This window comes from Terrimonas pollutisoli (assembly GCF_029360765.1).
Taxonomy (GTDB): domain Bacteria; phylum Bacteroidota; class Bacteroidia; order Chitinophagales; family Chitinophagaceae; genus Terrimonas_B; species Terrimonas_B pollutisoli.
Window position 1 is genome coordinate 57,672 of sequence record NZ_JARKNA010000012.1, and the last position, 101,459, is coordinate 159,130.

113 protein-coding genes and 2 pseudogenes (1 of these 115 only partly in view) are annotated in these 101,459 nt (G+C 41.3%); 50 read left to right on the forward strand and 65 right to left on the reverse strand.

From position 1 onward, the window contains the following. The 5 genes from P2W73_RS17600 to P2W73_RS17620 all read right to left on the reverse strand — a co-directional run. Positions 1–475 carry the 5' portion of a hypothetical protein gene (locus P2W73_RS17600; protein WP_276503399.1) on the reverse strand. It extends 311 nt beyond the left edge of the window, so the window shows 475 of its 786 coding nt (coding positions 1–475); its start codon is at positions 473–475; its stop codon lies beyond the left edge, outside the window. Continuing rightward, on the reverse strand, positions 444–947 hold the full coding sequence (locus P2W73_RS17605) for a hypothetical protein (RefSeq protein WP_276503400.1): 504 nt from the start codon (positions 945–947) through the stop codon (positions 444–446). Before P2W73_RS17605 ends, P2W73_RS17600 begins: the two co-directional genes overlap by 32 nt. Positions 948–1,162: 215 nt before the next feature. Next, complete coding sequence (locus tag P2W73_RS17610; protein ID WP_276503401.1) at positions 1,163–2,143, reverse strand: 3-keto-disaccharide hydrolase; 981 nt, start codon at positions 2,141–2,143, stop codon at positions 1,163–1,165. Positions 2,144–2,216: 73 nt separating this feature from the next. Beyond that, positions 2,217–2,837, reverse strand: a complete 621-nt coding sequence (locus tag P2W73_RS17615) for a GNAT family N-acetyltransferase (protein ID WP_276503402.1) — start codon at positions 2,835–2,837, stop codon at positions 2,217–2,219. A gap of 3 nt (positions 2,838–2,840) precedes the next feature. Next, entirely contained in the window at positions 2,841–3,236 is a 396-nt protein-coding gene (locus tag P2W73_RS17620; protein ID WP_276503403.1) for a VOC family protein, read from the reverse strand. Positions 3,237–3,563: 327 nt separating this feature from the next. Between P2W73_RS17620 and P2W73_RS17625 the strand changes: the two genes are divergently transcribed. The 3 genes from P2W73_RS17625 to P2W73_RS17635 all read left to right on the forward strand — a co-directional run bounded on the left by P2W73_RS17625 (position 3,564) and on the right by P2W73_RS17635 (position 11,747). After that, positions 3,564–8,516 (forward strand): T9SS type B sorting domain-containing protein, encoded by a 4,953-nt coding sequence (locus tag P2W73_RS17625; protein WP_276503404.1) that lies wholly within the window; start codon positions 3,564–3,566, stop codon positions 8,514–8,516. Positions 8,517–8,632: 116 nt separating this feature from the next. Continuing rightward, complete coding sequence (locus tag P2W73_RS17630) at positions 8,633–9,643, forward strand: PorP/SprF family type IX secretion system membrane protein (RefSeq protein ID WP_276503405.1); 1,011 nt, start codon at positions 8,633–8,635, stop codon at positions 9,641–9,643. A 37-nt stretch (positions 9,644–9,680) separates the two neighbouring features. Next, entirely contained in the window at positions 9,681–11,747 is a 2,067-nt protein-coding gene (locus P2W73_RS17635) for an OmpA family protein (RefSeq protein WP_276503406.1), read from the forward strand. Between the two features lie 91 nt (positions 11,748–11,838). Here the strand turns inward: P2W73_RS17635 and P2W73_RS17640 are convergent, their stop codons facing one another. Further along, a complete protein-coding gene (locus tag P2W73_RS17640; protein WP_276503407.1) occupies positions 11,839–12,822 on the reverse strand; it encodes a 2-hydroxyacid dehydrogenase in 984 nt (327 codons plus the stop codon). A gap of 414 nt (positions 12,823–13,236) precedes the next feature. On the opposite strand from P2W73_RS17640, the gene P2W73_RS17645 reads away from it, so the two are divergent. Then, positions 13,237–13,785 (forward strand): DinB family protein, encoded by a 549-nt coding sequence (locus P2W73_RS17645; RefSeq protein WP_276503408.1) that lies wholly within the window; start codon positions 13,237–13,239, stop codon positions 13,783–13,785. A 90-nt stretch (positions 13,786–13,875) separates the two neighbouring features. Here P2W73_RS17645 and P2W73_RS17650 read toward each other — a convergent pair whose 3' ends face one another. Beyond that, on the reverse strand, positions 13,876–14,424 hold the full coding sequence (locus P2W73_RS17650) for a lipid-binding SYLF domain-containing protein (RefSeq protein WP_276503409.1): 549 nt from the start codon (positions 14,422–14,424) through the stop codon (positions 13,876–13,878). A 422-nt stretch (positions 14,425–14,846) separates the two neighbouring features. Here P2W73_RS17650 and P2W73_RS17655 point away from each other — a divergent pair, with 422 nt between their 5' ends. Continuing rightward, positions 14,847–15,767: a hypothetical protein gene (locus tag P2W73_RS17655; RefSeq protein ID WP_276503410.1), complete on the forward strand. Its 921-nt coding sequence runs from the start codon at positions 14,847–14,849 to the stop codon at positions 15,765–15,767. A 65-nt stretch (positions 15,768–15,832) separates the two neighbouring features. Here the strand turns inward: P2W73_RS17655 and P2W73_RS17660 are convergent, their stop codons facing one another. The 3 genes from P2W73_RS17660 to P2W73_RS17670 all read right to left on the reverse strand — a co-directional run bounded on the left by P2W73_RS17660 (position 15,833) and on the right by P2W73_RS17670 (position 19,069). Further along, positions 15,833–16,618 (reverse strand): nucleotidyltransferase domain-containing protein, encoded by a 786-nt coding sequence (locus P2W73_RS17660; RefSeq protein ID WP_276503411.1) that lies wholly within the window; start codon positions 16,616–16,618, stop codon positions 15,833–15,835. A 108-nt stretch (positions 16,619–16,726) separates the two neighbouring features. Further along, the gene (locus P2W73_RS17665; RefSeq protein WP_276503412.1) at positions 16,727–17,707 is read right to left on the reverse strand and encodes an ankyrin repeat domain-containing protein; all 981 of its coding nucleotides are present in this window, start codon (positions 17,705–17,707) and stop codon (positions 16,727–16,729) included. Positions 17,708–17,791: 84 nt separating this feature from the next. After that, positions 17,792–19,069, reverse strand: coding sequence for a metal-dependent hydrolase family protein (locus tag P2W73_RS17670; RefSeq protein ID WP_276503413.1), 1,278 nt, complete (start codon positions 19,067–19,069; stop codon positions 17,792–17,794). Positions 19,070–19,180: 111 nt separating this feature from the next. Here P2W73_RS17670 and P2W73_RS17675 point away from each other — a divergent pair, with 111 nt between their 5' ends. Then, complete coding sequence (locus tag P2W73_RS17675; protein ID WP_276503414.1) at positions 19,181–19,765, forward strand: hypothetical protein; 585 nt, start codon at positions 19,181–19,183, stop codon at positions 19,763–19,765. Between the two features lie 7 nt (positions 19,766–19,772). On the opposite strand, the gene P2W73_RS17680 is transcribed toward P2W73_RS17675, so the two are convergent. The 5 genes from P2W73_RS17680 to P2W73_RS17700 form a co-directional block, all read right to left on the reverse strand. Then, complete coding sequence (locus P2W73_RS17680; RefSeq protein WP_276503415.1) at positions 19,773–20,726, reverse strand: tetratricopeptide repeat protein; 954 nt, start codon at positions 20,724–20,726, stop codon at positions 19,773–19,775. A 154-nt stretch (positions 20,727–20,880) separates the two neighbouring features. Next, positions 20,881–21,810 (reverse strand): histone deacetylase family protein, encoded by a 930-nt coding sequence (locus P2W73_RS17685; RefSeq protein WP_276503416.1) that lies wholly within the window; start codon positions 21,808–21,810, stop codon positions 20,881–20,883. A 141-nt stretch (positions 21,811–21,951) separates the two neighbouring features. Next, complete coding sequence (locus tag P2W73_RS17690; RefSeq protein WP_276503417.1) at positions 21,952–22,323, reverse strand: bleomycin resistance protein; 372 nt, start codon at positions 22,321–22,323, stop codon at positions 21,952–21,954. A 196-nt stretch (positions 22,324–22,519) separates the two neighbouring features. Then, the gene (locus P2W73_RS17695) at positions 22,520–23,737 is read right to left on the reverse strand and encodes a DUF6786 family protein (protein ID WP_276503418.1); all 1,218 of its coding nucleotides are present in this window, start codon (positions 23,735–23,737) and stop codon (positions 22,520–22,522) included. 45 nt (positions 23,738–23,782) lie between these two features. After that, positions 23,783–24,496 (reverse strand): hypothetical protein, encoded by a 714-nt coding sequence (locus tag P2W73_RS17700; protein WP_276503419.1) that lies wholly within the window; start codon positions 24,494–24,496, stop codon positions 23,783–23,785. 110 nt (positions 24,497–24,606) lie between these two features. Between P2W73_RS17700 and P2W73_RS17705 the strand changes: the two genes are divergently transcribed. Together P2W73_RS17705 and P2W73_RS26535 are read left to right on the forward strand one after the other, a co-directional pair. Further along, a complete protein-coding gene (locus tag P2W73_RS17705) occupies positions 24,607–24,852 on the forward strand; it encodes a hypothetical protein (protein WP_276503420.1) in 246 nt (81 codons plus the stop codon). Then, positions 24,800–24,970 carry an adenylate/guanylate cyclase domain-containing protein gene (locus tag P2W73_RS26535; RefSeq protein ID WP_369127531.1) on the forward strand — a complete coding sequence of 57 codons (171 nt, stop codon included), beginning with the start codon at positions 24,800–24,802 and terminating at the stop codon, positions 24,968–24,970. Before P2W73_RS17705 ends, P2W73_RS26535 begins: the two co-directional genes overlap by 53 nt. An 88-nt stretch (positions 24,971–25,058) precedes the next feature. Here the strand turns inward: P2W73_RS26535 and P2W73_RS17710 are convergent, their stop codons facing one another. The 9 genes from P2W73_RS17710 to P2W73_RS17750 form a co-directional block, all read right to left on the reverse strand. Continuing rightward, positions 25,059–25,712, reverse strand: coding sequence for an ankyrin repeat domain-containing protein (locus P2W73_RS17710; protein ID WP_276503421.1), 654 nt, complete (start codon positions 25,710–25,712; stop codon positions 25,059–25,061). A gap of 27 nt (positions 25,713–25,739) precedes the next feature. Further along, entirely contained in the window at positions 25,740–26,486 is a 747-nt protein-coding gene (locus tag P2W73_RS17715) for a hypothetical protein (RefSeq protein WP_276503422.1), read from the reverse strand. Between the two features lie 159 nt (positions 26,487–26,645). Then, positions 26,646–27,272 carry a hypothetical protein gene (locus P2W73_RS17720; protein ID WP_276503423.1) on the reverse strand — a complete coding sequence of 209 codons (627 nt, stop codon included), beginning with the start codon at positions 27,270–27,272 and terminating at the stop codon, positions 26,646–26,648. A gap of 109 nt (positions 27,273–27,381) precedes the next feature. Continuing rightward, complete coding sequence (locus P2W73_RS17725) at positions 27,382–28,344, reverse strand: NAD(P)-dependent alcohol dehydrogenase (protein ID WP_276503424.1); 963 nt, start codon at positions 28,342–28,344, stop codon at positions 27,382–27,384. Positions 28,345–28,546: 202 nt separating this feature from the next. Then, positions 28,547–29,506 carry an NAD(P)-dependent alcohol dehydrogenase gene (locus P2W73_RS17730; RefSeq protein ID WP_276503425.1) on the reverse strand — a complete coding sequence of 320 codons (960 nt, stop codon included), beginning with the start codon at positions 29,504–29,506 and terminating at the stop codon, positions 28,547–28,549. Positions 29,507–29,616: 110 nt separating this feature from the next. After that, entirely contained in the window at positions 29,617–30,222 is a 606-nt protein-coding gene (locus P2W73_RS17735; protein ID WP_276503426.1) for a hypothetical protein, read from the reverse strand. Between the two features lie 119 nt (positions 30,223–30,341). Next, positions 30,342–30,797, reverse strand: a complete 456-nt coding sequence (locus tag P2W73_RS17740; protein WP_276503427.1) for a DUF1569 domain-containing protein — start codon at positions 30,795–30,797, stop codon at positions 30,342–30,344. A gap of 210 nt (positions 30,798–31,007) precedes the next feature. Continuing rightward, positions 31,008–31,541, reverse strand: coding sequence for a hypothetical protein (locus tag P2W73_RS17745; RefSeq protein WP_276503428.1), 534 nt, complete (start codon positions 31,539–31,541; stop codon positions 31,008–31,010). Positions 31,542–31,775: 234 nt separating this feature from the next. Continuing rightward, positions 31,776–32,597, reverse strand: a complete 822-nt coding sequence (locus P2W73_RS17750; RefSeq protein ID WP_276503429.1) for an alpha/beta fold hydrolase — start codon at positions 32,595–32,597, stop codon at positions 31,776–31,778. Positions 32,598–32,731: 134 nt separating this feature from the next. Between P2W73_RS17750 and P2W73_RS17755 the strand changes: the two genes are divergently transcribed. Then, positions 32,732–32,890, forward strand: coding sequence for a hypothetical protein (locus P2W73_RS17755; RefSeq protein ID WP_276503430.1), 159 nt, complete (start codon positions 32,732–32,734; stop codon positions 32,888–32,890). Between the two features lie 296 nt (positions 32,891–33,186). Here the strand turns inward: P2W73_RS17755 and P2W73_RS17760 are convergent, their stop codons facing one another. From P2W73_RS17760 to P2W73_RS17780, 5 genes are all read right to left on the reverse strand, one after another. Beyond that, on the reverse strand, positions 33,187–33,930 hold the full coding sequence (locus tag P2W73_RS17760; RefSeq protein ID WP_276503431.1) for an energy-coupling factor transporter transmembrane component T family protein: 744 nt from the start codon (positions 33,928–33,930) through the stop codon (positions 33,187–33,189). Positions 33,931–34,070: 140 nt separating this feature from the next. After that, positions 34,071–35,768 carry a GMC oxidoreductase gene (locus P2W73_RS17765; protein ID WP_276503432.1) on the reverse strand — a complete coding sequence of 566 codons (1,698 nt, stop codon included), beginning with the start codon at positions 35,766–35,768 and terminating at the stop codon, positions 34,071–34,073. Positions 35,769–35,870: 102 nt separating this feature from the next. Beyond that, positions 35,871–36,788, reverse strand: a complete 918-nt coding sequence (locus tag P2W73_RS17770; RefSeq protein WP_276503433.1) for a TIM barrel protein — start codon at positions 36,786–36,788, stop codon at positions 35,871–35,873. A gap of 223 nt (positions 36,789–37,011) precedes the next feature. Further along, on the reverse strand, positions 37,012–37,728 hold the full coding sequence (locus P2W73_RS17775) for a hypothetical protein (protein WP_276503434.1): 717 nt from the start codon (positions 37,726–37,728) through the stop codon (positions 37,012–37,014). Between the two features lie 186 nt (positions 37,729–37,914). Continuing rightward, positions 37,915–39,093, reverse strand: coding sequence for an acetyl-CoA C-acyltransferase (locus tag P2W73_RS17780; protein ID WP_276503435.1), 1,179 nt, complete (start codon positions 39,091–39,093; stop codon positions 37,915–37,917). Positions 39,094–39,453: 360 nt separating this feature from the next. On the opposite strand from P2W73_RS17780, the gene P2W73_RS17785 reads away from it, so the two are divergent. Beyond that, positions 39,454–39,708: a hypothetical protein gene (locus P2W73_RS17785; protein WP_276503436.1), complete on the forward strand. Its 255-nt coding sequence runs from the start codon at positions 39,454–39,456 to the stop codon at positions 39,706–39,708. A 52-nt stretch (positions 39,709–39,760) separates the two neighbouring features. Here P2W73_RS17785 and P2W73_RS17790 read toward each other — a convergent pair whose 3' ends face one another. The 3 genes from P2W73_RS17790 to P2W73_RS17800 form a co-directional block, all read right to left on the reverse strand. Next, positions 39,761–40,258, reverse strand: coding sequence for a cupin domain-containing protein (locus P2W73_RS17790; protein WP_276503437.1), 498 nt, complete (start codon positions 40,256–40,258; stop codon positions 39,761–39,763). A 98-nt stretch (positions 40,259–40,356) separates the two neighbouring features. Further along, positions 40,357–40,584 (reverse strand): hypothetical protein, encoded by a 228-nt coding sequence (locus P2W73_RS17795; protein ID WP_276503438.1) that lies wholly within the window; start codon positions 40,582–40,584, stop codon positions 40,357–40,359. A gap of 53 nt (positions 40,585–40,637) precedes the next feature. Further along, positions 40,638–41,036 (reverse strand): response regulator, encoded by a 399-nt coding sequence (locus P2W73_RS17800; RefSeq protein WP_276503439.1) that lies wholly within the window; start codon positions 41,034–41,036, stop codon positions 40,638–40,640. A gap of 130 nt (positions 41,037–41,166) precedes the next feature. On the opposite strand from P2W73_RS17800, the gene P2W73_RS17805 reads away from it, so the two are divergent. Then, a complete protein-coding gene (locus P2W73_RS17805) occupies positions 41,167–41,667 on the forward strand; it encodes a hypothetical protein (protein ID WP_276503440.1) in 501 nt (166 codons plus the stop codon). A 68-nt stretch (positions 41,668–41,735) separates the two neighbouring features. Here the strand turns inward: P2W73_RS17805 and P2W73_RS17810 are convergent, their stop codons facing one another. Next, positions 41,736–42,719: a GlxA family transcriptional regulator gene (locus P2W73_RS17810; RefSeq protein WP_276503441.1), complete on the reverse strand. Its 984-nt coding sequence runs from the start codon at positions 42,717–42,719 to the stop codon at positions 41,736–41,738. A gap of 191 nt (positions 42,720–42,910) precedes the next feature. Between P2W73_RS17810 and P2W73_RS17815 the strand changes: the two genes are divergently transcribed. From P2W73_RS17815 to P2W73_RS17850, 8 genes are all read left to right on the forward strand, one after another. Further along, a complete protein-coding gene (locus tag P2W73_RS17815) occupies positions 42,911–43,330 on the forward strand; it encodes a VOC family protein (protein ID WP_276503442.1) in 420 nt (139 codons plus the stop codon). Positions 43,331–43,373: 43 nt separating this feature from the next. After that, on the forward strand, positions 43,374–43,916 hold the full coding sequence (locus P2W73_RS17820; RefSeq protein ID WP_276503443.1) for an SRPBCC family protein: 543 nt from the start codon (positions 43,374–43,376) through the stop codon (positions 43,914–43,916). A gap of 6 nt (positions 43,917–43,922) precedes the next feature. Then, a complete protein-coding gene (locus P2W73_RS17825; protein WP_276503444.1) occupies positions 43,923–44,492 on the forward strand; it encodes a dihydrofolate reductase family protein in 570 nt (189 codons plus the stop codon). Between the two features lie 50 nt (positions 44,493–44,542). Further along, entirely contained in the window at positions 44,543–45,205 is a 663-nt protein-coding gene (locus P2W73_RS17830; protein WP_276503445.1) for a dihydrofolate reductase family protein, read from the forward strand. Continuing rightward, a complete protein-coding gene (locus tag P2W73_RS17835; protein WP_276503446.1) occupies positions 45,183–45,713 on the forward strand; it encodes a DinB family protein in 531 nt (176 codons plus the stop codon). The genes P2W73_RS17830 and P2W73_RS17835 overlap by 23 nt, the downstream gene beginning before the upstream one ends. After that, positions 45,707–45,946: a hypothetical protein gene (locus P2W73_RS17840; protein ID WP_276503447.1), complete on the forward strand. Its 240-nt coding sequence runs from the start codon at positions 45,707–45,709 to the stop codon at positions 45,944–45,946. Before P2W73_RS17835 ends, P2W73_RS17840 begins: the two co-directional genes overlap by 7 nt. A gap of 46 nt (positions 45,947–45,992) precedes the next feature. Then, positions 45,993–46,571, forward strand: a complete 579-nt coding sequence (locus tag P2W73_RS17845; protein WP_276503448.1) for a YceI family protein — start codon at positions 45,993–45,995, stop codon at positions 46,569–46,571. 83 nt (positions 46,572–46,654) lie between these two features. Continuing rightward, complete coding sequence (locus P2W73_RS17850) at positions 46,655–47,266, forward strand: HD domain-containing protein (RefSeq protein ID WP_276503449.1); 612 nt, start codon at positions 46,655–46,657, stop codon at positions 47,264–47,266. A 764-nt stretch (positions 47,267–48,030) separates the two neighbouring features. Here the strand turns inward: P2W73_RS17850 and P2W73_RS17855 are convergent. Together P2W73_RS17855 and P2W73_RS17860 are read right to left on the reverse strand one after the other, a co-directional pair. Further along, a complete protein-coding gene (locus tag P2W73_RS17855) occupies positions 48,031–48,909 on the reverse strand; it encodes a ChbG/HpnK family deacetylase (protein ID WP_276503450.1) in 879 nt (292 codons plus the stop codon). A 40-nt stretch (positions 48,910–48,949) separates the two neighbouring features. Further along, on the reverse strand, positions 48,950–49,513 hold the full coding sequence (locus P2W73_RS17860; protein WP_276503451.1) for a GNAT family N-acetyltransferase: 564 nt from the start codon (positions 49,511–49,513) through the stop codon (positions 48,950–48,952). Positions 49,514–49,561: 48 nt separating this feature from the next. On the opposite strand from P2W73_RS17860, the gene P2W73_RS17865 reads away from it, so the two are divergent. Then, positions 49,562–50,518 carry a DUF6929 family protein gene (locus P2W73_RS17865; RefSeq protein ID WP_276503452.1) on the forward strand — a complete coding sequence of 319 codons (957 nt, stop codon included), beginning with the start codon at positions 49,562–49,564 and terminating at the stop codon, positions 50,516–50,518. A 17-nt stretch (positions 50,519–50,535) separates the two neighbouring features. Here the strand turns inward: P2W73_RS17865 and P2W73_RS17870 are convergent, their stop codons facing one another. Beyond that, the gene (locus P2W73_RS17870) at positions 50,536–51,420 is read right to left on the reverse strand and encodes a polysaccharide deacetylase family protein (protein ID WP_276503453.1); all 885 of its coding nucleotides are present in this window, start codon (positions 51,418–51,420) and stop codon (positions 50,536–50,538) included. Between the two features lie 227 nt (positions 51,421–51,647). Here P2W73_RS17870 and P2W73_RS17875 point away from each other — a divergent pair, with 227 nt between their 5' ends. From P2W73_RS17875 to P2W73_RS17895, 5 genes are all read left to right on the forward strand, one after another. Next, complete coding sequence (locus tag P2W73_RS17875) at positions 51,648–52,808, forward strand: DUF3095 domain-containing protein (protein WP_276503454.1); 1,161 nt, start codon at positions 51,648–51,650, stop codon at positions 52,806–52,808. A 216-nt stretch (positions 52,809–53,024) separates the two neighbouring features. After that, positions 53,025–53,519: an RNA polymerase sigma factor gene (locus P2W73_RS17880; protein ID WP_276503455.1), complete on the forward strand. Its 495-nt coding sequence runs from the start codon at positions 53,025–53,027 to the stop codon at positions 53,517–53,519. Continuing rightward, positions 53,516–54,112 carry a hypothetical protein gene (locus P2W73_RS17885; protein WP_276503456.1) on the forward strand — a complete coding sequence of 199 codons (597 nt, stop codon included), beginning with the start codon at positions 53,516–53,518 and terminating at the stop codon, positions 54,110–54,112. Before P2W73_RS17880 ends, P2W73_RS17885 begins: the two co-directional genes overlap by 4 nt. Continuing rightward, positions 54,084–55,100, forward strand: coding sequence for a DUF4097 family beta strand repeat-containing protein (locus P2W73_RS17890; protein ID WP_276503457.1), 1,017 nt, complete (start codon positions 54,084–54,086; stop codon positions 55,098–55,100). The genes P2W73_RS17885 and P2W73_RS17890 overlap by 29 nt, the downstream gene beginning before the upstream one ends. A gap of 153 nt (positions 55,101–55,253) precedes the next feature. Continuing rightward, the gene (locus P2W73_RS17895) at positions 55,254–55,655 is read left to right on the forward strand and encodes a hypothetical protein (protein WP_276503458.1); all 402 of its coding nucleotides are present in this window, start codon (positions 55,254–55,256) and stop codon (positions 55,653–55,655) included. A gap of 94 nt (positions 55,656–55,749) precedes the next feature. Here P2W73_RS17895 and P2W73_RS17900 read toward each other — a convergent pair whose 3' ends face one another. The 6 genes from P2W73_RS17900 to hemH all read right to left on the reverse strand — a co-directional run bounded on the left by P2W73_RS17900 (position 55,750) and on the right by hemH (position 60,547). Further along, positions 55,750–56,001, reverse strand: a complete 252-nt coding sequence (locus P2W73_RS17900; RefSeq protein WP_276503459.1) for a hypothetical protein — start codon at positions 55,999–56,001, stop codon at positions 55,750–55,752. Between the two features lie 170 nt (positions 56,002–56,171). Next, positions 56,172–57,212, reverse strand: coding sequence for a transglutaminase domain-containing protein (locus P2W73_RS17905; protein ID WP_276503460.1), 1,041 nt, complete (start codon positions 57,210–57,212; stop codon positions 56,172–56,174). A 68-nt stretch (positions 57,213–57,280) separates the two neighbouring features. Next, entirely contained in the window at positions 57,281–58,390 is a 1,110-nt protein-coding gene (locus P2W73_RS17910) for a glycoside hydrolase family 18 protein (protein WP_276503461.1), read from the reverse strand. Between the two features lie 40 nt (positions 58,391–58,430). Continuing rightward, positions 58,431–58,775 carry an MmcQ/YjbR family DNA-binding protein gene (locus tag P2W73_RS17915; RefSeq protein ID WP_276503462.1) on the reverse strand — a complete coding sequence of 115 codons (345 nt, stop codon included), beginning with the start codon at positions 58,773–58,775 and terminating at the stop codon, positions 58,431–58,433. Between the two features lie 89 nt (positions 58,776–58,864). Continuing rightward, entirely contained in the window at positions 58,865–59,392 is a 528-nt protein-coding gene (locus tag P2W73_RS17920; protein ID WP_276503463.1) for a CopD family protein, read from the reverse strand. Between the two features lie 111 nt (positions 59,393–59,503). Continuing rightward, on the reverse strand, positions 59,504–60,547 hold the full coding sequence (gene hemH, locus P2W73_RS17925) for a ferrochelatase (RefSeq protein ID WP_276503464.1): 1,044 nt from the start codon (positions 60,545–60,547) through the stop codon (positions 59,504–59,506). A gap of 293 nt (positions 60,548–60,840) precedes the next feature. On the opposite strand from hemH, the gene hemA reads away from it, so the two are divergent. From hemA to hemL, 8 genes are all read left to right on the forward strand, one after another. After that, entirely contained in the window at positions 60,841–62,079 is a 1,239-nt protein-coding gene (hemA, locus tag P2W73_RS17930) for a glutamyl-tRNA reductase (protein WP_276503465.1), read from the forward strand. 1 nt (position 62,080) lies between these two features. Beyond that, positions 62,081–63,007 (forward strand): hydroxymethylbilane synthase, encoded by a 927-nt coding sequence (hemC, locus tag P2W73_RS17935; RefSeq protein ID WP_276503466.1) that lies wholly within the window; start codon positions 62,081–62,083, stop codon positions 63,005–63,007. A gap of 46 nt (positions 63,008–63,053) precedes the next feature. Next, entirely contained in the window at positions 63,054–63,725 is a 672-nt protein-coding gene (locus tag P2W73_RS17940; protein WP_276503467.1) for a uroporphyrinogen-III synthase, read from the forward strand. An 18-nt stretch (positions 63,726–63,743) separates the two neighbouring features. Beyond that, a complete protein-coding gene (gene hemE, locus P2W73_RS17945) occupies positions 63,744–64,796 on the forward strand; it encodes a uroporphyrinogen decarboxylase (protein ID WP_276503468.1) in 1,053 nt (350 codons plus the stop codon). Between the two features lie 46 nt (positions 64,797–64,842). Beyond that, positions 64,843–65,772 (forward strand): oxygen-dependent coproporphyrinogen oxidase, encoded by a 930-nt coding sequence (gene hemF, locus P2W73_RS17950; protein ID WP_276503469.1) that lies wholly within the window; start codon positions 64,843–64,845, stop codon positions 65,770–65,772. A gap of 109 nt (positions 65,773–65,881) precedes the next feature. After that, positions 65,882–66,241 carry a four helix bundle protein gene (locus tag P2W73_RS17955; RefSeq protein ID WP_276503470.1) on the forward strand — a complete coding sequence of 120 codons (360 nt, stop codon included), beginning with the start codon at positions 65,882–65,884 and terminating at the stop codon, positions 66,239–66,241. Positions 66,242–66,365: 124 nt separating this feature from the next. Next, positions 66,366–67,340 carry a porphobilinogen synthase gene (gene hemB, locus P2W73_RS17960; RefSeq protein ID WP_276503471.1) on the forward strand — a complete coding sequence of 325 codons (975 nt, stop codon included), beginning with the start codon at positions 66,366–66,368 and terminating at the stop codon, positions 67,338–67,340. A 55-nt stretch (positions 67,341–67,395) separates the two neighbouring features. After that, entirely contained in the window at positions 67,396–68,670 is a 1,275-nt protein-coding gene (hemL, locus tag P2W73_RS17965; RefSeq protein ID WP_276503472.1) for a glutamate-1-semialdehyde 2,1-aminomutase, read from the forward strand. Between the two features lie 16 nt (positions 68,671–68,686). Here the strand turns inward: hemL and P2W73_RS17970 are convergent, their stop codons facing one another. Continuing rightward, entirely contained in the window at positions 68,687–69,445 is a 759-nt protein-coding gene (locus tag P2W73_RS17970; RefSeq protein WP_276503473.1) for an NYN domain-containing protein, read from the reverse strand. Positions 69,446–69,619: 174 nt separating this feature from the next. Between P2W73_RS17970 and P2W73_RS17975 the strand changes: the two genes are divergently transcribed. Both P2W73_RS17975 and P2W73_RS17980 read left to right on the forward strand, forming a co-directional pair. Beyond that, a complete protein-coding gene (locus P2W73_RS17975) occupies positions 69,620–70,093 on the forward strand; it encodes a hypothetical protein (RefSeq protein WP_276503474.1) in 474 nt (157 codons plus the stop codon). 231 nt (positions 70,094–70,324) lie between these two features. Beyond that, a complete protein-coding gene (locus P2W73_RS17980) occupies positions 70,325–70,780 on the forward strand; it encodes a DUF1801 domain-containing protein (RefSeq protein ID WP_276503475.1) in 456 nt (151 codons plus the stop codon). A gap of 5 nt (positions 70,781–70,785) precedes the next feature. Here P2W73_RS17980 and P2W73_RS17985 read toward each other — a convergent pair whose 3' ends face one another. After that, positions 70,786–71,214, reverse strand: a complete 429-nt coding sequence (locus P2W73_RS17985) for a hypothetical protein (RefSeq protein ID WP_276503476.1) — start codon at positions 71,212–71,214, stop codon at positions 70,786–70,788. A 308-nt stretch (positions 71,215–71,522) separates the two neighbouring features. Between P2W73_RS17985 and P2W73_RS17990 the strand changes: the two genes are divergently transcribed. Then, positions 71,523–72,014, forward strand: a complete 492-nt coding sequence (locus tag P2W73_RS17990) for a hypothetical protein (protein ID WP_276503477.1) — start codon at positions 71,523–71,525, stop codon at positions 72,012–72,014. 59 nt (positions 72,015–72,073) lie between these two features. On the opposite strand, the gene P2W73_RS17995 is transcribed toward P2W73_RS17990, so the two are convergent. After that, on the reverse strand, positions 72,074–72,550 hold the full coding sequence (locus tag P2W73_RS17995; RefSeq protein WP_276503478.1) for an RDD family protein: 477 nt from the start codon (positions 72,548–72,550) through the stop codon (positions 72,074–72,076). A gap of 295 nt (positions 72,551–72,845) precedes the next feature. On the opposite strand from P2W73_RS17995, the gene P2W73_RS18000 reads away from it, so the two are divergent. Then, on the forward strand, positions 72,846–73,514 hold the full coding sequence (locus P2W73_RS18000; RefSeq protein WP_276503479.1) for a uracil-DNA glycosylase family protein: 669 nt from the start codon (positions 72,846–72,848) through the stop codon (positions 73,512–73,514). A gap of 156 nt (positions 73,515–73,670) precedes the next feature. Then, on the forward strand, positions 73,671–73,976 hold the full coding sequence (locus P2W73_RS18005; RefSeq protein WP_276503480.1) for an antibiotic biosynthesis monooxygenase family protein: 306 nt from the start codon (positions 73,671–73,673) through the stop codon (positions 73,974–73,976). An 84-nt stretch (positions 73,977–74,060) separates the two neighbouring features. Here P2W73_RS18005 and P2W73_RS18010 read toward each other — a convergent pair whose 3' ends face one another. Further along, positions 74,061–75,806: an N-acetylmuramoyl-L-alanine amidase gene (locus P2W73_RS18010; RefSeq protein WP_276503481.1), complete on the reverse strand. Its 1,746-nt coding sequence runs from the start codon at positions 75,804–75,806 to the stop codon at positions 74,061–74,063. A 100-nt stretch (positions 75,807–75,906) separates the two neighbouring features. Between P2W73_RS18010 and P2W73_RS18015 the strand changes: the two genes are divergently transcribed. Further along, on the forward strand, positions 75,907–76,416 hold the full coding sequence (locus P2W73_RS18015; RefSeq protein ID WP_276503482.1) for a gluconokinase: 510 nt from the start codon (positions 75,907–75,909) through the stop codon (positions 76,414–76,416). Here P2W73_RS18015 and P2W73_RS18020 read toward each other — a convergent pair. From P2W73_RS18020 to P2W73_RS18030, 3 genes are all read right to left on the reverse strand, one after another. Continuing rightward, positions 76,409–77,854 carry a tetratricopeptide repeat-containing protein gene (locus P2W73_RS18020; RefSeq protein WP_276503483.1) on the reverse strand — a complete coding sequence of 482 codons (1,446 nt, stop codon included), beginning with the start codon at positions 77,852–77,854 and terminating at the stop codon, positions 76,409–76,411. The genes P2W73_RS18015 and P2W73_RS18020 overlap by 8 nt on opposite strands. Positions 77,855–77,992: 138 nt before the next feature. Next, the gene (locus P2W73_RS18025) at positions 77,993–78,874 is read right to left on the reverse strand and encodes a hypothetical protein (protein WP_276503484.1); all 882 of its coding nucleotides are present in this window, start codon (positions 78,872–78,874) and stop codon (positions 77,993–77,995) included. A 168-nt stretch (positions 78,875–79,042) separates the two neighbouring features. Next, positions 79,043–79,252 (reverse strand): hypothetical protein, encoded by a 210-nt coding sequence (locus P2W73_RS18030; RefSeq protein WP_276503485.1) that lies wholly within the window; start codon positions 79,250–79,252, stop codon positions 79,043–79,045. A 293-nt stretch (positions 79,253–79,545) separates the two neighbouring features. Between P2W73_RS18030 and P2W73_RS18035 the strand changes: the two genes are divergently transcribed. From P2W73_RS18035 to P2W73_RS18045, 3 genes are all read left to right on the forward strand, one after another. Then, positions 79,546–80,304, forward strand: a complete 759-nt coding sequence (locus P2W73_RS18035; RefSeq protein ID WP_276503486.1) for a hypothetical protein — start codon at positions 79,546–79,548, stop codon at positions 80,302–80,304. A gap of 164 nt (positions 80,305–80,468) precedes the next feature. After that, positions 80,469–81,113 carry a class I SAM-dependent methyltransferase gene (locus P2W73_RS18040; RefSeq protein WP_276503487.1) on the forward strand — a complete coding sequence of 215 codons (645 nt, stop codon included), beginning with the start codon at positions 80,469–80,471 and terminating at the stop codon, positions 81,111–81,113. A gap of 271 nt (positions 81,114–81,384) precedes the next feature. Further along, the gene (locus tag P2W73_RS18045) at positions 81,385–81,588 is read left to right on the forward strand and encodes a hypothetical protein (protein ID WP_276503488.1); all 204 of its coding nucleotides are present in this window, start codon (positions 81,385–81,387) and stop codon (positions 81,586–81,588) included. A 266-nt stretch (positions 81,589–81,854) separates the two neighbouring features. On the opposite strand, the gene P2W73_RS18050 is transcribed toward P2W73_RS18045, so the two are convergent. Continuing rightward, on the reverse strand, positions 81,855–82,448 hold the full coding sequence (locus P2W73_RS18050) for a DUF1990 family protein (protein WP_276503489.1): 594 nt from the start codon (positions 82,446–82,448) through the stop codon (positions 81,855–81,857). A gap of 88 nt (positions 82,449–82,536) precedes the next feature. On the opposite strand from P2W73_RS18050, the gene P2W73_RS18055 reads away from it, so the two are divergent. Together P2W73_RS18055 and P2W73_RS18060 are read left to right on the forward strand one after the other, a co-directional pair. Continuing rightward, positions 82,537–83,421, forward strand: coding sequence for a fructosamine kinase family protein (locus P2W73_RS18055; protein WP_276503490.1), 885 nt, complete (start codon positions 82,537–82,539; stop codon positions 83,419–83,421). 144 nt (positions 83,422–83,565) lie between these two features. After that, entirely contained in the window at positions 83,566–83,958 is a 393-nt protein-coding gene (locus tag P2W73_RS18060) for an SWIB/MDM2 domain-containing protein (RefSeq protein ID WP_276503491.1), read from the forward strand. Between the two features lie 323 nt (positions 83,959–84,281). Here P2W73_RS18060 and P2W73_RS18065 read toward each other — a convergent pair whose 3' ends face one another. After that, positions 84,282–84,854 carry a M48 family metalloprotease gene (locus P2W73_RS18065; RefSeq protein ID WP_276503492.1) on the reverse strand — a complete coding sequence of 191 codons (573 nt, stop codon included), beginning with the start codon at positions 84,852–84,854 and terminating at the stop codon, positions 84,282–84,284. A gap of 300 nt (positions 84,855–85,154) precedes the next feature. Here P2W73_RS18065 and P2W73_RS18070 point away from each other — a divergent pair, with 300 nt between their 5' ends. Beyond that, positions 85,155–85,679: a PepSY-like domain-containing protein gene (locus tag P2W73_RS18070; RefSeq protein WP_276503493.1), complete on the forward strand. Its 525-nt coding sequence runs from the start codon at positions 85,155–85,157 to the stop codon at positions 85,677–85,679. 57 nt (positions 85,680–85,736) lie between these two features. On the opposite strand, the gene P2W73_RS18075 is transcribed toward P2W73_RS18070, so the two are convergent. The 4 genes from P2W73_RS18075 to P2W73_RS18090 all read right to left on the reverse strand — a co-directional run bounded on the left by P2W73_RS18075 (position 85,737) and on the right by P2W73_RS18090 (position 90,093). Next, positions 85,737–86,399: a phosphatase PAP2 family protein gene (locus P2W73_RS18075; protein ID WP_276503494.1), complete on the reverse strand. Its 663-nt coding sequence runs from the start codon at positions 86,397–86,399 to the stop codon at positions 85,737–85,739. A 51-nt stretch (positions 86,400–86,450) separates the two neighbouring features. Then, a complete protein-coding gene (locus P2W73_RS18080) occupies positions 86,451–86,894 on the reverse strand; it encodes a nuclear transport factor 2 family protein (RefSeq protein ID WP_276503495.1) in 444 nt (147 codons plus the stop codon). 49 nt (positions 86,895–86,943) lie between these two features. Then, positions 86,944–88,920, reverse strand: a complete 1,977-nt coding sequence (locus P2W73_RS18085) for a pyrroloquinoline quinone-dependent dehydrogenase (RefSeq protein ID WP_276503496.1) — start codon at positions 88,918–88,920, stop codon at positions 86,944–86,946. Positions 88,921–89,355: 435 nt separating this feature from the next. Beyond that, positions 89,356–90,093 (reverse strand): carbon-nitrogen hydrolase family protein, encoded by a 738-nt coding sequence (locus P2W73_RS18090; RefSeq protein ID WP_276503497.1) that lies wholly within the window; start codon positions 90,091–90,093, stop codon positions 89,356–89,358. Between the two features lie 175 nt (positions 90,094–90,268). Between P2W73_RS18090 and P2W73_RS18095 the strand changes: the two genes are divergently transcribed. Next, a complete protein-coding gene (locus P2W73_RS18095) occupies positions 90,269–90,961 on the forward strand; it encodes a GNAT family N-acetyltransferase (protein WP_276503498.1) in 693 nt (230 codons plus the stop codon). Between the two features lie 90 nt (positions 90,962–91,051). Here the strand turns inward: P2W73_RS18095 and P2W73_RS18100 are convergent, their stop codons facing one another. From P2W73_RS18100 to P2W73_RS18115, 4 genes are all read right to left on the reverse strand, one after another. Next, positions 91,052–91,510 carry a hypothetical protein gene (locus P2W73_RS18100; RefSeq protein WP_276503499.1) on the reverse strand — a complete coding sequence of 153 codons (459 nt, stop codon included), beginning with the start codon at positions 91,508–91,510 and terminating at the stop codon, positions 91,052–91,054. Positions 91,511–91,727: 217 nt separating this feature from the next. Then, complete coding sequence (locus P2W73_RS18105) at positions 91,728–92,351, reverse strand: DUF2306 domain-containing protein (protein ID WP_276503500.1); 624 nt, start codon at positions 92,349–92,351, stop codon at positions 91,728–91,730. Positions 92,352–92,588: 237 nt separating this feature from the next. Next, positions 92,589–93,134: a CPBP family intramembrane glutamic endopeptidase gene (locus P2W73_RS18110; RefSeq protein WP_276503501.1), complete on the reverse strand. Its 546-nt coding sequence runs from the start codon at positions 93,132–93,134 to the stop codon at positions 92,589–92,591. A gap of 239 nt (positions 93,135–93,373) precedes the next feature. Continuing rightward, the gene (locus P2W73_RS18115; RefSeq protein WP_276503502.1) at positions 93,374–93,547 is read right to left on the reverse strand and encodes a hypothetical protein; all 174 of its coding nucleotides are present in this window, start codon (positions 93,545–93,547) and stop codon (positions 93,374–93,376) included. Between the two features lie 252 nt (positions 93,548–93,799). On the opposite strand from P2W73_RS18115, the gene P2W73_RS18120 reads away from it, so the two are divergent. Next, complete coding sequence (locus P2W73_RS18120; RefSeq protein ID WP_276503503.1) at positions 93,800–94,252, forward strand: transposase; 453 nt, start codon at positions 93,800–93,802, stop codon at positions 94,250–94,252. Between the two features lie 466 nt (positions 94,253–94,718). On the opposite strand, the gene P2W73_RS18125 is transcribed toward P2W73_RS18120, so the two are convergent. The 4 genes from P2W73_RS18125 to P2W73_RS18140 all read right to left on the reverse strand — a co-directional run bounded on the left by P2W73_RS18125 (position 94,719) and on the right by P2W73_RS18140 (position 97,777). Continuing rightward, positions 94,719–95,474, reverse strand: coding sequence for an NADPH-dependent F420 reductase (locus tag P2W73_RS18125; RefSeq protein ID WP_276503504.1), 756 nt, complete (start codon positions 95,472–95,474; stop codon positions 94,719–94,721). Positions 95,475–95,516: 42 nt separating this feature from the next. Further along, complete coding sequence (locus tag P2W73_RS18130; protein WP_276503505.1) at positions 95,517–95,933, reverse strand: OsmC family peroxiredoxin; 417 nt, start codon at positions 95,931–95,933, stop codon at positions 95,517–95,519. 66 nt (positions 95,934–95,999) lie between these two features. Then, positions 96,000–96,896 carry a helix-turn-helix domain-containing protein gene (locus P2W73_RS18135; protein ID WP_276503506.1) on the reverse strand — a complete coding sequence of 299 codons (897 nt, stop codon included), beginning with the start codon at positions 96,894–96,896 and terminating at the stop codon, positions 96,000–96,002. A gap of 62 nt (positions 96,897–96,958) precedes the next feature. Beyond that, positions 96,959–97,777 (reverse strand): SDR family NAD(P)-dependent oxidoreductase, encoded by an 819-nt coding sequence (locus tag P2W73_RS18140; RefSeq protein ID WP_276503507.1) that lies wholly within the window; start codon positions 97,775–97,777, stop codon positions 96,959–96,961. A 151-nt stretch (positions 97,778–97,928) separates the two neighbouring features. Between P2W73_RS18140 and P2W73_RS18145 the strand changes: the two are divergent. Further along, a pseudogene (locus P2W73_RS18145) lies at positions 97,929–98,084 on the forward strand (tyrosine-type recombinase/integrase); the annotation flags it as partial. A 216-nt stretch (positions 98,085–98,300) separates the two neighbouring features. Further along, positions 98,301–98,849 (forward strand): annotated as a pseudogene (locus P2W73_RS26650) (IS91 family transposase); the annotation flags it as partial. Between the two features lie 394 nt (positions 98,850–99,243). Here P2W73_RS26650 and P2W73_RS18155 read toward each other — a convergent pair. After that, complete coding sequence (locus P2W73_RS18155; protein ID WP_276503508.1) at positions 99,244–99,708, reverse strand: nucleoside deaminase; 465 nt, start codon at positions 99,706–99,708, stop codon at positions 99,244–99,246. A 320-nt stretch (positions 99,709–100,028) separates the two neighbouring features. Between P2W73_RS18155 and P2W73_RS18160 the strand changes: the two genes are divergently transcribed. After that, positions 100,029–101,084: an IS110 family RNA-guided transposase gene (locus tag P2W73_RS18160; RefSeq protein WP_276503509.1), complete on the forward strand. Its 1,056-nt coding sequence runs from the start codon at positions 100,029–100,031 to the stop codon at positions 101,082–101,084. A 171-nt stretch (positions 101,085–101,255) separates the two neighbouring features. On the opposite strand, the gene P2W73_RS18165 is transcribed toward P2W73_RS18160, so the two are convergent. Then, positions 101,256–101,459, reverse strand: a 204-nt coding sequence (locus P2W73_RS18165) for a hypothetical protein (RefSeq protein ID WP_276503510.1), incomplete at its 5' end; no start/stop codon positions are given.

The window sequence follows — 101,459 nt, forward strand, 5'->3', positions numbered from 1 at the left end:
GAATTGATGATCCAATCAAAGCCAAATCACCATCGATTTCCTCGATATTTCCTAAGGAAATAATTTTTGAGCTCTTGATTGTCACGGAACCGTGAACAAGTCGTTTAGCTAATGTATAAGTTGTCTGATCTGGGTTGTCGCTATTTAGTTCAAGGATAAAGGGAACTCCGTTAATATTTTTTAGCTTCTTTAGGTCCTGAACCGACGTAAGTTCAAACGAGGTAGTGTCGTAGATGTAGTTTATTATGAGTTCTTCTAAAATATCTTGACTTAAATTGTAGTAGTCTGTCGAAGGTAAAAAAACGTCCGAAAACTCTTCTGTTTCTAATGTTTCGCCTGGTTCCATTAAGAGTCTAACTATGGAACGTCTTTTTCCCTTAATTCCCTCCTCATCAAACTGCTTATAGAGTTTTGATTTTAAATCCATGTTGCCTGTTGCTTTTCTATTGCATTGTCGTTCCAGAAGTTGAAACATTATTTTGCATGTCTGGAAGCTCAAGTAATGGTAAACTCATTTTGTTACTTTGAAAACTAGTCATAGCAATTACTTCTTGACAAGCACCCTTAAAGTCTTTATATAAATCTTCGCATCGCAAATTTATTTTTGTCGGTGTGACGGCAACTAAATGTGCTGTTTCATCTTTGCTTGATAAGGTCAAAGTATTCTTTGGTACAAATGAATGTAAAAAACCATTTCTTAAACTTGTCCAAAGATTATGGCTAGTAAGTAATGGTCTGTATTTGTCAAATGAGTTTAGCGAATTTATTGCTAGTTCAAAATCTTCTTTTGAGTGTCCTCTTTCGTTCCAATTTTCATAGTTGTTTATGCATTTGCCAAGAAATTCAATTCCAATAGCCATCATGGCAAAAGATATGTATGGATATTGTAAATGAATAGCCCCCACTTCATTTATGAGAACTGTGTCAATAAACTCTTTTGGTTTCATTGTGTTCATATGTCTACCAGTCTATTTGGGGTGTTACGATAAAATTGCAGCCAACGCATAAATTTATGGCACTCAAATCGCATTTTCGAAAAAGCAGTTGATTTTCAAATTTTAATCTTCGCAAATTTGATTGTTATTGCGCCAATAAAACCTATACAGAAACGGTCGGATAAACTTTTGCTTATCCGCCCGTTTCTATTTTGGCTACTGCTATCTTATTTCGCAGGCGTAATAATAATATTCCGGTAATCGATCGGACCATGATCACCCTGGATATACAATGGACCTGGCTCCCCTTCTTTGCTATCCAGTGCGCCGCCGGTGATACCCGGTATTTCCTGGTTACAGATGATCGTTTTACCATTGGCAACAACGGTGATCATTCTTCCAATTAATGTGATATCGTAAGACTGCCATTCTCCCGGTTCTTTCGCCACCATTTCGGTGGGTGTGATGAAGCCATATACTGCGCCCAATTGATCTTTCAGCGTTCCCATTCCTTTGCTGTCAGCTATCTGCACTTCGTAACGGCCGCGGAGATAGACACCACTATTGCTGCCTTTCGGATAACGAAACTCGATATGCAATTTGAAGTCGGTAAATTTTTTATCCGTTACCAGGTTCGATCCTGACTTAGGACTTCTCAATAAACCTGATTCCACTTTCCACTGGTTCTCACCCATCGCATGCCAACCACTCATAGAACTGCCATTGAACAATTTGATTGGCGCTCCCCAAACAGGTGCTTTTACCCTGCGCAGCGATGGCGCCCTGCGTGCCGACCAGTTATACGTTTTTCCATTAGCAGCTACCATGGTACCTGCCAGGCTATCGGCTTGTAAAGTTCCTTCAAACTTTAAGTCATTGTCTTCCTCTTCCCATTGCGGTGGTAAGCTGAAGCTCAATTTTCCATCGGTAAAATGAATAATGGAAATCGGCCTTGCACTGCCGGAGATTCCAACATATTGGCCAATCAATCGTTTGTGACCTGAATGCATCACTTCAAGCCATGAAGGATGTTGTTTTCCATTATCATATATCGTCATGTCCCATCTACCCTCAATAGAAGGATCACCAGCATTGCCAGGAGCAATAATCTTAGCATTACCCGATGAGATGACAAAAAGAAATAAAACAGCCGTAACAAATAACTTACGGGATGGCAAAAGCACGTTGTTAAAGTATTTTGTTTTCATTGGCTAAATGTACTAAAGAATCAAATAGGGAAAATGATAAGTTCGTTTACCTGTTTAATTCTATTAAAGCAAACTATCGGGTTGGAAAATCTAAGCAAGCATTGTCAAGTTTCGTAAGATCACGCCAGCCGTATCCACCATGAAAATTTCCTTTTTCATCCAACAATCTTTCAGCTCCCAGCGCTTCATAAAAATAAATGGAGGGGTTATCAGGTTCGCTAAACAACAACATTGAATTGATTCCTGAATCTATAAAACGCCGCGCAACAGCACACACCATTTTTTGTCCTAATCCAAGACGATGATATGACCAGAGAAGATAGATTTTATTTAGTTGTCCTTTGAATGCCGACGATTCATCGCCATATCGGTTAGCCTGAACAAAACCTATTAATTCCTTTGATGAGTTTTCAAGTACGAGGCAGAACCAATCTTTGTTTTTTTCTGTAAAAGCTTTTCGCCATTGATAGTCGCGGATAGCATGGCTGGGCGGATTTCTGAAACCGGGATAGGTAGCATTCCAGGTGACGACATGCAGATCAACAAGTGCAGAGACATCATCTATTGTCGCTTCCCGCAGTTGAAAAGAAGAGGTATCCTCTCCCCTTTTTTTCAACGTGCTGAGATTTTTATTTTTGGAAGGACGTTGAAAGTTTTTTACCCACCGTATCAATGGGATCATAAAACTCTTCATGCTTCAGATTTGTCGTTCACCCAAAGAATAGCAAAGACCGTCGGGAGCGACCACAAAGAATAATTTCCAGTTTGTTTCCCCATACTTCTGAATATCATATCCTGCTTCTTCCCTATCCAATCCATTTGCTTTTAATTCGGCAAATGCATTTTCTACATTGTCCACTTCAAAGAAACAACCGTCCTGTGAAGCATCACCGCCATTTTCTGCAAAGCCTATCCTGATATCATCCCGCTGCAGGATAGCTGACCGCACCGGTTCATCACTCGTAGATTCAAGATGAAGACCAAACAATTTTTCGTAATAAGGAATGGCTATTTCAATATTAACAACGGGCATGTTTAAAGCATCTCCCTGGTAGCCCCATGCTCTTTTAAAAACAGCTTTTGGCTTTTCCATATAACAAATATCGTAGAAAGTGTGATAGCTGTTCGTAGGTTTCCCGGATCATTACGATAGTTATGCATCAAATGAATTAACGACCGATATTGAGCAACGGCGTATCTTATTCGTTGTCATAGTTGATTTTTGCGCTATATAAAGCCAGGTAAGGGTTTTATCTGTTTTCGTAAATTATTATTTCGTTGCCAACAATATTATAATTCGATGACCGTTGTGTAAAGCAACCATTGTTTTAATCGCTGCCTGGGTATTTTGTACAGGCTTAAAGATCCACGAACCGGATCTGATTTTAATAATAGGTGTTTTCACTAACTGCCAATATCTATGTCACCACGAACCACTCGCTTAGGATTATCCATCCTGTTTTCTGCACTTTTTTATTTCTGCGGCCAGGGTCAAACTTTCGGGACAAAAGCTTCGGCTGTTTGGCTGAGCGATTGTAACCAATCGAATTTCTTTAATACATCAGGTAGCGGTTCAGATATTATCGGCCCCGTAGCGAACAGTTTTTCCAATACCAATTTTGGCGTTCATACACAAAACTCCGGTACGCTGATCCTGCGTGGTGCTGAATTGAGAACGTTTAAAGATGCGGTTGCTAATGTGTGTGATGCCCGGTTGCATTACCGCATTTACCCGCAAAGCACAGCACCCGGGACTTTTACGATCATCGATCTTCCGTTGTTAAGTGATTGCAACATGCCGGGCGGCACCTATCCTGGCGGTGGAACTTGCGTGGCAGGTGAACAGCAATGGAACCGGGTGATCCCTGATGGAACAACAACACCTTATTCGCCGGTCGATCTTACAACATTCGCTCCCGGCAATTATGTGCTCGAAGTTTACTATTCAATTACCGGCTTGTCAACTTCAACTACAGGCTGTGATGAGACGATTGTCTTAAATAATGGAGGTGCTAACTATAGCGCCTTTTTTTCTATTCAGTCACCAACACTGGCGAGTAACAATCCTGTTACCTGTAATGGAACGGAAGGTTTAATTACGATCAGCGGACTTTCGGCAGGTGCAACCTATGGCGTGAGCTATACAGATGATGGCGTGAATGTGGGGCCTGTTAATATCGTGGCCAATGGCAGTGGACAGGTTGTACTGAGTGGATTGAATGCGGGGGTGTATGCCAATTTCCAATTGCAGATCAACGGATGCACTACTGAACTTTTTACCGGCATCATCTTGTCAAACCCGGTGTTTACACCCACGTTTACAAAAGTTGCTGCTTTTTGCGCCGGTTCAACGCCTCCCGCATTACCAACGACTTCCAATAACGGGATAAGTGGTACCTGGAACCCGGCGGTAATAAATAACCAGGCTTCCGGCAGCTATACTTTTACTCCTGCCCCTGGCCAGTGCGGTATTCAAACGACAATGAATGTGACGGTGATTCAGAAGACAACGCCGACATTTAATTTTGGCACTGCGCTTACTATTTGCGCTGACGGTACCATACCCACATTACCGGCGACCTCCAACAATGGAATACCCGGAACTTGGAATCCTTCTATAGTAGATAATCAAAACTCCGGTGTATATACATTTACCCCCAATGCGGGTCAATGTGCCAATTCAACAACTTTTACTGTAACGGTCAATCCTAATATTACTCCCACATTTAGTTTTGGAACAGCTTTGACTATTTGTGCAAATGAACCGGTGCCAACACTTCCTACTTCTTCATCTAATGGAATCACTGGTACATGGAGTCCTGCAACAGTGAGCAATCAAACATCTGGTACCTACACATTCACTCCCGATGCAGGTCAATGTGCATTACCAGCTACATTCGATGTAACAGTAACGCCGAACGTCACACCGACATTTGCTTTTGGAACAACCTTGACTATTTGTGAAAATGGAACAGTGCCAACATTACCCGGTACATCGGACAACGGAATTAGCGGAATATGGAACCCAGCGACGGTTAGCAACCAGGCTTCGGCTACTTATACGTTTACACCTTCAGCCGGTCAATGTGCATTGCCAACAACATTCACGGTGACGGTCACGCCCAACATCACACCAGCATTTGGTTTTGGAACAACATTGACCATCTGTGAAAATGGAACAGTGCCAACACTGCCTACTTCTTCTTCCAATGGAATCAATGGAACGTGGAACCCGGCAACAGTGAGCAATCAAGCTTCAGCTACTTATACATTTACTCCCGATGCCGGTCAGTGCGCACTACCAACAACATTTACGGTAACGGTCAATCCTAATATTACTCCCACATTTAGTTTTGGAACAGCATTAACCATTTGTGAAAATGAACCGGTGCCAACACTACCTGCAAATTCCACCAATGGAATCACCGGTACATGGAGTCCTGCAACGGTCGATAATCAAACATCAGGTACTTACACATTCACTCCTGATGCAGGCCAATGTGCGTTGCCAACTACATTCGATGTAACAGTAACACCGAATGTCACACCAACATTTAGTTTTGGAACAACCTTGACTATTTGTGAAAATGGAACAGTGCCAACATTACCCGGTACATCGGACAACGGAATTAGCGGAATATGGAACCCAGTGACTGTTAGCAATCAAGCTTCGGGCACTTATACGTTTACACCTTCAGCCGGTCAATGTGCATTGCCAACAACATTCACAGTGACGGTTACGCCAAACATTACACCATCGTTTGTTTTCGGAACAACATTAACCATTTGCGAAAATGGAACCGTGCCGACATTACCTGCTTCTTCATCCAACGGTATCAATGGCACATGGAATCCTACAACAGTCGATAATCAAGCATCTGGCACTTATACATTCACACCCGATGCGGGTCAATGTGCACTGCCAACAACATTTACGGTAACGGTCAATCCTAATATTACTCCCACATTTAGTTTTGGAACAGCATTAACCATTTGTGAAAATGAACCGGTGCCAACACTACCTGCAAATTCCACCAATGGAATCACTGGTACATGGAGCCCGGCAACAGTCGATAATCAAGCATCTGGCATTTACACATTCACGCCGTCAGCGGGTCAATGTGCATTGACAACAACGTTTGCGGTAACTGTTAATCCTAACATCACACCGACATTTGGTTTTGGTACAACACTCACTATTTGTGAAAACGGAACAGTGCCGGTATTACCGGGAACATCAGATAATGGACTTACCGGAACATGGAATCCAGCAACAGTGAGCAACCAGGCTTCAGCCACTTACACATTTACTCCTTCAGCGGGTCAATGTGCAGTGCCAACAACGTTCACGGTGACTGTTACGCCAAACATTACACCATCATTTGCTTTCGGAACAGCATTAACTATTTGTGAAAATGGTACAGTACCAACATTACCCACTGCTTCATCTAATGGAATCACAGGTACATGGAATCCTGCAACAGTCGATAATCAAACATCTGGTACTTACACATTCACTCCCGATGCGGGTCAATGCGCATTACCGGCAACATTTACGGTAACTGTCAATCCCAATATCACTCCCATATTTAGTTTTGGAACAGCATTGACTATTTGCGAAAATGCAACCGCACCAGCATTACCCACTAATTCCTCCAATGGAATCACCGGTACATGGAGCCCGGCAACAGTCGATAATCAAGCATCTGGTACTTACACATTCACACCTGATGCGGGTCAATGTGCATTGCCAACAACATTTACTGTTACGGTAACACCGAACGTCACACCGATATTTGGTTTTGGCACAACACTCACTATTTGTGAAAACGGAACCGTGCCGGCATTGCCTGGAACATCAGATAACGGAATAACCGGAATTTGGAATCCTGCAACGGCAAGCAATCAAGCTTCAGCTACTTATACCTTTACACCCTCGGCAGGTCAGTGCGCATTACCAACAACATTCACGGTGACAGTTACACCAAACATTACACCGACATTTGGTTTTGGTACAACATTGACCATTTGTGAAAATGGAATAGTGCCAACATTACCTGCGGCTTCATCCAACGGTATTAATGGTACATGGAACCCGGCAGCAGTCGATAATCAAACATCTGGTACCTACACATTCACCCCTGATGCAGGTCAATGTGCATTGACAACAACATTCGTGGTAACTGTCAATCCTATTGTCACACCAATTTTTGATATCGGCACAGCACAAACAATTTGTTCCGGCAGCACTTCACCTTCACTGCCTGCAACATCTTCCAATGGAATCACTGGTACATGGAGCCCCGCAACGGCTGATAACCAAACTTCGGGTACTTATACCTTTACTCCCGATGCTGGTCAGTGCGCTGTGACTACGACGTTCACATTAACCGTTACGCCAAGTACAACGCCGCTATTCAGTCTTGGTTCTTCTTTGACCATTTGCAATGGCAGTTCTGTGCCCACCCTGCCTTCCCTATCAGACAATGGCATCAATGGAACATGGAACCCTGCCGTCATCAACAACCAGGCTTCAGGAACCTATGTGTTCATACCCGACGCAACACCGGAGCAATGTATCAACAAAGTGACGTTTACGGTTACTGTAAAACCAATTCTCACGCCAACGTTTAGTTTCGGCACTTCACAAACTATTTGTAACGGAGCAACAGCGCCTGTTTTGCCAACTGTGTCCACCAATGGCATTACCGGTACATGGAGCCCTGCTGTTGTCAGCAACCAATCATCAGGTGTTTATAAATTCACTCCGGCAGCGGGACAATGCGCTACGGCCAACACTACATTCACGGTAACGGTTAACCCGGTACCGACAGTAAGTGTAATGAATGATACTACCGTCAATGATGGAAATCTTTTACCCGTGAACAACCTGGTGGGAACACCTGCGGATGTCACGTATAAATGGATCAATTCCAACTCATCGATTGGTCTTGCGGCTTCAGGTAACGGAAATATTCCAGCCTTCACCGCTATTAACAGGAGCAATGATCCGGTGACGTCAACAATTACTGTTACACCGGTGATCAATGGTTGTGCGGGTACGGACCAAACTTACCACATCACTGTTAAGCCTCTCGACAAAGATGTGTTTGTCCCCAATGTATTCACTCCTAATAGGGATGGAAAGAATGATTTGCTATACGTATATGGAAACTATATCGACAAACTGGATATGCGGATTTTTAATCAATGGGGAGAGCAGGTAATGGTGATCAACAGCCGTACTACAGGATGGGATGGCACCTATCGTGGAAAGCCCCAACCAGTAGGCGTTTATGTCTATGTGCTGCAAGCAACCCTGGCTGATGGCCGGACGGTGAAACTGAAGGGATCCATTACGTTAATGCGTTAATCATTGAAGACAATCATAAATAAATATAGAGATCATTGGCAACAAAAATTTTAACTAACAAGCATGCAGATCAGCAGTGTCAATTGCTGAGTGCTTTCGAATAAAACAGAGCATAGATGAAACGAACCACTTTTTTAACTGCTTTTGTCGTCATGGCATCTATTCACCAATCGATTGCCCAGACGGATCCCCATTTTACGCAGAACTATACATACCCGATGTATATCAATCCAGCCCTGACAGGCGGAAGTGATGGTGATTATCGGGCCTCTGCCATCTATCGGAGTCAATGGGGTAGCATCAGCAATCCTTATCGTACCACTGGCTTATCGATTGATACCCGAACTAATAAAAATATTTCGCTGGGTCTGAACCTGCTCAACCAGTCAGCAGGTGATGGTGGATTTAATTATTTCAATGCCTATGCCAGTGTTGCCTATACTGGTGTCAAATTCGGTGTCAACAACAATCATCGTATTGTATTAGCGATGCAGGCAGGTGTCATCAACCGGCGGGTAGATCAAAGTAAATTTAAGTGGGGCGAACAATGGAACCCGATCACGGGCTATAACGCTGCTAATTCTGTTTCTGAAAGTTTTGCCGCCACCTCTTCTACCACGTTAGACATTGGCGCCGGAGCGTTGTATTATGATGCCACTCCCGGGAAAAAAGCAAATGCATTTGGCGGTATCTCATTTTTCCATTTGAATAAGCCAAAAGACCCAATCATTTCATCACAGGATGTCGAGCTAAATACCATACCCCTCCGATATACCATTCACGGCGGACTGAGTTATAATCTTACTGAACGTACCCGCATCGTACCACATGCACTTTATATGCAACAAGGCAATGCAAAAGAACAAATGCTGGGCGTGTATGCTCAATACAATGTGAATGAAGAAACCGACCTGATGATCGGGGGTTATTACCGGGTAAAGGATGCTGTCGCTCCTTTCGTAGGTATTGATTGGAGAAATTTCTTAATTGGTCTTAGTTATGATGTCAACACATCAAAGCTGGGTGCAATGACAAAAAATGCAAACAGCTTTGAGCTTAGCCTCTCCTATATCAAACGGCAAGGAACCAAAAGCATTTTTGATTTTATCCGTTGTCCGAGATTATAGATGCACAACCTTTTTTTTTATCAAGCAGACCATGCATATGAACTTATTATCGATACAAAAAAACAAACCGATACAATTGTCAACGGCTATGGTTATATCGGGAAGTCTGTTACGTCAAGCCGGGCTGGCAATCGTCCTGCTGCTACAATTACTGAACGGATACGGGCAAACCAATAAGAACCTGCTGTTAGCAGACAAATATTTTGCTGCCGGCGATTTTTATACCGCTGCCAGTTTATATGAGCAATATTTAAATCGTGCAGTAAAACAAAAGTCCTATGGCGACTTTCCGTTGAATTCAAGAAAAGGAAAATTGGGCCATGGTGGTGGAGCAGTTGATCGGTCTTCGATTCTTTTTAAGCAAGCAGAAAGTTACCGGCTCGCCAATTATTGGCAGCAGGCTGCGATGGCATATAAAAAGTATTTTGAAGAAGACAGCTCGACACACGGAAATGGTCTTTATTGGCTGGCCGTTTGCGAACGCAGCCTGGGCAACTATACCGCTGCCGAAGAAAGTATAAAACGATTCCTGGTTAATCATTTCTCCAGCGATCCATTGTACAACGATGTGACAACTGAACAACAACGGTTGCAATTTATAAAAGCACAAATATCCAAACCCGATTCTTTGCTTTACAGCTTGCAAAAAATTAATACGGCATTCGGTAAAGAAAAAGGCGCTTTTGCCGTCATTGCAAACGAAGAGGATAAATTATTGTTGACAAGTACGAAACAAGATTCGGTAACTAAAACAGGGGTTGATCCCTTTCACAGCCGCTTGTTTAGTTCCACACTTTCAATCGGAAGCATACAAAACCTGCAACCGCTCAGTATTGAAGGCCTTGATATGTCTTTAAGCCAGGGTACGGCAAGTATAAGTGCCGATGGCAATTATTTATATTTTACCCAATGGAAAAAAGAAAATGGCAAAACTGTTTCGGCTATTTATTATTCCAGGAAAAAAGAAAATGGTTGGGGGCAACCTGTACTACTTGCAGCTATCAACTTAACAGGTTATAATAGTAAGCAGCCGCTTTGTACGGCCGATGGAAAATATTTATTCTTTGCGTCGGACAGGCCCGGAGGTGCGGGTAATTTTGATATCTGGTGGGCAGCATTACAGGCTGATGGCAGTACAAGCGAACCATTAAATGCAGGTAACACTTTAAATACGGAGGCAAATGAATTAGCCCCGTTTTATCATGAGCTGAGCAGAACGTTGGTATTTGCTTCCGACAGGAATGTTGGTATGGGCGGCTATGATCTGTATAACGCAAAAGGTGCAACCACGCAATGGACCGCACCTGAGAATATGGGCTATCCTGTCAATTCTTCCCGTGATGATCTATATTTTTTCAATTCTCAAAAAATACCCTTGCTGCAGTATGCATTCATTAGCTCTGACCGTGGTTCTGAATGCTGTCTTGAAGCGTATACGATAAGCAAGTCGGGTAAAAAGCAATTTTTACGCGGCGTTATCCGTGACTGCAGAAATAATGAGCCATTAGCTGATGCAACTGTCATCGTAGCGGATAATGCCGGTAAGCCTCTGCAATTAAAAACAGGTGCTGATGGAAGCTATCAATTCGAAATAAAAAATGAAAAGAGTAACTATCAACTGGCGATCAATAAAGATTTGTTCAAAGAGAAAATCAGTGGCATTTCCGTGGTGAAGAAAGATGATTCGAACTGGCAAAACGAAATTTATCACAATGCAGATATCTGCCTGGAGAAGAAATTAGTGATTAGACTTGAAACAGTAGTAACCATTTATTTTGATTTTGATCAAAGTAAATTAAAGAATCGGGGTATCACACAATTGGATTCGATCTATAACGTTTTAATACAAGATACTTCGGCTACCATCCAGGTATCAGGTTATACTGATGGCCGCGGTTCGGTGGAGTACAACAAAAAACTTTCTGACCGGAGAGCAAAAGCCTGCGCTGATTATCTTATCCAAAAAGGTATCAATCCTGCGAGGATTAGCTTTGAATCATTTGGTGCCTGTTGCCCTATTGAGATGGAATTGATCAACGGCAGGGACAATCCCGATGGACGTAGTATGAACCGAAGAGCGTTGATAAATATTAGCAAAAACTAGTTTTATATTTTTGGTGGTTGATTTTAGGTTAAAGAGAGGCATCCTGATTGGTATGCCTCTTCTGTTTATTCGACTAAACAGCGTTTAGAGATCAAACTACCCTGTTCTCTCCTGGTGCTGACTTTCCGAAATCATCCAGGTTTTTCAATGTGACTAAGGCAATTTGTGTTAAGGCCTCATCGGTTAAAAATCCCTGGTGTGCGGTAATCAATACATTGGGAAAACTCATTAATCGCATGATGGTATCATCTTCAATAACATTCTCACTCAGGTCATGAAAAAATAGTTTTTCTTCCTGTTCATACACGTCGATGCCTAAATAACCAAGCTGGCCTGATTTAAGCGCATCGATAGCCGCAGGCGTATCGATCAATCCACCCCTGCTGGTATTGATCAGCATAGCTCCCCGTTGCATAACATGCAGCGTTTGCTTGTTGATCAAATGTTTTGTTTGCTCAGTTAAGGGGCAATGCAGTGATACAACCTGGCTTTGCTGCAACAACTTTAACAGGGGTAAATATTCTACGCCATCTTTTTCCAGCTCTTTGTTGGCGATCAGATCAAAGGCCAAAACTTTACATCCTAAACCCATCATGATATGCGCAAAGCACTGGCCGATCTTGCCAGTCCCAATTATGCCGACTGTTTTTCCATATAAGTCAAAACCAGTGAGCCTGTTCAATGCAAAATTGCCTTCCCGTACCCGGTTATATGCCTTATGGGTTTTCCGGTTCAGCGTCATGATCAATGCTAAGGCGTGTTCGGCAACAGCATGTGGTGAATAAGCCGGTACTCTGACTACTGCAACCGCATTTTCTTTTGCCACTGCTAAATCCACATTATTAAATCCCGCACAGCGCAGGGCAATAATTTTAATACCGGCTTTTGCTAAAGCTTCTATAACCTGCTCATCCAGCCGGTCGTTAACAAATACGCAAACTGCGTCACAACCGTTGGCTAGGTTGACTGTTTGTTCGTTTAGTTGTGCATCAAAAAAAAGAATAGTATGCGATTTATTATAGCGGACAAAATATTCCCTGTCGTAAGGTTGTGTAGAAAAGAAGGCGATTTTCATTTGTTGACTTTGAGGACCATTATTGTTTCAGATGATGAATGTACTGAAGATTATTTTTTGGTTAATTCCTTTTTTAACGTGCTAAAAAACTTAATAGCTCTGAACACCCTCATCCCGAAGGACTTTACAACATTTTTGATACTACCGCAAACCTTAGTAGAAAAAGAATCACGTCAATGGCCCGACCTTATTACCTTATTGTATGGAAATAGATTATAATAGATTAAAATAAGGTAATAAGATTTGGGGTTCAATCAATCGGTTTTCTACTAAGGTTAAAATATAAGGGTCCGGAAGCTGACAAGGAGATAAATAGGTTTGAAGACAATTACAGCTCAAGCCATTTACAGCACTTCACAATAAGAATTAAGATTTTTTCATTATTTGGTAACTTAATAGTCTAAAACTTGCTGTATGAAAAGAAAAATAAAAATCAGCTGCTGCTTATTGGCCTTTCCCTTTATTATTATTAATAATTGTCTTGCACAATCTTTGACCGATATCAAAACACAGTTAATAAAAGATTGGGAGCGGGCTAAAGCCTATACTAACGAATACCTCGATGCCATGCCCGGCGATAAGTATTCACTAAAAGCCACTGACAGCACCCGGAGCTTTGCACAGCAAATGCTTCATATTGCACAAGCCAATGTTTATTTGATGTCCAATGCAACGGATCAACCGGCTTCTGCCTGGCTGATGTCAAACCCGGAAAAAAGTTCCCCGGCTCAGCAACGGGACTCGGTAAAATATTATGTGCAGAATAGCTATGACTTCTGCATTAATGCGATAAAAAACCTGGATGTCAGCAAATGGAACGAGAAAAAAAAGATTTTCATTTTTGAAGAAACCAGGTTTGCATTAATCAATAAAACTTTTGAACACCAGGGTCACCACAGGGGGCAAACTACTATTTATATCAGGCTGGCCGGCATAAAACCGCCGGAAGAAAAATTATTTTAAACTTAATAAAAAGAAAGCCTCTGCCATCGGCAGAGGCTTTTCATAACAGTGGTTTTCCTGTACGTTCACACCAAAAATCAGTTTAAATTATTAAAATGGGGTATAGTCAAATTTCTGCCCCCCGATGGATGCTTCATACATTAATCCTCCTTTTTCCTGCGTAAATACCATTACTCCATCTTTGTACTTCACGTTAGCCGATGCGCCTTTTGTTACGGCCACAGCAGAAACCTGGGCAGCAAACTCAAATTTGTTTTCTTTAAACCGATCGAGGGCAGCTTTGTTTTCGAAAAAGATTACTTCACGATAGGCCTGTCCGCCAAACTGGAAGCCCACACTCACCTGTTTCATTTTAGCACTTCCTATGGCAGAGCCTTTTTCATATACAATTCCGTTACCTGCTGCACCTCCCACACCGATGGCGCCTTTCCCCACATTGGGGAATATTACGTACCCATAGGACTTTTCGAACAAATTTTGCATCAGTGCGTCAGACTTAATGAACTGCTCTTTTGCTTCCTTGCTGTCCGCTAAAAGTTTATCCTTTTTATCTTCCTGTGCCTGCAAACCAGCGGGAATGGCCAATGCTGTGACTGCCAGCAGAATCGTAGATACAGTTAACATTTTAAACTTTTTCATACAAATAGTTTTTTGTTTTCATTAACGACTGAATTATTGTAGGAACAGGTGATAGATACAAAGACTTTGCCAGTAAGAAATGACCGTGACGCCATTCCAAAGTATCTGGTTCTGCGACACCATATTTTTTTATCAGTATTCATACAATATCAATGGATCGGATTTTTTGTGGTAGTCAGGATTAGATATTGAAAGCATAGAACATTATCACAGGAGGTTTACAAGATTTTAACGGCTCCTGCAGGCTCATGTTACTTAAGTGAAAAGCCAGATCATATTTACATCCATCCGTGTTGCCGTCACTTGCTTTTTTTCAAAACTATTTATCATTCTGTGGATTAAAAAAGGAAAGCGCCGTTTGTGTATTAGATTTTTTTTCGATGGAAAATTGGTTTAAATTTTAGAAACTAAAACTCCTGGTTATGAAAAAAATACTTTTTATCAGCCTGTTGTTTTCCCTTGAAATGTATGCTCAAAAACTTACCCTGCTTCCGCAAGTAGGCTTTGAGAATACAAAAACCTCACTCAACTTTAATGATCTTTCCACCATTTCGCCCATGAATATGAACTTTACTCCGCACGCAGGCATTCGGTTAGATTACCAGTCCAAAAAAGGTTTTGGTCCTTATATTGGTGTGAGTACAACAAGACCTGGAATAAATTTCAGATTTACAGATGCGGAAAACGTTATGAATTCTTTTTCGGCTGTTGCGGGTAATATGCAGGTTCGCCTGGAAAGTGGGTTGCAATATTCAATAAAGCCGATCACTTTAGGAAAATCGAAAAATATAGAAAAAATTACCGCACCTGCTAATGAAAACAAAACAAAAAGCAATTGTGGCAGAACCTATCTTTCCAGCCGGTGTGGTAGTAAAGCAACTGAAAGCAAGAAGCAACCTGCAAATCAGCGCAGTTGGGTTAGCATTCAGCCAGCTCTTGGTTTCGCCTATGTTCCTACTGCGAAAACAGGAGTCATCTCAAAAACCCAGGGGGGACAAACCATTTACGAATACCGGGCGGGCTATCACAATGCAGCGTTCACAGCCGGTGCAGGTTTTGAATTTGGAAAAAATAGCCAACGAATAATGACTGCGACTATTTCTTATTTCAATGGTATCGGCAACCTGAATGAAGAATCCATCACAACTTCAACGGGAACTAAACCAACCACCACCATCATTAAATCGGATGTGTCAGGTTGGAACCTGAAAGTAGGTATCCCTTTTACGCTTGCGCAAAAAAAACAAAAACCGGTAGTAGAAATAAAACAAAAAAGTACGCAGGAGTACAAAGGAAAATGCGGCCAGTACCGGATAATTTATAAATCATGTCATCAGCAATGATATGTTCCCAGCAAAAAAGGAGGCGCCTAAACCGCCTCTTTTTAATAACTGACAATTCAAAAGCCTTATGGCTTCTTTTGTTTAATTTGTTCCATAAAATTTAGCACTTGTAGTTCTGCGCCTTTTTGCAGCATAACTTTCTTATCAAATAATTCACTTCTTAAACCCCGGTAAAGTTTTACGCAACTTTCAAAGGCGTTTAACAATGACGTCTTTTCATACTCCGCCAATGTTTCTTTTAAGGCTACCAGGTCCGCCGTGGTGAGCTGTGTCTCTACTTTGCGAACGCCACGGGGAAGATTCCCGTTTTTTATATGCAGCAACGGCCCGAAGACCACCGTGCGAAGAAAGCCAAGCGAATCATATGCTTCAAAATATTCGCCACGACCAATTTTCAACAAGGCATAGTGTATCCATATCCAAAACCTGTCTTCAATCCATTGATATTCGGGATAGGGAAACTTTGCTTGCGAATTATCCAGTGCAGTTTGTAATTGGTCATCTGTATCGGCTAAAATGACCGGCGTTTCAATCCGGTCGCTGAATTCTTCAACCGTTAAAAACTTAATATCCACATGCAGTAAGGGGTTTTTATACAGGCAAATCAAAAGTCGCGGTTCACCTACATGCTCGCCGGTAAAACCTGTCAGCAACTCGCCAAATTTTTGTGCATAAGAAAGCATCCTGGTAGTATCGCCTGCAATTTTTTCTTTTGTCACTAATATCAGGTCCAGGTCGGAGTATTCATCCAATTCAGCAGTCAGCCAGGATCCGGCAACGGCCAGCCCGATGACCGACGAATCTGTTTTCACCGTTGCTGCGGCTTTACGGGCAAATTCCTGTTGTGTCATCCTGCTAAAATACCAAGAACTGGGATTAAGAGCCAGTCAGATGCTTGTCAAGAGGATACTAATCCCTGCAAATAAAATTTTATTCACCACCCGATGCTCAAACCAACTTTAAGCGGCGCCAGCCCTCACTAACATTTTCACAATCTCTGCATGTCCCTTCTTTTTAGCCCAGGCAAGTGGTGTGGACCAGGCGGCGCCCGATTTATTGGGATTAGCACCCTGGGCAAGCAGGAGTTCTACTATTTCAGGATGTCCCCACTTAGCGGCCAGGGCCAGTGGTGTAGATTGATATTCTTCATCGATCGGGTCGATATTGGCCCCATATTGCAGCAGCAACGATGCCTTTGCAAGATTTCCTTTTTGCGCCATATCATGCAGCAGTGTAACATGGTGCCAGCTCATGGTGTTAGGGTTCATTCCCTTCTCCATCATATACTTTGCACCTTCGTCATGCTCAAAATAATAATATTGCGCCCATTTCAAAATATCGGGAACCTTTGCACCATAACTCATCAGCAGGTCAATCATAGGACGGTTATTTTCTTTAGCCGCAAATGTTAATATCCCTTCACTCCAGAAGAAAGTATTATTCGACACAAACTCCGGATGTTCTTTTAATATTTCCCCGGTGCGTTGTAAATTTCCCTGGTCTACCACCCGCTCAAATTCTTTTTCCAATTCCGTCCGGTTATAAAGAATTTCTCCATTGTCGCCTTTATATTTTTGAAGCGTGGGTTGATTGGCATAGTCCTGCAATAACCAGGCAATATCATCGTGTTCCCGGTCCTGCGCAATTGTTTCCAGGCTTTCCTGGAAGGGGTAAATCTTATAAGTGGGATCGTGAGCACCCTCCTTCAATAAATAATGAACCATTTCGATATGCCCTTGCCGAACAGCAAAATGAATGGGTGGCGTATAATTGTATTGCGCATAAATCAGTTCAGGACATTCTTTTTCTAGTTTCTTTACCGTGGCCAGGTCCCCCTCATATCCCGCCAATAATATTTCCCAAACTTTGGTAGTGGTTGAAATAACATTATTGGCAAGCACCATGGGCAATGTTGACTTCAGTTCGTTGGGTTGTATCATAACTTTTGTTTTGATTCAACAATAAAAAATGAAGAAAGCCTTATTTTAAATCTGATTTTCCATTCTAAGTCTGCCTAAGCTCAATTATTGTTTATACACTACTCCCGCTTTCATCACAAACACCACTTTGCCAAATGCCTTTGCGTCTCTTAATGGATCGCCATCTATGGCTACGATATCAGCTGTCTTGTTTGCTTCAATGCTACCCAACTTTTCTTTTTCTCCTAACAACTCCGCTGCATTGATAGTAGCTGATTTGATGGCGTCCATGGGTTTCATGCCGGCCTCTATCATATAACCAAATTCGAGCCAGTTCATCCCATGCCTGAACACACCGGCATCCGTGCCAAATGCGATCTTCACTCCTTCTTTATGCGCTTTGGCAAAAGTCTTTTGTATCTGCGGACCGGTGGACAAGGCTTTTGGTGTAACGATCTCGGTATAATAGCCGGGAATTTTTGCGCTATCTGCGGTTGACTTTCCCGCGGTAATCGTTGGCACATACCAGGTGCCATATTGCTTCATTAGTTTTATTCCCTCATCATCCATAAAGGTTCCGTGTTCGATGGAATTTACGCCGCCGCGAATAGCCCTCTTGATACCTTCTGCACCGTGTGCATGAGCGGCAACCTTAAAGCCATAATCTTTTGCTGCCAGTACGATGGCTTTTATTTCCTCTTCGGTAAACTGTGCATTGGCTCCATCCTTAGCCTGGCTGAGAACGCCACCCGTTGCCGTAATTTTGATGAGATCCGCACCATCTTTGTATCGCTGCCGCACCGCCTGGTAAGCATCTTCGGCGCCATTGATCACACCTTCTTTGGGTCCGGGGTCACCCATCAGGTCTTTACGATAACCATTCGTGGGATCTGCATGACCACCTGTTGTGGCAATTGATTTAGCTGCAGTAAAAATTCGTGGTCCTGTTATCCATCCTTTGTTAATCGCATTGCGCAACGAAACATTTACACCACTGCCTCCCAGGTCCCTTACGGTTGTAAAACCGGCCATCAGGGTAACATTCGCATATTTGATTGACTCAAAAGCGACGTCCGGCGGGTTTAGCATAAAGCGGTCGGCTACATTTCCTTTTTTTGTTTCCGATTCCAGGTGCACATGCATATCGATCCAGCCGGGAGTAACGGTCATTGTTTTCAAGTCAATGTTCTTATCGTTGGCACCCGGTTGAGTAAACCCTTTCTCAATGGAACTGATCTTATCTTTCTCTACAATAATGGTCATATTTTTCTTTGGTTCATCCGCTATGCCGTCAATCAGGGTGCCGCACCAGATATAGGTTTTTTGAGCCGTGATGGTTGAGAAGATAAAAAGACTGGTTAACAGGAAAATGGTTTTACTCATCAGCAATTTGTTTTAGCATTTAAAAATAACCACTTTCAACCGATAAATGCTTTGTCCCGCTTACCACAATTTCTTTAACTTGATCACTCATTATTTAATTGTATTGGGCATATGAATATCAATATTGCTTTGCTGCGTGAAAAAGTAAATGCCTATAAACAGGTATTAGCAAACACCCGCAACTACCGCCAGGAATGGAAAGACAAGACCAGGCAGTTTATTAAAAACATGTTGCAGGATATTATTCAACAAACAGAGCTGAAAGCTTCTGTCGTCGAAAAAAACAATATCGAAAACCTGGAAGCGGTAATCCTCGACCTTGGCCGGAGCAGCAGCGGCATTGCTGAAAATTTGGAAAACGCCGATGTAAAACGGATCATGGTAAAAAATAATGGATCACTCATCTACCAGCAATTATTCAATGGTAAAATCATGGTGATGCTCGTGAGTCCGCACATTGAAGGATATGGTGAACCCAAGTCTCCAAAAAGCCTGCAAATAATAAGGCCGGATGAAGTGGCGGAGCAGGCAATTTTTCGTCATGTAAAAGATCTGCTGGATGATATTACCGGATGGGAAGACTATGATGATGAAGATCCCAAAACAAAAGTTCCTTTTCAACCTATTGGCTTCCGCCATACGGTTGGGCTTACAGACAATAATGGTGATGATGCAGCGGATGTAACGAAACAGTGAGCTATATCTACCTGGGGCTGATATTATGCAGCTTTAAGATTTCAAAAAACCTTTCTTCTTTACCACCTTTTTTCATCTCTGCATAAATAATATTAATGATTTTTTCCGCGTCTGTTCTATAAGGGGATTTTTGCTGAATATATAAATTATAGGCCTTACACATATTATCAAGACCTTTTTCATGATCATTTAAGTAAGCAGTGTATATCTGCCCCTTTCCAAAATAAATTTCCGGGTTGTCTTTATCCAGTTCCGCCAGTCTTTCATAAGCTTCGATGGCCTTGTCATACTCTTTTTTAAAACGATACACTATCGCAATATTCTGCAAGGGCATGAGCCCCGTTGGATCGATTGACAAAGATTTGTTGTAAGCATCCAATGCTTTATCATATTCACCCAGCTTTCTATACGCTATCCCAATATTATCCCACGCAAACGCAAATTCAGGGTCAATTTTCACAGCCTTTTCATAATATTTTATAGCTTTTTTGTAATTCTCTTTTTTTGATTCATCGATCCCTTTATAGTATAACTCAAGAGCTTTTTCATTATCAGAGAAAGATTTTTTGCTTTCTTTATCGCTTGAAGAAATTTTTTCTTTAACTGCCTTGCAGTTTTCCATTAAATATCTTTCTATTTCATAGTAAGCAGCTTTATACTCCGGCGAGTCTTCATTTCTATTTACTGTAATTTCAATTTGTTTTTTCCCACTTTTTTCTTTTGCTGTTTTAGTCAGGCTATCGACGTTCGCCAGTTGGGAAGTAAGCTGATAAATGTTGGTTTGCAAATCGATGCATCTGTTTATTTCCTTTGCAATTTCCTCTTTAGCTTTATTACTTATTTTGATTGAATCGATGCATTTACAGCTGATTTCTGATAGTTCTGCAAGGAGTTTTTCTTTTTGACAGATTCCTTTTACACAGAATAAAAACAATGCTACAGCGCTTATTACTAATTTCATTTTACTCATAAGGTTTACGAAGGAGGGTATATAATTTTGGTCAGGACGAAAATGAAAAAAGATAATTGAAAAGTGAAATCTTTTTGCTTTTTTCTGACTTTTAGATTAATCGTCAAAAGAATCTCAATAAATCAAACCCACGACGCCTCGACGATCAGTTCAACCCATACACATCCTTTGCCAGCCTGAATGTATTGCAATGTGCTTCGACTATCATGCGGATGTCTGGTGAATAGCCACCGCCCATAGCTACTGCGCAGGGAATATTATGTTTTTGTAGTTTACTAAAAACGATCTCATCTCTTTGTTTGCAACCATTGATGCTGATGTCAAGTTTGCCAAACTTATCGGTTTTCAAAATATCTACACCGGAGAGATAAAAAGCAAAACCGGGTTTTACTTTTTCAATAAGCATATTCAACGTGTCCCTGAGCAAGGGAAGATAGATATCATCTTTTGTTCCATCTTTTAAACCAATATCGAGGTCGCTTGTCTCTTTGTGAAAAGGATAATTGTGCGCCCCATGCATGCTGAATGTAAAAACCTTTTTATTGTGCTCAAACAACTTTGCCGTACCGTTGCCCTGGTGCACATCCAAATCGATGATTAATATTTTATTTATTTTTTGCCGGTGTAATAAATAGTTTGCCGCTACCCCGAAATCATTCAGCAGGCAAAAACCTTCGCCCCTGTCGGCAAATGCATGATGCGTGCCACCGGCTACATTCAGGGCTACACCATTTACAAAAGCATGATTACAACAATCAATGGTGCCCTGTGTGATGATCAATTCACGATGTGTCAGTTCAGGCGATTGGGGAAATCCAATATGCCGTTGCTCTTTGGCAGACAATGTCTGTTTCTTTAATTTATCCAGGTAATCACGGGTGTGAGTCAATAAAACAATATCATCCGAACAGGCAGTGGGAGAAAAAAGATTGCCGTTATTGATACTGCCCTCGTATAGCAATTGCTCGGGTATCAATTCATATTTGAGCATGGGAAAGCGATGCCCCTCCGGCAAAGGATGGGCATAAATGGGATCATATGCAATATGTAAACCTTTTGGGGTTATTTGGATCAATGTTTTTGAAATAACGGCAAATTTACTAAGGCCGCACAAACCTTAAAAAACAAAAAGGCAACGATCTACCTCACCGGTTGCAGATTAATTGATATAGACCGGTGATCGGGTTTTGAAATGAACGATGCCCCGATAAAAATGTCAGGTATTCTCTTGTACAAATCGCAACGTATTGCCATCGGCATCGGTTACATAAAACTCCCTGTTGCCCCAACTTTGGTCGAGCGGTCCCTGGTGGACAGGTGAACTTTCTTTACTCGATGTATCGAGTCCCCTGCTTAAATATTTTTCAAACAAGTTGTCTATATCCTGTACCAGTACATTGGCGGCAATTCCAATCTTTTGATCGCCTTCCAAACTTGTCAGCATCAATTCTGCATCCCCATTTTTCAAAGCAACCACCCAGTCATCTGCGGATGCGCCGGCTTCTTTTAATTCAAAATCAAGTATAGTAGTGTAAAAATTTATAGCCTGCTGCATATTGCGGCAGCGAAAAATCGGAATCATTTTCATGTTGCAATGATTACTTTTTTATATTTCCTCCGGGGCTCCACCCGTAGTTATTCAAATTTAAGCCCGAAGGGCTTGACAAGCACCCCAAAATATTGATTAGCCGCAGGACGATCAGGCTCCTTACGCTTTCCAAATTTCCTTCAGGATGAAATATATCAGCGTTGAGTCTTTTCTGTGAATGACGCTTCATCACTGTTTACTTAAACATGTCTTTAACCTGACTTAGTGTGACACCAAGTGTTTCGAGGCAAATAGCATCCAGCTCTTTTTCATCGCCGGTAAAATGAAAAACACTATGCCTGTGCATGAGTGACTGACCGGGCGATAGAAAGGCTGCCGGTGAAACCGATTCGAGTTCATAAAAAGGACCAAGTTGTCTTCCATCTTCCAGCGGGCCATCATTGTATGCATTGACGGCATCGCCACTGAAGGGTGGTTTCTTTGTATCCCATTCCATGTTTAAATACCTGCCTGTTGGACTTACATCAAACAGGGTGATAGTAAGAACCTTTTTATCGGCGTCATAACTACCCGCTATGTTTTTCGCGGAGCCGGGAGGAATGCCCAATTTACTCCGCAACTTTCCATCTGCTTTAAAGAAGATGGTATTATCCGCATACTTTATCCGGCTTGCAGGTATTTCACCAAAATAGTTTGTATTGGCAGATTTTGAAATGCCGTCTTTCTTATTATAGGGAATGATAACTGTAGTATTGGGCGAAGGCGGAAACATGTCGAGTATCCAGATGCAGGGCATGCCGGTTGAATCGGTCCACGGCTGTTCTCCCATATTGGCCAGGTTGTTTTCGGTAAAATAGCCAACCGTCCTTGCACCAGTGCCATATTGAATGCCGAGCCGTTGTTTAATGCCGGAATTGTCAAGCACTCCTATTCTTCGGTTAACCGAGAGAGATAATTCGGTACCGGAATAATTCACCAGCTTCATATCTTTTTTTATGGTCACCGCCGTATCCGAAGCTGATAGAAGCTGCCACGGTTCGGTATCAAAGGCAGCGGGTATTTTCCAGTTGCCAAAGTCCATCACAAACCCTCTTGGAAAAAAAAGCGAGAATGGTCCGCCTTCCGGCCCAAGCCAGATACGGTTCTCGCCCCCATAGGCATTCATGTGCGGATCAGGAGGCGCATCAAAGGCCTGGTAATTGATCCAGCCAAAACTGGAACCATCGCCTGTGGTGGAGGTAAAAACTTTCGCCTGGTATTTGGGAGAAACGACTACTTTGGACTCACCCCTGGTAAGAACAACAACGCTGTCGTATTTCTCCAAAAAATCCAGGTCTTTTTGAAAAGGAGTTTCTGATACATGGCAGGAAAAAATAACACTAACGCCAACCAATAAAAATGCTAATCTTTTGCCGTCCATAATAAAATTCTCGTTGATGCAATGTACGGCCATCCGGCGAAGTTTCCTTTGCCGTTGTTAGCAATGGCATGACTTCGATTATAAAAATGGAATCTCCCCGAAAGGATTTGCAGAGGAATCTGAGTGATAGGTCGTTTGCTTATCAGGATGCGTAGGTTCGGGCTGCTTTTTGGAGATTTCTTTTTTGCGGAACATCAGTGCGAGCATCAGCATGGCTAATGGCGCTGTAAAAGCCCATGGATATCCCAGTACAAGCAGTGCCTCCGAATAATGGGGGTAGAAGTAAACGAAGCTGATCAGTGGCGTGACGAGCCCGTTAGCAAGGAAGGAAATCCTTACAAACTTTTCAAACCCCTGTTTGCGAAATGCAGGGACTGCAATCAGCATTGCCAGGCCCATAAATATGTATCCTAAAGCATCAAAATCCCAAAAAAGCGAATGCGGTGTTTGATCGAGTACCCGGACTTCTTCTAAACGGCCCTCCAGTTTCATGGGAATGACGGTTGCTAATTGAACTACATAATTTGCGGTCACAAACACCGCATAGATGATTGTGAAGATCAGGGCAGCATGACTCGAAAATTTCTTTTCCTTTGGGGTGGCATAATGGAAGGAAAGCATTTCAAGAACAAACGGAATGACAATACAAAGTGATGTGCCATAGATTAAGATTTCGTCGGCCGGGAAATGAAGAACACCACTAACCTGTAGCAATTGGACAACGACATAACTCACGGTGAAACCGCAGGCCATTATGCCCGACCAAAAACCTATTGTCCTTACGTTTTTCATTAAAGCAAGATAGGTTTTGCAGTGTGAGCTTCGCAGGATGTTGGTTAGTAACAGGGATGATTGTAATCAGCGTAGGACTAAACATAGCGACCTTTCTGTAAATTCAAACAATGAAACGATTTTTAAACCGGATGTCAAATGCCGGTATCCATCCGGGACTAGCTTTACAACAGGCAAGGACGATTGTTTTTTTAAACTCCCTCTCCCTGCTGGTGGTGCTGTTGATTTTTTTGAACCTGTTGTTCCCGGTTACCGGTGCTCCCTTGCGTTTCCTGGCAAACTACTTATTGCGATACAGCACGAATGGAATCACATGGTATTTCTGGAGAAATACAGGTTACAGAAAGCACATTTAAATTATTGGAAAATAAGTGCAGCGTTGATTGCCGTGGAACGATTGACGTAAAAGGTAAAGGGTTGATGACAACTTATATTTTAAAAGGCAATAAGATCCATGTTGACCAGGAACTATAATAGTCTTTGCCACGTTATCCTATTCCGTCGATAACTCAGTAGCTCATTTTATAGAAGAGAAAGTCGCTTCTAATCGAGTTGTTGAAACTTAGTTCAACAGTTTTTTTAATTCCAAATCATCGTTAGCTAATTGCCGCAAACAGAGGTCTGCTTCTTTCCGCGGCGTCGTAATATCAGCTCCTGCTTTCAACAGCAATTTTATGCAGGCTACCTGGTGAAAGGTATTAATCTTGTCGCCGGTCAGTAGCGGCTGAATTGCCCAGGCAAGCGGGGTACTGTTATAGGATGTGTCACGCAGGTCAATGATTGCTTTTTCGCTGATCAGCCTTTCTACTAACTTGTCTCTTCCACAATAAGCCGCCCAATGCAATGCTGTAGCACCATCATGCCTGCCCTTATAATGGATATCTGCACCGTTATCAATATAGAAAATACCCAGTTGCTCCGCATGAAGGCTGGCGGCGGCCAGCAAAGGCGTGTCCTCATTCTCTTTAATCTTAGCGCCATTAATATTGGTTCCAAAGTCTAAAAAGATTGTTGCAATTCGAATGGCTTCTTCGTCAGTAATTTTTTTCGCAAAAACAGCATCACAAATCCGGTGCAGCGGATGTGCTTTCATGGCAGACTTACTATCGTAGGGTATGGTGATGCCTTCATTGACAAGATTTGGATTGCCGGCCAACAACTGGCTTATTCCTTCATAATCTTTATGCTCGATCAGTTTTTTAATATCTGGTTTCATCGCATTGATTTTTTACTGTTGAATTGTTTACGGAATTACTCTTTTGCTGCCAAATAAACCTCTTGCCGTTAAAACGCCGTCTTTTTTTAGTTTGAATAAATCTTCAATGTAGTTACCATATACTGCAATTGCCTTATCACTTACAGTTTTAAAGTAAGGCTTTGGATAAGAAAAGGTCATTTGTCTGCCTTCCTCATCAACCATTCTTGTGGGATAGGAAACTTCTTCTGCAAACTCGATTTTCACAGGTTTGACTTTTGTTAGTTTATTATACGCATGGTTGTAATCTTCATATGTATAAGTTCCCGCCCAGCGTCCGCCCTTAGTCTTATAAACATCATTGTACATATACTTCTGATGATAGTAAGTACCACTATCTGCTGAAACAAAAAGAAGTACATTTTTATATTTTGAGAAATCCGGTACTCCATAATGATCATAAACTACAAACTCTATGGTATCAAGTGGAAAATCACCATATACTTTCTGTAAGATTATATATTTTGCAGTAAATCCATTATCAATTGAACCTTGTTCATGAGGTAGCGGTTGTACGGATATTTTTTCGCCTACAAATACAAATAAAGGATTGTCCTTCCGATCATAGTTTTTTACAAAACTTCTAGGTGTGTCGATCATAGTCGTTACACTACTGCCTTTATTGATAGAATCAGTCGCTTTTAAGGCGTTACTATTTGCATTGTTGGTATGAGTGTTACAGCTTAAAAGTAATGTGAATAAAACAGTTACAACTATTTGAATGACGACTGTCATAATGTTGAATTAACTTGATATTTTGGGAAATTTTAGATAAAACGTCGCCAAATCTCAATTATTATCCGGTTGTAGCTGCGAAGAACTATGTTGCTTTATGGTTTAAAAAAATCGAATAATGAACATCAAGCACGATAATAATCTCATCATTTAATTATATCATTTTGTAAAGCGAAAGTTTTCTGCTAAGTCAACCTGGAACACATTATCAAGATTTGCAGCTAAATTCATTTTTTGTGCAGCTGTCCTAGGTCCAATTGGCTTGTGAATTGTGTTATGATAAAAAGTCATAAATGCTAGAAGAGAATCAGACCAATTAACTTCAACAATAGGGCCAACCAATGATATGTAAGGAGAGTGCTTGGCAAATTCCTTAACCTTTTTCCCATAAAACCCCTTACATACACTGAAGTGAAGATGCAATGGTGCAACTATATTGCCAATATTGGTTTCTTCATAGCCTAATTTTTCAATAAAACTTTTCAAATATCCTTCATAAAGTTGCTCCCAAGTCAGGAATTCTTGATTAGTTAATGCGATTCCATCTTCGTTGCCATGTAATGAAAAATGCAATGTTGGAAATCGTTCCTTTTTGCTTTCAACCTGAAGTATTTTTTCAAGACATTCTGAGAAAGTCACTTTATCAGATACTTGAAAATATATATTTTCAATATTCGCAAGCTTCAGCATTTCGCTAAGAGCAAGTCCTTCCTTTCGATTATGAGATATATCTGTTTCTGAAGGCGATTCAATAATAAATATTCTCGTTTTATCCTTTAAATTCATCCTTTTTTGCTTAAAATGTTGAGTAAAAGCTAGACCTGAAATTATTTATCGCCATCTAAAGGGACGATGATAGTAGTAATAAAGCTAAGCAGATAATTTATTTTCTACTTTAAACATCCATCTTAATGATAACATTCCCTATTTTCTGATGGGTACCTACATAGGTGAATGCTTCAGCTATCTTATCAAGCGGGTAGGTTCTGTCTATCACCGGGCGGAAACGGCCTTCTTCGATCAGCCTTTTGATAAAGCCAAGATTGCCCTTAATGTCTTTGGGAACAATGAATAAAACTTTTTTTCCTCCGGTTATCTTAGTAATGAGTGCCCATGCCATGTACTCAAATCCGCCGGATGAAGTATAAATTCCTTTCTTCTTTAATAGCCGTTTGCATTGGAGAAAACCAGTTTTGTCAACTGCATCAAAAACATAATCATATTGCTCCTCATCTTTTGTAAAATCCTGCGTTTTGTAATCAATTACTTTATCGGCTCCTAATGATTTTACCAGTCCGGTGTGCTCGCCGCCACATACCGCTGTAACATACACACCATAATATTTCAAAAACTGGACATCGGCTGAACCGATGGCGCCCGTTGCACCATACACCAATGCTTTTTGTCCGGCCGTTGGTTTCAGATGATTGATGCCGGCGGCGGAATAATAAGTGCCCTCCAAACAAGCTGCTGCCTGTTCATAAGTTATGTTTTCGGGCATTAATACAATTCCTTTGCTTTCAGGAAATGTTATGTATTCTGTATGCGAACCAATACAGAATACACCTCCAAAGCCCATTACTTTATCACCCACTTTAAAAGATGTTACAGCTGAACCAATTGCTTCAACCTGACCGGCAAAATCCGAACCTGTAATCGTTAACCCCGGTTTGAATAATCCTGTATAGAACCGCATGAAAAATGGCGTACCGGTCAGTACATGATAGTCGGTCCTGTTGGCACTGGCCGCATATACCCTTATCAATACTTCATCATCCTTTGGACTTGGCTTATCGATTTCTTTTATACTCAGTACTTCTTTTGGTGGGCCATATTTGACACGAACGGCAGCTTTCATTTTTATATTATTTAATGATTGTACTTACATCTCAAACATACTAATATTCGGACTGCTCAGTGTCCTTGGTGGTTCATGGTGAACTTTGTGTTCCAGTTTTTTTGTAGCACTAAGAACACAATGTGTGACACAAAGAACACAAAGAATGAACAGGCTGCAGTAACCTCTGGTCTTATTTCATTTTAATAATAACACCTGATCTTTACATCGTGATCACTATTTTTCCCTTATGCTCTGCTCTTTCAAAATGCCTGAATGCTTCGGGAACCTCATCTAACCTGTAAGGCCCATCTATCACTGGTTTTGCTTTACCGGTTTCGAAGAGTTCATTCATATAAGCCAGGTCTTTGTTTGTCTTCAGGGCAACAATATGTATATGTTTTTTCCGGAACATCCTGATCCACGGCGCCAGCAATAAAGCCTGTAAAAGACGATCAAGCGAACCACCAACGGTAACATAAACTCCATTGGGAGATAATGCACGGGCATAAGCAAACATCGAACGATTTGTTTTTACATCAAGTACCAGGTCGTAACGGTTCCCGGTTTTTGTGAAATCTTCCTTGTTATAATCAATGACATGATCAAAACCCATTGAACGCATCATTTCGAGTTTGCCTGTGTTGTCAACGCCCGTTACTTCAGCGCCGTATAATTTTGCGATCTGTATTCCGAAAGTACCTACACCGCCGCCTGCACCATTGATCAACAATTTTTGTCCCTGTTTAATTTTTCCTTTGTCAATAAGACCTTGTACCGCCAGCATGGCCGCCTGTGGTATGGCCGCTGCCTGTTCAAAGCTCATGGCTGCAGGTTTCAGCGCTAAAAATTTTCCCTTAGCACAAACATATTCAGCAAAACCTCCCCACTGACCGCTAAGATCTCCATACACTTCATCGCCGGGTTTGAATTGTTTTACATTTTTGCCAACCGCTTCAATCCGTCCTGCTATATCGGAGCCAAGAATTTGTCTTTTTGGTTTCCGAAGACCGTTTAGCATACGATTTACAAAGTCCCCATGGAGCAGTCCCCAGTCCCAATCATTTATGGATGCCGCATAAACTTTTATTAACACCTCGTCGTCCTTGGGATAAGGCTTTTCTATTTCTTTGAGCTGCAGAACTTCGGGTCCTCCGTATTGTGTGTAGATAATTGCCTTCAATTTATTAAGATTTATTTTTCAAAATCAAACACAACCTCCGTGCATTGGCGATGGAGTGGTATTCCGTGATTCGTCTAGCTGGAATGTCAGCGGTGTAAAACGGCAGTTTTTCATCTTTTAACCACCAATCGATGTACCGTCGGAGGGCTTTTAAATTTTTTAATAAATGCAACACTTGCTATTAGGAAAAGGCCTCCAAAAATCAGAACTACTTTGGCCACTCCTAAATAAGCTAAGGCTAAGACAATTCCTGCGACTGACCGGTACTGTCCAACAACCGTATAATCGTTTCCCCCTTCAATACCTATGGCAATAGTTAACGTCCAAAGAAATATTGCCGTAACTACTATCATTGCTATCAGTGGTTTTTTAGCAGATTTAACCTTTGAATATTTGATTATGGACTTTTCAACAGGAAGATTTTTTTCGAAATGCTCAAATATCCCCATTTTCTTATTGGAATCAGAAACAACAAAATGTTCACTAGAGTTTGCGCCAAATTGAACATTAAAATGATTCTGACCCTCCTGTAGACTAATTTCTTTGATATAGCTTAATGGTATTTCCAAAGCTTTAGCTTCGGGGATTGAATTGATTTTTAACTCAGTTATATAGTTTTCTACTTCACTTGATTTAGGATTTGCTTTGTATATCGTTTGATTAAAAAAAGCGATAATCTTGTCATCATTTTTTTCAGTGCCTTTCCATATTTTCATAAAGAATGGAATTTGTTTTTAATGTTTAATTGCCACCAACGAGTAGACATTGACGATAGTGGGGAATTTGATTTTCTTGGTGAAAGATAAATTAAGTGTGGAAACAATTATTCCTTTCATCATACTCCAAATTGTCCCAAATGATGATTAAGATGTTTGGAGAACATTGTATTCCATTCTTTAGCAGACATCTTTCCAAAAGAAAGATTTTCCAGGCCTTGAAAATGCTTTTCGCTCAATTGTTGTGTCCTGGTAATATTTTGAATTAATTTTTCTTTTTCCATTTCAAAGTTTCGTTCGCCTGTAATAATAAAGTCAGGCCCCGTCCTGCCATTTTGTTTGTACGGCTTTGCGCTTAGTACATATTTTTTTACGATAGTTTTTAAAATGAAACACATAAAGAAACTGGGCTTCCTGAATTTTTCCGGTTCGTAGGTGTACGCATACGTAACGTTGCAATGAGCCAACATTTGAGCAACTGTCATTTTACCCCAGCGTGGCTTTGAATCCGGGTTCAATTTGTTAATACGGTTAATTATTTCGGTTGTGTCTTCTTCCAGGAAAATATTATTCATGCTTAGTGGATTTCTTTTAAATGTGGTTTGTTAAAAATAACACATAACATTTGAGCATCGATGCGGGTGGTAGTCCATGATTCGCCAACTGGATAAAAATATATAGCTGAGTTTATATTCCAAAGCTCATCTGAAGATTAAACGATACAATCCTTCTCTATTGCCTAATAAATAGGACCGCCTGTTGTTGTAAGCCGTTTTTCGGTAAGATTAAGATTCGGTCTTCTGGTCTTCCTGATTAATGAATCTGCGAAGTCTTTTGATTAGTCGTTGCCTATTGAAGAATTCATCAAAACTATTGGCTATCGGGAAGCTCAATATCCATAGCCCAAGAGATGTCAAATTCTCAAAGTCGTAGCTTACGGAAAAAAACGCAGTCAACATGAAGAAAATAAATCCGATCAAAGAATAGTAATTCGCTTGCTTCAACTTTAGAACATAGCCATCGTCTTTAAAATTTTGTTTGAAAGGGAAAGTGAATAGAGGTATCCAAATAAAGAAAAAAAAGTTCTTTTGGAAAAGTGTTAAGTCATCTAATATGATGCCCTTAACTGATTTTTCAATCTTTTGCAGCTGGTCTTCCTTATAATTCTTTATCTCATCCTCATCGACTTTTCTTTTTGAAATTTCTTCCAAAGCAACTGAGACAGCGGTATCAGTATAGTCAAACTTTCTGTCTATAATCTCTAACAACTCTTCGGTTGAAAGCTTCGAATAAGTCTTTTGTAACTCTTCCCTGGCCATGATAAAATAGCTTACAACACTAAGATTGCTATATAATACGAACTATCCAAATTTTTGTGCCAATGGTTATCGCTACTCATCCATCCGGCTTTCGTATTAGGACCCGTTTTTTTCAACGAACACTAAGGGCAGCGGTAATTCGCTATCCGCAACTAAATAGCGACTGAGTCACAGGCGCAGATTTGTGACTCAGTCGTGATAGCTTTGTGTGTTTGAAATTGATAGGCTTATTGCTTAAGATTTAATAAAAGCTAAAAGGTCCGCATTTATTTTGGCGGCTTCAGTCGTTGGCATCCCATGAGGAAAACCGGGATAGGAAATGAGTTTTCCATTCTTCAGCAATTTTATCGCTTTTACTGCAGTAAGCTCAAATGGAACTATCTGGTCATCTTCGCCGTGCATTACAAGCACAGGAATATCCACGCTTTTAAGATCTTCTGTAAAATCTGTTTCAGAAAAAACCTTGATGCAATCGTAATGTGCTTTTATTGCACCCATCATTCCCTGGCGCCACCAATTATCTCTAACAGCTTGCGATACTTTTGCTCCTTCCCGGTTATAGCCAAAAAATGGCATGGTAAAATCCTGGAAATACTGAAGTCGTTGTGTAGCGGTGCCAACACGTATTTCATCAAACACGGACATCGGAATACCGTCAGGATTATTTTCTGTTTTTACCATTAATGGCGTAACCGCACTTATCAATACAGCTTTGGCTACACGGTCTTTGCCATGTTTTGCAACGTAACGAATAACCTCACCACCGCCGGTTGAGTGACCAATGTGTACAGAATTTTTTAAATCCAGTGCCTGGGTAAGCTCAGCCACATCTGCTGCATAAGTGTCCATATCATGTCCAATTGCCGTTTGGGTAGATCTTCCATGTCCCCTGCGATCGTGTGCAATAACTCTAAATCCCTGGTTTAGGAAAAACATCATTTGTGCATCCCAATCATCGCCGGATAAAGGCCAGCCGTGATGAAAAAAAAGTGGTTGGCCGGTTCCCCAATCTTTGTAATAAATTTCGGTGCCGTCTTTTACTGTAATCTTACTCATGTTTTTTTGTTTTAGTTTTTGTTAATAGATTTTTGTAGGTATACTTTTATCTGAATCGAAAAAATTGAATCGACATAGTTGATTTCATTTTTTTATCAGGCAGCAATGTTGACGGCTTGCTATACTGGTATTGTATGTCTCACCGCAGGCAACGGAGGCCGGCCAGCAGGTGGCAGGTTGATGATGAAATTAACAACAAAAACAGGAAAGAGTTTGGTCAACCCTGTGATAGCTTATACAAATTCGCCTTTTTTGTATTGCCGGGTAAACATGGCGAACCTCCTGATGAATGATCAATGTTTTTATTGTGCTGAATAGCGAACAGAACGTATAATAGTGCGACCCACCTTCAGGATGCCCACAAACTGATTTATCAAACCTTACTATATGAGAATGAATCAGGACACTATTGTTTCTTAAAAGTCACTTATAATCGTGTTGTTGGTGAGGGATCATTTGATAGAAAATTCTGGATGGGCTTCGTTTAAGGAATGCCAGACAGGGTTGTCAAGTTTGCCATAGTCCGTTTTCATTTGATCCGGCATTAAATAATTGCATTAGTGATCTAATTTGTGCGCTGGCTCTAAATTTATCTCATCCAGCCCTCAATCTTGTAGTTCTTCTCAAAAAGTTTTCGTTCTTTTTTGTCGCTGTCCGATTTATACCAAACTTCAAATCTTGCTGCATACGGTTTTCCCCAATCACCTTCATAAATTGTGAAATCGCTGACAGTTCCAAATTTCATAAAGCTGTCTGTAGGATTGTAAATTTTTATAGCACTGTTTTCTGCCAATCTGTTTTTTGACAACGGATACTCCTGCGTGATCTCATATGCTTTTAAATAGATTGTTCCACTTTCTATCTTGTCTGTCCAGAAGTCATACTTATACAACCCCGGTTGAAAAGAATTGTATAGCTGCAAATCTGTGCTTGTCCTGGATATGGCCAGTATACTGTCAGAGCGTTGGGAATCCATTCCAAGGTCAATAGGATCGGCAAGCTGGATGTTAACAGGAATTTGAAGATTGTCTGCCCATTTATCACCATTAACCGTTTCGATAAAGAAAAGCAAAAAGCCGTACAGAACAAAAGCCCCGATAGTACCGCCAAAAAGAAGGCCTGTAAGAATTCCTTTAAGCCATCTTCTTTTTATCAATTGAAAAAATGTCGAGGCCAGCAATCCGAACAAGGTAATTCCCAGCAGAAGCAAGCTGATAATGCTAAATGCATTGTTCCTAACTATCTCGCTAGTAATAACGAGTCCGACGGCCACTATCCAAAACAAAACTGGAAGCCACCACTTGTTAAATAAAAATATAAGAGCTTTGATCATAGTTTTTAGTTACCGACAAATATAATAACACGCACAGGTTGCTCAGCAAATGCTCAATAGAATTGCCGGACGTTGAAGTGTGCGACAGACGATGATAGTAGCAATGCAGCTGGTTACATAATCCTTCGTCAAGCTCAGGATCAAATATTTCCCTTCTTCAACTCCCCTACTGCATAATCACAAGCTCTTGCCGTGAGTGCCATATATGTCAACGAAGGATTTAAACAGGAACCGGAAGTCATACAGGAACCATCGGTGATGAAGATGTTGGGCACTTCGTGCATTTGATTGTATTGATTCAGCACAGAAGTCTTTTTATCACGGCCCATGCGGGCAATACCCATTTCGTGATTGGCATTGCCGGGAAAGGAAATGCTGCCATTCGCTTTTATGTTTTTAAAACCGGTTGCTTCCAGCATTTCAGCGGCGGTAGCCCTTATATCTTCATGCATGGCTTTTTCATTGTCTCTAAAGGAACAATCGATCGCCAGCAAGGGCCGTCCCCACTGATCTTTTTTAGTGCTGTCGAGTATGATGCGGTTATCCATATAGGGAAGACATTCACCAAATGCATAAAGCCCCATTTTCCACGGCCCCGGCTCACTAATGGCCTCTTTAAAGGCAGCACCTATACCGTCGCCCTGTTGCCGACGCCGGTAAGCACTGCCACCAAAATGATAACCGCGGATAAAGCCGGGATGTTTTTCCTGCACATTGCGAAAGCGGGGAATATAAATGCTGTTGGGCCGGCGGCCATAATAATACATTTCTTCAAATCCCTCGACATCAGCAGTGATGGAAAGTCCCTTGTGATGGTCCATCAGGTTGCGGCCTACCTGGTCACTTCCATTCCCCAGCCCGTTGGGGAAACGATTGGAAATGGAGTTGAGTAATATGAACGCCGTGCCTACGGTAGATGCATTCAGGAAAATGATCTTCGCAAAAAACTCTTCGGTTTGTTTGCTTTCCGTATCAATGATCTCTACACCAGTTGCCTGTTGCCTTTGTTCATCATACAATACCTTATTCACCAGAGAGTGTGGCCTTACAGTTAAGTTACCTGTGGCAAATGCCGCCGGCATGGTACTGGCATTGGTACTGAAATAAGCGCCATAGGGACAACCGCGATGACAAAGATTACGGGCCTGGCATTGTCCCCTGCCCTTTACTGGTTGCGTAAGGTTGGCCGTGCGCCCCATGATGACTTTGCGGTCATGATAATTGGTTTCAACTTTTTGTTTGAAAAATTTTTCAACGCTGTTCATTTCAAACGGTGGCTGAAAAATGCCATCGGGTATCACCGGTATACCATCACGATTACCACTTACGCCAATGAATGATTCGACATAGTCATACCATGGCGCCAGGTCTTTGTAACGAATGGGCCAGTCAACACCGTGGCCGTCACGAAGGTTGGCTTCAAAATCCAAATCGCTCCACCGGTAGCAGGCCCTTGCCCACAACAACGAGCGGCCGCCGACAATATCTCCCCTTATCCAGTCGAAACGTTTTGTTTCCGTATAGGGATTTTCCAGGTCGTTTATATAAAAATGTTTGTTGTCTTCTGCAAAGGAGTAATGACGGCTTTGTATGAAATATTGCTGCTTGTCCTGCAGCGTAAGTGAATTGCGATGCCGGAAATCCCAACTGTTCATGGTAGCCGTGGGATAATTAGGATGTTCGATCGGACGGCCCCGTTCGAGCATTAATACTTTCAATCCTTTTTCACAAAGTTCCTTGGCGGCCCAGCCACCACTGATGCCGGAGCCAACGACAATGGCATCGTAAGTGTTTTGTTGTTTTGCTTTTGTATTTATCAATGGCGGATCACCGGGCATGATAGTTTCAGGGTTTGATGTTTTAAGGTTTGAGGTTAGATGTTCTCACTTCTCTCTTTTCACTTTTGACTTTTACTTCGCACAACTCCCCTCTTTTCTTCTTCACTTTTTAAAATGCTTTTTCATTGCCAGCGGATAATCGGCGAAAGCGATCTCCGGATCTAATAATTCGGGATGCCAGAGCTTTTCCCATTCAAAACTAAAATAGCCTTTGTAGTTATCTTTTGCCAGCGCATCAATGGCTTCAAAGATGGGCACTTCACCCTGTCCCAATAAAACATACTGCGGTTTTCCATCCACCAGCTTTGCATCCTTGATATGCGTGTGGTGAATGTATTTCTTCAATTGCTGATACATAGCGGTCGGCGACTCCTTCGTAACCGTCCACATATTGCAGGGATCCCATACCAGGCCCACATGCGAATGAGAAGCTGCTTGCATAATACCGGCCAGGTCTTCTGTCTTTACTACTTCCCCATGTGTTTCCATCAACACTTTTACATTGCGGGATTTCCCATACTCACCCAATTCCAGCAATCCTTTTGCAATGAGATCCATAGTTTGTTGTTTCTCCTGGTCCCTGGGAAAATTATTGGGATACACCCGGATGAACGGACAGTTGATCTGCCGGGCAAGATCGATGAACTTGCGGCCATCATCTAAATTCTTTTTTCTTTCTGCTTCATTGGCGAAATGCAAAGTGGCTGATGAGCCCAGGTTGACAAATACCAGTCCTTTTTCTTTCATCATGGTCATCGTTGCCGCTCTCTTTTCCTCCGTGGCAAAGGGTTCGGCTTTGGTAAGATCGATCTGTCTGAGTATTCCTCTTATCTCCAAACCTTTGAAACCGTGCTTGACAGCGAAATCCGTGATCTGCTCGAATGTCCAGTCAGGGCAACCCAATGTTGAAAACGAAAGCAGCGGGTTGTATTTTTTTGTAGTAAACGAACTACCTAGTAATGCAGCAGCGGTCAGCGTAGCGGATGTTTGTAAAAATTGCCGGCGGGTTGATAGATGCATCGGGTTATTTTATTTATGATAATGAATAGGGTTCAATTTAAGGCAAACTGGTAAAACTTTTTCGGGGCATGATGAAATAGTGAAAAATGTTTTTATGCATCTACCCGAAAATATTGATGGGTTTAAATGCCGTTCTATCTTCGGTTCGAATGATCGGTTGCCTGTGGAGGCTTATTACAAGGGAGTAGTTTTCGATTTGTATCAGACAAAGCGATTTAATAACCTAATACTTTTCTTTTGTCCACACCTCATCGATCGGATCGCCCTTCGAGCTTTTGCCGGAGTGATTCCAAACACCATCCTTCACTTTTCCGTCGAAGGATAAGGAAGCTCCTACCCTGCTGTTGTCGCGGGAAAAGAATTCGATGTGCTCGGTATATTTTCCATCGGCAAACGTGTAGGTACCGCCGCCGGTTCCGAAAAACTCTTTGGTGGCCGGGTTGATAGCCATCCATTGAAAACGTGTTGATGAAAGAAGTTTAAGCGTTTTGCGATCGCCTCTTTTCATTTCATTCATCTTGCCACCCACCATGCGACCGGTGATGCGCCATACTCCTGCCAGTTTATCGTTACCGCCGTCGAGTCTTGCCCAAACCTGGCTTTGCCCGTTGATATCAGCCGTTAATTTATCATTGCTGATTGCGTGGCTATATTTTTTGTCCGTGCCGATATTTTCTTCGACGCGGCTGTCGAATTCGATTTTGATATGTAACTCTCTGCCGGTTGTTTTATAAATGCCACCGTAAGTACCGATGAATTTCTTGTTGCCTTTGTCAAAAATAGAATGGGAGAAATAGCCGTCTTCAAAAACCAGCACTTCCTCAACAGTACCTTGTTGCAAATGCCAGGCCCCTGTTAATGCAGGTGATGAGGGTTGGAAACTTTGCAACGATAAAACAATACCGCTAAGAAGCAGGATAGCAAGCATTCGGAGTTTCATAAAAAACGGGTTGATGAATGTTAAAGTTAAGCAATCATGTTTTCTTTGTTTTCACGCAAAGACGCAAAGAAAAGAACACGCAAAGAAGAAACATAATAGAAATGCCTTCCATTGAGAAGGCACTTCACTTACATCATAATAATCCCATTAATCTTATAAACCTGCTTGCCGGAAGCAGGTCATGGTTCAGACATTTTCAATCACCATGGCAGAGGCGCCGCCCCCACCATTGCAAATCCCTGCCGCACCATATCTGGCTTTGTTTTGTTTTAAGACGTTGATCAGCGTTACAATGATCCTGGCACCGCTTGCACCCAATGGATGGCCGAGTGATACAGCACCACCGTGTACATTTACTTTAGCAGGATCCAGTTTCATCCGTTTACTGTTTTCGATACCTACTACCGCAAAAGCTTCGTTCAATTCCCAGTAACTGATATCCTCCATTTTTAGCCCTGCTTTCTTCACGGCTTTGGGTACGGCTACGGCAGGTGTTGTGGTAAACCACTCGGGCGCCTGCTCTGCATCCGCATACGAAAGAATTTTTGCGATAGGCTTCAATCCCAGTTCTTCTGCTTTTTCTTTACTCATCAGCACTAGCGCAGCTGCGCCATCATTCATCGTACTGGCATTGGCGGCAGTCACCGTTCCCCCTTTTTCAAAAGCCGGGCTTAGCGAAGGAATTTTATCAAACTTTACATTAAATGGTTCTTCGTCTTTTGCGAATACAACGGGATCACCTTTGCGCTGTGGTATTTCAACGGGAATCACTTCATCAGCAAAAACACCTTTTTCCCAGGCGGCTTGTGAACGCTTATAGCTTTCAATAGCAAATGCATCCTGCTCTTCACGACTGATACCGCATTCTTTTGCACATAGCTCGGCGGCATTGCCCATCGCTTTACCGTCATAAACGTCGGTGAGTCCGTCTTTGGCAAGCCCATCGATAAAAGACGAATTGCCATATTTATTCCCCCAGCGCAAGGCCTCGGCATAAAAAGGGACATTGCTCATACTTTCCATGCCTCCCGCTACTACGATATCCGCATCGCCTAATGCAATACTTTGTGCGGCCTGCGATATGGCTTTCATGCCACTGGCACAAACTTTATTGACCGTAGTACAATTCACTTCGTTGGGGAGACCGGCAAATTTTGCCGCCTGGCGGGCAGGCGCCTGACCAAGATTGGCCTGCAGAACACAGCCCATCAAAACATCCTGGACCTGTTCTGGCTGAATACCTGCTTTTTGTAAAGCCATTTTGATAGCTGCTGCACCGAGTTGTGGAGCTGATAAACTTTTTAAACTTCCGCCAAAACTCCCCATAGGTGTACGAACGGCGGAGATAATATAAACTTCCTTCATATGGTTTTTAAAATTGAGGGGCAAAGATAACGATTGTTAGTATAGTAATTAGCCCGGCAGCAGGTCTGTTAAACGCCAGCTATTTCCAGGCATACAAGAACGAAAATTGTTAATAATTCTCAATAAATGCTGGCCGTTGCTTTTTCACCACCGATCAAAATTGCCATGGAGTGATGATTTTTTTTCACAGCCGGCCTGCATGTATCATCAATAGTGGCTTATAAATTCATATTAAAATAAAGCTGTAATTTAACTGTGTCTTAATGTACTCCCGGTCCTGATCCCGTCCTAAACTATCCGGCAAAATCAAGCTTATTCCGGCTGGCATAATTTTTTAAGGTATTTATAAAAACAACGATCATGGAAAAGAAAGTTGTTCCCCCCAATCACAAAAAAGGTAAACCACCTGGTGGTGCAGGCCCAAAAGGAAGAATTGAAAAAGATATTGATGACCTGGTGCATTCTCCTGATCATGAAATACCATCCGATCAAAATGAGGACCCCGATGACCTGGTACATCGAATGAAAAAACGTCCGGACCCTGATGCTGAAAGTTTAGAAGATCCTGATGACCTTGTTCATGACGCCCCGGATGAAGAAGATGATGAAAGGTAGACCAGCAACGAATGCAGGATATTATTTTTTGATTATTGTATCACTATAATGCTCAGCAAAGTTGGTTGATCCAGCCTTCGTATTGTGGATATTGTTTTATCAATTCATCCTTTTTAGCCATTTCAAAATCCGCAAAATCAAAACCTGGTGCTACGGTGCACCCAACGAAAGAGAATCCATTTTCATCAATGGGTTTGGAAGCGAACCAACAACCAGCAGGTACAACCAGTTGAAAGGAATAGCCATTTGCCAGGTTATCGCCCAATTTCAACACTTCTCCCCTGCCATCCGGGTGCAGTACATAAATATGCAGACCAACACCGTGATAAAAATGCCAGAGTTCATCACTTTTTATCCGGTGAAATGCTGAAAATTGTTTCCCGGCCAATAAAAAGTAAATGGCGGTTGAGAAATAACGATTACCATTAAAGCGGGCAGGTAATGCGTCAGGAGGTATTATCTCAGTGCTGCAATAGGTTTGCAGGTAATGCCCTCCTTCGGGGTGAGACTGCAATTCATATTTTTCAATCAATTCCTGTGCTGTGATCATCCTTTTATTTTTATCTTTTCAAGATAACGGAATTATCGGTCTGATCGATGACAGGATCGCAATAAACAAAACGGTTTTTTGAAAGTTCGATCTTATTTCTATTGACTCTTGTTCTTGTTTTCTTTTTCCTTGCTCATTTTTTTTAATGCCCGACGAACTTTATTGATGGTTGCATGCAAATCTTTTTCTTGTTTTAACAGAAGGCTCCTGGTAGCATCAGCTGCTTTGTCAAAATATCGATTGGCTTCTGATAGATGTATATTAAACTCCCCGGCTTGCCTGTCCAACCTTTCGAGTAATTCCCAAAAAGTCTCTTTCTTTTTCATAGATGCCGTTTAGTGCCAACCAGCAAATTCTACGCCGATAAGTTTTAACAGGCTTACACTTCTGCCACCGAAAACCAATAATCGAGAAATGTTTCAATCTTTTTCTTTGTTGCGGCAATGTTGGATGGTTTTATAATATACGTATTGGCTCCTGCCCTATAAAATTGCCGTACATATTCCGGTGTGGTGATTTCGCCGAGCACAACAATAGGAATGTGATCCAGTTGTGGATCGGTTTTCAATAACCGAACCAGGTTAATGGCATGATGACGATGATTATTGTTATTGACCAGGATAACGGTTGGTGGTCCCAACTCAGCAATGGTATGATTCAACTGTTTAACAGTGCTGATAAATTGCATGGGGATTTTTGGCTGCATTTCCTGCAAAATGGATTCTGTCAAAAACCGGTCGTCGTCATCAGCCTGTAACATTAAAGCGTAGGATTGCATGCTTTTAAATTGAATTGGATTAAAATTACAGCAAATAACTCTTTAAAAGCAATCACTAAATAGAATCTGCCAGGCTCACCTCAAATGAAAACACTGGCACACTATTAGAACTAATAACGAAAACAATCTCATGCGAAATACACTCGTTATACTGATATTGTTGTGCCTGGGTGCCTGCGCCAATAATGACACCGGAGAAAATACAGTTCCTGAACAAAAGGAAAAAGAAAGAGAAGAAATTGACAAGTCTTACTCTTACGATAACAATGATGGTTGCTACTGGAAAATAACCGGGCGGGATACTATAGTGGCCTGGCTGGTACAAACAGAAAATACTGTTACCGGTAAGCTCAGTTTTGACAACTATCAAAAGGATGGCAGCACCGGACCGGTTCATGGCACAATACATGGAAATACGATCAGGCTTTGGTATGAGTTCGAATCTGAAGGAATGAAAAGTGTAATGGAAGTTTGGTTTGAACGTCGTGGAAATACGTTGGTACGGGGTGTTGGGCCAACGGGTGTCAGGAAAGATAGCAGTTATTTTACCGATACTGCAGCTGTCAGGTTTGATGAGAAGCAGTCGCTACAAAAAACAGATTGCAGCGCTATACCAGCTAAGTATAAATAATCATCCCACCACAAAAAAGGCTAAAGGAATTTAATCCTTCGGCCTTTTTAAATCGCTATACAAAATTTTTAGACGGCTACCGCTTCCTTATTGTATTTTTTTCTATACTCTAAGGGAGACAAACCAGTGATCTTTCTAAAAATAGTTCTGAATGCTTTTACATCCGAATAACCTACATCATACATCACTTCGTTAATATTTTTTCTACCGGACTCCAAATTCTTTTTCGCCGCTTCTACCTTTACCCGTTGCAGGTATTCAGTGATCGTGTTACAGGTCGCACTTTTAAATCTGCGTTCAAGGCTTCTTCTTCCCACTGCCAGCATACTGGCCAATTGATCCACGGTAATTTTTTCTTCAAAATTCTTTTCAATAAACTCCTGTGCTTTTTTTACCGACTCATCTTCATGTCTCTTTTGTCCCTGGAACATGATAAAGGGCGACTGGCTGTGACGGTCGATATCAATCATAAATGATTTTGAAATGCGAATAGCTGTTTCCCGGCCTGCATGTTTTTCGATCAGGTATACCAGCAGGTTTAAATAGGAATAGGCGCCGCCACTGGTATATATGCCATCTTCTTCCGTTAAAATCCTGTCATCTACCAGGTTTACATCCGGAAACATTTTTCTGAAATCATTTGCAAATGCCCAATGCGTAGCGGATCGCTTTCCTTTTAACAAACCCGTTGCTGCCAAAAAAAATGAACCGATGCAAAAGCTGGCCAGCTCTGCTCCCTGCTCATATTGTTGAATGATCCAGGGAATAAATGCTTGGTTCATTTCCAATGCCTGTTGCGGATCGCCGAATAATGCCGGGACAATGATAAGATCGGTTTTTTTTACATCATCGATCAAACACTCGGGGCTTACAGTGAAAAGCCCATTGCGCTGGCTGGATTCTTTTGCGATACCAACCAATTGTACTTTGAATAATGGCTCTTCTCCCTTCTCCTCTAACAACTTATTTGTTTCAGCAAAGATCTGGTGTGTGCCATCAATATTGGCTAAGCTTGTATTTCCTAACGGAACAATAATTGATACATGTTTCATGTCGATAGGTTATGGTTGATAGGTTTTCGTTTTTGTTTGACCGTGTTAATTGGTAAAATGAGAAACCAAATGTAGCCAAAATCATTGTCGTAATCAACCCCCGCAATTGCCGTATTTACACCCCGGATTAAATTCAGCACCGAAATAGATTTGTATCAGCAAATTAAACCGATTGTCTAAAATAATTTTTTATGACGCAAATTAATGCCTATCTCAATTTCGATAATCAATGTAAAGCGGCGATGTCTTTTTATAAAGAATGCCTGGGCGGAGAACTAACCATGCAAACCATTGGCGATTCACCCATGGGAGCCACTTGCCCCGAAGCAATGAAAGGGCAAATACTGCATGCCACATTGACCAACAATGGCGTTGTGTTGATGGGCTCAGATATGAAGGGCCCCGACGGGTTTATACAAGGTAATTCGATGTCACTGGCGTTGAACTGCAGCAGCGAAGAAGAGATCAATAAGTTTTATTCAAACTTATCAGCGGGCGGAAAAATAATGGAGCCATTAAAAGAGCAATTTTGGGGAGCTTTATTTACCGCCTTCACCGATAAGTTTGGTGTGAGATGGATGTTGAATTATGATAAAAGCAAAAAACAATAGCATTTATTAGTTCTGCTCATTTAATAACCATCAACTGACTAACATGAAAATCTTGTTTAAAATTATCCTCGGTGTTGTAATCCTGGCCGGCATACTTTTAATTGTTGCCTTGTTTGTAAAAAAAGATTATTCCGTTGAAAGGGAAATAACAATCAACAAGCCCAAGAGCCAGGTATTTGACTACATAAAATACCTGAAGAACCAGGATAACTATAGTGTATGGTCAAGAATGGACCCTAAGATGAAAAAAGAATACCGTGGCACGGATGGAACAGCGGGCTTTGTGTCCGCCTGGGAAAGTGATAATAATAAAGTAGGCAAAGGCGAACAACAGATTGATAAAATTTCGGAAGGCGACAGGATTGATCTCGACCTGCATTTTATAGAACCATTTGAAGGAAGAGCCGATGCCCGCATGGTTACGGAATCAGTGTCTGACAACCAGACCAAAGTAAAATGGGGATTTGACAGCAGGATGAAGTACCCGATGAACATTATGCTACTCTTTATGAATATGGATAAAATGATTGGAAATGATTTGCAAACCGGGCTGGATACGCTTAAATCAATTCTTGAAAAGCAGTAGTACACCATGCGAAAGATAATTGTATCCAATTTGATAACACTCGATGGCTTTTTTGAAGGGCCCAACCAGGAACTGGATTGGTTTGTAGTAGAGGAAGAATTTTTTGAATATGTGAAAGAGCTCTTCAAATCGGTTGATACGATCTTATATGGCCGGGTCACTTTTTTACAAATGGCCAGCTATTGGCCCACACCGGCGTCGAATGAAAATGATCCGGTCATTACCCGGGGTATGAACTCCATGCAAAAAATCGTGTTTTCAACCACCTTAACGGATCAGGATCTGGCTGCGAGTGGCTGGGACAATTCAAAACTGATCAATAAAAATATAGTTGAAGAAGTAGAGAAAATGAAGCAACAGGCCGGAAAGGATATGGTGATTTTTGGAAGCGGTAAACTAATCAACAGTTTCGCTGCTGAAGGATTAATCGATGAATACCGGCTTATTCTAAACCCTGTGATCTTAGGTAAAGGCAATCCATTGTTTAAGTCAGGCAGCGGGCGAAAAGATTTGACATTAATGAGCACAAAAACACTTGGCTCCGGTGTCGTGATTCTTGTTTATTCGACCAAATAGCGAGTGCCTGCTTTGATCATTGATAGGAATGGCCTGATTAATGTAATGAAATGAGAAAGTTGGTTTTATCAACCCACGTAACCTTAGATGGTTTTGCATCGGGCCCCGATGGAGAATTAGACTGGCATTTTTCACACTGGAATGATGAAATGGAAGAAGCAGTGGCCGAGCAGTTAAGCACTGTCGATACCATCCTGGTAGGCCGGGTTACTTATGAAGCCATGGCTGACTACTGGCCTGCCGCTGCAGCCGACTCTGGGGGAAGAAGAAAAGATATACAGTTTGCCGAATGGATGAACCGGGTCGCAAAAATCGTTTTCTCAAGAACGCTGTCTCCCTTTGATGTGGAAGCCATGCACTGGAACAATACAAGATTAATAAAAGGCGACATTGTTGAGAAAATTGAAGCATTAAAAAAAGAACGGGGACGGGATATGATCATTTGGGGAGGTGTCAGCATCATTCAAACATTTATTAAGTTGGGTATTGTGGACGAATACAATATCTGGATTGCACCGGTAATTCTGGGCGAGGGCAAGCCATTGTTTAATGATCCGGCCGCTCTTGAACTGGAATTGATCAGAACAAAAACTTTCCGTAGCGGTGTGACCCTGGTCTGTTACCGTCCAAAAAAACAGGAGCAGGTAACTAATTCGAAAACATTTGCACCAGGAAATAATCATTGTAGTTATGCAACAAACAGGATTAAATAAAAAAGAATTGTTGAAACAATTTGAGGAAACAGAACGAGAGTTTTACAATGTTCTTGCTTCCTTTACACAAGAGCAATTAAATGAAGTGCCATTTGAAGGAAGCTGGACAGCTGCACAGGTGGCCGATCACATGCTGAAATCAAAATCAGGCATACCGGGATTGCTGAGAGGACCCTCCAGGCCTACGTTAAGAGAACCGGATGAAATGGTGGAAGCAATCAATGAAGCCTTTCTTGATTTCACTACCAAACTGAAGTCACCTGATTTTATAATTCCAACTGACGAGCCGGCCAATAAAGAAGAATTATTACAGTCATTGAACAGCGTAAGGGGAAATATTAAGAAAGCGTCAGCAGCCGTTGATTTATCGGCAACCATTACCAGTTTCCCCTTTCCTGGTTTGGGAGAGTTTACGGGTTATGAATGGATCTATTTTTTGGTTTGCCATACGAAGAGGCATACACACCAGTTAAAAAACATTTTTTGGATACTGGCAAAACCATGGTAGAAGTTTTCAAAACAGATGTTTGTGATCCGGTGGATGCCGGCGTTCTTATCGATGCGATAAGAAACGTATTCCCCGGGTATAAAGTCAATTTTGATTTGCAGGATTGTGATCATATACTTCGTATTGAATCCTGTGCGAATGCCGTACTGACCGTTCCCGTCATCCGGTTGATAAATCAATTCGGTTATACTGCTGAAGTATTGCCAGATGAAATTCCATTGCCTAGTAACTAAAAAAGCAACCAACAATATGACCATTAAAACAATAAAAAATAAACAGATGAAAAAAACATGTCAATTTTTGTTAGTCACCATTTCACTTATGTCAGGTGTTCGTTCACAAGCGCAATCAGAATGGGCTTTGGATACGAATCACTCCAACCTGCGGTTTTCAATCTCGTTAATGATGATGTCTGACGTGGATGGCACTTTTAAGATGAAAGAAGCTACCATCAAAGCATCCAAAGATGATTTTTCAGATGCCACCGTTACCATGGTTGCCGATGTAAAATCAGTAGATACGGATGTTGATGCCCGTGATCAGCACCTGCGCACAGCCGATTTTTTTGATGCGGAGAAATTTCCGACGATCACCTTCAAAAGCAGGTCGGTTAAAAAAGTAGCTGATAAAAAATACAAAGTCGAAGGTGATTTGACCATGCACGGAATTACCAAACCCGTGGCACTGGATGCCATTGCAAACAGCGGTATTCATCCTGTTACTAAAAAAACAGTAGCCGGGTTCAAAATAACCGGTACGATAAAGCGATTGGATTTTGGCATATCTCCCACTACCCCATCGGCCATGTTGAGTGATGAAGTAGCTATTGTGGCGAATGCGCAGTTTGAAAAAAAGTAATAAGAAAAAACTGTCAGCCTTTATTAGGGCTGACAGCTTAATGCTTTAATCTTATTGCTTTGTTTAAGCCGAACTAATGAAAAATGTTCATTGGTCCTAAGTTTGCATCCAATGAAATCATGAACGATCAGTTAGAAAAAATAAAAGAATTTGCCGCGAAAGCTCATGAGGGCCAATGGCGCAAGTTTGCTGATGAACCCTATATCAAACACCCGGTTAGGGTAATGAATATTTGCCAACGGTATTCACAAAAGATGTCAATACCGGCTGCGGCACTGCTACATGATGTGCTGGAAGATACTACCGTCACTCAGGCGGAGTTAAATCAATTTCTGCATTCGGTAATGGATAACCTGACTGCCAGCGAAACAATGAAGCTGGTGGGGGATATGACTGACATTTATACAAAGCAGCAATACCTCCAGTGGAACCGGCGAAAACGAAAAGCGATGGAGGTGGAAAGAATGCAAAAGACCAGCCCGGATGCACAGACGATCAAATATGCAGATATCATTGACGACTGCCTTGATCTGAACAATGCAGAGCCCGATTTTGCCAGGTTGTTTTTGTTTGAATGCAGGGCTTTGCTCAAGGCAATGATTGACGGAAATAATGAATTGCGACAAATTGCTATCAAGACTGTAGATGAATGTATTCGGAATGGCAGGAGGCGAAGAGAACGAGTAGTGATATGAATACAGATAGTTTCAATACTTATTCCCTATTCTTTTGTTTAAACCACAAATTTCCAAAGTCTTGATTTCGTTCACGAACCGGATTAGCAATTTTGGATGGTTGGGTAGACACGAGCCGTGGCCTTCTTTTTTAAACGAACATTAACCAAGGCTGAGTATATCTTTCCTACGTTAATCGGTGCAAATGGAATCGATTGAACTACTTAAAGTTTGAAATTCGTTGGGAAACGAAAGGCCATATTCTTTAAAGTTCTTTTCTGTGAAAAGCATTTCAGAGTTGTTTGGGCTAAGACTGTCGTATACAATAGGGACTTGCCTATTGATAAGAAAATAACTTAGGGCACTTCTATCTTTTGAATTTGTACAGACAATACCTGACTTACCCTCGTATTCAACATTTCTAACGTAAAATTTATATTTAAAAAAGATTTTATCAGGATTCTTCCTTGAACTACCTAACTCTAAAACTATTCCTTTGGTAATTTTTGCATTTTTATAAATGCTTTTATTTGCCAGAAATGCCTTGAAAATAGGAATTAGAAGTATACAAAAAAAGATAATGATTAGAATAGTCTTTTGTCCTTTCATCGCTTACTACATTATTTTGAAATAGCATTAGAAATTAAATTACCAAAATTCTCCTGGAAGATTTGAAACTTGCTTTTCTACAAATGATGGATTAACGCTCCCCAATCTGTGTGAGGCAGGGACTCCGGGCAGCCACGAGAATGTATCAAAACAGCCAGGAAATCATGACCAGTCTTTTACTGCCTGCTATTTTGGGGGCCGTCCTGCCTTATCAGATCTCTATAAGTTACCAGTTTCAGTTTGCCCTTTTTGATCATATCCTGGAATTCCGCAGATAATAATGTTTTTAATTCTGCATTCCTGTGCAAGGCGACAAGAGGTTTTGTTTCGGAATGCTGATCGGTATTGTTCATATCAACCAGTGCATTCATTTCCGGTGTTGCCTCAGCTACATGCATCACAAACAAGTTCACTTTGTCGGTTGAAAGCTGTTGCATTCGGGTTAAAAAATCGTTCTTCTTTTGTTCAACAGGAGTATCAAACATCGTGTAGTAGTTCTCTCCAAAATATCTTGAAATACCCAACTTATATTTCTTTGCGAGTTTTTCTACGATGGCCCGAAGCTCAGGTGTAGCAGTAGCTGTACCCATATGATAATCGACATAGTCGATTTGCAAACCAGACCGGATGGCTCTGTCTATTTGAGCTTCCAATTCTCTTTCTACTTCCTCCAGTTTATAATTGCTTTGTAGAAAAGCGGTTGTTGATGGATGAAAATAACCATTACTGTCTACAAGGCTCGACACCGCTGTTTGACCCAACACCGGCCCCCATCGGAAATATTTCCATTCGCTGTTCAAGGTCAGGTGAACACCTACCGATATCTTCGGATATTTTTTTAAAACAGCGACAGCCTCCTGGTACCAGGGGCAGGCAAACATGACGGAAGTTGAAAAAGGAATGCCCGTAGCTGCTACCTGCTCGATGGCTTTTGTTACAGCATGGTTCATTCCATTATCATCCAGGCGAAGCAATAGCCGGGGACTGTCTTTTTGTGAAAAGACAGTCAGTTGGATAAACAATACTATTCCTGTTAATAAAAAGTATTTTTTCATTTGCTCTTATTTTAAACCTAACTTTTATCTATCTCTTTTACTAAAGTAATACGCCCATCAAATATTCATCATAATATTTTCCCGTATCACTTCGCTTATAGCTGTTTCGTACCTGTCCTTCAATTTCAAACCCCGCCTTCTTATATAAGCTGATGGCAGCTGCATTGTGGACATCCACTGTCAACTCAATTCTTGACTTTCCTGAGTCAATCAGGTATGCCTTGATATGATCGAGTATTTGTTTGCCATAACCTCTGCCCTGCCGGTCTTTTCGTATGGTAAAACTTCCGAGATAGACAGTATGCGCCTGCCTGTCGGTTTTGGGAATGAGACGATAAGTGGTGATGACCTCTTTATCTTCTTCTGCCACAAATAAGGTTTCAGTTTTGAGGAGCTTTTTATAGAGCGGTTCAAAATCCTTTTCAGTCATATAGTCATAGGTCAGGAAAGGATTGGCCGATTCTTCCATGTATAGCTGGTAAATGATTTGCCTGTCTTTTGTATTAGCTGGCCGGTATTTCATGACTTCATTTAATGATTTATTGATTGAATCAACAAAATTAAAATCTTGCCGGAGTATTTTCCATAAATAAGTTCCGGGCATATATTTCTGCTCCTTCTGTTTACCTTGTACCAAAATAAAATGTTGATGATGCTTTGCAATTGCCGCCTGTATTTTCGATGGACTTACCTGGTCGTCCTTCTGATTTTCGCCGCCTGTGGCGGTAAGCAGTCAAATCCAACATTGGTCTCCATGAAAGTATTGGACAATTATCCTTCGGGATCGGGATTGCAGCACTTCAACAATAAAATTTACCTGGTTGGTGATGATGCAAGCCACCTCCTGGCAATAAACAAAGAGTTTGACATTCTCGATAGTATAAAACTTTTTGAAACACCAGGATCACGCATTCCCAAGGAGACAAAACCGGATATTGAATCCATCGCCCTGGTGAAACAGAATGATTCACCGCTTTTATTACTGACCGGTTCCGGCTCGCTAGCGCCTTATCGTAATGCATGCTGGCTTGTCAACCCGGTGACAAAGGAAACCAGGCAATGCCAACTTGATACATTTTTTCAGCGACTAAAAAATGCCGGGATCGCCGATCTTAATATTGAAGGAGCCACTACAACACCTGTGGGGATTGTATTGGCCAGCCGGGGCAATAAATCGTTTCGGAAAAATTTTTTGATTGTCACTTCACCCCGCTTTTGGGAAAAGCAATCAGTGGCAGATATAAAAATCATCAAAGCGGGAGCAAATACCGACACTTCTTTTTTTTATGGGCTTTCTGGTATTGACTATTCGGCAAAGACCGATCAATTGCTATTGACAGTTAGTTCAGAAAATACCTACAACAGCTATGTTGATGGCGTCATTGGTAAAAGTTATTTGTGGGTAATCAACGATATTTCTTCCAAAAAGAAATTAGCTGCTGTCAATCCTGATCGTATTATCGATCTTGAAAGCATTGACAACCGGTTTAAAAGTCAAAAGATCGAATCAGTCTGTATTGTGGCAGAAGAGAAAAAACAAAAGCAGCTGGTATTAGCTGCTGATGATGACAAGGGTCATACTGTTTTGTTCAGCATGACCCTTGAGTAGTATGAGTACTTAATAGATTACTTAAAACTTTTGGCCATTACTTTTTGCAGTCCCGCACCTGTCCAGCCGCCGGGAACGATGATGCGGCGAACGCTATACAAAGGATCATTTTCATCGCGGGCCGCGGCGAGTTGAAACACGGCTTTGAAGTCATGGTCCTTTAATTTGGCAATGGCTTCTTTATTCCATAAGCCAAAAGGATAGGCAAAATATTCAACCGGTTTGCCGGTTATTGTTTGCAACTGTTTGGACGGGGCCTGTATTTGTTCTACCCAGTCGTCCACCACATACTGTTTTACATTTTTATGGTCGTAAGTATGCGAACCAATTGTATGTCCTTCATCGGCCAATTGTTTCACCTGCTCACGGCTCATATATCCCGGTTTTCCCAACGCAACCGTCATTATAAAAAACACGCCTTTGTAGCCATGTTTATTTAATTCCGGCAAAGCAGCGGTGTATTGATCAAGCCGGGTATCATCAAATGTGATCATTACCGGTTTTGCGGGAAGCTGTTTTCCACTTACGAGATAATCATAAAGCTCACGCGGTAATATGGTATGATAGCCGCTATCCGCCAATGATTGCATCTGTTCCCGGAAACTGGCTACCGGCACGATATAGTCGCGGGCAGTTTTCGAATCAGCGGCCTTGTAATCCCTGATTTGATGATAACACAGGATGGGAACTTGCTGGCGGCTTAGAATGGTAGCTGCATCTGCAACAACAGGAGTGACAGGTGCGGGAGCTTTTTCCGGTTCCGGAGAGGTAGCAACGGCTACGGCTGTCTCCACTTTTGCTGGCTGGGTTTTTCCCTCGCAACCGGAATTTATTAACAGGCCCAGGATGGGCACAATAAGCAAACTGATCTTTTGCACAGTTAGTTTCGGACAGTTTTTCATAGTTTGGATATTAAACCTTAAATAGTAACGCAAAATAGGGAAGCTTTATTTTTCAATTGCATCCGCATAATGCCATAAGACTATAGGGGTTCAAATATAATGTGAATCAGAGTAACTTTATAGGTACTTTTTACCCCGTGGTGCTACGCTTTTCGTAAATGAACCAATATCCGGATTACCCGATACCCAGATAGTATAAAACACTTACTTTCATACACTATTTTTCTATGTCGTCTGCAAATAACGATCTGTTTTACTCCCGCCTGCCTGTCAATGAAATTCCGTTGAGCGAACTTTTGGCAGAAGAACACCTTTTTTATAAAATTCCTTCCAACTGGCATGTTGTAATCACTGATGTAAAGAGTTCGACAAAAGCGATCGAGCGGGGCGTACATGAAACGGTGAACTTACTGGCAACAGGCAGCATTGTAGCTGTGTTAAATATTGCTTACAAAGCACATATTTCAATCCCTTTCTTTTTTGGTGGAGATGGAGCCAGTTTCATCGTCCCGCCTTCTATATTCGAGCCAGTTTTAAAGGCACTCAGCATATACCGGGAAAACACACTCGATAATTTCAACCTTGACCTGCGGGTGGGCACGGTACCGGTAGCCGATATTTACCAGGCTGGCCATCTGTTGCAGATCAGTAAGCTACGCAGTACGCAATTATTTATTATCCCTGTTGTACTGGGTGATGGATTGGCTTATGCCGAAAAAATTATAAAAGGCGAAGATTACAAGCTGCTGCACGTAAATAAAGAGCCCGAAGAATTAGACCTGACCGGTATGCAATGCCGTTGGGACAAGATAAAGCCACCAGAAAACTTTGATGAAGTAGTGAGTCTTTTGGTAACTGCACGCAACAGCGAGCAGCAAGCGGGTGTTTTCAAAAAAGTAATTGACCTGCTGGATAATATTTATGGCGAACCCGAAAGACGGAAACCTATATCCATTCCGATGCTGAAGTTAAAGGCCACTATAGGAAAGATAGGACTTGAAATGAGAACAAGGTTTGGCCGGCTCAAACCTGTGTACTTATTCAGCAACTGGATAAAAATGTTGCTGGGCTATTTCTATTTCCGCACCCGGAAAGGAAAAGAATATTTGCGACAACTCGTGGCCTTGTCCGACACATTGGTCATTGATGGAAAAGTGAACACGGTTATTTCCGGCACTGCTGTGCAGCGGGAGAAATTGCAAGCCGCATTGAATCAGCTGGAACAGGAAGGTGAAATCAACTACGGCCTGTACGTAAGCCGTGAATCGGTGATGAGCTGTTATGTTCGCAACCTTAATGAAGAGCATATTCACTTCGTAGACGGAGCCGAAGGTGGTTATACTAAAGCAGCGGGAATGCTGAAACGCAAAATGGTACACCCGGCTTAAGTTTAATAGTAAAACTCTCTCCACACGACAGCAATAAACTCCAATCATAGTCAAAAAAATCCACCCGTCACTCTTACTGCGGAAGGCGCCAAATTATTTTAAGCGGCGTGCAACATTCTCCGATTATCTTTTACTTTATATAAAACCAATTACCTGGAGCTCAGAGTCACAATACCTTCTGCTGATACACTGGTAGCACAATGCATCAGGGGCGATATGTCGGCTTACCGGTTACTGTATGACCGGTATTCAAAAGCTATGTATAATACGGCTCTTCGTATTACCGCCAACAAGGCTGATGCGGAAGATATACTGCAGGATTCTTTTGCAGATGCTTTTTTGCAACTCCATTCTTTTGAAAACAAAGCAAGTTTCGGAGCCTGGTTAAAACAAATCGTGGTATTTAAAAGCGTGGCCCTATTAAAAAAACGACGTTTGATCTTCACTGATATTGAACAGGAGACGGCCGAGCCAGCCGAAGAAAATACCCCGGATGAGCAGGAACTGGAGTTTACGGTAGCTGGTATTAAAAAGACGATGAGTCAACTACCCCACGGATACAGAACTGTTTTATCGCTTTATTTATTGGAAGGCTATGACCATGAGGAGATCGCTGATATTTTGCAAATAAGCCATTCAACAGCCCGGACGCAATACAAACGGGGTAAACAAAAACTTTTACAACTGTTGCAAAAAGAGGAAAAGATATGAGCAAGAGTCTTAAAAATTTTATAGAAGAAAACCGGCGGGAGTTTGATGATGAGCTTCCTCCTTCCGGGGTTTGGCGCCAGGTAGAACGATCCATAGGTACTAACAAGCCGCAAAAGAAAATATATGTCAGGGATCTTTATAAATGGAGTGCTGTTGCGGCCGCTTCCCTGCTCATTATTTCCGGCATTTATTTTTTGACTGCCAATAAACACAACAACGCAAAACCAATCGTCAACGACGCTGCACAAAAAAAAGGCACAGACGATATCAGCAAAATTGCACCTGAGTATGCAGCTGAAGCTTCTAAAATATATGAGTCAATAGAAATACAGCAACAGCAGCTAAAAACTATCGCTAAAGAACAACCCGAATTGTATTCGCAGTTTGCGGAAGACCTTGCGGCACTGGATAGTTCATACCGGGTACTCAAAACACAGGCCGTACAAACCCCTAACCGGGAAGTAATCATAAAAGCAATGCTTCAAAATCTGCAACTGCAGGCGGAATTGTTGAGCAAGCAATTAGGCATCATCTACGAATTTAAAAACAACAAAACATTGAAAAATGAAAAGAATAATAATCCCCGCATTTAGTATTTCGCTACTATTATGCGACATCATCAGCCAGGCCCAGGAGGAAAAACAAAAAGAGCGACAGAAGTTTGAATTTGTAAAACAAAGAGATATTTCAAAGACTTACCCTGCTTCCGGCAACAAGCTGTCCATAGATAATCATTTTGGCAATGTAAAATTTGTCGGCTGGGATAAGAACGAGATTAAAGTAGATATACATATCGCAGCAAGCTCCAACCAGCAGGACTTTGCCCAAAAAATATTTGATGCGATTACAGTTTCCGATAAACAACAGGGAAATGAAATACAGTTTAAAACAATTATTGACAGTAAAGATGGCAAGAATGACAACTGTAAGAATTGCAAATCCAGCATGAGCATCGACTACGAAGTGCACTTGCCTGTGTCTGTTGCATTATCGGTTGAAAACAATTTTGGTAATACCGAAATCCCCGATTATACCGGATCTGTTTCTATCAAAAACAAATTCGGCAACCTGGCTGCGGGCTCATTAAGCAATGCAAAAGATATCGTAATAGAATTTGGAAAAGCAAACATAAAAAATGTTTCCAATGTTGATGCGACATTCAAATTTTCCAAGGTTGGGATTGCAAATTTATCCGGCAACAATGAAATACAACTCGAGTTTTGTGATGACACGAAGATCAGCCTTGATGATAATTTATCTTCACTAAAGATGAGTGAGTCTTATAGCACGGTGAATCTTAAACCGGGCAACCTTTCCGCCAGCTATTCGATTGCGACCAGCTTTGGAAGTGTAATTGATCGCAGCAATGCATCTATAAGACGCACCGATACGCCTGACAAATATGGTCCCGATTCAAATAAAAGTTATGAAGGAAAATCGGGTAACGGCTCAGCTAAAATTGAGATCAAATCCAGTTTTGGCAAGATCATCGTCGGCGAACCAACCGCTGAAGATTTAAAAGACAACAGCAATAAAAATAAGAACAAGAATAAGTCAAAGGGTGGCGTGGTTCATTTGTAAAACTAACCAGTTTCTTTTATAGACAGGCCCGGGTATTTCCCGGGCTTTTTATTTATCACTTGTGGCACTTCAATCATTCTTTTTTGCAATTCAGACAAACCGGATTTGACATGCTTCAGTTACACAATTAGCTTCGGGAAAAATAAATGCAAAATGAAAAAAATAATTTTATTGTTGTTTATAACATTAATAACAGGCATTGGCCTTTACGCACAAGAAGCAAAACCTGAAGCTGGTAAACAATTCATGCAAATCAACACTGTTGAGTCGGTAGTGTCTGGCGGCCTGGGTCGCTCTAAAATGATTGTAACAAATCCCGATGGTTCACAAAAGGAATCGGATTTGGAAAACCTCTTCAGTATGACGGGAATCAACTTTAAAAACATAAAGGAGAATGAAGATAAACTCGTAAGAACATTGAAACAGTATACGGATGATGGCTGGAAACTCGATCATGTGACGTCCCTGACACTCAGCCAGAACGATAGTGGCGCCGGTGGCATCTTTATGACCCGTTATCTTCTGTCAAAGCCCCTGGAGAAAAAAGCTTTTTGAGTAAAAACATTATTCCTGAAAATCTACAAGCAATAATGGGTGTGCTTATCTGTTCAGGATAGCACACCCATTATTTTTTAAAATATCTTATCAATTAATTATTCATAGCTGAACTAAAGAACCCCTGGTCAGCCAAAACATTTTCTGGCGTGGTATAATTGAGAAGGCTGTTTTGGATGATACCGGCCAACTCGTCGCGGTTCATACAAAATGCAGCATTGATCAGGGAAAGTTTGTAAGAATTGATCTTCAAAAAAGCTAAACGGGAAGTTTGTGTAATGTGGTCGTCTGTGAAATGAAACTCATCGGCGATATGCGCCTGGTCATTGGGGTAAAGATTGCTCATAAAACAGATATTGGTTTTACAAATATTGGATATTTTCTAAACGGAAGATAGGGTAAAAAATTGTTCAGTGTGAAAATAATGAATGAATTATTGTGGCTAGCAGATTGAAAATCTATTATTTAGGGGTTACTTCCAAACACAAAACTGAATCTGGATCAATAAAGGCAAGGTTATTCAACCTTATTGGCGATCGCCAGTTCAGTTGTCTTTTTTATACTCAACTTATACCGAAGAACAATATCATCGTTGTATAAAATGTACAACCATTGAATGGTCGGTGAGTTGACAACATAAGAATAGTTTGTTTTCATGCCTACACCGTTTAGTGGTATTAACAAAGCCGAAGTGGTGGTTGAATAGAGGGTTGTGTCGAGAAAAGGATCACTGCTTACACTCATGTCTTTTAGAGCATCCGATGTTTCAAGTTGCAATTGAAGTGTATCACCAAGCGATGCTTCGATTACGCCTCTTTCCGGCAGGTAGGCTGTTATTTGATATTTGGAAAACGATTTTTGCTTAAATGGTGAGTGGCGAAACTCCGGCATTAGCGGTGGATCATCCATCAATGTCCACCGAAGATCATCCGGGTAGTGTTCACGAATGAACTGTTCCGGCGCCGTTAAAAAATATTGTTCGTCCAACTGTCGAACAAAGTCATTGCCATGCCAGCTGATATAACCGCTTGCCCAGGTTACATCTAATAATTTCCATACACTGTCGATCAGCACTGCATTCCAGGAATGATTGGGCCTGAATCGCTGAATGCGTTTGGTAGACTCCGTACGGGCATATCCATGAATCACTTCAGCTTGTATGCCGCTGTAGCTGCACAGTGTTTTAAAAAGCCGGGCATAGCCGTCGCATACGGCGACTCTTTCATCCAATACATTTTCAGCTACCCTTTCATCCAGTGGTTTTAGTGCTGCGGTATCATTGCCATCATCCTCAATAACCGGTATTGCTGTCCTTCTGCGGAAACGTGAAGGAACGGATGGCCTCGTTCTGTAATCAATGTTGGCGGTGATCCAGTAAAAAATGGCTTTTACTTTTTCCAGATCGGTGGTACAATTCAATGTCAACTCCTGTGCTAGCCCTTCTGGAGTGATAACAGTATTTTGTTTCTTTTTTTCTTTTCCATTCTTATCCTGCAAACTCTGTGAAAAGGCAGAATAGGAAATAAGGATAAGACCCAAAAAGATGCTTCGCTTCATAAACGAGGAGTAACCATTATAAAGTTACAATTTATCAGCATCTCCCGATGAATGGTAAACCGGCTCGGTTATTTTTTCTTAGATCTGTCAATCACATCCAACAAGCCTCCCCTGGTTTTATCAAGGGTGAGCTCCCAAAACATAATGCCTTTTAAGCCTTTGTCGATAGCATACTTTGTTTTTGCTTCGATAGAAACCGGATCGTCAAAGGTGGCAAATGTTTTTTTAGCCATGTTGTACGCATATGCTGCCCCTGAAATGGTATCCCTGTAAAAAACAAAACCGTCGTCTTTAGAAAGACGGCTATCGAACTGCCGGTAAGAAATAAAACTTTTGAACTTACCCGGCTGATATAAACCATTATTCACCGAATCTACATTTTCCCATGTACGGGCATAAAAGGCCGCCCCGATCACAATTTTATTGGCCGGCACACCCAGGGATGTCAGGTAAGTTATTGCGTTATCAGCAGACTCGACCTGTTCAGGAGTTGAATACAGGGGTGTGTGATGCCCGGTTCTTGTACTATATCCATTTACCAGGTCATAACTCATCAGGTTTACATAATCCACCACCGGCATTACTTCCTTCCAGTCAATCGACTCCTGTAAAAATTTTGGAAATCCTCCTGCCGCAAAACTGATATCATGTTTGTTTCCCAAACTATTCCGCAGATCCTTTACGAGAGCGGTAAAGTTGGCTTTATCTTCTAACTTAAAAGCATGTCCCGGATGACCCTCTATTGCAGGGTACTCCCAATCAAGATCAATACCATCTGTTTTAAAATAATCGTTGACTTCTTTCACGGAACGGGCAAATGCTTTTCTGCCCTCATCGGTTGAAAAAACCGGTGAACAAAATTCACAACCTCCCCAGCCTCCGAGAGATAATAATACCTTCAATTTGGTGTTCTTTTTTTTCAATGAAACGAGTTTCCTGATTGTTGCAGAATCGCCTTTGTTGTCAACATTCAACCGGTTTCCCTTGAGATGACAGAAACTATAAATGATATGCGTCAGTTTTTCTACGGGGTAATTGTCAATAGTTGTATTGTCGCCCGAGTAATAAGCAATCACTGCCAATTCATTTCTGTCATCACCGGGTGAGTTTTTTATAAAGGCAAAAAGGAAAAGCGATATAAACATCAATGCCGTTAGCCAATAAACTATCTTTTTCATCCGTACAGTTTTATAGGAGCCAATTTAATTCAAAAACCAACTATGCGTTCGGAAAATATTTTTTTACGAGGGTAGCCGGTGCAACGGTTTTCCATGCGGTAGTCAATGCGTCAACCAACATTGCCTTTTTGACCTTTTTTAAATTGATCATGGTCCAACCCTGGCGGCCCCAGCCGCCTGGAACTGGATAAATGACTGTTGTGTCAAAGGCACAAAAAACCGATTGATCAACCAGGGAAAGTTTTATCACCATTACATGTTTGCCGACATGCAGGACAGCCAGCACTTTGTTCCTGATACGAAAGTCAGGCTTTTCAAAATGAGATTTTTCTTCCACTTCAGGAAGAGAAAGAGCTAGTTGCCTGGCTGCAGGAAGAGAAATCATTTTATCGTGGATTAATTTATTTAACTAAACCAGTGGAATAGGGGTCGATTCTCAGCAAACACTTATCGAATGGGCGGTCTCACAACTTTCTATCTACCTGCCCTGAGCAGTTTATAAATCTTTATTGCTGACATCAGCAATACCACAAAAAGAATCAGCCCCACCAGTCCCCAAACAAAACTGAGATTTTGCTTAACCACAACAAGCATTACAACTGCAACCAGAAATATTGTAGCTACTTCATTCCAGATCCGCAATTGCTGTGAACTGTACCTGAACTTTCCCTCACTCTGTTGTTTATAAATTGCATGTAATGAAAAATGATAAATATATAAGCCAAGGACAAAACAAAGTTTGATCAGCAGCCATTGTGGAAACGAATCAAACAAATAAAACAGCCAACCGCCGAGAACAAGTGTAAGGATTGCCGAGGGCCATGTGATGCCGAACCATAATCTTTTTATCATTATGGCAAACTGCTTTTGCAAAATACTTTTTTCGGGTTCAGTCTTTTCATTAGCCTCGGTGTTATAAATAAACAATCTTACGATGTAAAACATCCCGCTAAACCAGGTAACGATAAAAATAATATGCAGGGCTTTTATGTACAGGTACATGAAAGAGGTTTAAAGTTTAAAAGTTCAAGGTTTAAAGTTTATCAGGCGTTGAAGTATGTGTTGGTGCGAACACAATTTTAACTATTAAACAAACTTAAACCCTTAAACTCGTCAGGCTAACAACATGTCCTTTTTACCGCTATTGATTTCCTCCACCCAGTTCTTCAATGTAGAAACCCATAACGGATGTGTATTTAAACAAGGGATCATTTTATAAGACTCACCGCCAGCCTGCATGAAAACCTCTTTGCCTCTTTCCTCTATTTCTTCCAGTGTTTCCAGGCAATCACTCACGAAAGCGGGACAAAGTATCAGCAATTTTTTTATCCCTTCTTTTGGCATTTGCTCCAGGCGAATATCTGTAAAGGGCTCCAGCCATCCTTTGCCCAGCCGGGATTGAAAAGATATACTGTATCCATCAGCGGGCACAGTCAATTGTTGCATCACCAATTTTGTTGTTTCAAAGACTTGCCGCTTATAACATGTAGAGTATCCTGCCGATCCAGGAACACACTCTCCATTGGTAGCAACACATTTTTGCAGCGAGACAGGATCATTTCTGTGGATATGCCTGGCCGGAATACCATGATAGCTGAATAAGATATGATCATAGGGCTGGTCAAGATAAGGCCTGATATTTTCTGCTAAGGCATTGATGTAAGAAGGTTCATCAAAAAAAGGTTTGATAAACCGAAGACTAAACGGATATTTTTTTTCGCGGTGCGTTTTTTTGGCGTGTTCGACAGCAGTTTCGTAAGAAGACATGGCATAATGCGGATACAACGGCACAGCTATTACTTCTTCCAATGCTGGCTCTCTTTTGAGCAATTCATCAAATCCCCTGGCAGGTGTCAGGCTGCCATACCGCATCGCAATTTCTACAGGCTCACTGATCTGCTGCTGCAGTGCCTGCTGTAATTGTTTGGTGAGCACTACTAACGGTGATCCTTCTTTTGTCCAGATAGTTTTATAAGCTTCTGCAGACTTCGCCGCACGGAAAGGTGTGATAATTCCTTTCACCAATAACAAGCGAAGCAGCCACGGTTTATCGATCACTCTTTCATCCATCAGGAATTCATCCAGGTAACGCTTTACATCTTTTACTTCTGTTGAATCCGGTGAACCTAAATTCATTAATAGTATGCCTCTCTTCATAATTCAAAACCGATTATAAGTGGGCAAAGGTAATTACTCTGTTTAAACAGTGAGTTGTGGAAAGCGAATAGCAAAGAATATTTTTGTTGCGGCAGGCAACGGTGCATTTGCTATTTCCGTTTATACTCCGCAATTCACTTCCCTGATTTTGCGAAATAATTCATACGATAATTGTCAGCTCTCATCCTGATTTTTATCAATTCATGACTAAAATGACATTGCAATGACAGTATTTTTCGCAACTTGGGGATGTCAACGGTATTTTTGCACAACCATTTAAGCGACATAAGATAATGACTGCACACCGGGCCACTGACATATCAAAGTTTTATGCGATAGGGATCAACTACAAGAAAAGTAATGCCACCACCCGTGGTTTATTTGCTATCAGCCCTGAACAATATGCGGCTGCACTTGAAATGGCTCCCGGGTATGGGCTGAATGAATTGTTTATTCTTTCCACCTGTAATCGTACCGAGGTGTATGGTTTTGCTGATAATGCACAACAACTCATCAACCTGCTTTGCTCACAAACAAAGGGAGATTTCAATACGTTTAATGATCTGGCTTATATCAAACATGGCAAGCAGGCCATCCAGCATTTATTTGATGTAAGCGCCGGTCTCGATTCGCAGATATTAGGTGATTACGAAATTGTGGGACAGATCAAAGCTGCGGTGAAATTTGCAAAGCAACATGGTTTTATCGGAACATTTTTAGAACGATTATTCAATGCTGTATTGCAATCATCGAAGGCTATAAAAAATGAAACTGCCATCAGCGGCGGCACCATTTCTGTTTCGTTTGCGGCGGTTCAATATATCCGGGAAAAAGTATTGGATGTTGCAGGCAAAAAAATAATGTTGCTGGGTACAGGTAAGATTGGCCGCAATACCTGCAAAAACCTGGTGGACTACCTGGATACAAAAAATATTACGCTTGTTAATCGTACTGAAGAGAAAGCGGCGGAACTGGCTGTTGAGCTCGGGCTGCAGCATGCACCGGTTGATGAACTAGCGCAGCAAATAGAAAGCTCAGAAATTATCCTGGTTGCCACCAATGCATCAACGCCTACTATTCTTCACTCACATTTGGAAGGTAAGGGTGAAAAACTGATCATCGACCTGTCTGTTCCTTACAACGTTGAGGATGCTGCCCAGGAGTTGCCCAATGTACACCTGGTAAATATTGATGACCTGTCGAAAATCAACGACGAAACACTGGCAAAACGCAAGGCGGAAGTGCCAAAAGCAAAAAGCATTATCACGAAACATATGGCTGAATTCGCGGACTGGCTGATGATGCGCAAACATGCTCCAATTTTAAAAGCGGTTAAAATAAAGCTGAAAGAAATTCATACCTCTCCATTATTTTCCAACTACACTACAACTGCTAATTTTGCCGGAAAGGATCCCGATGAAAAAATTCAACGGGTGATAAATGGAATGGCATCAAAAATTCGTCTCCAAAATCAGGGTGGCTGTAATTATATTGAAGCGATCAATGAATTTATAGCTTCCGAGGCAAGCTGAAATGACAAATAAGATTATTCGTATCGGCACAAGGGAAAGTCAATTAGCTGTGTGGCAAGCCACACAGGTTAAATCGCTTTTGGAGCGATATGGCTTCCCCTCTGAACTGGTGTATATAAAAAGCGAAGGCGATCTTGACCTCAAAACTCCGTTGTATGAAATGGGGGTACAAGGTATTTTCACCCGAAGCCTGGATGCTGCATTGTTAAGTGATAAAATTGATGTGGCTGTGCATTCAATGAAGGATGTGCCCACGCAATTGCCGAAAGGAATAATACAGGCGGCTGTGTTAAAACGTGGACCCGTGAATGATCTTTTGGTTTTTAAAACTGATGACCATTTTCTTCACGACGAAAATTATGTTGCCAATATTGCTACCAGCAGCTTACGTAGAAAAGCACAATGGCTAAACAGGTATCCGCATCACCAAATACATAATCTCCGCGGCAATGTTAATACAAGACTCCGCAAACTACATGAAGAAAATTGGGATGCAGCCATTTTTGCTCAGGCCGGTTTGGAACGGATCGATCTTCGTCCCGAAAATAGCCAGGTGATTGACTGGATGCTTCCCGCTCCGGCACAGGGAGCCATCATGGTTGTTTGCAGGAGCGATGATGAATATACTTATAAAGCCTGCCGTCATTTTAATGATGAGATGACCGCTTTATGTGCGAAAATTGAAAGAGATTTTTTGCGGACATTAATGGGCGGCTGCTCCACTCCCATCAGCGCATTAGCTGTTGTGAAAGACAACCATATTTCTTTCAAAGGAAATATCTTATCGCTGGATGGAAGTCAAAAAAAAGAAGTAGAAAAAATTGCAGTAATCAGTGATGCTGGTGATTTGGGCAATTTGGCCGGGAAGGAATTATTAGTAAGTGGCGGACGGAAAATATTGGAGGAGATACAGCATGCTGTCAAATAAGCCTTCCATATTATGCACCGGCCCGGTTGATCAATCTGCTATGCAAATGGCGGAAACTAATGATGTTGATATCGATGTTATTCCTTTTACCGAAATAAAATCCTATCCGCCGGAAACTATTCGGCCACAAATTCAATCCATATTGCAACAAAAAGCTGTGGTGGTATTTACCAGCAGCAATGCGATCAAGCCTGTTGTCCAGTCACTGGATGGTGTTACGCCTGCCTGGACTATTTATTGCATCGGCTATTCTACTTATGAATTGGCCAAACAATATTTTGGCGAAGAAAATATTAAAGGCACCGCTGGCAATGCAGCAAGCCTTGCAGCAAAGATCATTGAAGGTGGAAATACAAATGAGGTAATATTTTTTTGTGGCAATCTTCGTCGTAACGATTTGCCGGCTGCCCTTGTACAACAAAATATAAACGTTAAAGAAATTACGGTTTATCACACATCGCTGGTACCAAAACCGATAGAAAGAGATTATGATGCAATTCTTTTTTTTAGCCCCAGCGCTGCAGAAAGTTTTTTTATTGCCAATGACCTTCCTCCAAAAACGGTGCTGTTCGTCATGGGTCACACGACTTCGGTTGAAATAAAAAAATTTTCCGCCAATAAAATCATCAGGGGTGATGAACCCATCAAGCATAAACTTGTTATGAAGGCAGTGGAATTTGTGAAGAACAATTTTACTGCTGTTAAACAGGATTCATAAACTTATAGCTAATAAAACATGAGCACTTTAAAAAACGATCTCTTGCTTCGGACATTGAAAGGTGAAAAGGTAGAACGTCCCCCCGTATGGATGATGCGGCAGGCCGGCCGGTATTTGCCTGAGTATATGGTATTGCGTGAGAAGTATGGATTCTTTGAACGTTGTCAAACACCTGAACTGGCTTGTGAGATAACGCTGCAGCCTGTTGATATTATCGGCGTGGATGCTGCCATTCTCTTTTCAGATATATTGGTAGTGCCGCAGGCTATGGGACTGGAAGTGCAGCTGATCGAAAGTAAAGGGCCCATTTTACCTAACCCGATAAAAAGCATCGAAGATCTTGCCCGGGTAAAAGTGCCTGATGTAAACGAAACATTGCCCTATGTTTTTGATGCCATTAAACTGATCAAGCAGGAATTAAATGGCCGGGTGCCACTGATCGGCTTTGCCGGTGCGCCATGGACATTATTGTGCTATATGGTACAGGGCAAAGGTTCCAAAACATTTGATGAGGCTAAAATATTTTGTTATACACAACCCGAAACAGCCCATCGCCTGTTGCAAATGATCACAGATACTACCATCGCTTACCTGCAAAAACAAATTGAAGCAGGCGCGGATGTAGTCCAGATTTTTGATTCATGGGGTGGGTTACTAGGCCCAGCAGATTTTGAAGAATTTTCATTGAAATACATCCGGCAAATCGTCAGGGCTGTAAAGGATATGGCTCCTGTAATCGTTTTTGCAAAAGGAGCCTGGCATAGCTTGGAAGCCATGTCGGCAACTGGTGCGACAGCGCTGGGAATAGATTGGTGCATCACAGCACAAATGGCAAGACAGCTCGCCGGTCCTGATATTGTTTTACAGGGAAATTTTGACCCGGCGAAATTGTTGTCGCCGATCCCTGTTATTAAAAAAGAAGTGAAACAAATGCTCACAGCTTTCGGCGGACAAAAACATATTGCCAACCTGGGACATGGCATTTTACCCAATGTGCCGGTCGATCATGCCAGGGCTTTTGTTGATACGGTGAAAGAATTTGAAAAAGAAAGAACCGTGATTGAAGCCTAACCATTCTTAACTTAGACCATTCGGTCCTGATTATAAATAAATTCCAGTGAGTACAACACTTGCATATCCATTAAAAGATTTGTGGATCCATTACATCCAGGATCTGCAAAACCGAATTTGCAACGCACTACAGCATGAAGATGGGAAGGCCAGCTTTCTGGTTGACAGGTGGGAAAGAGACGGTGGTGGCGGTGGTGATACAAGGGTTATCGCCAATGGCAATGTTTTTGAAAAAGGAGGAGTCAACACGTCTGTTGTTCATGGTGATGTTACTGATATCATGCGCAAACAACTTAATATCGACGGGCATAAATGGTTTGCTTGTGGTTTATCACTGGTGATTCACCCGCTCAACCCTTATGTACCTACAGTGCATGCTAACTGGCGATATTTCGAATTGTATGATGAGTCAAATAAGATTATTGACCGCTGGTTCGGTGGCGGCACTGACCTAACTCCCTATTATCTTTTCGAAGAGGATGCAAAGCATTTTCATCATACCTTAAAAAACACCATTGATCCCTTCGGCCTGGAACTATATCCGCAATACAAAAAAAATTGCGATGAATATTTTTCCAATACACATCGCGGTAACGAGATGCGTGGCATAGGAGGAGTTTTTTATGATTACCTGAAACCGGCTAATGAACAGGATAACGAAAAGCTGTTTTTGTTTCAACAGGCAAATGGGAACGCTTTTCTTCATGCCTATCTTCCTATCGTTGCACGAAGAAAACATACACCCTATGCTGAAAGAGAAGTTGAATGGCAGGAAATGAGGCGTGGCCGGTATGTAGAATTCAATTTACTACATGACCGTGGAACTATTTTTGGTTTGAAGACCAATGGCCGTACAGAAAGTATCTTGATGAGTTTACCACCAAGGGCACGTTGGGCTTACGATTATCATCCTGAAGCGGGAAGCGAAGAAGAGAAATTGTTGGAAGCTTGTTTACATCCGAGAGATTGGGTTTAAATGTTTGATGTCGAATTAGTGATGTCTGATTTGAGGATGTCTGATTTACAGGGATAAAATCATACATCAGACATGAGCAAATCATACATCAGAAATAAAAGCCTATTCTATGAACAGAAAAGAATTACAGGAAAGAACTAAAAAGTTTCATGTGGATGTAATTAAACTTTGCAGTGGTTTTCCAAGAAATGCTGCTGGATTTGAAACTGCAAAACAATTAATCAGGGCTGCAGGTTCTGTTGGATCAAATTATAGAGCCACAGTAAGAGCAAAGTCGGATGCTGACTTTATTTATAAAATTGAAATCGTCTTGGAAGAGGCTGATGAAAGTCATTACTGGCTGGAAGTTTCGAGAGATGCAGAATTAGCAAAAGGGGCAGAACTAAACAGACTAATTGGTGAAGCAAACGAACTCACAGCTATTTTTGCTGCAACTGATAAAACGGCTAAGAAGAATAAAAGACGATAAAGTTGATTTAGGGATGTCTGATTTAAAGATGTCTGATTTAGGGAAGATATCACCAAATCATACATCATATCAGACATTACCAAATCATACATCAGACATTACCAAATCATACATCAGACATTTTATGTATTTACAACGACGAAACAGAATCCTCAGAACAAATCCTTCCATCAGATCCCTTGTTGCTGAAACTATGCTGACCCCGGCCGATTTTATCGCCCCGCTTTTTATTGATGAAGGGGAAAACATGAAGACAGAAATAGCTTCCATGCCGGGTTATTATCGGAACAGTATAGATTTTACCGTAAAAGAAGTAAAAGAACTATGGAACCTGGGGATCAAATCTGTTTTACTTTTTATCAAATGCAGGGATGAAGAAAAAGATAATACGGGCAAAGAAGCGTGGAATCCCGATGGGCTGATGCAACGAAGCATCAAAGCAATCAAAGAGGCTGTGCCGGATATACTGGTGATGACAGATGTAGCACTTGACCCCTACTCTACCTATGGCCACGACGGGATTGTAAAAGATGGTGAGATCATTAATGACGAAACGGTAGAAGCGCTTTGCAAAATGAGTGTGAGCCATGCCCGGGCCGGCGCCGATTTCGTAGCACCCAGTGATATGATGGATGGCCGCATCGGCGCCATAAGAAAATTTTTGGAAGATAACGGTTTTACCAAAACAGGTATCATGAGCTACAGCGCTAAATATGCTTCCTGCTTTTATGGTCCGTTCAGGGATGCACTGGATAGTGCGCCGGGCTTTGGTGATAAAAAAACCTACCAGATGGATTATGCCAACCGCCGTGAAGCCATCAAAGAAACATTAATGGATGTGGAGGAAGGTGCAGATATTGTAATGGTAAAACCTGCCATGGCTTATCTCGACATTATTCGTGAAGTAAAAAATGCCGTCACTGTTCCTGTGAGTGCTTATCATGTCAGCGGTGAATATGCGATGATCAAAGCAGCCGCAGAGAAAGGTTGGATCAATGAAGAGAAAGCTATCATCGAGAGCCTGACCTCTATCAAACGTGCCGGTGCCGATCTCATTGCTACTTATTTTGCCAAACAGGCAGTAAAACTGATTTCATAATTAAGGATCAAAGATCCTTTCACTTTTCACTTCTCACTTTTCATTTTTTACTATCATGTACAACAACAGCCAGTCTCTTTTCTCCCGTGCACAGCAATCTATTCCCGGTGGCGTCAATTCACCGGTAAGAGCATTCAAAGGTGTAGGCGGTACTCCGCTTTTTATAGCAAAAGCAAAAGGCAGTTACCTGTATGATGCAGATGGCAATCAATACATCGATTATATTGCCAGCTGGGGCCCGCTGATCCTGGGTCATGCCTACGAACCAGTGGTGAAAGCTATACAGGAAAAAGTATTGGATGGAACATCATTTGGTGCGCCTACAGAACTGGAAATAGAAATGGCGGAACTTATAAAGATGATGGCGCCAAATATTGACCTGGTAAGAATGGTGAGCAGCGGTACTGAAGCCTGTATGAGTGCTATCAGGCTTGCACGAGGATATACTGGCAGAAATAAATTTATCAAATTTGAAGGTTGCTATCATGGACATGCTGATGCGTTTTTGATAAAAGCCGGAAGCGGTGCGGCTACCCTGGGTATTCAACATGTGCCGGGGATACCTGCAGCGGTAGCGGATGATACATTGACTGCGCCTTATAATGATTTGAGTGCCGTTGAAAAATTAATTGAACAAAATAAAAACCAGGTCGCCGCTATTATCATTGAGCCGGTGGCGGGCAATATGGGTTGTATTTTACCAAAACCCGGATTTTTAGAAGGACTTCGCAACCTTTGTACCCGTGAAAATATCGTGTTGATCTTTGACGAAGTGATGACCGGGTTCAGATTATCAACCGGTGGCGCACAACAAACGTTGAAGATTGACGCCGATCTTGTCACCTATGGAAAAGTCATTGGCGCCGGTTTGCCCGTTGGTGCTTTTGGTGGCAAAAAAGAGATCATGGAGTGCATTGCTCCGCTCGGAAATGTATACCAGGCTGGAACGCTCAGCGGTAACCCGGTTGCGATGATTGCAGGTTATACGCTTTTGCAGGAACTAAAGAATAACCCTTCTATTTATACAGAATTGGAGGAAAAAACAATTGAGCTGAAAAACCGGATGACAGCAATTTTTGCCGGTAAAAAGATTCCCGTGCAGATCAATCAACTGGGCAGCATGATCAGTGTTCATTTCACGGAAGAACCGGTTGTAGATTTTGCCAGTTCTGCAAGGGCGAGCCAGGACAAGTTTCGGTCTTTCTTTCATCATATGCTGCAATCCGGTGTTTACCTGCCCCCTTCCGCTTTTGAAAGTTGGTTTTTGAATAATGCATTGTCGGCTGACGACATTGATAAGACTATTTCGGCAATAGCATATTTTAAATAGAGTGTAAAACCTAAAATCATTTCGTTCTCACATACACATGCTTGATATTGGTCTTTCCTGATTTACGTTCATCAATTTCAAATTTGTTCATGCTTTTAATTAAGGGAAGCAATTTTACGAAGCCGTAATTCCGCGAATCAAAATCCGGTTTTTTCTTTAAAAGCAATGTACCGAGGTTACCCAAAAAAGCCCAACCATCTTCGTCAGCTATGTCATTAATGCTATCAGCGATCAATCGAATCAAACCCTTATCTACAGGTCGAATGATATCATTGGCGGGAGCATTCGCCTTAGCACCTTTGGAGGGCTCCGGGTTAACGGATGCGTCTTGCTGTGTTTTCAATATTTCCAGGTAGATAAACTTATCGCATGCTGAAATAAATGGCAAAGGAGTTTTCTTTTCGCCGATACCAAATACTTTCATTCCCGCCTCCCTGAGTCTTGTTGCGATTCTTGTAAAATCACTATCACTCGACACAATACAGAATCCATCCACTCTACCGGTGTATAAAATATCCATGGCATCAATAATCATGGCCGAATCGGTGGCATTTTTACCGGAAGTGTAACTATACTGCTGAACAGGTGTGATGGCATTTTCCAGCAAAACGTTTTTCCATCCACTCACATGTGGCTTGGTCCAATCCGCATAGATCCGCTTAAAAGTTGGCGTGCCGTATTTAGCTATTTCTTCCATCATTTCTTTCACGTTGGTATAGGGAATATTATCCGCATCGATCAGGACGGCCAGCCGGAGGTCTTTTGTCGTTTCCATGTAATTGAAAAGTATTTCTTCTAAAGTTAGTCATAAGAAGACAAAGCTTCTCTCATCAAGCAGTTTGCACCCTTCGTCAAACGAATTTTAACTCAACCATAGGATGCTTTTGCTTTGTGTATGAGAAATCAAATCAAACATCTTTCTACAATTCACTAACTAAAAAATTATTGTATGTCAACACTTATCAGCAAAACAAAAAAGCTACTACAGGCAGCAGGCATTTTGGCTATTTCGGCTACCATCTTTTCGTTTTCTTCCGGCGCCGGCGGAGAAGGGTTTGAAATTTACCTGAACAACAAGGTGGTCTTACAACAATTTGGCAACGAGATGAAAGTGGTGAAAACATTGCGACTGGATCAATCCAACGAAAACGATGAGTTATCAGTACGCTATCATCATTGCGGCAAAGTCGGTAAAAACAGGGTAATCACTATTAAAGACGGCAATGATAATGTGCTGAAGCAATGGAAATTTACTGATGCTTCCAGCGCTGCCGCCAGCATGACCTGTAAAGTAAAAGACATTCTTGCTTTACAGAAAGGAAAAGATAAAACCATAAAGCTTTATTATGCCTCCACTGAATTGCCACAAGGACGGCAGTTGGCATCCATTGTCGCCGGAACAAAAGCAGTGGCCAAACTATAGCTATAGTTGTAAAGCAAATGAGCTTAATGAAGGTCGTGACAGAATTGAACCACGGAGACACAGCGGCACGGCGACACCAGGTTATTTCTATCAACTTCGTGTCATGGTGTCTTTGTGTCTCTGTGTTGCAAAATAGTTGTCCCTGCTTTTTAAGGCGAAATTTGTCAAACTTTGACTGCCATAAATTTTTGGCGCAATTGACCAAAAAAGTACTTTTAGTCAAAATTATTTATGCAATCCAAGGCTACCACTCCTGAGCAATACATTAAAGAATTACCCGAAGACCGTAGAGAAGCCATCATCAAACTGCGGGAAACAGTGCTGAAGAATTTGCCGAAAGGTTTCAAAGAAACCATGTCGTATGGCATGCTGGGCTATGTTGTCCCCCATGAAATTTATCCTGCAGGTTACCATTGCGATCCCAAACTTCCACTCCCCTTTGCCAATATTGCTTCGCAAAAAAACTTTATCGCCTTTTATCACATGGGTGTTTACTCTGATCCTGCCTTACTAAAATGGTTTACGACTGAATATCCTAAACATTCACCTGCTAAATTAGATATGGGTAAAAGTTGTATCCGGTTCAAAAAACCGGAGCATATTCCTTACAAGCTAATTGGGGAATTGGTAAAAAAAATATCTGTCAAAGATTGGATCAAAACCTATGAAGAAAATCTGAAGAGATAAGAAGTTCACCTGATCAGCACTTTATAAAATTTTTCCAGTTCAGTTGTTTCAGCGGCAGAAAACACTTCGTTGTTTTCGTATTTGCTTTTAAAAAACAATACTCTTTTATGCTGCGGATATTTGTCCAGGATTTCGTTGATTAGCTGTCCCGTTCGTTCGTCCTTTGTGTAGAGCGGCTTGTTTTCGGGTAAGTCAGATTTGAATCTTGTCGGCCGTTTTAGGATCATTGCTTCCAGTGTGGCCAGTTTATTGGCAGGAATGGCTGCTACCTTTTCCGCTTTTTGATACAGCCCTTCCAATTGCTTTTTACTGAGCCCACCCCGCTCTTCATATTGATAAGCCAGGCTTTTAATAAAATTGGACGCTGGGAAGGCTGTCGCCGTCAGTTCGAGCAAATCTTTTACAATATCTACTTCCGGTTTCTTTCTAAACATACTGTGATCTAAAAGTGATGAAATAAGCCATAAAATTTTCGAGGTAAAATTATACCAGCCACCGATGAATCCCGACTTGTCGGGACCATGTGGCAAAAAAACAATAAAAATTAACACATGAAAGTAAGAAACTTTAAAAGACAAACGGGTTAATCCTGCGGGAAAAAACGAAAGGCGACCGGGATGCAGGTAAAAAAAAACGCAATATCATCGGCTATCGCCTTCCCCGCATTTTTTTAGCAAGGAATTTGCATACCAATAATGATCCCTGGTACCGAAGTAATCACATCTTCCAAAAACTCTATGACATGAAAAGAATAATTTTCTTACTCCTTATTTGTTTCGTTGCTGTTTCCCTGCAGGCTCAGTTAAAAACGACACCGGTTTGTCCCGCTGTCACTGTGGATGTATTGGACGGCCGGGTCAATGGTCTGCGAATCACCGACAATGTGGCCCAGATCAAATCAAAACTTCCTTGTTTTACAAGTGCCGAAAATGAAAGTGCGACTGCTAAATGCGGCGGCGGTGTTTTTTATAAAGACCGGGATATTTATTTCTATACGGCGAGGGATTATGTTGAGATAGGCCCTAAGTTTAAAGGCAAATTGTCTGTTCCTTTAATGGGGGCAAGCCGGGGCAGCCTTTTTAAATGGTTGGGGAACCCTAAAATAAAAGATGTGAAATGGGATGCTTTTACAACGGCGTATGGCATTCTGATACTCTACTATAACAGCGCCAAAAGGGTCAATAAAATTCAATTCAGTACACAGTCAACAGAAACGATACAACTTTGCGAATAGAGAACCACAAAAAAACTCCCTTACAAAGAGGGAGTTTTTTATTAATCGTTTATGTCCTGTCAATCCATCGGGCGGTTCGATTCTCTTTCATCAATTACATAAGTCTTTGTCCACCTGTCATGCCAGGGATAAGTAGGATTGCCTAAAGCACTAAAGGCATTAAATGGTACGGCCCGGCTGAGTCCGCGGAAAAATGCGGCCTTAGCTGTAACATCAGTTCCATCTTCATTCACGGCACGGGTACCTGTTATTAATTTGCCCAGTGACTTGCCTTTAAACACAGCTTCTATTACAAACATATACAAGCCATACAACAGTAAGGTGAACAGGCGATCCAGCAAATTAAAACCAAGATCATCTTCGTTAATCGACTCAATTGTTTGTGGGCTGACAATTGCCCAAACAATTCCGCCAGCAAAGACTAAAGCATAGAACACGAGGAGATCTATCAGGTAATTGGCAAATCGTTTGCCCATGCTGGCCTGCACTAAATGATATTCCGGTTCAGCAAAGAGATGTTGTTCTGTGGTTTCCATGATTGTAGATTTTAAATTGTGGTGGTTTATTTTTTTGCGGACAAGATATAACAAACATAGCAATGGTGGAATAGGCGGACTTTATTTGAATGTTTGAGACTTGCCTCATTTTTAGTTTTGACAGAAAAGAATTCAGAAAATACAGATAATTAAAATGGCTAATGTTGCCGGTAAAGGTCTGGGAGACAATATGCGCAGTGTCCACCTGCCGGCCAATAACCATCACAAGCCGGCTTGATTGTAAAATGAACTGATAATGTTGGCCTTCGTTATTTTTGAGAACTGAATATTTTTTATGCAATCATTGGCAAACCAGCTTATCCATTTCTACGAAACATTAGATCCACCGGCGTTACCTAAACGTATAGGGATGCTTCGTCCGCAGACGGATAAAAAAATAATGACGATTGTAAAGAAGTTTTTCAAAACATACTATGGTGATAATAAATCAAGAAAATTAATGCTGGGAATCAATCCGGGCAGGTTTGGTGCCGGTATTACCGGCATCAATTTCACGGCGCCCCGTCAATTGAAAGAGAATTGCCATATCGACCATCCTTTCGGCAATAGTTCTGAATTATCCGCCGAGTTCATTTATGAAGTGATCGAAGAATATGGTGGCGCAAAAAAGTTTTATGGCGATTATTTTATAGGCGCCATGTCTCCACTTGGTTTTGTCAGTAATGGAAAGAATATCAATTATTACGACGATAAAAAATTGCAAACGGTCCTTACTCCTTTCATTACTGCCACCATTCAGCAGCAGTTGCTAATGGGATTTAAAAGTGACACTGTCTATTGTATCGGTGGCGAAAAGAATTTTACTTTCTTATCGGCGTTAAATCACAAGCACCAGTTTTTTGAGAAAATTATTCCGTTGCCCCATCCAAGATTCATTATGCAATACCGCCGCAAAAAGAAGCAGGAATACATTAAGCTTTACCTCGATCTCCTTAATAATTGAAGGCGCATCCCGCAGAGTTTAAACAGGTGAGCCTCAGAGCAAAGTTTTTCTATCCCGCTGCATAGCTTTTATTCGTACCTTTTACATTCCCGGTAATCCAGCGTTATTACCATTACGAAATGTTCTTTTCTTCATCATTTAAAAAAGGAGGCAATTATGTTTGTACGTCTAACCTATCTAAACTTTTTGCCCGGAAAAATGGAAGAGGCAAAAAGTATTTACAACAGTGAACTTGTTCCTATTGTAAAAAAACAAAAAGGAAATCTCGATTGCAGGATGCTTGAACCCCTGGACAAAACGGACGATTATATTTCCATGACAGTCTGGGACAGCAAAGAAGATGCAGATGCTTACCATTCAAGTGGTGTTTACAAGCAATTAGTGGACCGGGTAAGAGATACTTTTTCTAAAGCCCCTGTATTAAAGGTCTATTCTTCAGAACCAGTCATGGAGCACGCCTAGAAAATTTAATTTGCAACGAAGCGATTTTACATTTCAAACCGGGGCTTTTGAGAGTCCCGGTTGTTTTTAAAGCTTTACATTTTTTTATTTATCAGCCTTACACCCTTCCAGGAAATCTTTGATCCCCAATACGATCTTATCGGCCACCTGCTGTTGAAACCCTTCATCCAATATTTTCATTTCCTCCGCAGGGTTACTTAAGAAAAGTATTTCAACTAAAGCATTGGGATATTCGATGGGGCTGTTGAGCATAAAGTTAAAACTGCCGGTATTACCCCACTCCTGCAATCCAAGTTCCAGCATTCTTTTGTAAATGTCGCGGCTCAGATCCCTGAAACCAATATGACGGTAGTATGTGCTGGTGCCGCCCACATTGATGGGATCGCCGGAGGAATTGAGATGAATACTTACCAGGAGGTCTGGCATGCTATCGCGGTACATCAAAATCCTGTCCTTATTATCGACAAAAGTTTCCATCGTTCTTGTCATGATCACCTTTGCACCTTGTAGCCGCAATGCCTGTCTTAGTTTTAAAGCTACTGCCAACGTCAACTCTTTTTCAATAGAACCGGTCGGGCCGCTGGCGCCTGTATTGCTGCCTCCATGTCCGGCATCAATCGCTATTCTCAGGTGTCTCAATTCGAGACTTTCCGGTTGCCGCCGTATTTTGATCATCAAGCGGGTGCCACTATAATACACCTGGTAGCCCCAATGCTGTTTATGTTTTAGCTCAATTGTCACACGCAGTACTTCATCCTCCAATTGCTCATAGTACACATTTTTTATTTCTCTGGTATTTTCCAACTGGGTGATCCAGTTCGTATTATTGGTGGCGCCAAAAATATCCACCACGATTTTTGAAGGGTCGATATGTTGTGCAGACTGATAAGGCAGCCGGGCAAACATGCCTACCTGTACATAATCAAATGCGGAATCACCGAATACCTGGAAGTTTGTAGTTAATGAAGATGGCGTAAATGCACCCTTCGGCAACCTGTCCACCACATCGTCGGGAATATAGGCGCTGCGGTACTTTGATAGCTGCACCCGGTACAGCGAGCCGACTTTACCCGTCATCCTGAGTGGTATCAGCGAATCGATATATCCGATCTTTGCACCACCCAGCCTGTCGTCGCCTAAACCAAACAGCAGGTGAGCAAGGCGCCCCTTGGTGATGAGCATATCAGGATCCGCGGCATTCACAACAGATAGCTTACTGTCTGCTCTCCGGGTTATACTATTACCGTTTTCGTCGGTGATGGTAAAAGGCATCCTGGTCATCAAAAAACTGTCTGCAGGTTGTATCGTATACTCACCCTGGTAAATACCGGGCATCGTATTCGATGAGTTAACCGGCATTTCATAGAGTGGAATATTGCCATTTGCTACAACCGAGCATTTCGTCAATCCCTTCACCCGAAACTGTAGTTGATCTCCTGGTCTTAACACCAGGTTTCCTTCAGGAAATATTTTAATATCCGCAATAGCCAATTCCTTTACCGTATCGGGAATGGGAACAGTGTAGGTATAAGTGAGTTTTTTATTAGCAGTGGATCTGTCAGTTCCGGAAGCCGATAGCGTAAATGTGTTGACACCCGGTTTCATATTCAACTCGTATGCAAAGGCGCCTGTTGGATAAACATAAACAGGTTCCTTATTGATCGTAAGTGTGCAATTTTTACAGGTAGCGCCCGACACAAAATGTTTCGGGGATCTTACCGCGTTATTTTCACGTGCCGGATCCAGTAGCTTTATAAAAGCTTTGTTTGGATTTTGCGCATGTAAAACAACACTCATTAAACACAATAGGGATACGAGCCATTTCTTCATCACGGTTATTGATTATTCAACGCTAAAAATACCACATTTATATTGTTTGAACTTCTTGTAACATCTTATCTATCTTTATATTGCTTTTTGTAACAGCTATATGATTGCTATTATTTATATCATGGGAGTTTCCGGTTCCGGCAAGACAACAGTGGGGGAAAAACTATCCGGGGCAACCGGCATTCCTTTTTTTGATGCAGACGATTTTCACTCTGTTGCCAATAAAAATAAAATGAATGCGGGCCATCCGCTGAATGATGATGACCGAAAGGAGTGGCTGCAGAACATCAATGAAAAAGCAAGGGAAGAAGCGGGAAAGAAAGGAGCAATCATCGCCTGTTCTGCGTTGAAAGAAAATTATAGAAACGTATTGGCCGGCAAAATAGCCTGTCCCGTTTACTGGGTCTTTTTACAAGGTGATTACCAGTTGATCCATGAAAGAATTAACGACAGGAAGGGTCATTTTATGCCTGCAGAACTCTTACGATCACAATTTGAAATACTCGAAGCTCCTGCGAACGGACTGGTTATTGACATCAGCAAGAAGCCGGATGAGATCGTAAAAATAATTTTACGCCAGTTGAATTTACCTACCAATAAAGTCAGTTGATTTCCTTCCAGGGAGGGTTTAACAGGTGACCGTTTCGTTGCAACAACACGCGGAGTTTAGCCAATTGAAATTCGAAACTTTCCATCATCCACGGCTTATGTTCTATTTGCTTTGCCGCTTCAACTGATTTCTTGTAGTTGTCAAATTCCCCGAGAGCAAAAAAGGCCTCCGCTTTGTTGACATGAATCCAAAATTTTTGCCCGGTGATATAATCTTTCTGTTTTTGTAATACGTCGTTATCCGCCATCGTCTTTGTCAGTCGCTCTTCCCGCCGGATAATATCGTTCCAGTCATTTTCACATACCTGCAAAACCCTGCGCCGCGTATGATTGGCATATACCATATCTGCGATTTGCTCTTCCTTCGTGCTGCATAACGAAGAATTGGCCCGGCAGTTTTGCATATAAGCCAGGTTGACGCAGTTGTAACGGTTGTTCAATAAATAATAACCGCGTTGGAAAAACAGGATAGCATTATTCAAATGCTCATCCCCCTGTCCCAACTCATAAAAGTTTTTCTCAATGGCGCCTGCCAGGGTTACTGTTTCGGGATCATTGGTATGCTCAAGGTCAAGTTGGCCTAATATCTTCAGGGCATCTGATAATGCCGTGATGGCATCGGGCTTCTGAGATTTATAAGTAGCCAGTGTTAGCCGTTGGATCAGGTAAGGGTCATTGCTCAGGGAGTGCGACTCTGCCCCATCCATACCTAATAAAAGCGCAGAGTCAAACAATTTCCTGGCTTTTACATATTCTTTCCGGTCGATAGCATCTTCTCCCTGTTCTATCAATAAAGCCAGTGTTTTATTTTGCTTAACTTTTGGTTTTCTGCTTAACACTTTTACATCACCGTCGTCCCCCTCGCCTTCTTCGTGGTGGTTGTGCTGGCGTACTTTTTCTTCGATCTGCTCTTCCAGCAAAGGTGGGATCAATCCATCGAGATAGGTATAAACCGGGCTATCCGGCTCCCGTTTATCCAGCACTGACTGAAGTGTTTCCCCAAGCACTTTTCTGAATCGCTCTACTTCCTCATATTCTATTCCTTCACCCAGGTGTGTATAGCTGGTGATTTTGATATGGTTGAGATCAAAGGGATAAGCCAGCTTGTCTTCCGAGATGACGATAGTTGTTTGTGCACGGAGCGCATGCCGGATACCTAACTCGTAAAACGCATTGACATTAGCCGTAGACAGATCGGCGATGACAACATCAGCCTTTAAAAGCTCCCGGTACATATGGACATCGATAGAACCTGCATGGATAATTTCATCGGCTCTTGTGCAGACAAGCCCTTTTTCTTCAACAACAGGCTTAATCAATAGGCGGTAAGATTTGTTTAGGTCGAGTTTGCGGCCGGTAGCATAATCGGTCTTTATGCCAAAGCCCATTACCACAAAGCACTGACCCCGCTTTCCAGATAAGGTTTGGTTGTCTCTCATAAGTAATTTTTTAAACCTATGATAGCTTGCTGTTTATAAAGTTAGTCGTTATCTTTCAAATTCGGGAAGCAAAATTGTGTATTAAACCCTGAGCCTAAAGGATAAACCGGCAACTCAAACCCATTCCGCTAATTCAATCTATTTTCTTTTATAGTAATTGAGACTTACTGCCTGGATGATGGATGGCCTTTCGCTTAACGTAAAAAATCCTTTGTTATCATTTTTAAAACAGATGGCTTCGCCCTGTGGCTCGAACTGATAGCCTATTGTAGAAGGGGAAGTGGATAGTGCCTGTTCAATAGTTTGCGTTTTTGTTTTGTGCCAATGGTAGAGTTTGGAATAAGTTTTTACCAGCAGTTCCTGCTCATCAGGAGAAATGGCGGCACTGGTCACACCATTAAATGGCAATGTTCCTGCTAAAACAGCTGTATTGTTGCCAGCGATATTTTGTGGATAGGCTAACTTATAAATGCGGGATGAAGCATCCTGCTTGGTAATAATATAGATATCCTTCGTTGTATGATCGACTAACATAGCTTCGGCATCGTGAGGGCCGTCGGGATAGTTAAAACTGATCTTATCAACTTCGTAAACGGTGTCAACGGAAGCAGAAGGTTCAGGAAAACGATAAATAGAATAAGCGGAAGCAGCCAGGCTGTTGTCGCCAATGTCAGCAATATAAATGTATTCTTTGCCCGTGAGGGGGCCGGGTGCCAGCACGATATCTTCCCAGTCCCTGTTGATGGCAGGCTTAACATTAATCTTTTTATGTAATAAACCGGTAAAGGATAGCAGCGCAAGGTCATTGGGGTTACCACTATCCTGTTCTACCCAGATATAGCCGGAATTGAGTTTGCTGTCGGCAATGCCGGAAGCTTCATCGACCATACCTGGTGTCAGCGCCTGGATGCTGGGGCTGTCTTCAAATCCTGTTACCACGGTTGTGTCACGAGCTGTTTCCTTTTGGCAGGAGCAACACAATGCCAGGGCAAAAAGAAAAAATAATCTTAGAAAAAGCATAGTACCTGTTTTGGCGGGAATTCATCAGGTACTTGATTTTGTAGCTGCCAAAGGTACAATGACATTTATAAAAATGCAAGCTTTACGCGGTATTGCTTTTGTGCGGTACTACCAATATGCCCAAAAGCCTTCTCAAGGGAGATGGCTCACTGACATTTTATCAAAGGCTTATTTGATCCTGGGAAATACCGGGCCATAGTGAAGTCTTCTGCTCCTCGGTCTCTTGCCCGGGAAAAGAATATCATCAGCAGTTTCGTATCCCTCCTCGGCCACTCTTGCATGCCGTCGGTTGGATTTATTACGGCGGGCCAGGTACACGACCATTCCTATTGCAATTGTTGTCCCTAAACCAACCAGCAATATATTCGATTTTTTCATGTGTTTATTTTGGTTTGTGTATTAACTCAAATGACAAAAAGCGTACCACCCGTTTATTCATTCCACTACGTCACATTTTTTTAAAACAGCTGGCCTCGTGTTTTGTTGACCGACAACCCAATTCATTTTATGATCCGGTTTTTACAATTGAACCACGGAAACTTCAATTCATTCAATCTTTACAGAAACGACTACCTGTTTTCAGGTTTCTTTGTCTGGTAAACTTTAATCCTAATAAAAAAGAAAATCATGCAATTCAGCAAAGCCACCAGGCAATTATTTTCCAGCCTTTTTTGTTCACTGCTTTAACTACCAGCGTCGTTTCCTGTAAAAAAGAAAAAGACAATAACGATCCGGCACCTCCTCCTGCTTCGCAGCGGATTAAGGAATTTAAAAATGGAGAAGAATTTATCCGTTTTGAGTACAATGCAAATGGCGATGTAAACAAAGTCACACTGAACAGCGATATTACCGATGGTTCAACGTTGACCTATACAGTCAATTATAACGCCGCTAAAAAAATCACTTCGTTAGAAACTACGGATGAGAAGATTGTTCCCGTTTATGAAAACAATATTTTAACAAGAGCAGATATTTTCACGGAAAATGAACGTGTTGGTTACACGGCTTACCAATACGAAGGTGGACTTATTAAAAAAGCTACCATCTATTTTGGAGAAAACAATGACTATATTCCTGCATTAGAATTTATTTTCACCTATACAGCGACAGGAAATATTGAAAAAACAGAAACATTCGTAGCAACCGGCGAACCCGGCCAAATGGAACGCTCAGGCCATGTTGCCTACCAGTATGATCAAAAGTCAAACCCATTGTATGCACAGCGTGAGTTAATGGCATTGTTCTGGCAATCGCCATCAAAAAACAACATCACCGTTGAAAATCACTTCGACGAAAATTTGCAACCAGAAGATAAATTCACTTACGACTATTTGTATAATTCAAATGGCCTGCCTAAAAGCGCAGTTGTAAAACAAGGATTGCCGGGTCAGCCTACGGTAACCTCCAACCTGGATTATATCTATCAATAAATTCATCAGGGACGGACAAGATAAAAAGGGCTGCCCCGACAGCATCGGGGCGGCCCTTTATCATTTCTATTTCACAGCAATGTCATTTCCCGGGAATGAATCGTTCTGGTAATTTCCAGTTGCATTGATTTCTATCGGGTTTAATGATGGATCTTTGTTTTTCAATGAATATGCTGACAAATGCATCCCTGCAAACCTTTTCTATTCGTTCGCATTGGGTAAAAGTTTATGTTCCGGATATAGACCATGTAAAAGATGTATACGGGAAACAGAAGCAAAGTGCTCCACCCGCAGCATTTCCCTATTGGGCACAAATTTGGCCGGCTGCACTTGGCCTGTGTGAGTTTTTAGCCGATCATCTTCCATATATCCAGGATAAAAAAATAGTAGAATTAGGTGCCGGTCTTGCCCTGCCCTCACTGTTTGCCAGCCGCTACGCAAAGGAAGTAGTTGCCAGCGATTTTAATCCTGACGCCGTAACCTTGATGCAACGTTCAGCAATCCGGAATGGAATAAAAAACATCCATTGCCGGCTGCTTGACTGGAACCATTTGCCCCCATCTCTCGCCGCGGATACTTTGCTGATGAGCGATGTGAATTATGACCCCGTTGCCTTTGAAACGCTTTATGCTGTTCTTAAACAATTTTTGGCAACCAAAGCCGTAATTATTTTAAGCACACCGCAGCGACTGATGGCCAAACCTTTTATTGAACGCTTATTACCTCATTGTATCATAAGGGAGACTAAAATGATTGCTACCGCGAACGGACCTGTTGCAATCACCATCCAGGTATTGCAACAAACTTGATCAGGACTTTTCAACACAACTAATACTGGTACAAACAAGCGGGCAATCTTTCAGGAAATTACACCTGTGCTGCTCGTTTGAACCAACGTGCCAAACCCCATTCCTCGCCAGTTGGCAACTAATAATTTTGCTATTCCGGCATTCGAAATACTACCAATGCCAATCGAAAATAGGGGTAATTTCAAAAGAGTAAACTTACTCGCAAAAAAGAGTACTTCTGAGATTGGCCGGGCTATAAAAAAAAACGTGCTTTGTATCATATTTAACGGTTATGCAACTAATGATGTTTATCGGAAATGACCTCATTGAGTCTATCCAATTAAATCTTGAAAATATTCCTAAACCAGGCTATGTTGGAAGTATCAAACGTACGCTGAAGCTTAAATACAGTGAGTTGATACAACAAAATCCAGAGCCACCGGAATTTTTGGTAATCGATCCCATTAAACCCACAATACAACAAAAAAACCTATAAAAGGTATCTGCAATTTTTTTCGTTTTCGCCGCCTGTCAATTTTAGCTGGCGCCTTGATGATCGCTTGAAATAAATTCTTAGCTTAGTTTTTTTAAGCCTATAATTCTGTTGCAATGCGATCTTTTATTCTTGTGTCCTTCCTTTCGATTTTACTTCTCTTGTAAGTGCCAATAATGACTCGCTTTATGTAAAATATGCCTCGCCGGTGATCGGAGTTGGTGGTGATCAGAAATTGATGAAAGCGTTTTAACTCTTTTTTTCGTTGATCATTGATTGGCTTTTCCGGCTAATGAATGATTTTCCAATTGCTGTCTGACGTATTTAAGGGCTTGCCTTGTACAATAGGATTGATAGGGTATTGAAAAAAATGGGGCGGCTAGTTTTGACAATAATGTTCCCGGCTTTGAAAAAGTATGAATTCGAAAAACAGTTTTGCCAGCTAATTTCTCTATGGTAAATGTTGAGATGCCCTTCTCCACATGACCCCGGATAGTTTCATAGCTAAATCCCATCTTGTTGGGTTCATGAATGATTTCCTTTATCCGGACTCCAACGATTATCTTTTGCGATAAAAAACCAGCCGGCGGAATAAAAGCCTGCTGAATGATGGTATCTCCAATATTCATTTGTCTTTGCTCATGTGACCATTGTGTCAAAAACAACATGATGTGGGGAGGAAAAATTTTATACTCAAAAAAGAAACCTGTATCTAACTCCGCTAAATCTTTGTCTGTGTTAATAATAATAGAAGATGTTTTCTCAGTTAGCCTGGTAATGTCATAATCACTAACTGGCTGCGCTTTCAGCAAATTAAGATGTGCAGGAAAATTGGACTCCTGGTTATTGAGATAAACTTTCATTCAAAGATTTCGTCATTTGCAATAGCAAAGAAAGCTGATAGTTCGCAATAATGACAAAGGAAAGGGCTTTACAAATTGTTATTGTAAATTGAATCACATAGAACCTCTTCAAAAAATGATGATAGACCTGCAACCTGTTTTCCGGGACTGTGGCCTTTCAATAATGCATCACCGGCCCGTGCATGGTGGCGATATCAATGAATGTTATTGCCTGCATACAAATCATGAGAAATATTTCCTGAAAGTAAATGATAGCAACCTTTACCCGGCCATGTTTGAAAAGGAGGCCCGTGGCCTGGATGCTTTGCGAAGTAATAGTTCGCTTATGATACCGATGGTTATTAAATACGGCGTTGTTAATTCCTGCCAATATCTTTTGCTTGAATGGATAGAACCAGGAAGTATCTCACCGGATTTCTGGAAAAGATTTGGCGCCGCACTGGCCGCTATCCACCTTCAACAACAATCTTATTTTGGCTGGAAGGAAGATAACTACATAGGTAGCCTTCAGCAGGTAAATACACCCCATACCCGTTGGTCTTCCTTCTATGCTGAATGTCGCATTATGCCATTGGTAAAAACGTTAGCCGATACTCATGCTTTCACCAAAAATGATGTCAGTTCAGCTATTACGCTTTGCAAAAAACTGCACGATTTATTCCCGGATGAACCTCCTTCCCTGCTGCATGGGGACCTTTGGAGTGGAAATTATATGGCGGCAAAGAACGGTAAAGCTTCCTTATTTGACCCGGCGGTGTACTATGGTCATAGGGAGATGGACATTGGAATGACCCTGTTATTCGGTGGATTTAGCGAACTGTTTTACGAGGGATACAACGAAGTGTATTCGCTTAAAACCGGCTGGCAGCAACGATTACAGCTTACACAGCTTTATCCGTTATTGGTGCACTCTATCTTATTCGGTGGTCACTATATTGGGAGCTGCAGGGAAATCATCCGGCGCTTTTCTTAACGCCGGAATAAAAACACCAATGAAAAAATTGAGTTTCCCTAGGAAAATGTGGAAATTTTATGAATAACTCATTGGGTAAATCATCTATATTTATCAACGTTAACACTAACCAAGAACCCATTATAATTCAAAAACAAAAACAAAATGGCAACAAAAAAGAAAGCAGCCCCAAAAAAAGCAGCCAAGAAAGCAGCTCCAAAAAAAGCAGCTAAAAAAGCGGCTCCAAAAAAAGCAGCGAAGAAAGCAGCTCCTAAAAAGAAAGCGGCTCCTAAAAAGAAATCAGCCCGTAAACCGAATGCAGCCTTTATGAAAGCCCTCACTCCAAGTGCTGACCTTGCAGCAGTGATAGGCAGCAAAGGGGTGCCTCGTACAGAAGCCGTAAAAAAAATCTGGGATTATATCAAAGCTAACAAGCTCCAGGATTCAAAGAACAAACGCATGATCAATGCAGATGCTAAATTGAAACCAATCTTTGGTGGCAAAAGCCAGGCATCCATGTTCGAGCTTGCAAAATATCTTGGTAAACATTTGAGCTAGTCACACGATGATTTAGTAACTGACAGGCTTCCGGCGATGGGGCCTGTTTTTTTTTGCTCTAATCCATGCATTGTTTTTACCTAAAGTCATTGTTGAATTTTACTCTCAGTTAGAAAAAAGCAAGGTTACGCATTAGGAAAAATTGGACCATCGATAAAAAGCAGTATGCCAGGATGCAGAGTAAGCGGGACAAAAATAAATTCACGTACATCATGATGCTACAGGCATGACGCCGAAAATATAACAAACTGTGTCGGGGCGATAAAGTACATGTTGAAGAAGACACTGTTTCTATTCCCAAAAATATTTAAGAACCTATTTGATCATTTGTGACGGGTGCTGCTCAAACCTGCATTGGCGGCTTTGTTCCAGCCATTTTCAATAGCCTGCATCCTGGAAATTCTGCCGGGATGCGTGGCTGATTCTTTTGGCTTTGCAATATACTTCATCACTTCCTGTGCCTGCGACAGGGTTGCTCCCAATTTGTATAACACGAAGCCGGCAAATTCATCGGCCTCCAGTTCGAGTATCGGTGTACTGCCCGTTTTCCGGATGGTGTGACCATTCAGGTGATGCCCTACTTCATGAGCCAGCAGGGCCATGGCCGCCCATTTATCATTGGTTACTTCATTGATCCAGTTGATAAAAGAAGGGTTATATAAAATATATCTTTTGCGATGGGAAATAGATGCTTCTATGTTGTCCACCTTTGCCTCCTTCAATTCAAAATTGGGAGAAAGCCCGACTACGTTCATGATCTCCGTTAGCATTTTTTCTGCGGGATAGTCGCCAGGCGCATCGGTTGTTGGCGTGTCAAAACGGGGTGAAAAATTGGGATAGCAGAAGCCGGAAAATGCGATAGCAAAAAATGCAATTAGTAATGGAATTTTTTTCATTTACACTGGTATTGGATCTTAAAATAAAAATAGTCCTTGTTTTTCAAAAGACCAATGCCCTGCCATTATTCTCAACATTTATTGACATTTTTTTTACTTGACGCCTTTCTCCGTGCAACAGTTAATGATAATATTTTATATGTAATGCGTAAAACACTCGCCATGATGTGGCATACTGCCCACAGCTTCCCCAAAAAATGCTTCGCCCACGGCTCTTTACAAGGGATTTTCAGCTGGCATAGTTGTAGCTGTAATTTATTAGCTGTCACCATTAATTTTTTAAATTTTAAAAGACCTATTATGAAATTCAAAACTTTTATTGCAGTGGCAGCTATTGCTGCATTCGCATCCTGCTCCTCCCCTTACAAGGCTACCGATACAACAACAGGCACAACAGGTGTAGTAGTGCCGGCTAATGCAAAAACAGCTTTTACCACGCAGTATCCAACGGCCACTAATGTTGTATGGACAAACTATGATGCTGCTGTCGTCGTTCCTATCGATTGGGAAATGGCAGGATGGACAACAATGGATGCTAACGACTTCCTCGTAAGATTTGATATGGATGGCGAAAACTATTATGCATGGTATGATAGCGATGGTAGCTGGGTTGGTTCCGCATACGTCCTGAAAGATCATTCAAAACTGCCGGCACCAGTGAGTACTACAATAACAAACAAGTATGCAGGGTATACAATCGACAACGTGAACCGGGAGTTTCAAAAAGATAAAATGGCGTACGAAGTGGAATTGAAGAAAGACGACAGCAAAGTGAAACTATTGCTGGATGCCGATGGTAATATTTTAAAAGAAAAAGTAAAATAATATCTCTTCATGCCTTAGTTGAGTAAGAGGTTTCCCTGGCGGGAAGCCTTTTATTTTTTATAAACCGGTAATATAAACCTCCAGCCGGCTTAGTACTACCAGCGAAATTGACAACCATAAAAAACCGATGATAAAACCAGCCAGCACATCGCTGGCATAATGTACCCGAAGATAGACACGGCTATAACCGATTAAAACAATTAAAATAATAAGCGCTGAACTGACTAAATTACTCAACCATGGCTCCGTAATGACATGCCGCATTATATAGATCACCAATCCATAAAAGGTCACCGCCATGATCGCATGGCCACTGGGGAAACTAAGACCCTTTGCGGCTTCCAGCAGTGGTGATAAAGGCCGCTTGCGTTGAAATAAAGATTTTAGCAACAACATTAGTACAAGGCTGCTTAAGGCGATGGTCAAAATACGAATGGACGACCAGCTTTGTTTTTTTACCAGCAGAAAATAAAAAATGAGCAGGAGATTGGCTGGTATTAAAAACTGGTGCTTACCGGGAAGTGTAATGAAAAGAAAAAAACGATTGTTCAAACTATTAACCGAAGGCCTGATCTTATCAAAGATGGCCAGATCAATGTATTTATGCTTTCGCATTGGCTTTCGCACCAGGAAAACCAGCAGGGTGATAGCTGCAGCAAACAATACTAATGAAAGCAGTGTCTCAGCAATGATTAAAACAGTTATCTGCCAAACATTCATGAATTACCAAAGGTAAATATCCAATAAAAGAAAGATCCCACTGATTACAACCTATTCGAGACTGGCATTACCGTCAATATACTTCAGGTTGTATTTGAATTGAGATAAGCGCCAGCCAGCCGGCGTTCGTTCTGCTTTCAGGTCATAGCTACCGACAAAAGCACGGGTATTGCCTTTTGTCGTGGCCTTTTTATAATGGGTAGCTACAGCATAGGCTAAAATATCGGCTTTGTCATTATCGACTTTAATGATATAGTGTCCCGCCTGGTGATGCACAGCATCAAGACCAACAAAGCCTTCCTTCCACATTCCGCAAACTGCTTTCGCTTCCATGTTGCCTGGATTATCACCGCCGGCACTTGTCATATCCAACCAGATAACCGGTATAAATACTTCATCCAGCAACTGCTGCCATTGCTGGCCATCACAATACATAAATAATTTATTAGCCAGTTCTGTCAATTCTATTTTATCAGCAATCACATCTGTAATCATATATACCAGGATTTATAAATTGAATAATTGTTACTTGTCTTCACTCTTATTATTTCTCTAACGCATACGCCACCACATAGTCTCCCAGTTTCGTTCCAAGCTTACCATGGCCGCCGGCTGCAATGACCACGTATTGCTTACCATTTAATTCATAGGTCATCGGCGTAGCCTGTCCCCCTGCCGGCAGCATTGACTGCCACAACATCTCTCCGGTGCCAGTATCAAATGCCCTGAACAGACCATCTAGGCATGAAGCAATAAATGTCAAACCTCCCGCTGTGGTGATGGCGCCGCCCAAATTTATCGAACCCCATTTCACTGCATCAGGGTATTTCGCCGGATCCATCATTACACCCAAGGGCACTTCCCATTTTAATTTTCCCGAAACGAGGTCAACGGCTGCCAATGTTCCCCACGGCGGTTTAGTCTGCATCACGAACTGGCCATTGTCGATAGTAAAAAGATATTCACGACTCATAATGTAAGGGGTTCCTTCCTGTGGCGCTACTTCTGCCCTGGGTAAAGCTGTATTCACAGCTTTCGTAGTATTATCTGTTTTTGGAAACAAAGTGATCAGGGCAGCCAGGTGATTCACATTGGTGATCAAAAGATTTTGCTGCGGATCATAACTGGCGCCACTCCAGTTCATGCCACCTACATTGCTGGGTGTAATAATGCTTCCCTTTAAACTGGGCGGAGTAAAGATGCCATGATTAACATGTTTGTTGATCCGATCCTTTGCCTGCTGCAACAATTCCGGCGTGGGTCCCCATGCATCATCTTCTGTAACTTTTTGTAAACCCAAGGCCGGCAATTGCGCTGGGAAGGGTTGTGTTTTAGCGGCTTCTTCACCCGGAACATCCGAGGCAGGAACAGGCCGCTCTTCTACAGGGAACAGGTGCTCACCTGTTTTTCTATCGAGTACAAATATGTGTCCCATTTTAGTAACGACTACCACGGCCGGTACTTTCTTTCCGTTTCTTTCCAACTCAATCAATAAAGGTTGCGCTGGTATATCATAATCCCAGATATCGTGATGTACGGTTTGGAAATGCCATACTACTTTTCCGGTGGAAGCTTTGATAGCAACAATAGAATTCGCATACAAATTATTACCCTTTCTTTCACCGCCATAATAATCCGTGCTGGGACAGGATGTAGAAACATATGCCATATCCAATGAAGGATCAGCTGAAATCGGTGCCCAGGCATTAGCGGCTCCTGCCTTTTTCGCTTTATCAGCTTTCCAGGTATCGTAGCCTGCATCGGTTGGCTTCCTCGGGATAGGATCCCACGACCAAACCAGTTTTCCATCCCGGGCATCATAAGCTCTAACAACACCGGGAGGGAAATCAATTCTTGTATTGTCACCCATTGTGGAACCAATTACGATCAAATCGTTGATCACAGCTGCCGGCGAAGTAACCTGGATGGCTCCTACTCCCTTCTTTAGATCAATGATGCCATTCTTTCCAAATTCAACTACTGGTTTGCCTGTCGAAGCATCCAGTGCAATCAGGCGGCCATCGATAGTTGCAGAAAGAATGCGCATGTAATCATTATCGCCCGGTTTTCTTTTATTGTTTATCCATTTCGACACACCCCTGGATGTGATTTCTGAATAATCCCCTTTGAGATTCACCTTAGGGTCATAAACCCACAACTCTTTACCACTTGCACCATCAATCGCAATGACCCTGTTGCTCGGTGTACTGAAATAAAGAACACCATCAATCATCAAAGGAGTTGCTTCAAAAGCGGCTTTAGCGCCGATATTAGTTCCTTCATATGTTTTCAACTCTCCGGATTGGTAGGTCCATGCGGGCTTCAGCGTCTTAACATTGCTTGGGTTGATCTGTCCAACAGGCGAATAACGCATACCCCCCGGATCGTTGGCATAATTGGCCCATTGGCCGCCGGCTACAAAATTTGCTTCTCTTACAGACTGTGATTGATTGACTGACTGTGTATGACCAACAGCAATGAAAAAAACAAAAAGAACTGTTGCGATAATATTTTTTTTCATAAAACAAACAGTATTGAACAAAAAAATTAAAGAGAATTGAAGGTAGGAAGTTTTTATTCATGACTATTGTAGTTCACAGCATAGGCCAATTCATATTTTGTGCTGCAAATGATTTGAACTGTAATCGTCTTCAAATCTTATTTAATCTCCTTGCTGTTTCCGGAATCTTATGTTTTAACCTTAGTAGAAAAAAAGATTGATTGCCCCCAAACCTTATTACCTTATTTTGATGAATTATATTTTTCAACGGTTTTTTGGGCTATTTGAGGTAAGCGGTACAGAGTTGAAAATATGAAACGAGTATATGAATTGCTATAGTCTATTTTCATGCAATAAGGTAATAAGGTTGCGTCATTGATGAGATGTTTTTTCTACTAAGGTTTGTTCAGGTGAATTGAATGTGTTTTTTTTAATCGGTCTTTCTTTCCAAGCGTTTCAAATAATGTTGCAATAGCTCTCAGTTATTTGCCCGGTTGCTGTATCCAGTATCAAAATGCCTTCGCTGTTATCATTCAATTGTGCCTTTAATGTCCCTTGATTGTTCCACACCGATGTTTTTCCCGTACCCAAAAAATTATCACAGGGGCCAATGGCATTGGCGATTAAGACAGTCATGGAATATTTTTCAGCAATAGCGGCCAGTGTCTCCGATGCTTTTTCCATTCCTGCTGCTGTTTTTGCTACGCTGGCAATATAAACGTTTGCACCGGCCGCATGAGCCGCAGCGGGATGTTCCGGTACAGATAATTCATAGCAGATAGCCGGTGCGATCTTCTTATTATCCAATGTTAGCACAACTGCCTCATGGCCCGGAACAAAATAAGGAACCTCGTCAGCATGCAAATATTGTTTGGAGTAAACTTGTACCGGGCGATGCGGTTGAAAAATCAGCATGCCTATCTGAACACCACCGACTGCTTTTAAAGGCACTCCTACCCCGATAGTAATCGCTTTTTCGTCACTGATGTTTTGAAAAATGGCAAAACGTTCATCATCTTTATCCGTCGAAAGTTCTTTCGCCAGTTCAGGTTCATAGCCCGTTATGGATAGCTCGGGAAAAAATATGGCACCGGCGCTATTTGCTACCGCAAGATCAATCAACTTGATGTGATCATTAATATTGGATGCAATATCTCCTTTTACCGGTTTGATTTGTGCTACGGCAATTTTCATTTTGAGAATGTTATTCTTTGTTAATGGAGGGCTGAGGGTTTCTGTTGACAAATATCACAAAGGCCAAAACACCAGCACAAAGTACAGAAAGAACTTTTGCCCTCAGTAACTGTTAAGAATTTGATGGGTGGATTTTTGAAACATACATTCATTTTACCTTTCACTTTTGTTCGCAATGCCCAACGATCAATTTTTTAAACTCGATAACCCTGCCTGGTATTCGCTGGCAGAAACACACCGGCATTTTGCAATTAACAAACCTGGTATAAAACGTTACCGGCAAGACATTGTTTCCTTTCTCGCTTTTGATCATAGTAAACCGGAAGCACTTTATCTGCTGGATCAACTGGCAGCACCGGATGAATCCTTTTTTATCATAGGCAATCTCCCCCCTTTGCCAGCTAATTACAGTATCGTAACCCAACTGCCTTGTGAGCAGATGATTTGTTCTGAATTGATTAATACACCGACAGCGACCGCAACGATTGAAAAGCTTGACGATGCAAATGAAGCGCAAATGTTGTCATTAATCAACCTGGTACAACCGGGTTATTTTTTACCCGGCACCCGTTTGATGGGTGATTATGTTGGGATAAGGCACAATGGTGAATTGGTGGCCATGGCTGGTGAACGGATGAAGATGTCAGGATTAACAGAAATCAGTGCCGTAGTAACACATCCGGCTTTTACTGGCCGGCAATATGCGCAGCAATTAGTAGCGCATATCGTCCGTAAAAATATCGAAGCCGGTATTATTCCTTTTTTGCATGTAGCAGCCACCAATGAAAGAGCTATTGCTATTTATAAAAAACTGGGATTTGACCGGCGCAGGATCATTGATTTTTGGAAGATCAAACGAGAGAAATAAAACATCACAATAAAAGTAAACCCTGCCTGAGAACGGTCCGCTCAACACGATTTCACTCGGTGAAACCCGTCTGCGAAGTAAGATGTTTCTCTAATGTTTTGAAAAATCATCCCAGTAGGCTTTGCGAATTGTATCTAATACCTCAACAGTCAGTTCGTTTTTGTCCTGATCAAAGATTTTAATGTCTTTGCAATTCAAATAAAGCGTCCCGCCGCAGTAATCAAATTTAGGATCAGATTGATTACATGTGACTTTTATTAAATCATTTTCAATGTCGGCGGAAAGTATATCAAGGTTGGCTTTGAAAATCTCAGGGATGTCAACCAAATATTCTTGCTCTAACTCCGCTGGGTTCATCCAGGGAACTAATGCGAGCCGATCTATTTCGATTAAATCAACAAAAAAATATTCAAAGGTTTCATCTATACGCTCTGCGAGATATTGACAACTAATTTTTAGGGATAAAAAACGTTTATCGCCGATTACTGAAATAATTGTGCCATCATGAAGAATAGAAAATATATCTCTTATTTTTTCAAAGTTTTCCATGCTTATAAGTTCTCTCATAAATAAATGGCACCAAACGGCTCCGCATTGGCGATATTGGCGGTATTAGTATTCCGCCCAGTTTTAAACCGATGATAAATAAAAATACAAAAGTTCATTGTTTGTTCTTTTGTTTGGCGATGCAGCCACCAATCTTATTCAGTGAATAGTTTTCGCTTATTCGAACCGGCGGTTTTGTAAAGCCGATGCCGGTGGCAGTTTATCGAACAGCAAACTCAATCTTATCAAGCCTTTTGATTATAAAAAATGCAACTATTATATTAGGAATCCAGCAGAGCCATGCTACCACCATATAGGCCTTCGTAAAGTCCTGGAATAATGAAGTAAGGATCGGGAGATATATCCTTAGTGTGACTGCCGAAAAGCAAGCTGCATAGCTATAGATCATCATCTTTTGATGTTCATCAACTCTGCCCTTTCTAATTTCCATATATGCTCTTAAGGTTGTATAAAACCAAACGGCCCCCAATGACATAAACCCAACGGAAGGAATCATTCCACCTGTAGCATAAAGAGCAATATAAATTCCTGCCATTGCACTTATCAAAGCGCAGACTACATAGACCTTTCCAACCTGCCTGTGAAGCTTTAAGTTTCTTGCTCTCAACTTTGCACTAAACTGTGTCCAGCCAACCAGCAGTGCCAGCCCGCCAAATATTATGTGTGAGTAAAATTCAATGTTCCAGAATGGATTTGCCAGTAAAGCTTCGCTTTTCGATTGCAATAATCCAAACTTGCGATTAATAAAGAAATAAATAGCAGGATAAAGACCTACCAGTATTGCCAAAACAGCAACAAGTATTTTAGGAATTTTCTTTGTCATTAGCATAAGATTAGTTATAAAACCCTGAAAGGTTTTTGTTGATAAAAAGTTACAGGAGTGCAAAAAGCGGTACAGAATGTGCAGGATTATTCAGCCTGGTAGGTTGAGGTAGAAACTCCTGCCTGATTACAATTTGACTCCGGAATTCTTTGATAAAAATTCGTGTTGTCGAAAATTCTACTGTCATGTTGTACCGCCTATACAATTTAGATTTGTTTATTATAATTCTTTTCTGCATTATTTTTCACTTATGTACTTTACCGTTAGCAAACCGCCAACCACATTAACAATAAAGTGAAGGGCCATAACAATCACCAATGAGCCGGACTGAATAAATATGAAGCCGAAAAATGCTGAAAGTATAAAAATTTTAATGATATTCTTTACACCATGATAAAAATGAGAAATGCTGAATACAAGCGTAGGCAGAAGTACCGATAAGCTTTGCTGGTAGCTTGAACCACTGAAGAAATGCCCAAAATAAGTAACCAAATATCCCCTGTAAACTATTTCCTCAAAAACACCGGCGCAAAGACACATTAAAATATATGCCGGAAGCTCTTTCATTATTGTTGGCATAAACGGTGTTCTTATTTGCCAGTCACTTATCGAAGCAGCAATATTTTTGGGTGTTGCCACAGAATTAATCGTATCAATAGCATAAATTATTACAAAAGCAATTACAGTCCATATCCACAACCTTCCATCTATTCTTAATGTAAGCCCTATTTCTGCGAGCGGTCTTTTAAACAGCAGCCATACTGATAAAATAACTGCTGCCATTATAAAAAGGGAGAGGCAGGTTGAAAAATAAAAGGCTAGTTTTTGCTTGCTATTGTACACGACTGCAGAATTAGTCCTAGGATTTTGCCTTATTGCAGACAAAGGAAGAAGTATGCAAAAAATAAAAACAAAAATATGGTCAGCCCAATTCGGAAATTTGTCCATTTTTAGCGGCAGAATTGAAATTAATTATAAGCAGGCAATTTAGTTTTAGACCTGTTCCCCATAATCGATAAGTTTCATATTGCCTTCGATCGTGTAGCAGATGCATCATTGCCAACTACTACATCAAATAACATGTGTGAAGATAGTATTCCAAAAGGAAATCGTTTGTTCAGGCTGCTTTCAGTTGTTACAGTGACAATATGATTTTGGTCATCAGCATATTTTATCCATCCGTCAGATTGGCTCAACAGTTTTATCGGGCTGCTACCTTCAGAGCATAGTAGCGGTGAAAGAGAAGTGAAGGCTGACCATCCGGCGCCACCGTCACCTGCGAAGTGATTTTTTAGCGCTTGCAGGTGTTCACCAGAAAAAAGTACGCCGAACGCCGAGGTTGGTGTTTTTCACCAACCGCACGAATTAAGGAATTTTTTTTAGTTACAGCATGGTCCTCCGGAGATTTTCCACAACCAATTATTCAAATTCGATATTTTCATATCGTTATGCCAGTCTTTGTCACCGAATATCCGCAATTCTTTACAGCTACCAACCTTGAGTGGAAAAAACTCCTGCAACCTGATAAATATAAAGATATTATCATTAGCTGCTGTCGGTTTCTTGTGGAAGATAAGCGGATAAAGCTATATGGTTTTGTTATAATGTCCAACCATATTCATCTTATCTGGCAGATACAAGCACTGATACATCCACAACATGTACAAAAAGATTTTTTGAAATATACGGCGCAGAAGATAAAACATGATCTGAGACAGAATCACCCTGCTGTGCTGGAAACATTCAGGGTAAATGCCACTGACCGGGAGTATCAATTATGGGAACGCAATCCCTTAAGCATAGAATTAAGAACCGATAAGGTGTACAGGCAGAAACTTGATTATATATATCCACTGGAACCCTGTCAGGGCAGGTATATGCAAGCTGCCGGAAGAGTATAAATATTCTTCAGCTTTATTTTATGAAACAGGTGTTGACAATTGGGGATTTCTTTCTCACCATAGGGACTGAATATGTATTTAAGCTTTGCAAGTTTCCCTACAGTAGTGCGGTTGGTGAAAAACACCAACCTCGGCGTTCTGCGTGTTATTTATTTGGAAAGACCAAAGGAGGCAAAAAAAAGTTACCGCAGGATATACTAATTATCACTTACTAAAAGAAGACTCTTGCTTCTTCTGCAACTCCTCTTCTGCGAAATCGTAATTGAAATTCCATAATGTCTCACCGGCGGCTACAGTCGCTTCATTCAACAAAGGCTTAAATCAAACCTTTGCGCCCAAAAAAATCTCTACGGCGGAAATACTGCCGGCGCAAAGCTTCGTTTAAGCCTTATATGTTGTACGCATACCCTTTCTCCGTGGTCATCTATTATGTGGGCCTGTGTTTCGGTTTGGTCTTACTTTTGATTTATACACCTTTTGGGGTTTTTGGAAACAATGAACGGTTCAACTCAATTATGTCATTATGTGTTGGTGGTGTTGTAAGTCCCATCAGTTTTGTAATTGCAAAGTCTCTTAGTTCTGCTGCTTTTTCTTTAATTCCGTCTGCAAGTGCTTGTTTAAGTTCAGTTGCATTCAGTTCTGTACAATAGGCAGGCGTTCCTGGTTGTTGTCGCCACGATTGAGATAAATTTCCAGCGTCAACTGTGTCGAAACCTGTGTCACTAATTAAGCGAACTACAATTTCCTTTGCGTTTTGGTCATCACCTGCTACAGCTATTGCAATTCTATTTTCGCCTCCTTTAGGTTTCCCTAGGTTTTCTAATGTGTAAGCTAACAAGTTATTAAAAGCTTTCACAACCGGTCTTCCAATCTGTTCCGAAACCCACTCACTTTCTACTTTTCCATTTTTTAAATATTCAATTTCTCCGTCACGGAAAGGATAATAATTACTTGTGTCAACGATGACAACTGTGTTCGGAATGTCCTTAAATAAATCCTTTGATAATTTTGGAATTGCTGCCGTAGGAATGGATAAAAATATTACATCAACATCTTTCACAACTTCTTCTATGGTTGCAGGAGCGGCATTCAGTGCTTTCGCTTTTAACGCCAACTCACTTGGTGTCGCTGTGCTGGTTACTTTAATTTGGTGACCCGTCGCAGCTAATTTCTTTGCGAGGGTGCTTCCAATTGCACCAATTCCAATTATTCCAATTCTCATTCTTATTAAATTATCGATTAAGTTATAAAAACGTAAATAAAGTTAAGACACAAAATGTGCTTCTGAACTGATTGGTATATTCAATACCTTAGAAATTAAACAATTTTTCTCGGCATCTTTAGTAGTGGTTTCAAATTCATCTGCTGTAATCCCAGATACAGAACCTGTGATAGAAAGATGTATTCCTGTTATACCAAAACCTTCCATTGACAAAGTAGCTTCGGTATTCAATGATGTCGGATTCAGTCCTTTTTCTGTTAATGCAAAACTAACAGCCATTGTAAAACATGCGGCATGTGCTGCCGCCAACAATTCCTCAGGGTTTGTACCCTTTTCTTCTCCTGAAAAACGAGTTTTGAAACTGTAGTTTGTTTTGTTTAAAGTTTCACTTTGTGTAGTTAGTTCGCCTTTACCTTCTTTTATGGTGCCTGCCCATTGAGCTTTAGCTGTACGTTTCATTTTTTATTTTAAATTTAATTCTCATTATTGACCATGCATGGCGACAATGCCAGGATTTCTCTTCCGTTAATTCAATAAGCTTCCTCTGAATTTATTTGGAGCAACCCCAACCTCTTTTTTAAACAGACGGGAGAAATAAGTTACATTATCAAACCCAAGGGAATACGAAATTTCCGAGATGTTCATTTCACCTTCTGTCAGTAAATTTTTTGCTTCATTAATCAAAAAAAGATGAATAAGCTCCAAAGCTGTCTTTCCTGTTTCTTGCTTTAGTAAATCGGTTAAATACCGTGGAGATATGTTTAACTTTTCTGCCATAAGAGCTACTGTGGGCAGCCCAATATTTTTTGTTTTTCTTTCTTCAAAATTAGCAACGAGCAATGCATTGAATTTTGTAACTGTTGAACCGGTCAATTGTGTACGGTTAATAAACTGCCTTTTATAAAACCGCTGTGCATATTTAAACAAGGAATCAAGATGACTAATAATAATATCCTTGCTATGTTCATCGGTATTATTGTTGTATTCTTTTTCTATGCCGAAATACAAATTCCATATTATTTTCTCTTCTCCGGGTGAAAGGTGCAATGCCTCATTCACTTCATAATCGAAATAACTGTATTTCTTAATTTCGTTGTGAAGGACTGTTCCCGGTAAAAAATCTTCATGGATAAGAATTAAAAATCCCTTATCCCGTAATTCCAGATTGTTAAAGGCCACCTTCTGGTGCGGCTTTATAAACGACATTGCTCCACGGTCATGGTCGTATTTTGTTTTACCATAAAGCATACTCCCTGATTTCAACTTTTTAAATCCAATGATATAAAACGCTGAAGAAAATTCGAGTTCAATACTACCAGTACATTTATCCTTTTCACCATACGCCACACTGAAAAGCGGATGCTCAGGTGGCTTAATACCAAGAGCTTCGTGTAGGTCACTTATTTTTTTAAAATGCTTCATTGACTTAGCAGTATTATAAGCAGAACCCGACAAATCGGGTTTCTGCTAATTATAAAATTCTTTTAACCATGTGCAGCAACAGAAATTTCCTGCCACGATTCCCATGTTTTCAAGCGGTCTTCATAAGTATATTTTACCCAAGGGTAAGTAGTTTTTCCCAATAGTAATCTTAATGGCGGATTTTCAGAATCCACTAAGCTGAGAATAGCTCCAGCAGTTGCAGCAGGACTTCCAGAGTCTTGCTTTTCAGCCATCTCATAAAAATCTTTTCTTACGCCATCGTAAGGTGTTATTGATTTACTTAGCGAAAGAGAATTAGTGCCAAAGAAATCTGTTGAGTAGCCTCCTGGTTCCAGTATGGTTACTTTAATGCCAAAACCACTTACTTCGCCAGCCAGTGTTTCAGTAAGCCCTTCAACTGCGAACTTGGAGGCACTGTAAAGTCCCATTAATGATACAGTGTTCAAGCCCAAAGCACTTGAAAGTTGAATAATTTGTCCTGAATTCTGTTCTCTCATAATTGGAAGAACTGCTTGTGTTGTCCACAAAGAACCCAATACATTTGTTTCAAACTGTGCTTTCACATCTTGTTCACTAAGCTCCTCAATGGCACCAATGTGCCCATAGCCAGCATTGTTTATCAAAACATCAATGCTGCCAAAGTGTTTTTTTGCAGTTGCAATTGCTTCAAAACTTCCGTTTCTATCCGTAACATCAAGTTTCAGTACCAATAAATTTGATGAAAATTCATTTTTCAATTCACTTAATGATTCAGGGTTGCGAACAGCTGCTACCACATTATCGCCACGTTTTAAGAATGCTTCTGCCCAAATCCTTCCGAATCCACGGGATGCACCTGTAATGAAAATAGTCTTTTGCATAATTTCTTATTTTATATTAATTGATGATGCAAAGCTATTTACATGACCTCTTATACTGCTTGCACAAAAGTAGGATATACTGTAACATTTTTACGTTTGAAGTAACGAGGCTGTATAATGTGTAAGATTTCAATCTGTAAGTTTTGCTACACATTTATTAGAAGATGGAGTGGACATACATACCATACAACATTTATTAGGTCATGCTGACCTGATTCAAACACTGGTTTATTTACATGTAGCGCAGGTAAAAACCAAACCGGCACACAGCCCGTTGGATACATTGTATAATATTATTACACTGTAACCATGACGAGGCCGGTGTTTGAACCCCGTAGGATGCATATCCAACGGGGTGAACTGGCAAACATTATTGGACAATACAAAACTTCATTCACTGCAAAGCATCAGCCGTTATTAAATCACTTATCGGTATTGAATGCTTTGAAAAAATGCCGCACTGCTTCATTGGGCGGCCATGTTGCTCAAAACAGAATACAAAACTATAGAACCATCACTGAGAGAAACGTTATACAACAAGAACTGGATCGTATATGCCAAACAACCTTTTGGCGGCCCGCAGCAGGTAATAGAATATCTGGGACGTTATACGCATAAGGTTGCCATCAGCAATCATCGCATTGTATCAATACAAAATGATAAAGTAAGTTTTAGTTACAAAGATTATGCTGATGGCAGTAAACAAAAAACAATGACACTGGGCTCAACAGAATTTTTAAGAAGATTTTGTTTACACATCTTACCGCCGGGTTACCGCAAGATCCGCTATTATGGTTTTATGGCTAATACAAACATCGCTTTATTGCAGGTGCAGCAAAAGGAAATGGACATACTCCCCTCTCCATCCTGTGGAGAGGGGCCGGGGGTGAGGCCAAAAAAAATTTCCTGGAAAATAATTGCCAAACAAAAATTGAATTACGATGCTGACTTGTGTCCCTGCTGCAAAAAAGGAAAGATGATTACGTTATTGCACTTTGATGCCAATGCACCGCCCGGCATTGAATCATTGAACGCATTTTTGGAATTGATAAAAGGAAGGATAGCAGGATGATTTTTTTTACCGTCAATAAGCGGCAGGATAGTCGTTGCCCGCCAACAAAAAAATACTATTCAAAAACAAAAAACAGGAATTAAAAAGATGATCAAAAGGGAAATCGAATGAAAAGTTGCCGCAGGATATACTAATTATCACTTACTAAAAAGAAGACTCTTGCTTCATCTGCAACTCCTCTTCTGCGAAATCGTAATTGAAATTCCATAATGTCTCACCGGCGGCTACCGTCGCTTCATTCAACAAAGGCTTAAATCAAACCTTTGCGCCCAAAAAAAGTCTCTACGGCGGAAATACTGCCGGCGCAAAGCTTCGTTTAAGCCTTATATGTTGTGCGTTCGTTTTTCATCTTTGCAAATAATTCTTCGGTTTTTTATTAACTGCCTAACGTAAATTAATTGTCTTTGCCAATTGCATTGAATTTCATTAAAGAACGTTTAAATAATTCGTCACATTTTTCTGGCATAAGTGGTCCGACCCAAATGGGCACATTTGTTTGGTTGTAAAATCGGGGAAGATGTTTCAATAAGCAACCTGAGCCGCCTTCAATGTCTACAGCTCCAAATACTATACGTCCAACACCTGAAAGTAAAAGCCTGCCAAAACACATACAACAAGGTTCTAATGTTGTATAGCAGGTCATATAATTAGAACGTTGCCAGAGGTCTTTATTTACATTGTCAAGTGCATTCATTTCAGCGTGGCATTTTGGGTCGTAATAAGGACTTAATATTGTATTTGAACCTTTTGCTATTATTTCATTGTCCAAAGTAATGATTGCACCAATCGGTAAGTTCCCTTTTGCTTCTGTCTCTAAGGCAAGTTCGATTGCCATTTCCATAAATTCAATGTCTGTCATACTCATTTATAATTCTAAAAATTTTCATATTTACAGAAGTTGCAATAAAATGACGCACAACGAATAGGGCTTTGCGGCGGTGGGGAATTTATATTCGTTGCCCCCGGCGACGTAAAGCCCAATAGAAATACTACTGCCGAAGATAAGTACAAAAGCCGAATAGAAATCCGTCAGCCGACTGAAGCTGAATAGCGATATGCAGATGACGGACGCGTTGCGCACAGCCCCACTGCCGCAAAGCATCTATGTAAAAGCGGTAATTTAAGCAACCATTTTTTAACCTGTAGTCTGATAATATCAGCTACCCAAAACTTAATAAGATGTTGTCTCAAACTACCGCCACACCAAAATTATTCATTGGCATGGATGTGCACAAAAAAAGCTGGACAGCACATTTTAAGACTGACCTGTTTGACAACAAGACAGTGACCATGTCCGCTGAATCAGAAACGCTGATCAATTATGTTGAGAAAAATTTTCCTGGTCACACAGTAAGCTGTTGTTATGAAGCCGGCTGCTGTGGTTATTGGATAGCGAGGGCATTACAACAAAAGGGATGGGAAGTAAGCGTAGTCAATCCAGCCGATGTACCGCGCAACAATAAACAGGATTGGCAAAAAACAGACAGGATCGATAGCCGCAATCTTTGCAAGCATCTTAGCGACTGTAATCTCAAAGGCATCTTTATTCCCGGCGAACAGCAGGAACAACTCAGAGCTTTATTCAGAAGAAGAATACACCTGGCCCGTAACCTGCGCAGTATAAAAAATCATATCAAAAGCCAATTGCTTTACTTCGGTATTAAACTGCCGCCACAATATGATAATCCTAACTGGAGCCGTGAAATGAAAACATGGATTGCCAATATAAAATGGAAATACAGCAGCGCTGCTGAAAGTATGAAAAGCCGGTTGAAACAACTGGAGTTTATGTGGTATGAAGAACTGCATATCAGTAATGAATTAAGAGCCTATTGCCGCAAGCACTATAAAAAAGATTATTACCTCTATAAAAGTGTACCAGGTATAGGTGGCATCACAGCAGCAGCTATCATTGCTGAACTGGGTGATATCCGCCGGTTCAGCCGGCTTGATGAACTAGCCGCTATTGTTGGCTTGGTGCCTGGTATTTATCAAAGCAGTGAAAACAAAATCAATCTTGGATTAACCAAACGCAGCAATCATCAATTAAGAAGCTTATTAGTAGAAGCCAGATGGGTAGCTGTAAGAGATGATATGGCCCTGCAACAATATTATCGCAAACATGCCCATAAGGAACCGAACAAAGCTATCATCAAAGTAGCCCATAAATTATTAGGCCGGATAAGAGCTGTTATTATCTCCGGCATACCGTACCAGGCAGGATTGATAAAATAATTTTTAATTAAGCTCATTACTAAGCATAGAAAAGGCAGACTGCAAAACATGAGGAGTGGCATTGCTGTAAAGTAATAACGACCACATCGCAAAGCAGGCAGCTGCTTTTATTAAACTAAGACTGATGCAGGTAGCTTTCTGAAAATGAAAGACTACAAATAGGATGCGGAGCTAATTATAAAAAACTAAAAATATTCCGCTGTGTCTTTGAATGATTGTATCATCGATAGAATATATCCCGGCTGCAGCGTAACCCTCCGGCCAACTACATATTGCTAATATGGGTTCAGGGCTTTTTATAATTTGCTCCAGCGATGAGGTAATAATTCGTGCACGTTGTTGATGGGATGCTCTGCTATTCTTTGCAGTACATCT

Bases quoted from the DNA above. Each gene is read 5' to 3' on its own strand.
- P2W73_RS17605 (WP_276503400.1), bottom strand. From the start codon at position 947: ATGAAACCAAAAGAGTTTATTGACACAGTTCTCATAAATGAAGTGGGG.
- P2W73_RS17610 (WP_276503401.1), bottom strand. From the start codon at position 2,143: ATGAAAACAAAATACTTTAACAACGTGCTTTTGCCATCCCGTAAGTTA.
- P2W73_RS17615 (WP_276503402.1), bottom strand. From the start codon at position 2,837: ATGAAGAGTTTTATGATCCCATTGATACGGTGGGTAAAAAACTTTCAA.
- P2W73_RS17620 (WP_276503403.1), bottom strand. From the start codon at position 3,236: ATGGAAAAGCCAAAAGCTGTTTTTAAAAGAGCATGGGGCTACCAGGGA.
- P2W73_RS17625 (WP_276503404.1), top strand. From the start codon at position 3,564: ATGTCACCACGAACCACTCGCTTAGGATTATCCATCCTGTTTTCTGCA.
- P2W73_RS17630 (WP_276503405.1), top strand. From the start codon at position 8,633: ATGAAACGAACCACTTTTTTAACTGCTTTTGTCGTCATGGCATCTATT.
- P2W73_RS17635 (WP_276503406.1), top strand. From the start codon at position 9,681: ATGAACTTATTATCGATACAAAAAAACAAACCGATACAATTGTCAACG.
- P2W73_RS17640 (WP_276503407.1), bottom strand. From the start codon at position 12,822: ATGAAAATCGCCTTCTTTTCTACACAACCTTACGACAGGGAATATTTT.
- P2W73_RS17645 (WP_276503408.1), top strand. From the start codon at position 13,237: ATGAAAAGAAAAATAAAAATCAGCTGCTGCTTATTGGCCTTTCCCTTT.
- P2W73_RS17650 (WP_276503409.1), bottom strand. From the start codon at position 14,424: ATGAAAAAGTTTAAAATGTTAACTGTATCTACGATTCTGCTGGCAGTC.
- P2W73_RS17655 (WP_276503410.1), top strand. From the start codon at position 14,847: ATGAAAAAAATACTTTTTATCAGCCTGTTGTTTTCCCTTGAAATGTAT.
- P2W73_RS17660 (WP_276503411.1), bottom strand. From the start codon at position 16,618: ATGACACAACAGGAATTTGCCCGTAAAGCCGCAGCAACGGTGAAAACA.
- P2W73_RS17665 (WP_276503412.1), bottom strand. From the start codon at position 17,707: ATGATACAACCCAACGAACTGAAGTCAACATTGCCCATGGTGCTTGCC.
- P2W73_RS17670 (WP_276503413.1), bottom strand. From the start codon at position 19,069: ATGAGTAAAACCATTTTCCTGTTAACCAGTCTTTTTATCTTCTCAACC.
- P2W73_RS17675 (WP_276503414.1), top strand. From the start codon at position 19,181: ATGAATATCAATATTGCTTTGCTGCGTGAAAAAGTAAATGCCTATAAA.
- P2W73_RS17680 (WP_276503415.1), bottom strand. From the start codon at position 20,726: ATGAAATTAGTAATAAGCGCTGTAGCATTGTTTTTATTCTGTGTAAAA.
- P2W73_RS17690 (WP_276503417.1), bottom strand. From the start codon at position 22,323: ATGAAAATGATTCCGATTTTTCGCTGCCGCAATATGCAGCAGGCTATA.
- P2W73_RS17695 (WP_276503418.1), bottom strand. From the start codon at position 23,737: ATGGCCGTACATTGCATCAACGAGAATTTTATTATGGACGGCAAAAGA.
- P2W73_RS17700 (WP_276503419.1), bottom strand. From the start codon at position 24,496: ATGAAAAACGTAAGGACAATAGGTTTTTGGTCGGGCATAATGGCCTGC.
- P2W73_RS17705 (WP_276503420.1), top strand. From the start codon at position 24,607: ATGAAACGATTTTTAAACCGGATGTCAAATGCCGGTATCCATCCGGGA.
- P2W73_RS26535 (WP_369127531.1), top strand. From the start codon at position 24,800: ATGGAATCACATGGTATTTCTGGAGAAATACAGGTTACAGAAAGCACA.
- P2W73_RS17710 (WP_276503421.1), bottom strand. From the start codon at position 25,712: ATGAAACCAGATATTAAAAAACTGATCGAGCATAAAGATTATGAAGGA.
- P2W73_RS17715 (WP_276503422.1), bottom strand. From the start codon at position 26,486: ATGACAGTCGTCATTCAAATAGTTGTAACTGTTTTATTCACATTACTT.
- P2W73_RS17720 (WP_276503423.1), bottom strand. From the start codon at position 27,272: ATGAATTTAAAGGATAAAACGAGAATATTTATTATTGAATCGCCTTCA.
- P2W73_RS17725 (WP_276503424.1), bottom strand. From the start codon at position 28,344: ATGAAAGCTGCCGTTCGTGTCAAATATGGCCCACCAAAAGAAGTACTG.
- P2W73_RS17735 (WP_276503426.1), bottom strand. From the start codon at position 30,222: ATGAAAATATGGAAAGGCACTGAAAAAAATGATGACAAGATTATCGCT.
- P2W73_RS17740 (WP_276503427.1), bottom strand. From the start codon at position 30,797: ATGAATAATATTTTCCTGGAAGAAGACACAACCGAAATAATTAACCGT.
- P2W73_RS17745 (WP_276503428.1), bottom strand. From the start codon at position 31,541: ATGGCCAGGGAAGAGTTACAAAAGACTTATTCGAAGCTTTCAACCGAA.
- P2W73_RS17750 (WP_276503429.1), bottom strand. From the start codon at position 32,597: ATGAGTAAGATTACAGTAAAAGACGGCACCGAAATTTATTACAAAGAT.
- P2W73_RS17755 (WP_276503430.1), top strand. From the start codon at position 32,732: ATGTCTCACCGCAGGCAACGGAGGCCGGCCAGCAGGTGGCAGGTTGAT.
- P2W73_RS17760 (WP_276503431.1), bottom strand. From the start codon at position 33,930: ATGATCAAAGCTCTTATATTTTTATTTAACAAGTGGTGGCTTCCAGTT.
- P2W73_RS17765 (WP_276503432.1), bottom strand. From the start codon at position 35,768: ATGCCCGGTGATCCGCCATTGATAAATACAAAAGCAAAACAACAAAAC.
- P2W73_RS17770 (WP_276503433.1), bottom strand. From the start codon at position 36,788: ATGCATCTATCAACCCGCCGGCAATTTTTACAAACATCCGCTACGCTG.
- P2W73_RS17775 (WP_276503434.1), bottom strand. From the start codon at position 37,728: ATGAAACTCCGAATGCTTGCTATCCTGCTTCTTAGCGGTATTGTTTTA.
- P2W73_RS17780 (WP_276503435.1), bottom strand. From the start codon at position 39,093: ATGAAGGAAGTTTATATTATCTCCGCCGTTCGTACACCTATGGGGAGT.
- P2W73_RS17785 (WP_276503436.1), top strand. From the start codon at position 39,454: ATGGAAAAGAAAGTTGTTCCCCCCAATCACAAAAAAGGTAAACCACCT.
- P2W73_RS17790 (WP_276503437.1), bottom strand. From the start codon at position 40,258: ATGATCACAGCACAGGAATTGATTGAAAAATATGAATTGCAGTCTCAC.
- P2W73_RS17795 (WP_276503438.1), bottom strand. From the start codon at position 40,584: ATGAAAAAGAAAGAGACTTTTTGGGAATTACTCGAAAGGTTGGACAGG.
- P2W73_RS17800 (WP_276503439.1), bottom strand. From the start codon at position 41,036: ATGCAATCCTACGCTTTAATGTTACAGGCTGATGACGACGACCGGTTT.
- P2W73_RS17805 (WP_276503440.1), top strand. From the start codon at position 41,167: ATGCGAAATACACTCGTTATACTGATATTGTTGTGCCTGGGTGCCTGC.
- P2W73_RS17810 (WP_276503441.1), bottom strand. From the start codon at position 42,719: ATGAAACATGTATCAATTATTGTTCCGTTAGGAAATACAAGCTTAGCC.
- P2W73_RS17815 (WP_276503442.1), top strand. From the start codon at position 42,911: ATGACGCAAATTAATGCCTATCTCAATTTCGATAATCAATGTAAAGCG.
- P2W73_RS17820 (WP_276503443.1), top strand. From the start codon at position 43,374: ATGAAAATCTTGTTTAAAATTATCCTCGGTGTTGTAATCCTGGCCGGC.
- P2W73_RS17825 (WP_276503444.1), top strand. From the start codon at position 43,923: ATGCGAAAGATAATTGTATCCAATTTGATAACACTCGATGGCTTTTTT.
- P2W73_RS17830 (WP_276503445.1), top strand. From the start codon at position 44,543: ATGAGAAAGTTGGTTTTATCAACCCACGTAACCTTAGATGGTTTTGCA.
- P2W73_RS17835 (WP_276503446.1), top strand. From the start codon at position 45,183: ATGCAACAAACAGGATTAAATAAAAAAGAATTGTTGAAACAATTTGAG.
- P2W73_RS17840 (WP_276503447.1), top strand. From the start codon at position 45,707: ATGGTAGAAGTTTTCAAAACAGATGTTTGTGATCCGGTGGATGCCGGC.
- P2W73_RS17845 (WP_276503448.1), top strand. From the start codon at position 45,993: ATGAAAAAAACATGTCAATTTTTGTTAGTCACCATTTCACTTATGTCA.
- P2W73_RS17850 (WP_276503449.1), top strand. From the start codon at position 46,655: ATGTTCATTGGTCCTAAGTTTGCATCCAATGAAATCATGAACGATCAG.
- P2W73_RS17855 (WP_276503450.1), bottom strand. From the start codon at position 48,909: ATGAAAAAATACTTTTTATTAACAGGAATAGTATTGTTTATCCAACTG.
- P2W73_RS17860 (WP_276503451.1), bottom strand. From the start codon at position 49,513: ATGCCCGGAACTTATTTATGGAAAATACTCCGGCAAGATTTTAATTTT.
- P2W73_RS17865 (WP_276503452.1), top strand. From the start codon at position 49,562: ATGCTTTGCAATTGCCGCCTGTATTTTCGATGGACTTACCTGGTCGTC.
- P2W73_RS17870 (WP_276503453.1), bottom strand. From the start codon at position 51,420: ATGAAAAACTGTCCGAAACTAACTGTGCAAAAGATCAGTTTGCTTATT.
- P2W73_RS17875 (WP_276503454.1), top strand. From the start codon at position 51,648: ATGTCGTCTGCAAATAACGATCTGTTTTACTCCCGCCTGCCTGTCAAT.
- P2W73_RS17880 (WP_276503455.1), top strand. From the start codon at position 53,025: ATGTCGGCTTACCGGTTACTGTATGACCGGTATTCAAAAGCTATGTAT.
- P2W73_RS17885 (WP_276503456.1), top strand. From the start codon at position 53,516: ATGAGCAAGAGTCTTAAAAATTTTATAGAAGAAAACCGGCGGGAGTTT.
- P2W73_RS17890 (WP_276503457.1), top strand. From the start codon at position 54,084: ATGAAAAGAATAATAATCCCCGCATTTAGTATTTCGCTACTATTATGC.
- P2W73_RS17895 (WP_276503458.1), top strand. From the start codon at position 55,254: ATGAAAAAAATAATTTTATTGTTGTTTATAACATTAATAACAGGCATT.
- P2W73_RS17900 (WP_276503459.1), bottom strand. From the start codon at position 56,001: ATGAGCAATCTTTACCCCAATGACCAGGCGCATATCGCCGATGAGTTT.
- P2W73_RS17905 (WP_276503460.1), bottom strand. From the start codon at position 57,212: ATGAAGCGAAGCATCTTTTTGGGTCTTATCCTTATTTCCTATTCTGCC.
- P2W73_RS17910 (WP_276503461.1), bottom strand. From the start codon at position 58,390: ATGAAAAAGATAGTTTATTGGCTAACGGCATTGATGTTTATATCGCTT.
- P2W73_RS17915 (WP_276503462.1), bottom strand. From the start codon at position 58,775: ATGATTTCTCTTCCTGCAGCCAGGCAACTAGCTCTTTCTCTTCCTGAA.
- P2W73_RS17920 (WP_276503463.1), bottom strand. From the start codon at position 59,392: ATGTACCTGTACATAAAAGCCCTGCATATTATTTTTATCGTTACCTGG.
- hemH (WP_276503464.1), bottom strand. From the start codon at position 60,547: ATGAAGAGAGGCATACTATTAATGAATTTAGGTTCACCGGATTCAACA.
- hemA (WP_276503465.1), top strand. From the start codon at position 60,841: ATGACTGCACACCGGGCCACTGACATATCAAAGTTTTATGCGATAGGG.
- hemC (WP_276503466.1), top strand. From the start codon at position 62,081: ATGACAAATAAGATTATTCGTATCGGCACAAGGGAAAGTCAATTAGCT.
- P2W73_RS17940 (WP_276503467.1), top strand. From the start codon at position 63,054: ATGGCGGAAACTAATGATGTTGATATCGATGTTATTCCTTTTACCGAA.
- hemE (WP_276503468.1), top strand. From the start codon at position 63,744: ATGAGCACTTTAAAAAACGATCTCTTGCTTCGGACATTGAAAGGTGAA.
- P2W73_RS17955 (WP_276503470.1), top strand. From the start codon at position 65,882: ATGAACAGAAAAGAATTACAGGAAAGAACTAAAAAGTTTCATGTGGAT.
- hemB (WP_276503471.1), top strand. From the start codon at position 66,366: ATGTATTTACAACGACGAAACAGAATCCTCAGAACAAATCCTTCCATC.
- hemL (WP_276503472.1), top strand. From the start codon at position 67,396: ATGTACAACAACAGCCAGTCTCTTTTCTCCCGTGCACAGCAATCTATT.
- P2W73_RS17970 (WP_276503473.1), bottom strand. From the start codon at position 69,445: ATGGAAACGACAAAAGACCTCCGGCTGGCCGTCCTGATCGATGCGGAT.
- P2W73_RS17975 (WP_276503474.1), top strand. From the start codon at position 69,620: ATGTCAACACTTATCAGCAAAACAAAAAAGCTACTACAGGCAGCAGGC.
- P2W73_RS17980 (WP_276503475.1), top strand. From the start codon at position 70,325: ATGCAATCCAAGGCTACCACTCCTGAGCAATACATTAAAGAATTACCC.
- P2W73_RS17985 (WP_276503476.1), bottom strand. From the start codon at position 71,214: ATGTTTAGAAAGAAACCGGAAGTAGATATTGTAAAAGATTTGCTCGAA.
- P2W73_RS17990 (WP_276503477.1), top strand. From the start codon at position 71,523: ATGAAAAGAATAATTTTCTTACTCCTTATTTGTTTCGTTGCTGTTTCC.
- P2W73_RS17995 (WP_276503478.1), bottom strand. From the start codon at position 72,550: ATGGAAACCACAGAACAACATCTCTTTGCTGAACCGGAATATCATTTA.
- P2W73_RS18000 (WP_276503479.1), top strand. From the start codon at position 72,846: ATGCAATCATTGGCAAACCAGCTTATCCATTTCTACGAAACATTAGAT.
- P2W73_RS18005 (WP_276503480.1), top strand. From the start codon at position 73,671: ATGTTTGTACGTCTAACCTATCTAAACTTTTTGCCCGGAAAAATGGAA.
- P2W73_RS18010 (WP_276503481.1), bottom strand. From the start codon at position 75,806: ATGAAGAAATGGCTCGTATCCCTATTGTGTTTAATGAGTGTTGTTTTA.
- P2W73_RS18015 (WP_276503482.1), top strand. From the start codon at position 75,907: ATGATTGCTATTATTTATATCATGGGAGTTTCCGGTTCCGGCAAGACA.
- P2W73_RS18020 (WP_276503483.1), bottom strand. From the start codon at position 77,854: ATGAGAGACAACCAAACCTTATCTGGAAAGCGGGGTCAGTGCTTTGTG.
- P2W73_RS18025 (WP_276503484.1), bottom strand. From the start codon at position 78,874: ATGCTTTTTCTAAGATTATTTTTTCTTTTTGCCCTGGCATTGTGTTGC.
- P2W73_RS18030 (WP_276503485.1), bottom strand. From the start codon at position 79,252: ATGAAAAAATCGAATATATTGCTGGTTGGTTTAGGGACAACAATTGCA.
- P2W73_RS18040 (WP_276503487.1), top strand. From the start codon at position 80,469: ATGAATATGCTGACAAATGCATCCCTGCAAACCTTTTCTATTCGTTCG.
- P2W73_RS18045 (WP_276503488.1), top strand. From the start codon at position 81,385: ATGCAACTAATGATGTTTATCGGAAATGACCTCATTGAGTCTATCCAA.
- P2W73_RS18050 (WP_276503489.1), bottom strand. From the start codon at position 82,448: ATGAAAGTTTATCTCAATAACCAGGAGTCCAATTTTCCTGCACATCTT.
- P2W73_RS18060 (WP_276503491.1), top strand. From the start codon at position 83,566: ATGGCAACAAAAAAGAAAGCAGCCCCAAAAAAAGCAGCCAAGAAAGCA.
- P2W73_RS18065 (WP_276503492.1), bottom strand. From the start codon at position 84,854: ATGAAAAAAATTCCATTACTAATTGCATTTTTTGCTATCGCATTTTCC.
- P2W73_RS18070 (WP_276503493.1), top strand. From the start codon at position 85,155: ATGAAATTCAAAACTTTTATTGCAGTGGCAGCTATTGCTGCATTCGCA.
- P2W73_RS18075 (WP_276503494.1), bottom strand. From the start codon at position 86,399: ATGAATGTTTGGCAGATAACTGTTTTAATCATTGCTGAGACACTGCTT.
- P2W73_RS18080 (WP_276503495.1), bottom strand. From the start codon at position 86,894: ATGATTACAGATGTGATTGCTGATAAAATAGAATTGACAGAACTGGCT.
- P2W73_RS18085 (WP_276503496.1), bottom strand. From the start codon at position 88,920: ATGAAAAAAAATATTATCGCAACAGTTCTTTTTGTTTTTTTCATTGCT.
- P2W73_RS18090 (WP_276503497.1), bottom strand. From the start codon at position 90,093: ATGAAAATTGCCGTAGCACAAATCAAACCGGTAAAAGGAGATATTGCA.
- P2W73_RS18095 (WP_276503498.1), top strand. From the start codon at position 90,269: ATGCCCAACGATCAATTTTTTAAACTCGATAACCCTGCCTGGTATTCG.
- P2W73_RS18100 (WP_276503499.1), bottom strand. From the start codon at position 91,510: ATGGAAAACTTTGAAAAAATAAGAGATATATTTTCTATTCTTCATGAT.
- P2W73_RS18105 (WP_276503500.1), bottom strand. From the start codon at position 92,351: ATGACAAAGAAAATTCCTAAAATACTTGTTGCTGTTTTGGCAATACTG.
- P2W73_RS18110 (WP_276503501.1), bottom strand. From the start codon at position 93,134: ATGGCAGCAGTTATTTTATCAGTATGGCTGCTGTTTAAAAGACCGCTC.
- P2W73_RS18120 (WP_276503503.1), top strand. From the start codon at position 93,800: ATGCCAGTCTTTGTCACCGAATATCCGCAATTCTTTACAGCTACCAAC.
- P2W73_RS18125 (WP_276503504.1), bottom strand. From the start codon at position 95,474: ATGAGAATTGGAATAATTGGAATTGGTGCAATTGGAAGCACCCTCGCA.
- P2W73_RS18130 (WP_276503505.1), bottom strand. From the start codon at position 95,933: ATGAAACGTACAGCTAAAGCTCAATGGGCAGGCACCATAAAAGAAGGT.
- P2W73_RS18135 (WP_276503506.1), bottom strand. From the start codon at position 96,896: ATGAAGCATTTTAAAAAAATAAGTGACCTACACGAAGCTCTTGGTATT.
- P2W73_RS18140 (WP_276503507.1), bottom strand. From the start codon at position 97,777: ATGCAAAAGACTATTTTCATTACAGGTGCATCCCGTGGATTCGGAAGG.
- P2W73_RS18155 (WP_276503508.1), bottom strand. From the start codon at position 99,708: ATGACAGACATTGAATTTATGGAAATGGCAATCGAACTTGCCTTAGAG.
- P2W73_RS18160 (WP_276503509.1), top strand. From the start codon at position 100,029: ATGTTGTCTCAAACTACCGCCACACCAAAATTATTCATTGGCATGGAT.